The sequence below is a fragment of the Gallibacter sp. Marseille-QA0791 genome (assembly GCF_965119705.1).
GTDB lineage: Bacteria > Bacillota > Clostridia > Peptostreptococcales > Anaerovoracaceae > Lentihominibacter > Lentihominibacter excrementipullorum.
Window position 1 is genome coordinate 402,588 of record NZ_CBCPMH010000001.1, and the last position, 115,343, is coordinate 517,930.

The 115,343-nt window shown below is 49.6% G+C and carries 106 protein-coding genes, 2 tRNA genes and 1 other RNA gene (2 of these 109 cut by a window edge); 96 read left to right on the plus strand and 13 right to left on the minus strand.

The features are described 5' to 3' along the window. From ACQY69_RS01930 to ppk1, 16 genes are all read left to right on the plus strand, one after another. Positions 1-254 carry the end of an amidohydrolase gene (locus ACQY69_RS01930; RefSeq protein WP_428258158.1) on the plus strand. 1,372 nt of this gene lie to the left of the window's left edge, so only the last 254 of its 1,626 coding nucleotides appear in the window; its start codon lies off the left edge, out of view; the stop codon is at positions 252-254. A gap of 155 nt (positions 255-409) precedes the next feature. Next, complete coding sequence (locus tag ACQY69_RS01935) at positions 410-1,159, plus strand: helix-turn-helix domain-containing protein (protein WP_428258160.1); 750 nt, start codon at positions 410-412, stop codon at positions 1,157-1,159. Further along, positions 1,156-1,641: a hypothetical protein gene (locus tag ACQY69_RS01940; RefSeq protein ID WP_428258162.1), complete on the plus strand. Its 486-nt coding sequence runs from the start codon at positions 1,156-1,158 to the stop codon at positions 1,639-1,641. Before ACQY69_RS01935 ends, ACQY69_RS01940 begins: the two co-directional genes overlap by 4 nt. 165 nt (positions 1,642-1,806) lie before the next feature. Beyond that, a complete protein-coding gene (locus tag ACQY69_RS01945; RefSeq protein ID WP_428258163.1) occupies positions 1,807-2,355 on the plus strand; it encodes an RNA polymerase sigma factor in 549 nt (182 codons plus the stop codon). Next, the gene (locus ACQY69_RS01950; protein ID WP_428258165.1) at positions 2,342-3,124 is read left to right on the plus strand and encodes a hypothetical protein; all 783 of its coding nucleotides are present in this window, start codon (positions 2,342-2,344) and stop codon (positions 3,122-3,124) included. Before ACQY69_RS01945 ends, ACQY69_RS01950 begins: the two co-directional genes overlap by 14 nt. Then, positions 3,108-3,995, plus strand: coding sequence for an ABC transporter ATP-binding protein (locus ACQY69_RS01955; RefSeq protein WP_428258167.1), 888 nt, complete (start codon positions 3,108-3,110; stop codon positions 3,993-3,995). The genes ACQY69_RS01950 and ACQY69_RS01955 overlap by 17 nt, the downstream gene beginning before the upstream one ends. Then, positions 3,982-5,193, plus strand: coding sequence for an ABC transporter permease (locus ACQY69_RS01960; RefSeq protein WP_428258168.1), 1,212 nt, complete (start codon positions 3,982-3,984; stop codon positions 5,191-5,193). The genes ACQY69_RS01955 and ACQY69_RS01960 overlap by 14 nt, the downstream gene beginning before the upstream one ends. A 669-nt stretch (positions 5,194-5,862) precedes the next feature. Further along, positions 5,863-6,315, plus strand: a complete 453-nt coding sequence (locus ACQY69_RS01965) for an Hsp20/alpha crystallin family protein (protein ID WP_428258170.1) — start codon at positions 5,863-5,865, stop codon at positions 6,313-6,315. Positions 6,316-6,393: 78 nt separating this feature from the next. After that, entirely contained in the window at positions 6,394-7,434 is a 1,041-nt protein-coding gene (locus tag ACQY69_RS01970) for a DnaJ C-terminal domain-containing protein (protein ID WP_428258171.1), read from the plus strand. Between the two features lie 196 nt (positions 7,435-7,630). Continuing rightward, entirely contained in the window at positions 7,631-8,707 is a 1,077-nt protein-coding gene (locus ACQY69_RS01975) for a CobW family GTP-binding protein (RefSeq protein WP_428258173.1), read from the plus strand. A 62-nt stretch (positions 8,708-8,769) separates the two neighbouring features. Continuing rightward, complete coding sequence (locus tag ACQY69_RS01980; protein ID WP_428258175.1) at positions 8,770-9,720, plus strand: GTP-binding protein; 951 nt, start codon at positions 8,770-8,772, stop codon at positions 9,718-9,720. A 53-nt stretch (positions 9,721-9,773) separates the two neighbouring features. Continuing rightward, the gene (locus ACQY69_RS01985; protein WP_428258177.1) at positions 9,774-9,920 is read left to right on the plus strand and encodes a hypothetical protein; all 147 of its coding nucleotides are present in this window, start codon (positions 9,774-9,776) and stop codon (positions 9,918-9,920) included. Further along, complete coding sequence (locus ACQY69_RS01990) at positions 9,917-10,426, plus strand: NUDIX hydrolase (protein WP_428258179.1); 510 nt, start codon at positions 9,917-9,919, stop codon at positions 10,424-10,426. Before ACQY69_RS01985 ends, ACQY69_RS01990 begins: the two co-directional genes overlap by 4 nt. Before the next feature lie 2 nt (positions 10,427-10,428). Continuing rightward, positions 10,429-10,773 carry a hypothetical protein gene (locus ACQY69_RS01995; protein ID WP_428258181.1) on the plus strand — a complete coding sequence of 115 codons (345 nt, stop codon included), beginning with the start codon at positions 10,429-10,431 and terminating at the stop codon, positions 10,771-10,773. Between the two features lie 362 nt (positions 10,774-11,135). Beyond that, positions 11,136-12,035, plus strand: a complete 900-nt coding sequence (locus ACQY69_RS02000; protein WP_428258182.1) for a phosphatase — start codon at positions 11,136-11,138, stop codon at positions 12,033-12,035. After that, positions 12,014-14,146, plus strand: coding sequence for a polyphosphate kinase 1 (gene ppk1, locus ACQY69_RS02005; protein ID WP_428258184.1), 2,133 nt, complete (start codon positions 12,014-12,016; stop codon positions 14,144-14,146). Before ACQY69_RS02000 ends, ppk1 begins: the two co-directional genes overlap by 22 nt. 16 nt (positions 14,147-14,162) lie before the next feature. Here ppk1 and ACQY69_RS02010 read toward each other — a convergent pair whose 3' ends face one another. Next, positions 14,163-14,552 carry a NifB/NifX family molybdenum-iron cluster-binding protein gene (locus ACQY69_RS02010; RefSeq protein ID WP_428258186.1) on the minus strand — a complete coding sequence of 130 codons (390 nt, stop codon included), beginning with the start codon at positions 14,550-14,552 and terminating at the stop codon, positions 14,163-14,165. Positions 14,553-14,847: 295 nt separating this feature from the next. Here ACQY69_RS02010 and ACQY69_RS02015 point away from each other — a divergent pair, with 295 nt between their 5' ends. The 3 genes from ACQY69_RS02015 (at position 14,848) to ACQY69_RS02025 (ending at position 17,009) form a co-directional block, all read left to right on the plus strand. After that, entirely contained in the window at positions 14,848-15,213 is a 366-nt protein-coding gene (locus ACQY69_RS02015; RefSeq protein WP_428258188.1) for a desulfoferrodoxin family protein, read from the plus strand. A gap of 18 nt (positions 15,214-15,231) precedes the next feature. Continuing rightward, entirely contained in the window at positions 15,232-15,432 is a 201-nt protein-coding gene (locus ACQY69_RS02020) for a ferredoxin thioredoxin reductase catalytic beta chain (protein ID WP_428258190.1), read from the plus strand. Positions 15,433-15,605: 173 nt separating this feature from the next. Further along, complete coding sequence (locus ACQY69_RS02025; RefSeq protein ID WP_428258192.1) at positions 15,606-17,009, plus strand: MATE family efflux transporter; 1,404 nt, start codon at positions 15,606-15,608, stop codon at positions 17,007-17,009. Positions 17,010-17,014: 5 nt separating this feature from the next. Here ACQY69_RS02025 and ACQY69_RS02030 read toward each other — a convergent pair whose 3' ends face one another. Next, a complete protein-coding gene (locus ACQY69_RS02030; protein ID WP_428258194.1) occupies positions 17,015-17,641 on the minus strand; it encodes a hypothetical protein in 627 nt (208 codons plus the stop codon). Positions 17,642-17,933: 292 nt separating this feature from the next. Here ACQY69_RS02030 and ACQY69_RS02035 point away from each other — a divergent pair, with 292 nt between their 5' ends. The 10 genes from ACQY69_RS02035 to ssrS all read left to right on the plus strand — a co-directional run bounded on the left by ACQY69_RS02035 (position 17,934) and on the right by ssrS (position 30,921). After that, positions 17,934-22,271: an acyl-CoA dehydratase activase-related protein gene (locus ACQY69_RS02035; protein ID WP_428258196.1), complete on the plus strand. Its 4,338-nt coding sequence runs from the start codon at positions 17,934-17,936 to the stop codon at positions 22,269-22,271. 72 nt (positions 22,272-22,343) lie between these two features. Next, on the plus strand, positions 22,344-23,075 hold the full coding sequence (locus ACQY69_RS02040; protein WP_428258197.1) for a YebC/PmpR family DNA-binding transcriptional regulator: 732 nt from the start codon (positions 22,344-22,346) through the stop codon (positions 23,073-23,075). A 290-nt stretch (positions 23,076-23,365) separates the two neighbouring features. Beyond that, entirely contained in the window at positions 23,366-23,734 is a 369-nt protein-coding gene (locus tag ACQY69_RS02045) for a GntR family transcriptional regulator (RefSeq protein WP_428258199.1), read from the plus strand. Further along, a complete protein-coding gene (locus ACQY69_RS02050; RefSeq protein WP_428258201.1) occupies positions 23,731-24,468 on the plus strand; it encodes an ABC transporter ATP-binding protein in 738 nt (245 codons plus the stop codon). Before ACQY69_RS02045 ends, ACQY69_RS02050 begins: the two co-directional genes overlap by 4 nt. Continuing rightward, positions 24,458-25,291, plus strand: coding sequence for a hypothetical protein (locus tag ACQY69_RS02055; RefSeq protein WP_428258202.1), 834 nt, complete (start codon positions 24,458-24,460; stop codon positions 25,289-25,291). Before ACQY69_RS02050 ends, ACQY69_RS02055 begins: the two co-directional genes overlap by 11 nt. 184 nt (positions 25,292-25,475) lie before the next feature. After that, entirely contained in the window at positions 25,476-26,147 is a 672-nt protein-coding gene (locus tag ACQY69_RS02060; RefSeq protein ID WP_428258203.1) for a response regulator transcription factor, read from the plus strand. Next, entirely contained in the window at positions 26,140-27,114 is a 975-nt protein-coding gene (locus tag ACQY69_RS02065; protein ID WP_428258205.1) for a sensor histidine kinase, read from the plus strand. Before ACQY69_RS02060 ends, ACQY69_RS02065 begins: the two co-directional genes overlap by 8 nt. 134 nt (positions 27,115-27,248) lie before the next feature. After that, positions 27,249-27,917, plus strand: a complete 669-nt coding sequence (locus tag ACQY69_RS02070; RefSeq protein WP_428258207.1) for an ABC transporter ATP-binding protein — start codon at positions 27,249-27,251, stop codon at positions 27,915-27,917. 6 nt (positions 27,918-27,923) lie between these two features. Beyond that, positions 27,924-30,596 (plus strand): ABC transporter permease, encoded by a 2,673-nt coding sequence (locus ACQY69_RS02075; RefSeq protein WP_428258209.1) that lies wholly within the window; start codon positions 27,924-27,926, stop codon positions 30,594-30,596. Between the two features lie 144 nt (positions 30,597-30,740). Next, positions 30,741-30,921, plus strand: a non-coding RNA gene (ssrS, locus tag ACQY69_RS02080) — 6S RNA. 419 nt (positions 30,922-31,340) lie between these two features. Here the strand turns inward: ssrS and ACQY69_RS02085 are convergent. Both ACQY69_RS02085 and ACQY69_RS02090 read right to left on the minus strand, forming a co-directional pair. Then, positions 31,341-31,667: a DUF4491 family protein gene (locus ACQY69_RS02085; RefSeq protein ID WP_428258211.1), complete on the minus strand. Its 327-nt coding sequence runs from the start codon at positions 31,665-31,667 to the stop codon at positions 31,341-31,343. Between the two features lie 26 nt (positions 31,668-31,693). Continuing rightward, positions 31,694-32,164: a pyridoxamine 5'-phosphate oxidase family protein gene (locus tag ACQY69_RS02090; RefSeq protein WP_428258212.1), complete on the minus strand. Its 471-nt coding sequence runs from the start codon at positions 32,162-32,164 to the stop codon at positions 31,694-31,696. Between the two features lie 134 nt (positions 32,165-32,298). Between ACQY69_RS02090 and ACQY69_RS02095 the strand changes: the two genes are divergently transcribed. The 7 genes from ACQY69_RS02095 (at position 32,299) to ACQY69_RS02125 (ending at position 41,709) form a co-directional block, all read left to right on the plus strand. Then, positions 32,299-33,708 (plus strand): PLP-dependent aminotransferase family protein, encoded by a 1,410-nt coding sequence (locus ACQY69_RS02095; protein ID WP_428258214.1) that lies wholly within the window; start codon positions 32,299-32,301, stop codon positions 33,706-33,708. A gap of 138 nt (positions 33,709-33,846) precedes the next feature. After that, positions 33,847-35,751, plus strand: coding sequence for a molecular chaperone HtpG (htpG, locus tag ACQY69_RS02100; RefSeq protein ID WP_428258216.1), 1,905 nt, complete (start codon positions 33,847-33,849; stop codon positions 35,749-35,751). A gap of 115 nt (positions 35,752-35,866) precedes the next feature. Then, the gene (locus tag ACQY69_RS02105; RefSeq protein ID WP_428258217.1) at positions 35,867-36,688 is read left to right on the plus strand and encodes a formate/nitrite transporter family protein; all 822 of its coding nucleotides are present in this window, start codon (positions 35,867-35,869) and stop codon (positions 36,686-36,688) included. Between the two features lie 37 nt (positions 36,689-36,725). Further along, complete coding sequence (locus ACQY69_RS02110) at positions 36,726-37,697, plus strand: P1 family peptidase (RefSeq protein WP_428258219.1); 972 nt, start codon at positions 36,726-36,728, stop codon at positions 37,695-37,697. A gap of 28 nt (positions 37,698-37,725) precedes the next feature. Then, positions 37,726-40,407 carry a DNA polymerase I gene (gene polA / locus ACQY69_RS02115; RefSeq protein WP_428258221.1) on the plus strand — a complete coding sequence of 894 codons (2,682 nt, stop codon included), beginning with the start codon at positions 37,726-37,728 and terminating at the stop codon, positions 40,405-40,407. Positions 40,408-40,410: 3 nt separating this feature from the next. Beyond that, positions 40,411-41,103, plus strand: coding sequence for a dephospho-CoA kinase (gene coaE / locus ACQY69_RS02120; protein ID WP_428258222.1), 693 nt, complete (start codon positions 40,411-40,413; stop codon positions 41,101-41,103). 523 nt (positions 41,104-41,626) lie between these two features. Beyond that, positions 41,627-41,709 (plus strand) — tRNA-Leu (locus ACQY69_RS02125). 88 nt (positions 41,710-41,797) lie between these two features. On the opposite strand, the gene ACQY69_RS02130 is transcribed toward ACQY69_RS02125, so the two are convergent. Further along, positions 41,798-42,247: a GNAT family N-acetyltransferase gene (locus ACQY69_RS02130; protein ID WP_428258224.1), complete on the minus strand. Its 450-nt coding sequence runs from the start codon at positions 42,245-42,247 to the stop codon at positions 41,798-41,800. A 266-nt stretch (positions 42,248-42,513) separates the two neighbouring features. Here ACQY69_RS02130 and ACQY69_RS02135 point away from each other — a divergent pair, with 266 nt between their 5' ends. The 42 genes from ACQY69_RS02135 to ACQY69_RS02340 all read left to right on the plus strand — a co-directional run bounded on the left by ACQY69_RS02135 (position 42,514) and on the right by ACQY69_RS02340 (position 87,199). Continuing rightward, the gene (locus tag ACQY69_RS02135) at positions 42,514-44,238 is read left to right on the plus strand and encodes an APC family permease (RefSeq protein WP_428258226.1); all 1,725 of its coding nucleotides are present in this window, start codon (positions 42,514-42,516) and stop codon (positions 44,236-44,238) included. Positions 44,239-44,383: 145 nt separating this feature from the next. Then, entirely contained in the window at positions 44,384-44,938 is a 555-nt protein-coding gene (locus tag ACQY69_RS02140) for a DUF5684 domain-containing protein (RefSeq protein ID WP_428258228.1), read from the plus strand. 262 nt (positions 44,939-45,200) lie between these two features. Then, on the plus strand, positions 45,201-45,926 hold the full coding sequence (locus ACQY69_RS02145; protein WP_428258229.1) for a GH25 family lysozyme: 726 nt from the start codon (positions 45,201-45,203) through the stop codon (positions 45,924-45,926). Positions 45,927-46,039: 113 nt separating this feature from the next. Then, a tRNA-Leu gene (locus ACQY69_RS02150) sits at positions 46,040-46,126 on the plus strand. 64 nt (positions 46,127-46,190) lie between these two features. Further along, positions 46,191-46,739, plus strand: coding sequence for a preprotein translocase subunit YajC (gene yajC, locus ACQY69_RS02155; protein WP_428258231.1), 549 nt, complete (start codon positions 46,191-46,193; stop codon positions 46,737-46,739). Between the two features lie 312 nt (positions 46,740-47,051). Next, entirely contained in the window at positions 47,052-47,417 is a 366-nt protein-coding gene (locus ACQY69_RS02160; RefSeq protein ID WP_428258233.1) for a TIGR04086 family membrane protein, read from the plus strand. A 113-nt stretch (positions 47,418-47,530) separates the two neighbouring features. Beyond that, positions 47,531-50,026, plus strand: a complete 2,496-nt coding sequence (gene secD, locus ACQY69_RS02165; protein WP_428258235.1) for a protein translocase subunit SecD — start codon at positions 47,531-47,533, stop codon at positions 50,024-50,026. Between the two features lie 15 nt (positions 50,027-50,041). Beyond that, positions 50,042-52,252, plus strand: coding sequence for a RelA/SpoT family protein (locus ACQY69_RS02170; protein ID WP_428258237.1), 2,211 nt, complete (start codon positions 50,042-50,044; stop codon positions 52,250-52,252). Continuing rightward, a complete protein-coding gene (gene dtd / locus ACQY69_RS02175) occupies positions 52,249-52,698 on the plus strand; it encodes a D-aminoacyl-tRNA deacylase (protein ID WP_428258239.1) in 450 nt (149 codons plus the stop codon). Before ACQY69_RS02170 ends, dtd begins: the two co-directional genes overlap by 4 nt. Positions 52,699-52,730: 32 nt before the next feature. After that, positions 52,731-53,357: an MBL fold metallo-hydrolase gene (locus ACQY69_RS02180; RefSeq protein WP_428258241.1), complete on the plus strand. Its 627-nt coding sequence runs from the start codon at positions 52,731-52,733 to the stop codon at positions 53,355-53,357. Then, on the plus strand, positions 53,350-54,732 hold the full coding sequence (gene hemZ, locus ACQY69_RS02185) for a coproporphyrinogen dehydrogenase HemZ (protein WP_428258243.1): 1,383 nt from the start codon (positions 53,350-53,352) through the stop codon (positions 54,730-54,732). Before ACQY69_RS02180 ends, hemZ begins: the two co-directional genes overlap by 8 nt. Before the next feature lie 4 nt (positions 54,733-54,736). Beyond that, positions 54,737-55,990 (plus strand): histidine--tRNA ligase, encoded by a 1,254-nt coding sequence (gene hisS, locus ACQY69_RS02190; RefSeq protein ID WP_428258245.1) that lies wholly within the window; start codon positions 54,737-54,739, stop codon positions 55,988-55,990. 24 nt (positions 55,991-56,014) lie between these two features. Then, positions 56,015-57,781, plus strand: a complete 1,767-nt coding sequence (aspS, locus tag ACQY69_RS02195; RefSeq protein WP_428258246.1) for an aspartate--tRNA ligase — start codon at positions 56,015-56,017, stop codon at positions 57,779-57,781. 2 nt (positions 57,782-57,783) lie between these two features. Beyond that, a complete protein-coding gene (gene sstT, locus ACQY69_RS02200; protein ID WP_428258247.1) occupies positions 57,784-59,007 on the plus strand; it encodes a serine/threonine transporter SstT in 1,224 nt (407 codons plus the stop codon). After that, the gene (nadD, locus tag ACQY69_RS02205) at positions 58,974-59,660 is read left to right on the plus strand and encodes a nicotinate-nucleotide adenylyltransferase (protein WP_428258249.1); all 687 of its coding nucleotides are present in this window, start codon (positions 58,974-58,976) and stop codon (positions 59,658-59,660) included. The genes sstT and nadD overlap by 34 nt, the downstream gene beginning before the upstream one ends. Beyond that, positions 59,641-60,210, plus strand: coding sequence for a bis(5'-nucleosyl)-tetraphosphatase (symmetrical) YqeK (gene yqeK, locus ACQY69_RS02210; RefSeq protein ID WP_428258251.1), 570 nt, complete (start codon positions 59,641-59,643; stop codon positions 60,208-60,210). The genes nadD and yqeK overlap by 20 nt, the downstream gene beginning before the upstream one ends. Then, complete coding sequence (gene rsfS / locus ACQY69_RS02215) at positions 60,207-60,551, plus strand: ribosome silencing factor (RefSeq protein ID WP_428258252.1); 345 nt, start codon at positions 60,207-60,209, stop codon at positions 60,549-60,551. The genes yqeK and rsfS overlap by 4 nt, the downstream gene beginning before the upstream one ends. A gap of 13 nt (positions 60,552-60,564) precedes the next feature. Further along, on the plus strand, positions 60,565-63,033 hold the full coding sequence (gene leuS, locus ACQY69_RS02220; RefSeq protein WP_428258254.1) for a leucine--tRNA ligase: 2,469 nt from the start codon (positions 60,565-60,567) through the stop codon (positions 63,031-63,033). A 37-nt stretch (positions 63,034-63,070) separates the two neighbouring features. Continuing rightward, positions 63,071-64,960, plus strand: coding sequence for an RNase J family beta-CASP ribonuclease (locus ACQY69_RS02225; RefSeq protein ID WP_428258256.1), 1,890 nt, complete (start codon positions 63,071-63,073; stop codon positions 64,958-64,960). 22 nt (positions 64,961-64,982) lie between these two features. Then, entirely contained in the window at positions 64,983-65,354 is a 372-nt protein-coding gene (locus ACQY69_RS02230; protein WP_428258257.1) for a YlbF family regulator, read from the plus strand. Positions 65,355-66,012: 658 nt separating this feature from the next. After that, positions 66,013-66,573 (plus strand): elongation factor P, encoded by a 561-nt coding sequence (gene efp, locus ACQY69_RS02235; protein WP_428258259.1) that lies wholly within the window; start codon positions 66,013-66,015, stop codon positions 66,571-66,573. A gap of 99 nt (positions 66,574-66,672) precedes the next feature. Next, complete coding sequence (gene mltG / locus ACQY69_RS02240; protein WP_428258261.1) at positions 66,673-67,734, plus strand: endolytic transglycosylase MltG; 1,062 nt, start codon at positions 66,673-66,675, stop codon at positions 67,732-67,734. 1 nt (position 67,735) lies between these two features. Further along, the gene (locus tag ACQY69_RS02245) at positions 67,736-68,527 is read left to right on the plus strand and encodes an O-methyltransferase (RefSeq protein WP_428258263.1); all 792 of its coding nucleotides are present in this window, start codon (positions 67,736-67,738) and stop codon (positions 68,525-68,527) included. Further along, positions 68,487-69,716: a peptidase U32 family protein gene (locus tag ACQY69_RS02250; RefSeq protein ID WP_428260997.1), complete on the plus strand. Its 1,230-nt coding sequence runs from the start codon at positions 68,487-68,489 to the stop codon at positions 69,714-69,716. Before ACQY69_RS02245 ends, ACQY69_RS02250 begins: the two co-directional genes overlap by 41 nt. A 69-nt stretch (positions 69,717-69,785) precedes the next feature. Further along, positions 69,786-71,210 carry a hemolysin family protein gene (locus ACQY69_RS02255; protein WP_428258264.1) on the plus strand — a complete coding sequence of 475 codons (1,425 nt, stop codon included), beginning with the start codon at positions 69,786-69,788 and terminating at the stop codon, positions 71,208-71,210. A 69-nt stretch (positions 71,211-71,279) separates the two neighbouring features. Then, positions 71,280-72,014 carry a ZIP family metal transporter gene (locus ACQY69_RS02260; protein ID WP_428258266.1) on the plus strand — a complete coding sequence of 245 codons (735 nt, stop codon included), beginning with the start codon at positions 71,280-71,282 and terminating at the stop codon, positions 72,012-72,014. Positions 72,015-72,047: 33 nt separating this feature from the next. After that, the gene (locus ACQY69_RS02265) at positions 72,048-73,151 is read left to right on the plus strand and encodes a helix-turn-helix transcriptional regulator (RefSeq protein ID WP_428258267.1); all 1,104 of its coding nucleotides are present in this window, start codon (positions 72,048-72,050) and stop codon (positions 73,149-73,151) included. A gap of 129 nt (positions 73,152-73,280) precedes the next feature. Beyond that, on the plus strand, positions 73,281-74,228 hold the full coding sequence (gene hpfH, locus ACQY69_RS02270) for a (2S)-3-sulfopropanediol dehydratase activating enzyme (RefSeq protein ID WP_428258268.1): 948 nt from the start codon (positions 73,281-73,283) through the stop codon (positions 74,226-74,228). A gap of 2 nt (positions 74,229-74,230) precedes the next feature. Then, positions 74,231-76,768: a (2S)-3-sulfopropanediol dehydratase gene (hpfG, locus tag ACQY69_RS02275; RefSeq protein ID WP_428258270.1), complete on the plus strand. Its 2,538-nt coding sequence runs from the start codon at positions 74,231-74,233 to the stop codon at positions 76,766-76,768. 438 nt (positions 76,769-77,206) lie between these two features. Continuing rightward, positions 77,207-78,118 (plus strand): stage III sporulation protein AA, encoded by a 912-nt coding sequence (spoIIIAA, locus tag ACQY69_RS02280; RefSeq protein ID WP_428258272.1) that lies wholly within the window; start codon positions 77,207-77,209, stop codon positions 78,116-78,118. Position 78,119: 1 nt separating this feature from the next. Further along, the gene (locus ACQY69_RS02285) at positions 78,120-78,632 is read left to right on the plus strand and encodes a hypothetical protein (RefSeq protein ID WP_428258273.1); all 513 of its coding nucleotides are present in this window, start codon (positions 78,120-78,122) and stop codon (positions 78,630-78,632) included. Between the two features lie 18 nt (positions 78,633-78,650). Further along, positions 78,651-78,845 (plus strand): stage III sporulation protein AC, encoded by a 195-nt coding sequence (spoIIIAC, locus tag ACQY69_RS02290; protein ID WP_428258275.1) that lies wholly within the window; start codon positions 78,651-78,653, stop codon positions 78,843-78,845. Between the two features lie 8 nt (positions 78,846-78,853). After that, positions 78,854-79,240, plus strand: a complete 387-nt coding sequence (spoIIIAD, locus tag ACQY69_RS02295; RefSeq protein ID WP_428258277.1) for a stage III sporulation protein AD — start codon at positions 78,854-78,856, stop codon at positions 79,238-79,240. Between the two features lie 55 nt (positions 79,241-79,295). Further along, the gene (gene spoIIIAE / locus ACQY69_RS02300) at positions 79,296-80,390 is read left to right on the plus strand and encodes a stage III sporulation protein AE (RefSeq protein ID WP_428258278.1); all 1,095 of its coding nucleotides are present in this window, start codon (positions 79,296-79,298) and stop codon (positions 80,388-80,390) included. Next, entirely contained in the window at positions 80,378-80,551 is a 174-nt protein-coding gene (locus tag ACQY69_RS02305; protein ID WP_428258279.1) for a stage III sporulation protein AF, read from the plus strand. The genes spoIIIAE and ACQY69_RS02305 overlap by 13 nt, the downstream gene beginning before the upstream one ends. A gap of 39 nt (positions 80,552-80,590) precedes the next feature. Further along, on the plus strand, positions 80,591-81,025 hold the full coding sequence (locus ACQY69_RS02310; protein WP_428258281.1) for a hypothetical protein: 435 nt from the start codon (positions 80,591-80,593) through the stop codon (positions 81,023-81,025). Further along, positions 81,018-81,629, plus strand: a complete 612-nt coding sequence (locus ACQY69_RS02315) for a SpoIIIAH-like family protein (protein WP_428258282.1) — start codon at positions 81,018-81,020, stop codon at positions 81,627-81,629. Before ACQY69_RS02310 ends, ACQY69_RS02315 begins: the two co-directional genes overlap by 8 nt. A 312-nt stretch (positions 81,630-81,941) precedes the next feature. Continuing rightward, the gene (locus ACQY69_RS02320) at positions 81,942-83,171 is read left to right on the plus strand and encodes a saccharopine dehydrogenase NADP-binding domain-containing protein (RefSeq protein ID WP_428258284.1); all 1,230 of its coding nucleotides are present in this window, start codon (positions 81,942-81,944) and stop codon (positions 83,169-83,171) included. Positions 83,172-83,213: 42 nt separating this feature from the next. After that, a complete protein-coding gene (locus tag ACQY69_RS02325; protein ID WP_428258286.1) occupies positions 83,214-83,864 on the plus strand; it encodes a hypothetical protein in 651 nt (216 codons plus the stop codon). Between the two features lie 30 nt (positions 83,865-83,894). Continuing rightward, positions 83,895-85,343, plus strand: a complete 1,449-nt coding sequence (locus ACQY69_RS02330; protein WP_428258288.1) for a sodium:solute symporter family protein — start codon at positions 83,895-83,897, stop codon at positions 85,341-85,343. Positions 85,344-85,371: 28 nt separating this feature from the next. Beyond that, positions 85,372-85,611 carry a hypothetical protein gene (locus tag ACQY69_RS02335; protein ID WP_428258290.1) on the plus strand — a complete coding sequence of 80 codons (240 nt, stop codon included), beginning with the start codon at positions 85,372-85,374 and terminating at the stop codon, positions 85,609-85,611. After that, complete coding sequence (locus ACQY69_RS02340; RefSeq protein WP_428258292.1) at positions 85,592-87,199, plus strand: amidohydrolase; 1,608 nt, start codon at positions 85,592-85,594, stop codon at positions 87,197-87,199. Before ACQY69_RS02335 ends, ACQY69_RS02340 begins: the two co-directional genes overlap by 20 nt. Positions 87,200-87,609: 410 nt before the next feature. Here ACQY69_RS02340 and ACQY69_RS02345 read toward each other — a convergent pair. Further along, a protein-coding gene (locus tag ACQY69_RS02345; RefSeq protein ID WP_428258294.1) for an IS3 family transposase occupies positions 87,610-89,033 on the minus strand; the annotation gives its coding sequence in 2 pieces (ribosomal slippage) (positions 87,610-88,544 and positions 88,544-89,033; 1,425 coding nt in all). A 125-nt stretch (positions 89,034-89,158) separates the two neighbouring features. Between ACQY69_RS02345 and ACQY69_RS02350 the strand changes: the two genes are divergently transcribed. From ACQY69_RS02350 to ACQY69_RS02435, 18 genes are all read left to right on the plus strand, one after another. Next, on the plus strand, positions 89,159-89,509 hold the full coding sequence (locus ACQY69_RS02350; protein WP_428258296.1) for an Asp23/Gls24 family envelope stress response protein: 351 nt from the start codon (positions 89,159-89,161) through the stop codon (positions 89,507-89,509). Next, positions 89,496-89,894: a transcription antitermination factor NusB gene (nusB, locus tag ACQY69_RS02355; RefSeq protein ID WP_428258298.1), complete on the plus strand. Its 399-nt coding sequence runs from the start codon at positions 89,496-89,498 to the stop codon at positions 89,892-89,894. Before ACQY69_RS02350 ends, nusB begins: the two co-directional genes overlap by 14 nt. Then, complete coding sequence (locus ACQY69_RS02360) at positions 89,887-90,849, plus strand: peptidase M22 (protein ID WP_428258300.1); 963 nt, start codon at positions 89,887-89,889, stop codon at positions 90,847-90,849. Before nusB ends, ACQY69_RS02360 begins: the two co-directional genes overlap by 8 nt. Continuing rightward, positions 90,840-92,036, plus strand: a complete 1,197-nt coding sequence (gene xseA / locus ACQY69_RS02365) for an exodeoxyribonuclease VII large subunit (protein ID WP_428258302.1) — start codon at positions 90,840-90,842, stop codon at positions 92,034-92,036. The genes ACQY69_RS02360 and xseA overlap by 10 nt, the downstream gene beginning before the upstream one ends. A 32-nt stretch (positions 92,037-92,068) precedes the next feature. Further along, positions 92,069-92,257, plus strand: a complete 189-nt coding sequence (gene xseB / locus ACQY69_RS02370; RefSeq protein ID WP_428258304.1) for an exodeoxyribonuclease VII small subunit — start codon at positions 92,069-92,071, stop codon at positions 92,255-92,257. A 10-nt stretch (positions 92,258-92,267) separates the two neighbouring features. Continuing rightward, positions 92,268-93,164, plus strand: a complete 897-nt coding sequence (locus ACQY69_RS02375; RefSeq protein WP_428258306.1) for a polyprenyl synthetase family protein — start codon at positions 92,268-92,270, stop codon at positions 93,162-93,164. A gap of 22 nt (positions 93,165-93,186) precedes the next feature. Further along, positions 93,187-95,049: a 1-deoxy-D-xylulose-5-phosphate synthase gene (dxs, locus tag ACQY69_RS02380; protein ID WP_428258308.1), complete on the plus strand. Its 1,863-nt coding sequence runs from the start codon at positions 93,187-93,189 to the stop codon at positions 95,047-95,049. Then, the gene (locus tag ACQY69_RS02385; protein WP_428258310.1) at positions 95,033-95,824 is read left to right on the plus strand and encodes a TlyA family RNA methyltransferase; all 792 of its coding nucleotides are present in this window, start codon (positions 95,033-95,035) and stop codon (positions 95,822-95,824) included. The genes dxs and ACQY69_RS02385 overlap by 17 nt, the downstream gene beginning before the upstream one ends. A gap of 65 nt (positions 95,825-95,889) precedes the next feature. Continuing rightward, on the plus strand, positions 95,890-97,080 hold the full coding sequence (locus ACQY69_RS02390) for a pyridoxal phosphate-dependent aminotransferase (RefSeq protein ID WP_428258312.1): 1,191 nt from the start codon (positions 95,890-95,892) through the stop codon (positions 97,078-97,080). A gap of 30 nt (positions 97,081-97,110) precedes the next feature. Further along, complete coding sequence (gene mutS, locus ACQY69_RS02395; protein WP_428258314.1) at positions 97,111-99,750, plus strand: DNA mismatch repair protein MutS; 2,640 nt, start codon at positions 97,111-97,113, stop codon at positions 99,748-99,750. After that, a complete protein-coding gene (gene mutL, locus ACQY69_RS02400) occupies positions 99,747-101,627 on the plus strand; it encodes a DNA mismatch repair endonuclease MutL (protein ID WP_428258316.1) in 1,881 nt (626 codons plus the stop codon). The genes mutS and mutL overlap by 4 nt, the downstream gene beginning before the upstream one ends. Before the next feature lie 13 nt (positions 101,628-101,640). Then, on the plus strand, positions 101,641-102,570 hold the full coding sequence (miaA, locus tag ACQY69_RS02405) for a tRNA (adenosine(37)-N6)-dimethylallyltransferase MiaA (RefSeq protein ID WP_428258318.1): 930 nt from the start codon (positions 101,641-101,643) through the stop codon (positions 102,568-102,570). After that, positions 102,549-103,682, plus strand: coding sequence for a tyrosine-type recombinase/integrase (locus tag ACQY69_RS02410; protein ID WP_428258320.1), 1,134 nt, complete (start codon positions 102,549-102,551; stop codon positions 103,680-103,682). The genes miaA and ACQY69_RS02410 overlap by 22 nt, the downstream gene beginning before the upstream one ends. A gap of 5 nt (positions 103,683-103,687) precedes the next feature. Then, positions 103,688-105,250 (plus strand): hypothetical protein, encoded by a 1,563-nt coding sequence (locus tag ACQY69_RS02415; protein ID WP_428258322.1) that lies wholly within the window; start codon positions 103,688-103,690, stop codon positions 105,248-105,250. Between the two features lie 20 nt (positions 105,251-105,270). Beyond that, positions 105,271-106,566 carry an aminotransferase class I/II-fold pyridoxal phosphate-dependent enzyme gene (locus tag ACQY69_RS02420; RefSeq protein ID WP_428258324.1) on the plus strand — a complete coding sequence of 432 codons (1,296 nt, stop codon included), beginning with the start codon at positions 105,271-105,273 and terminating at the stop codon, positions 106,564-106,566. A gap of 54 nt (positions 106,567-106,620) precedes the next feature. Next, positions 106,621-107,361 carry a TVP38/TMEM64 family protein gene (locus ACQY69_RS02425; protein WP_428258325.1) on the plus strand — a complete coding sequence of 247 codons (741 nt, stop codon included), beginning with the start codon at positions 106,621-106,623 and terminating at the stop codon, positions 107,359-107,361. An 89-nt stretch (positions 107,362-107,450) separates the two neighbouring features. Further along, positions 107,451-108,656 (plus strand): threonine ammonia-lyase, encoded by a 1,206-nt coding sequence (gene ilvA / locus ACQY69_RS02430; protein WP_428258327.1) that lies wholly within the window; start codon positions 107,451-107,453, stop codon positions 108,654-108,656. Between the two features lie 269 nt (positions 108,657-108,925). Then, a complete protein-coding gene (locus ACQY69_RS02435; RefSeq protein ID WP_428258329.1) occupies positions 108,926-109,258 on the plus strand; it encodes a LysM peptidoglycan-binding domain-containing protein in 333 nt (110 codons plus the stop codon). 470 nt (positions 109,259-109,728) lie between these two features. Here the strand turns inward: ACQY69_RS02435 and ruvX are convergent, their stop codons facing one another. From ruvX to pyrE, 7 genes are all read right to left on the minus strand, one after another. Continuing rightward, entirely contained in the window at positions 109,729-110,169 is a 441-nt protein-coding gene (ruvX, locus tag ACQY69_RS02440) for a Holliday junction resolvase RuvX (protein WP_428258330.1), read from the minus strand. Positions 110,170-110,234: 65 nt separating this feature from the next. After that, positions 110,235-110,483 (minus strand): IreB family regulatory phosphoprotein, encoded by a 249-nt coding sequence (locus ACQY69_RS02445; protein ID WP_428258332.1) that lies wholly within the window; start codon positions 110,481-110,483, stop codon positions 110,235-110,237. A gap of 98 nt (positions 110,484-110,581) precedes the next feature. After that, positions 110,582-113,200, minus strand: a complete 2,619-nt coding sequence (gene alaS, locus ACQY69_RS02450) for an alanine--tRNA ligase (protein WP_428258334.1) — start codon at positions 113,198-113,200, stop codon at positions 110,582-110,584. A gap of 219 nt (positions 113,201-113,419) precedes the next feature. Next, positions 113,420-113,584 (minus strand): hypothetical protein, encoded by a 165-nt coding sequence (locus tag ACQY69_RS02455; RefSeq protein WP_428258335.1) that lies wholly within the window; start codon positions 113,582-113,584, stop codon positions 113,420-113,422. A gap of 108 nt (positions 113,585-113,692) precedes the next feature. Then, positions 113,693-114,109, minus strand: coding sequence for an aspartate carbamoyltransferase regulatory subunit (locus ACQY69_RS02460; RefSeq protein WP_428258337.1), 417 nt, complete (start codon positions 114,107-114,109; stop codon positions 113,693-113,695). A 3-nt stretch (positions 114,110-114,112) separates the two neighbouring features. Then, positions 114,113-115,027 (minus strand): aspartate carbamoyltransferase, encoded by a 915-nt coding sequence (pyrB, locus tag ACQY69_RS02465; RefSeq protein WP_428258339.1) that lies wholly within the window; start codon positions 115,025-115,027, stop codon positions 114,113-114,115. A gap of 52 nt (positions 115,028-115,079) precedes the next feature. Continuing rightward, a protein-coding gene (gene pyrE, locus ACQY69_RS02470) for an orotate phosphoribosyltransferase (RefSeq protein WP_428258341.1) crosses the window boundary here: on the minus strand, positions 115,080-115,343 show its final stretch. Its footprint extends 369 nt past the window's final position; only the last 264 of its 633 coding nucleotides appear in the window; its start codon lies off the right edge, out of view; its stop codon occupies positions 115,080-115,082.

Below are 115,343 nucleotides of genomic sequence, written 5' to 3' on the forward strand. Positions count from 1 at the left end.
GAAAGAATTACGATGGCTCTCCGGCTGGTGTGGAAAACGGTGAGTATCTGACCATAGCAGAGGCTCTCAAGGCCAATACTCTGGGTTCAGCTTACGTTTACGGCAGAGATCATGAGCTGGGTTCACTGGAGCCGGGAAAGCTGGCGGACGTCATCGTTATGGACAGAAACCTCTTCGATGTCCCTGTGGATGATATAAAGGATACGAAGATATTGCTGACTGTCATGGATGGCAATGTAGTTTACGAAGCGTGATATTTTTACTGCGGAGCGGAAAATTCAGACGCTCCCCGGCGGATTTCATACGGTTGCAACCTGTAGTTTCGAAGTTGCAACCGTATTTTGGTGGCGTGAAACCGGTAAAAGCGTTATGATAATGGCGGACAAATCATTGAAAGGAAGACCGGAACATGACCTTTGGAGAAAAAATTCAGAAACTGAGAAAAGAGGCGGGGCTTTCCCAGGAGGAACTGGCTCATCGTCTGAAAGTGTCCAGACAGGCTGTCAGTAAGTGGGAACGAGACAGTGGGTATCCGGAGACGGAAAAGATAATATGGATGAGCAGCATATTCAATGTTTCCGCTGATTATCTGCTGAAGGATGAAGCGACGGATGTACGGAACAGATCGGGAGGAGATCAGGGACTCTTTGTGAACATGAAGGCAGCAGAAGGCTTCATGGCGTGCCAGAAAATCAGGAAGGCCAAGACAGGAGCCGGTATAGGCGCGTGCATAGGAAGTCTGGCTTTTTCCTTCATGGAGCCGGAGATAGGTGTCATACTGACGATGCTGTTCATTATAGGAGGTATCGTCCTGCTGTTTTCGGCAAAGCTGGGAGACGACCCTTATGCCTGGCTGAGAAGTGAACATCTGATTTTGGACAACGATGTCAGGAAAAGATTTATGGAGGAATACGACAGGAACGGGAAACATGCTCACAGGGGAATGCTGGCAGGCATTGCCATGATCGCGGTGGGAATACTTTTGGTGCCGCTGATGATACCGGCTGAGCTGTCAGTACTGGATGATGTGATCATGGGGCTGGGGATGATAATAGCAGGAGCAGGTGCTTTTCTCTGTATATATATGTGGGGAGTGATAAAGGCCTATCGTATCCTCCTGGGCGGTACAGGGCACTGGAAAGGAGGCGTGGGAAAATGAGAGACATGATCAAAGACGCAGGAAGCGGGCGGAAGCTGCTTGCTCTTATTATGACAGCGGTTTTTCTGGCGTGGATGTCCTTTTCTCTTACAGGATGCGCTGGTGGGGAAAACGGCGATAAGGAAAGTGATTTTCCGGAAGAAATTTCTAAAACGGCCATGGTCACCTTCATCCCTGTCGATTCAGGAAAGGAGAAGACAGTAGCGCGGGGAGGCAGTGAGCCGGGAGCCTTCGTGGAGAGTCTTGATATAGGAAGCTGGAAGATGGCGGAAGTTCCGGAAGATCTGGCAGCGACCGGGACTTTTGTGTTATATCAGCAGGAGACCGTCAAGCTGGGCCAGTCTGAAGAGGATGCGGAGATGATAGAGCTCTGCCGCATGGCGATTTATGATGGACCTTACGTGACTGTTGAGATATGGGATATGAAATTCAGCTTCAGGATAGATCATGAGACGATGGGATATTTGGAAGGATTGAAGTGATCCTGAAGCACAGCCTGATGCTCGATGATGTCTGATAATGCCTGCACCCCGGATAGGATGGGATGCAGGTCTTTTTATGCAAATGATGACAGGCAGAAAAACTCCTTTTGCCCTATCTTTTTTTCGCCCTGATACGTTATATATTATAGACGGGGAGATATTTCGATGGTTGATACGGATTTTGTGCTGATAAGGAGGATGAAACAAGGAAGTCAGGAGGCTTTCGAAATGTTCGTCCGCAAATATTACGGCGATGTACTGGCCTACTGCGGCTGCCGCTGTTTCGACAGGGGACAGGCAGAAGATGTGACCCAGGAGGTTTTCGTACGCTTTTTTTTAGGGCTGAGCCGGTATGATCACAGGGGAAAGGCGAAGAATTACCTCTTCACCGTGGCGGGAAATCTGTGCAGGGATGAAATGAGGAAACGGCGTGATATACAGATGGAATCGGTGGAAGAATTAGAGAAAGCCGCAAAGCGACAGGTTGCCGGCGAGGACGACAAGTACGATGCTGTCGTGGACAGTCTGGTGATACGCAGGGCTTTGAGTCAGCTTCCCGATGAGCTGCGGGAGGTGATGGCTCTCCGGTATTTCGCTGATATGAAAGTGCGGGAGATAGCGGAGATACTCCATATCAAGGTGCCGTTGGTGAAGTACAGGCTGAGAAAAGGCCGCGAAAAGATGAAGGAGATGTGTTGCTGTGAAGAAACGTGATGACAGAGACGCGCTGGAGAGACGGCTGGCGGCATGCAGGATTGCCATGGCAAATGAAGCGCGGGAGGAAAAAATAAAAGAGACGGTGGAACAGGCTAAGGAGGCTTTCGTGACATCGGAGGCGGATTCGCTGTTTTCGCATGGAGAGTTCCTGCTGGCTCAGCTGAAGTGGATGCGAAAACGATGGTGGCTGTTGCAGCTGATGATATTGCTTTTGATGTGGGCAGCCATGGTGTCTGTGCAGGATCAGCAGTACATCCAGAGGGGAATGGGTGTTGCGGCATCCATATTCGTGATACTGGTCATCCCGGAGCTGTGGAAGAACAGGAGATACATGTCGATGGAAATAGAGGCGGCGTCATATTATTCTCTGCGTCAGGTATACGCGGCCAGAATGCTGCTGTTCGGATTGACGGACGTGGTGCTGCTGACGGCCTTCTGCGGTACGGCAGCCGTCGCTCTGGACTATCAGCTTTACCGGCTTATGACTCAGTTCCTATTTCCCGTCACCGTCACCGCCTGTATCTGCTTCGGAACGTTGGGCAGCAGGCGCGTATGCAGCGAAGCCCTGACTCTTATCCTGTGTGTCATATGGAGTTCCGTCTGGATGGTGCTGACACTGGATGAGAGGATATATCGGTGGATCTCGCTGCCTGTCTGGGCGGCTTTGCTGGCAGCGGCACTCATTTTTCTGATTTTCGCTATCTGTCGGATCATCGTGAAATGTGACAGATATTGGGAGGTGTCTTTTGATGGAATTGAAGGTTAACGGACTTATTAAGAGATTCGGTGATTTCACAGCAGTGGACGATGTGGAGCTTCTTATGACGAGAGGAGTTTATGGCCTCCTGGGAGTCAACGGCGCCGGAAAGACCACGCTGATGCGCATGCTTTGCACGCTTATCAGTCCTACCGAGGGGGATATTACCTGTGATGGGAATGACATATACGATATGGGAGCGTCTTACAGGAAACTTATCGGATATTTGCCTCAGGAATTCGGATACTATCCTGAATTTTCGGTGGAGGATTATCTTCACTATGTGGCGGCGCTCAAAGGTATAAGGCCGATCGTGGCCCAAAAGAGGACAAAAGTGCTGCTGGAATGGACAGGACTTGCGAATGTGGCCAAAAAGAAAATGAAAAAGCTGTCGGGCGGCATGAAAAGGCGGGCGGGTATCGCTCAGGCCATGCTAAACGATCCGAAGATATTGATATTGGACGAGCCGACGGCGGGACTGGATCCCAGGGAAAGGGTGCGTTTCCGCAATCTGCTGGGAGAGCTTTCGGGAAACCGTCTGATCCTTCTCTCTACTCATATAGTTTCCGACGTGGAATACGTGGCTAATGAGATATTGATGATGAAAAGCGGAAGGATCATCCGAAAGGGCACCTCGGAGGAGATCGTCGATTCCATGAAAGAAAGGGTCTGGGAATGTGTTGTGGAAAGTGAAGATGTCGCGGCGATGATGAAGCGGTTCCGGATCTCCAACATGAGATCGGAAGGTCGGAAGGTAAGGCTCAGAGTCATCTCTCTGGCAAGCCCTCTGGAGGGGGCGGTACCGGTGAGAGCGTCACTGGAGGACGCGTTCCTGTATTACTTCGGAGAAAAGGCAGGTGGGAAAAATGCTGAGATTTGAAATAAAGAAGATATTTTCAAGGACGAGGAACAGGGTGGCCGTCGCGTTCCTTCTGGTTGTCCTCGTGGTTGTGAGCATGCTCACCGTAAACATGGTGGAATATACCGATGAGAACGGGGAATCTTCCACCGGTATCGCGGCGGCCCGGGAGCTGCGGGCGGAAAAGAACTCCCATGCCGGATACATAACGGGAGATGTGCTGGCTGAGGCAGTGAGAGAGAATGATGCCATCAACAGTTCTCCGGAAGCTCTGTCAGATGATATCCGGCAGCAAAATATCGCCTATGGGGAAAAGCAGGGGATAGAAGATATCCTCTCCTTGATAAACCAGGCTTTCAGTCCGTGGCGCGAATACAATTACTATGCGGCGGATAGTGTCACAGAGGAAGAAGCGCGGACAGTATACGACAAGAGGATATCCAATCTTGAGGATGTGTTGGACTCAGGCCAGGAGACGGTCAATGCAGACGAGAGAGAATATCTGACAGATAAATACAGAGAGTTGGAGACGCCGTTCTATTACGAATACTTCGATGGCTGGTCAGCTCTTCTGATGTACGGTAATACCTATATCCTCATACTGGCGCTGGTGACGGGATGTTTGACGGCAGGGATATTCTCCGATGAGTTCAGGTTGAAGACTGATTCGGTCTTTTTTTCGACGAGATTGGGACGGAGCGGAGGAACGCGGGCCAAGCTGGCAGCAGGAGTAATCATCGCAACGGGCGTCTACGTGACCTTTTCCATTCTTTATACGTTCATCGTATTGGCAGTCCTGGGCGCTGACGGGGCCGGCTGCCCTATACAGCTGGATCTGTGGAGAAGCAGCTACAATATCACTTTCTTACAGGCATATTTGCTGATGGTGCTGGGAGGGTACATCGGCACTTTGCTGACTGCTCTGCTGGGGATGCTGGTCTCCGCGGTGACACGGATGACGACGGCAGCCATCATCGTACCGTTCATCGTGCTGTGCGCGGTGCCGTTCCTCAGCAGGATAGTTACACTGAGCAAGCTCTTTGCCCTGTTTCCCGATAAGCTGATGCAGGTATATACCAATCTGTCCGACTTCGATTTCGTGAAAGTGTTCGGACATGTGTTCGAGACGGCTACCGTCATCATACCGCTTTACGGGATGATCTGCCTGCTGCTCCTGCCACTGACATATTTCATCTACAGGAAGGCGGAGCTGAGGTAAGAAAGAGATTCTTCACTCCATCGTTCATGGTGCTCCTGCGGCAAAAGATACCGGAGGAAAGGGCCGTTCATCAGGATGGGTTGCGGCCAGTTGCCTATAAGTCGTGTTTTATTGCCGTTATAGGCATAATGCACCATGTTTGGAAGGGACTGTCGGTGTCGATATGCCTAAAGTACGTGTTCTGATGTCGTTATTGGCATAAATACCGACTATCATCAGGGGAAATATGCTAAATGACGTTCGTTATTCCGGTTATTTGGCATATCGACTCCTGAATGCCTGTGTGAAAGAAGGTGAATATGCCAAAAGAAGGGGATATCAAATGATTATAGGCATATCAGACTGGACGGTGAGAGGACGGTGACACTACTTTGAACTTTTGTTACCAGAAAATGCAGAAAAGCAATCAGAACGTCCGGAAAAACAGATATTAAGTTTAGAGAAAATTGGTGTCAAATTGGTGTCAAACCTAAGAAAAATGACAATTTCAAGGGTGAAAAATGCTTGCAAACCGTTGATTTTACAAGAGGTGCAAAAAATTCAAAAAAAATTAGCACTCACCTATTGACAGTGCTAACAAAAGTGCTATAATATAATCAGAACAAAGGAAAAGGGTTCTAAAGAGGTTAGAGATTTTAAGAGATTACAAATCGGAAGGAGCGATGACATATGATGATGCCAAGAATTTTTGGAGAAAGCTTGTTTGATGATTTTATGAATGACTTTGGATTTTCGTCATTCCCTAGTGTTGAAAAGAGGTTGTACGGCAAGCACGGACAGAATCTGATGAAGACGGATGTGAAGGATAAGGATGGCTGCTACGAGATCGATATCGACTTGGCGGGGTTCAAGAAGGACGATATCAAGATGGAGCTGGAAAACGGTTACCTGACGGTAAGCGCATCCAAGGGAATGGACAACGACAAGAAAGATGAGGACGGCAACTACATCAGGCGTGAACGTTATGCGGGCAGCATGAGCAGAAGCTTCTATGTAGGCGACCAGGTCACGGAAGATGATATCCATCCTAAGTATGAGAACGGAGTTCTTTCCTTCAGCGTTCCGAAGGAAGAGGCTAAGAAAATCGAAGACAAGAAACGTTACATCTCCATAGAGGGATAGTAATAGAGACGTGTATGTACCCCGTGGGATGCTCCTGCGGGGTATTGTCATATAGACAGAGCAGCGAGGTGATGAGCGATGGCGGCAAAAAGGGATTATTATGAAGTGCTCGGACTCAAAAAAGGCGCTTCACAGAATGACATAAAAAAGGCTTACAGAAAGATGGCCAAGAAATATCACCCCGATACCAATGCGGGTGACGCCAAGGCGGAGGAGAAGTTCAAGGAGATTTCCGAGGCGTATTCCGTGCTGAATGATCCGGAGAAGAAGAAACTCTACGACCAGTTTGGACACGCGGCTTTCGACGGAAGCGCGGCGGGAGCAGGCGCGGGAACCGGTCAGGGAGGCTTCGGCGGGTTTGACGGCTTCAGCGGCTTTGGCGGGGGCAATGGAGGCAATTACAGGGAGTACCACTTTGAAAGCGGCAACATGGACGACATCCTGAAGGACATCTTCGGCGACGGATTTTCAGGAGGCTTCTCGGGAGGCCATTCGTCGGGCTACAGCGGATTTTCCGACGGATTTTCAGGAGGCTTCGGCGCCAGGAATTTCAGACAGGACGGAGCGGATGCGACGGCTGATATTGACGTATCTTTCAACGAAGCGGCTTTCGGGTGTGATAAATATATAAATATCAAGGATCCATCTACGGGGAAGAACAGCTCCATCAAGGTCCATATACCGGCAGGCATAGATACGGGCCAGAGTGTAAGGCTCAAGGGCCGAGGGGCTCCGGGAACAGGCGGTGGAAAGAATGGCGACCTGCTCCTGAAAGTCAGGGTGGCCGGAAGACCGGACATGAAGCGAAAGGGGATGGATGTGTACTCCACCATCAGGGTCCCTTTTTCGACGGCAGTTCTTGGAGGAAAGGCGCCTGTAGATACTCTTCATGGAAGGGTGATGTGCAGGATAGCTCCGGGTACCCAGTCGGGGACCAAGCTTCGAATAAAGGACAAGGGAATAGTTTCCATGAAGGATCCTTCGAAGCGCGGGAGCCATTACGCTACAGTGGAGATAGAGGTCCCGAAGAACATCAGTGAGGAGGCAAAGAAGAAGCTGAAAGAATTCGAGGATCTGTGCGGGAACGGCGGCCAGAATGGCCGGATGTCAGCGGCGTAACAGGTAAATCAGAGCTTGAAGGCAAACCGGAAACAGTCCGGGACGCTCCACAGGATCTGTCTGTTGCCGGACATGCGGCTATTGCCTGCCGCGGTTGATTTTTTTCATGGAGCGAAGAGGACGTATGTGGTATAATGAATACTGTAGCCGGCGTATCGCGCAACAGAAAATACATGTATCTGTAAGGAGCTTAGGAATGATAAAAGTAGATATAATATCGGGATTCCTGGGAGCAGGGAAGACGACATTCATAAAAGAGCTCATTTCCAAGGTCTATGGAGATGAGAAGATAGTACTGATAGAAAACGAGTTTGGAGAGATAGGCATAGACAGTCGTTTCATGCAGGACGCAGGCATAGAGGTCACTGAGATGAATTCGGGATGCATCTGCTGCACTCTCGTCGGCGACTTTGCCAGAGCTTTGAAATTGGTCAGCGAGGAATATGGACCCGACAGGATCGTGATAGAACCGTCGGGAGTAGGAAAGCTGTCTGACGTAGCGAAGGCTGTCATCGGCGTGGAGGAGGATGCCGGAGTCGGGATAGAGCATCTGATAACGGTGGTGGACGGTAAGAAAGCGAAGATGTACATGAAAAATTTCGGCGAATTTTTCGACGACCAGATAGAACATGCCGGAACTATCGTCATCAGCAGGACTCAGGATATGACCGAGGAAAAGCTGGCGGAGTGTGTGAAACTGCTGAGGGAGAAAAACAGCCGGGCCGCTGTAATAACTACGCCGTGGCAGGAGCTTTCCGGGGAAATGATGGCATCGGCCTTAAGCAACGAACATGCCGTTGAGCGCGTGCTGGAAGAGCTGGAGCATGACGCGGAGCATAACTGTCATGAGGGACATGAGCACCATCACGGACACCATCATCATGACCATGGCCATGATCACGATGAGTGCGGCTGCCATGACCATGACCACGACGGTCACCATCACGAGCACCATCACGAACATCATCACGATCATGACGGTCACCATCACGCCGACGAGGTTTTCTCCAGCTGGGGCCGTGAGACTGTGAGAAAGTTTGGCCGAGGGGAGCTGGAGGATATATTGCGGCTCATGGGAACGACAGAGGATTTTGGCCTCATTTTGCGTGCCAAGGGCATCGTCCAGTGCGATGACGGAAGCTGGGTGGAATTCGATATGGTGCCTGAGGAGCTGGAAATAAGAGAATGCCGTCCTGATTACATCGGACGTATATGCGTCATTGGTACTGAGATCGATGAAAATGCTCTGAAAGAGACGTTGAAGCTGGATTAATATCCCGACAGGGTCCATGTATCCGCATACAGAACGTTGGAATGACGGAAGAAGGTCAGAAAATGGAAACACCGGTTTATGTATTTACAGGGCTGCTGGAGAGCGGCAAGACGACATTGATATATGAAGTGGCGGGAGAAGAGGATTTTCTCGAACCGGGGACCACGGTGCTGGTCCAGTGCGAGGAAGGCGAGGTCCCTCTAAGCGAGGAATTCCTCAGGAAATCTTCTATCGTGCTGCTGACGGCGGAGGAGCCGGAAGACCTCAACGAGATGCTCTGGAAGCGTATCGAGCGGGATTATCAGCCGACCCAGGTGCTGGTGGAATACAACGGCATGTGGGAGACCGAGAAGCTTTTCGACTGCGGGATGCCGGAGGACTGGTACATAGGCGGTATTTACACCACTATCAATGCGGAGACGGCCGACATGTATATGACCAATATGAGGAAGATGTTCATGGAGCCGTTGAAAGCGTCGAATCTGATCATAATCAACAGATGCGACGAGGATATAGATAAGATAAAGTTCAGGAGGACCATCAAAGGGCTCAATCCTCAGTGCCAGCTGGCTTTCGAGAGCCGTGACGGAGAAATGATGGAAAACGCCGTCGACGAGATGCCTTTCGATTACAGGGGCGATGTGGTGGAGATAGACGATATGGATTACGGTCTGTGGTACGTGGACGCTATCGAGCACCCCAGCCGTTACATGGGAAAGGAAATCCGGTTTACGGCAAAGTTTTGTGCAAGTCAGGAGCCGGGAAAAGATTACTTCATACCGGGAAGGCATGTCATGACATGCTGTGAGGACGACATACAGTTCCTGGGATTCATATGCTATTTTCAGAAAGGGCAGACGGAAGGCTTCCAGCATGAGGACTGGGTGAAGGTAAAGGTTGACTTCGATTTCGGCGAGCATGAGATGTACGGATACGACGAGGGACCTATACTGAGTCTGGTGTCCATAGAGCCCGGGGAAAAGCCGCAGCAGGAGCTGGTGACCTTTACATGATGGAGCTGTTCTCCACGCTTTCAGAGCAGCCGCGATTACAAGGAGGGGATATCATGAAGAACATTTTTAAAGACTGGAATTTCAAGAAACATGCCAAGATAGTGACGGGGATATACCTGGCCTGTTACGCCATAGACATGACGCTGGGCTACGTTCTCGTAAAGAAATGCCTCAAAGGCAAGGAGCAGGAGGACGAATGAGATACAGATTCTGTTCCAGCTGCACGGAGGAGATGGAGCGAGGAAGGATCGGCGAAGGATCGGCATTATCCGGCGAGGTCGGTGCCGCTATGCAGGGATACAATTGCGTGATGATATACAGCACGGATGAAGAGAAGATACTTTTCTGCCGGCGGCTCAGCGACCCCTACAAAGGAAAATTCAATCTCGTAGGAGGGAAGATAGAAGAAGGGGAAGACCACTTCGATGCGGCTTACCGGGAACTTTTTGAGGAGACCGGTATAAGACGCGGCGATGTGGAGCTTTTTCATATGATGGATTTCACCTACTATAACCAGAACTGCTACGTTGAGATATACACGGGCGTCCTCAAAGGCGACGTGGAGCTGGTGAGCGAAAAACATCCCCTCTGCTGGCTGGATGCGGGCGAGGATTTCTTTGATCTGGAAAGGTTTGCCGGCGAGGGCAACATCGGTCACATGGTGCAGCAGGTGAAGGATTACGGAAGAGGAAAGAGAGGAAAGTGAACATGGGAAGAAAGAAGACGGGAGCCATACCGACGGTGCCTCCCAGGGAAAAGGAAAAGATGGTGATAGACATGAACAGGGTAGCGCGGGCGAAGGCGTACCACAATCCGGGGTTCAGGACAGGCAGGCACATGAGCCAGAAGGACAGACCCAGGAAGAAGGATTGGAAGAGAGAATACGAGAGAAAATCGGGCCAATGGAGCGACAGGAATCCGGGTCCGATTTTTTTATTGGGGGAATCCGGCCGGCGGCCGATCGTTCGGAGGGCAGCTCATGGAAATTATCGCGGGACTGCTTCCGGCAGAGGGTTCGCGATAGTATCGGCTGTTTTTGAGGCTGTTTTGTGAAGGGAATATCGCGACTTGCGTTTCAAGGAGCAGTCGCGATAGAAATCATACCGATATTGATGAAATACTATCGTGGATAAGGTTTTAAAGAGCGTCTGCGATATTCCCGGCTTCGGGAGAGGCAAAAAACCCCCGTTTTTATCGCAGAGATGAAAATCCCGACGATTCGCGATAGTATCCAACCACTTCGCCCGATAATATCCGGCCGGCGGCCGGCATAAAACAGGATGAAAAGCCCCGCATAGATTTAACAATAAGATTTAACAATAAAAAGATAGAAGAGATAATGTAATAAGTATATAATAAACAATAATAATCTAAATTATCATTATTATCATCAATCGGGACTGGGAGTTTTAATCATGAAATATTCTGTAATCGATATTGGGTCCAACTCCATGAGGCTCACTGTGTACAAGGTGAAAAACGGAAGCTTCAAGATCCTTTTTAAGGACAAGAGGATGGCCGGTCTGGCCGGATATGTGGAGAAGGGCTGCATCAGCGACAGAGGTATAAAGCGGGCTTGTGACCTGTTGCTGGAATTCAAAAGCACGTTGGAATCATTCGACATCACGGAACGGGCGTACGTCTTCGCCACAGCGTCGCTCAGAAACATCGTCAACAGCGACGAGGCGGCGGCAAGGATAACAGAGGAGACCGGATTCAATATAGATATTGTGACCGGAGAACAGGAAGCTATACTGGGATATCAGGGCGTTATGCGTGAGCTTTATATTTCCGACGGCATACTTATAGATATAGGGGGCGCCAGCACGGAGATGGTCATTTTTGAAAACGGGAACATAGTATCTCCTCGAAGCTACCGGGTGGGCTCTCTTAAGCTTTTCAAGGACTGTGTCAAACATATATTGCCTGGGAAAAGCTCCAAGGAGAGGATAAAGGCGGCTATCGAGGCAGAACTGGAAAAACAGCCTATCAGGATAACAAATCCGTACAATAAGCTGATATGTACAGGCGGTACGGCCAGGTCTGTATTCAAATTCGCCAGATATCTGGATATAATACCGGCATCCAGCAACATGATGCTGGCCAGAGATCTGAAGAAAGTGGGAAAATTCCTCACTGGTGAAAGGAAGGAAGCGGCTGACATGATCCTCAAAGTGGATCCTGAGCGTATACACACCATTATACCGGGGTATATGATACTGCAGAGCATCGCTGATCAGACAGGAGCAAAGAAGATAATCGTAAGCAACTATGGTGTAAGGGAGGGGTATTTATGTCGAAAAGTTCTGGGGTAAAGGAAAAATACAGCTATACGCAGAACAGGGAGCTGAGCTGGCTGCGATTCAACAGACGAGTACTGGAGGAGGCCATGGACGAAAGCGTACCTCTGTTGGAACGTCTCAAGTTCATTTCCATTTTTTCCACCAATCTCGATGAGTTTTTTATGATACGCGTCGGGAGCCTCTTCGATATATCATCCATCAATCCGGAGCATATAGACAATAAGAGCGGTATGACTGCCTCGGAGCAGCTGGACAGCATATATCAGGTCATACCGGGGCTGGTGGAGAAAAAACGGCGTATATACTCCACCGTATCTACTCAATTGGAAAAGTACGGTGTCAAGGATGTGCCGTATGAGGAGCTGACAGAAGAGGAACTGGACTTTGTCAGGAAGTATTTCGATATGGAGATCCTGCCTATACTGTCGCCACAGGTCATAGACAACAGACACCCCAAGCCTCATTTCCAGAGCAAAGGCCTTTATATCGCATCGCTGGTGCGGGACAACAAGACCGGCAAGAAATCGTTGGCTTTCATACCGGTGCCAAAGATATTGCCGCAGATAATAATGCTGGGTGAGGGAGGGCGTTTCATAAGAATAGAAAACATAATACTTCAAAGGGCTTCAGAGCTTTATGGAAAGTTCAAGCAGGAAGACTCCTGCGTCTTTTCCGTGACCAGGAATGCTGATGTCAGTTTCGATTCAGAAAAATTCGAAGATACAGAGACCGATTTCAGAAACTACGTCCAGAAGCTGCTGAGAAAACGTCAGACTTTGGCTGTCGTGCGCCTGGAGATCGACAGAGACATATCGGATTCTCTCAGAAAAGAGCTTTCAAAAATGACTGAGGTGAAAACGCACCAGATATATATAGATAAGACACCGCTCAATATGAAGTGCGTCTTTGAGCTGGTAGACAAGCTGCCTGACCATCTGAGCAAGAGGATGCTGTATAAGCCTTATGAGCCTAAATGGCTGGAGGATATCGACAGAGAGGCGTCAATGATGGAACAGATACGAATGAAAGACAAGATGCTGTTCTTTCCTTTCGATTCCGTCGAGCCGTTTATCAAGCTGCTCAATGAGGCTGCCGATGATGAAGACGTGGTCTCCATGAAAATAACCATATACAGGCTGGCATCGTCTTCCAAGATCGTGCGAGCGCTCTGCCGAGCCGCTGAGAACGGTAAGGAGGTCATCGCGCTGATGGAGCTGCGGGCCAGATTCGATGAGGAGAACAATATCGGCTGGTCCAAGATGCTGGAGGAGGCCGGCTGTAAGGTCATCTATGGGATCGAGAACTATAAATGCCACAGCAAGATCTGTCTCATCACTTCCTATAAGCGGGGCAAATACAGCTATATAACTCAGATAGGTACAGGAAACTATAACGAGAAGACCAACGCCATGTATACGGATCTGAGCATAATGACAGCAAATGAGGAGATTGGTCTGGATGGGACCGCTTTTTTCCGCAACATGCTGACGGGCAATCTGGAAGGGATGTACAAACGACTCCTGGTAGCGCCTAAGGGGCTTAAACCGGCTATTTGCCAGATGATAGACGAGGAGATAAAAAAGGGAAGCGACGGTTACATCTGTATGAAGATCAATTCAGTGACCGACAGAGATGTGATCGACAAGCTGGCGGAGGCATCCAAAGCCGGTGTGGACATACAGCTTATAGTGAGGGGCATATGCTGCATACGGGCAGGTATACCGGGTGAAACCGACAATGTGGTGGTCACCAGTATCGTGGGGCGCTATCTGGAGCACGCCAGGATATATTGCTTCGGAAAGGGTGAGAATGTGAAGCTGTTCATTTCGTCGTCCGATCTGATGACAAGAAACCTGAGCCGCCGCGTGGAGATAGCAGGGCCGGTTTATGACGAGGATATAAAGCAGCAGTTGCTCAACATACTGTATATACAGCTGGAAGATAAGGCTAAGGCCAGTTTTCTCCAGCCTGACGGATCTTATATACGAAAGTGCGAAGGAGAACTCATAGCTCTGGACAGTCAGCAGGAGTTCATGGATATGGATCTCCACAGAGAAAAACCCCATGTGCCGAAGCAGGATGGGGTAAAGGGTTTCTTCAGAAGGCTTTTCGGAAGAAATTGAATCATGGTGCGGCTCATTACGAGCCGCATTTTTCGTGACCACAGTTTCCGCCGTGATGAGCCTCTCCTTCGCCGTGATGGTCGCAGGTGGCTTCTGAGTCAAATTCCAGATTCCCGTCGAGATAATCCCGGACTGCCTGATCGGCGCTGCCCGAAACGCCGCCAACAAGCGTGATGCCGGCTTCTGCCAGGGCATTTTTGGCTCCGCCTCCAATACCTCCGCAGATGAGGACATTTACATCTCTCTCTTTGAGAAAGCCTGCCAGAGCCCCGTGACCACTGCCGCCGGTGCCGACCACTTCCTCGCTTTCGATATCTTTGCCTCCGGTCTGGTAGATCTTGAAGCTTTCAGTATGGCCAAAATGCTGGAAGACCTGACCATTTTCATAAGTAACGGCGATTTTCATTTCATAACACTCCTTTTATCAAGCAGGCTCTTTTGTGAAAGGGAAATGATCCGCCAGAGCCCCGGAACGGAACATCTCATCTATAACGCTATCACCTTAGAAGAGATATGTCAATAAGGATGGGTAAAAGGAGTGATATCTGCTGTCGGATTTTTTATCAGGAGATTATTTTGGACTTTTTTGGTGCATTTTTTCGAAATAGCCTTGACTTATGGAAAAAAAGGAGTATTATGGACTTATAAGGTAAAAATATAGTAATTCAAAATGAAAAGTACCAAATCAAGGAGGTAGAAACATGAAATTCTATAAATGCGAACACTGCGGAAATATCATAACAAAAATAGAGGACAAGGGCGTTCCTGTAATGTGCTGTGGTCAGAAGATGACTGAGATAGTACCTGGAACTACTGATGCTGCTCAGGAAAAGCACGTTCCTGTAGTTGAACAGACTGGCGATACAGTAAAGGTAAAGGTAGGCTCTGTTGAACATCCTATGCAGGAAGAACACTACATCACATTCGTATGTCTGGAGACGGAAAACGGACACCAGATAAAGTACCTGAAGCCGGGCACGAAGCCTGAGGCTGAATTCACTCTCAACAATGACAAGCTGGTGGCTGTATACGAATACTGCAATCTTCACGGACTGTGGAAGGCTTGATCTTTTCGGTGAGAACAGATGGCTGTAAGATTGAATGAGGATAAGGAACTGGTGGCCAGGATAAGAGAAGGGCTCAAGCAGAAGAACGGTTATTGCCCCTGTCGGCTTGAGATAAAGCCGGAAAACAAGTGCATATGCCAGGAATTCAAAGATCAAATGGCTGATCCCGACTTCGAAGGTTACTGCCACTGCATGCTTTATTACAAATCAAAAGATTGACAGTGACAGCAATTGTAAGGCAATTTGGAAAATATCTTTTGGCTTGACTTCCCTGCAGCGGTAAGCTAGTATTGTATTGAATATTGAAAGTAAAAATTTGCCTAATACTTTAGGCAAATTTTTATAGAAACGATAAATCCGGACAGCAAATATACAATGCAGGGAGAGAAGAAATGGACAACAACGACAGACTCAACAATTCCGATCACGTTAAAAAAATGGCGGATATGCCTGTAGGTAAGCTGATATTCACTATGTCATGGCCGGCCATCATCTCGATGTTCATTCAGGCTTTTTATAACGTGGTGGACAGCTTTTTCGTATCGCTCATAAGTGAGCAGGCGCTGGCGGCGGTGACTTACATATTCCCGATCCAGATGCTTATCATATCGGTAGCGGTGGGAACAGGCGTGGGCATAAACTCGCTGATTTCCAGAAGGCTGGGAGCGAAACGATATGAGGAAGCGGATATGGCAGCCAGTCATGGATACAGACTTTCATTTTTCAGCTGGGCCTTTTTCGCGCTCATAGGGATATTCCTGTCTGTACCGATGATGGAGCTGATGTCTGACACCCCGTATATCGTGGAGAACGGTATAGATTACATGAGGATAATCACTATAGGTTCGCTGTTTTCCATCGTACAGATAACCACAGAGAAGATACTCCAGTCGACGGGCAGCATGAAGATACCGATGATATGCAGCATGGTAGGCGCCGTGACCAATATAATCATGGATCCTGTGTTGATATTCGGTATAGGGCCGTTCCCTGAAATGGGAGTCACGGGAGCTGCGGTAGCTACGGTGCTGGGACAGTTCCTCTCCATGTGCCTGGGACAGATATTCCTGTTTGGAAGAGAGCATGCCGTGCATGTGAAACTGTTCGGATGGAAGACTCAGAGCAGGATACTCAAGGATATCTATGCGGTAGGGGCTCCCGCGATGTTGATGCAGTCCATCGCTTCCATAATGCAGTTTGGCATGAATATAATACTGGGAAGTATCAATGAGACAGCGGTAGCCGTTATGGGTGTGTATGGAAGACTTCAGTCCTTTATCTTCATGCCTGTTTTCGGACTAAATCAGGGAGTGCTGCCTATAATGGGATTCAATTATGGTGCCAGAAGCAGGAAACGCCTGATGGAAGCTTACAAGAAAGGATTGCTGACGGCTGCTGTGATAATGGCCATAGGACTGGTGATATTCCAGGTATTCCCGAGAGAGCTGATCACAATATTCAATTCCACGGGGAATCAGGCGATGTACGATATCGGGATCCCGGCTCTGAGGACTATAAGCCTGTGCTTCCTGCCGGCCGCCTTCGGCATCATGTCATCGTCCATATTCCAGGCTATCGGCCACGGTTTCATGAGCCTGTGGGGATCTCTCCTGAGACAGCTGGTAGGGATACTGCCACTGGCGTGGATACTCGCATCCATCTCAGGACTCGGACTGGTATGGTATTCATTCCCTCTGGCAGAGCTGATAGGTACAGTGTATTTCATCATAGCGCTGAGATACGTGTACAGGAAGGAGATAAAGCGTCTCGATATAATAAGCGAGGACATGCGTTGAGGGTATCAGGGATAAAGGTAGACGATATTTTCTCCATCGTCTTCTCTGAAAGCTGAGTCCATCTCCACCAGATCGAAAATGAGAGGATCGCGGAGAAGGTGTTTCCATACCGTATAATTGGCTTTCAGGAAATCTTCGTTTAGTTTGATCTTTTCGTGTATGAGCGGGCACTTGTAGGGAAGTTGCCCGCTTTGATATATCATATACAGCTGTCCGTACTGATCCAGATGGGGTGTCAGGGGGAATACTCTGCACTGGAGCGGACGCATTTGCCGGTGGCAGGATGGCGCGTTAAGGCACTTGAGAAAATACACCTTGCCGTGCCAGCTGTCAGGAAACTCATAATCCTCGGCGTACTCCCAGTCCCATTCCAGCCAGTCTTCATGACCGGTGAATAACTTTTCTTCACCGGGAAGCAGATAGATGCCCAGCGAAGATCCTTCTGATGGTTCGCAGCAAGCCTCTGGGTTTTCGGAACAGCCTTCATGGCCGGTCTGACACGAGGCCGTTTCAGGCTCATATGTGCAGCATAGACTGCCACACAGGCGTCCGCAATCGCCATCAATTGGAGAAACTTTATCCAATAATCGGTATATAGCTTTAAATGTGTCTTTTTTGATTGAACTTTTCATGAAATTATTATATCATAGTACAATAAAAATTGAAATTTCGTTTCATATATATATATAGCATTCATAGAAGCTTGGATGTCGCACCTTGCGCGACGAACAGAAGGAACCCCGGCCTGAGTGAAAGGCCCTTCGGGCCGGAAAAAAATGAAGCCGGGTAACTTGGATGTCGCGCCTTGCGCGACGAACAGAAGGAACCCCGGCCTGAGTGAAAGGCCCTTTGGGCCGGAGAAAAATGAAGCCGGGTAACTTGGATGTCGCGCCTTGCGCGACGAACAGAGGAAAGGATTAGTGTATGAGATTAGGTATAGATGTCGGTTCGACTACTGTAAAGCTGGTGTTGCTCGATGATGAGGGCAATATCAGGTACAGCAGATACGAGCGGCATATGTCAAACGTTTTCAAGACAGTTATCGATTTGCTGGATGATATGTATAAGGCAGTCGGCGATATAGAGCTTCGGACCGTGATAACAGGGTCGGGCGGATTGTCGCTGTCCAATATACTGGGTATACCATTCGAGCAGGAGGTGGTGACGTGCAGCTCAGCTGTAGAGGCACTGATACCGGAGACAGATGTGGCCATAGAGCTGGGCGGCGAGGACGCCAAGATAACTTTTTATGGTCAGACTATAGAGCAGAGAATGAACGGCACTTGTGCCGGAGGGACGGGCGCTTTCATAGACCAGATGGCGGCCCTTCTCAATACGGATGCTGCCGGGCTCAATGAGGCGGCTAAGAAGCATTCGATGATATATCCCATAGCAGCCAGATGCGGAGTGTTCGCCAAGACAGACATACAGCCGCTTATCAATGAGGGGGCGTCCATAGAAGATCTGTCGGCATCCATATTCCAGGCTGTTGTCAATCAGACTATAAGCGGTTTGGCATGTGGTCATACCATCAAGGGGAAAGTAGCTTTTCTGGGCGGTCCGTTGTCGTTCCTTTCGGAGCTTAGGAAACGGTTCATAGAGACGCTGGAGTTGAAGGATGACGAGGTCATATTCCCGAAAGATTCCAAGTATTTCGTCGCTATAGGCGCAGCTATGAATTCGTCTAAATATGACGAAGTGAAATTCAGTGAGATCCTGGAAAGGATAGAGCATGCAGATCCGGCGGCGTTGTCAGATACCAAGCATGTGGATCCACTCTTTGCTGACGAAGATGACTACAGACACTTCAGAGAAAGACACGAGAGAGACAGGATAAAGAGAAAAGATATAAGGAAGGCCAAGGGCAAGGTGTTCCTGGGTATAGATGCGGGATCCACTACCACTAAAGCGGCTCTCATCGACGAGGACAAGAATCTGCTTTACTCCTACTATACAGGCAATGAGGGAAAACCGCTGGATGCTACTATGAACATGTTCAAGGAGCTTTATTCGCTCCTTCCGCCTAAGGCTCATATAGCCAATGTGACAGCGACGGGCTATGGGGAAGGGCTGATAAAGGCAGCTTTCAAGGCTGATCTGGGCGAGATAGAGACCATGGCTCATTATAAGGCTGCGGAAGAATTTTTGCCTGGCGTGGATTTTATCCTGGATATAGGCGGTCAGGACATGAAGTGCATGAGGATAAAAGATGGGGCTATCTATAATATCATGCTCAACGAGGCATGCTCGTCGGGATGTGGCTCCTTTATTGAAACGTACGCCAAGTCGGTAAACATGGATGTCCAGTCTTTCGCTAAGGCGGCGCTGTTTGCTGATGCTCCTGTGGATCTGGGGACAAGATGCACAGTGTTCATGAATTCCAAGGTCAAGCAGGCGCAGAAGGAAGGCGCCACTATCGGAGATATTTCCGCGGGGCTCTCTTATTCGGTAATAAAGAATGCCCTCTATAAAGTTATCAAGCTGAGGAATCCGGAAGAAGCGGGAGACAAGATCGTGGTACAAGGCGGTACCTTCCTCAATGACGCTGTTCTCAGAGCCATTGAGAATGTCTTGGGAAAGGAGATAGTAAGGCCGGATATCGCGGGGCTGATGGGCGCGTACGGAGCGGCTCTGATAGCCAGAGAAAATTACGTGGAGGGAACGGAGTCGTCGGTCATTACTCCTGACGATATAGCGACCTTCAATGTGACCATAAGTCATGTCAGGTGCGGCAAGTGTGAGAACAACTGTCTGATGACTATAAACAAGTTCAGCGACGGCAGCAAGTTCTTCACGGGCAACAGATGCGAGCGTGGAGAAGGAAAAGCGGCGGAGGAAGTGAATCAGCTGCCTAATCTCTATCAGTATAAGCTGGAAAGGCTTTTCAAGTACAAGCCTCTCACAGAGGAAGAGTCCAGGAGAGGTGTAGTAGGCATCCCGAGAGTCCTCAATATGTATGAGAACTATCCGTTCTGGTTCACTATGTTTACCAAGCTGGGATTCAGCGTCAAGCTGTCGCCTGTATCCAGCAAGGACATGTATGAAAAGGGTATGGAGACTATTTCCTCCGATACAGCGTGTTATCCGGCCAAGCTGGTGCACGGGCATATCAAGTGGCTGGTGGATCATGGCGCCAAGTGGATATTCTATCCAAGCATCAATTACGAGAGAGCTGAGGATAAGGATGCGCCTAATCACTATAATTGTCCTATCGTCGCCACATATCCGGAAGTGATAGCTGGCAATATGGATGATATATTCCAGGATAATGAGGTTATCTTCACTCATCCGTTCCTGCCTTACGATAACGATGATTTCCTGGTCAGAGAGCTTTATAAGGTGCTGGAGCGTACCGGCGTCACCAGGACGGAACTGGCCGAGGCGGTGAAAGCTGCCCGGGCCGAAGATAAGAAGGTGAAAGACGATATAAAGAAGGCAGGAGAATACGCGCTGAAATACGCCAGGGAACACGGCAAGAAGTCGGTGGTACTGGCCGGAAGACCGTATCATCTGGATCCTGAGGTGAATCATGGTATAGATAAGATAATCACCTCCTTCGATATGGTGGTCCTTACTGAAGATTCAGTAGCCCATCTGGGCAAGCTGGAGAGACCTATCAGGGTGCTGGATCAGTGGATGTACCATTCACGGCTCTACAAAGCCGCTACTTTCGCAGGTACGACTGACGATGTGGAGATAGTGCAGCTCAACTCCTTCGGATGCGGTCTGGACGCCGTGACGACTGACCAGGTGGAAGAGATAACGAGAAAGAACAATAAGCTTTATACAGTTCTCAAGATAGACGAGGGTACCAACATGGGCGCCGCCAGGATAAGGATAAGATCCCTCAAGGCAGCCATTGACGAGCGGGAAAAGAATGGCGTAAAGCACGTGGATGACAGGAAACCGTATGAGCGTGTATATTTCACTAAGGACATGAGGAAGGACTACACAATACTCATACCGGAGATGTCCCCGATACATTTTCAGTTTCTGGAGGCGGCTATCGGCAGCGCGGGATATAAGGTCAAAAGACTGCCGACTGTAGACAAGAGAGCGGTGGATGAAGGACTCAAGTACATAAACAACGATGCTTGTTACCCGACTATAGTGACTCTGGGACAGATAATATCTTATCTGAAATCAGGAGAGGTGGATCTGGACAAGGTAGGTATATTCATGAGCCAGACGGGGGGCGGATGCAGAGCCAGCAACTATGTGTCTCTTCTCCGAAAGGCCCTGAAGGACCTGGGAATGGAACAGATACCTGTGATTTCCATAAACATGGCGGGACTGGAAAGCAATCCGGGCTTCAAATTCACTCCGGCCATAGTGAAAAAATGCCTGATGGGCGTCATGTACGGAGATCTTTTCATGAGAGTGCTGTACGCCACCAGACCTTACGAAGCCGAGCCTGGTTCTGCCAATGCCCTTTACGACAGATGGGTGGAAAAGGCCAGAGAGAACGTCATATCCGGCAGTTACAGCCAGTACAAACGCAATATGGCTGATATCGTCAAGGCTTTTGACGAGCTGCCGCTGTTGGATATAAAGAAACCAAAAGTAGGCGTCGTGGGAGAGATATTGGTCAAATATCATCCTAACGCCAACAACGATGTGGTCAATATCATCGAGAGCGAAGGCGGCGAAGCCGTAGTGCTGGATCTGACGGATTTCCTGCTGTACGGTATGTACAGCAAGCAGTTCAACTACGAGGTGCTGTCAGGAAGTTACGGGCTGATGATGGGAAACAAAGCCGCGATCTCTGTCATAGAGCATTTCAGGAAGCCTATGAGGAAAGCTCTCAGGGAGAGCAAAAGGTTCCATGAGCCGATGAGGATAGCCGATATCGCTGACAAGGCGCAGGAGATAATCTCTCTGGGCAACCAGTGCGGTGAAGGCTGGCTGCTTACGGGTGAAATGGTCGATCTGATAGATGATGGTGTGGAGAACATCATTTGCATGCAGCCATTCGCCTGTCTGCCTAATCATGTTACGGGCAAGGGGATGATGAAAGCTCTCAGGAAGAGAAATCCGATGGCTAATATAGCGGCTATCGACTACGATCCCGGAGCATCTGATGTCAATCAGCTCAACAGGATAAAGCTGATGATGGCCACGGCCCATAAGAATCTGGCAAAGAAAGAAGCTGAGAAGATGAAGGATGTAATAGATATCAAAGAAGGGGAAAAGAGCGGTCAGGAGGAGAGAAACTTGGATCCCGAAAGGAAGAAGCGCGCCGACAGAGAAGATGCCTGCTGATTGGTCTTGAATTAACCCTATGACAGGTATATAATAAACAGGTGCATAAAATCAAAAGTTAGGAGGTGTCTCATGGGAAGACACGGAACAATAGCAGGAAGAAAGGCGGCGCAGGATTCAAAAAGAGCTGCCATGTTTACCAAATATACCAGAGCCATCATCGTGGCGGCCAAGGCAGGAGGGGATCCCGATTATAACGCTACCCTCAGAGTGGCCATAGAAAAAGCCAAGGCCATAGGTATGCCTAATGATAATATAAAGAGAGCCATAAAGAAGGGTACGGGAGAACTGGCCGGAGAATCCTACGAGGAACTTTCATTCGAAGGTTACGGTGTAGGCGGTGTGGCTGTCATCGTCGAGACGCTCACTGACAACAGGAACAGGACTACGTCCGCTGTACGATCCACCTTTGATAAAAACGGCGGGAATCTGGGGACGCCGGGATGCGTGTCCTACATGTTCTCGAGAAAAGGTGTCATGATAATAGAGAAGACGGATGATATAGACGAGGATGCTCTCATGGAGGCGGCTCTCGAAGCCGGAGCCGATGATATGATCACCCATGACGACAGCTATGAGATCATCACATCGCCCGAAAGCTACACGGATGTTCACGGAGCACTTATCGACGCAGGATATGAGATGGTGGATTCCGATGTGGAATACGTCCCTTCAATGGAGACGGCTCCTAAGGACGAGAAGGATCTGAAGGCTCTCAAGAAAATGATAGATACCCTTGAGGACAATGATGATGTTCAGAAGGTATATCATAATTGCAGCGTGGATCTGGAGACAGTGGAATAGACAAGCTTATACGCAACCGCAACTCCCTGTATGGCAAAATGCCGGCAGGGAGTTTTTTTGTATAAGGAAAACCCCGTGTTGGACACGGGGTTTTGCGTTGATCGAACAGATCCCCATTTCTCAAGAAAACTTTCATAAAAGGTATTGACAAATCCTGATATATCTTATATATTATTATTGTCCTAAGCACATAGGACAATATGACAATAAGACAAAGCCGGATGTGCAGCGGCGACGAGAGGAACAACATATGAAGAAAGTAGAAAAATGAGATGGAGGGGGGGTAATGTATGGAGTGGAAGCTAGACGACAGCAGGCCTATATGGCCGCAGCTGAAGGAGCAGCTTATCATCGCCATAGTTGCCGGCGAGTACAACATGGGCGGATCATTTCCGACTGTGAGAGAGCTGGCGGAAGATGCGGGAGTCAACCGCAATACCATGCAGCGCGCGCTCAGTGAGCTGGAGCACGATGGATTCGTGACGACTAACAGGACGGCCGGAAGGACCGTCACAACGGATGAAGGGCTGGTGACGAGGATGAAGGAAAGTATCGCTAAGAAGAGCATAGAGAAATTCATAAAGGAAATGGCTGCCATAGGATACAGCGCTGACGATGTTGTCAAAATGATAAAAGAAAGAGGGGAAGAAGACAAATGAGAACTGGAAAGCTTGTGGAATGTTACGATGTCAGCAAAGCTTTCAGCGGGAAGCTGGCTCTTGACAGAGTCAACCTCAGCGTAGGACGTGGAAAAGTCATAGGGCTTCTCGGTCCTAACGGAAGCGGGAAGACGACGCTGATAAAGCTGATGAACGGGCTCATACGGCCCACAAAAGGGGATATCTATATAGACGGCAAGAAGCCGGGCGTCTACACCAAGTCCATAGTCAGCTATCTGCCTGACAGGACGTATTTCGCCGACTGGATGACAACCAGGGACATGGTGAACATGTTCAGCGAGTTTTACGACGACTTTGACAGGTACAAGGCCGAGAAGATGTGCGCGTCTCTCAACATAAGCATGGGCGACAGGATAAAGACCATGTCCAAGGGAACAAAGGAAAAAGTCCAGCTGATACTGGTAATGAGCAGGAAGGCGGATCTGTATCTGCTGGATGAACCTATCGCGGGAGTCGATCCGGCAGCCAGAGACTATATCCTCACCACCATCATCAACAACTACAACGAGGAGGGTACGGTGGTCATCTCCACCCATCTCATCTCGGACATAGAGAGGATACTGGACGAGGTGATATTCATCAGGGACGGCAAGATGGTGAGACATGAATCGGTAGACGATATCAAAGAGAAAGAAGGCAAATCGATAGATGATGTGTTCAAGGACACATTCAGGATGATGCCGTTTACGGAGGTGAGTGCCAATGACAGGTAAATTGATGAAATATGAGATCAAGTCGAGTATGAAGTTGATGGCTGTCATCTGGGCGGCCCTTATAGCAGCCAGCCTGCTGTTCAGTCTCAGCCTTCACGTGTTGACTGATATAGCTGTGGAAAGACCGGGAGGCGGGATCTCCTTTGCCATCGGGATCTTTGAGTTCATAACGGGACTGATGTACTTTGCGGTCTTCGTGGCGCTGATAGTGGCGACTCTGGTCATAGTGATAATGAGATTCTACAAGGGGCTTCTGGGAGACGAGGGATATCTGATGCACACTCTGCCGGTGAAGCCGTGGCAGCTGATAACATCAAAAGGCATCATAGCGGCGCTGATAGTGATGATAAGTGTGCTGGTAGCCTTCCTCTCCATCCTGGTGCTGGCCGGAGTCAGCGGACTTGAGACGATACCTGAGATGTTTGGGGCGCTGGGAGCTATCTGGGAGGAAGAACCGAGGATGGTGCTTGTCATCGTTGAAGCGATAATATTGCTGGTCCTGAGCGTCCTGAAAAGCGTATACCAGATATACGCGGCACTGGCCATCGGGCAACTGGCCAACAAGCACAGGATACTCCTTTCACTGGGAGCTTATATCGGTATATCCATGATAATGAGTATACTGTTCCTGCTCATCGTGGCCGCCTCAGACAGTGTCGGGACCATATCGTGGCTGTCGGTGTTCATCGCCAATAACGACAGTGATCCGTTCGCCATCAGTCAGATGGCCATAGGGATAATGTTCGTGCTGACAGCCGTACAGCTGGCAGCCTTCCACGTGGTGACGGAGAGGATACTGTCGCTGAAGCTGAACCTTCAGTGAGAGGAATGAGGAGCCAATAAGATAAGATATAAGCCATATATGAGAAGGCGCCGCGCCCGGAAACCGGAAAGGGAGCGGCGCTTTCTCATTTTTGCCGTGCAGTCATGCGCTGATATAAGTGTTCGCGCTGTTGCTTATGCCGTGGTATAATGAGTGCGATATGGAAATGAGCCGGAGGTGACAGATGACAGAATATATCATCATAACTGAAGATGACAGGGCACTGGCCAGGGGGCTGGAGCGGGCGCTGGACAAAGAGGGCCGGGACATCACGCTGTGCGCTGGTCTGGATGAAGCGAGGACGGCGCTGGAGACGGGAAATTGCGATTTGATGATTCTCGATGTCAATCTCCCTGATGGCAGCGGATTTGACTTCCTGCGGGAGATAAGGGAAAAAAGCGATGTTCCGGTGATGATGCTGACGGTCAACGATATGGAAGCCGATATCGTTTCAGGCCTTGAGGCAGGAGCTGACGATTACATGACGAAGCCGTTCAGTCTGGCTGTGCTGCGGGCCCGGGTCAACACGTTGCTCAGGAGACGCCGACGTGTCAGGAGAGCGGTCCGCATCGACGGATACAGCTTTGATTTCGACGCTATGGAGTTTTTCCACGAAGGAAGACGTGTGGAGCTGAGCAAAACCGAACAGCGTCTGCTGCGGGCCCTTGTGGACAATGCCGGGACTGCTCTCACGAGAGGGCAGTTAGTGGACAGGATATGGACCGATGGAGCGGAATATGTGGATGAAAACGCCCTTTCTGTTGCTGTGAAAAGATTACGCGACAAGCTGGAAGCGTCGAAATATATAAAGACGGTCTATGGGATCGGATATAAATGGGAGGGAAAAGATGGGTAGTATGGCTCTCGCAGTTATGATATGCTGCGCATGTGCCGCTGTATGTGCGACTGTCCTCATCCTCTGGCGATCGCGTCAGCGCAGGCTGCTGGAGAGGCTTGAGAAGATGATAGGCGACGCGGCTGACGGCAGGTTCAGCGACAGCTGTTTCGACGAATCCATGTATTCGTCGTTGGAAAATCAGGTCGCGAGATATCTGACGGCGACGCAGATGTCTGTCAGCCGCAGCGAGTCGGAGAAGGAGAGCATCAGGACTCTCATCTCGGACATAGCGCATCAGACGAAGACCCCGGTGGCCAATATGAAACTCTATTCGGAGCTTATGGAGGAGACTGATATGTCGGAGGAAGCGAAGGAATACCTGATGGCCCTCCGCTCCCAGGCAGAAAAGCTCAGCTTCCTCACCAGTGCTCTCGTAAAAATGTCCCGGTTGGAAACGGGAATGATGACCCTTCATCCGGAAGCCGGGGATATCAGAGAGCTGGCAGAGAAAACGGCGGCGGCCTACATGGAAAAAGCTGCGTCCAAAGGGTTGAAGATGGAGGTCAGGGGTCCTGAAGTGAAAGCCTTTTTTGACAGCAGATGGACGGGGGAAGCCCTGGGAAATATCGTGGACAATGCCGTGAAATATACAGAACAGGGGAGTATCACTATCCGTACAAAGAAATATGAAATGTTCGCGGCTGTGGAAGTGGCCGATACAGGGCCGGGGATGCCGGAAGAGGAGATCCCAAAGATATTCTCCAGATTCTACAGGGGCGCCGGGCACCACGACGAAGACGGTGTGGGGATAGGTCTCTATCTGGCCCGGGAGATAGTATCGGCCGGAGGCGGATACATCAAAGCTGTTTCACATCAGGGAAAAGGCTCCGTCTTTTCGTTATTTTTGCCCCTGCCTGCGGGAAAAGACGCGGCCCGGGATCTCCCTGCCGGCGCATCAGCGCGTCGGAGCCTGAGCAGCCAATGATTACAATATTGTAAGAATGATTTTACCGGTGGAAATAACATGGAAAGATTTTTCTGAGATAATCTGTATGGAAGGCGGAGATGCTTTTCGTACAGATTTTTGATTTGTGTCAGATCAATGAAAGGGGAAAGAACATGACCATACTCAAGACGGAAAATCTCAAAAAAATATATGGCGATGGAGCCAATGCTGTTCGTGCTCTGGATGGGGTGAGCATGTCGGTGGAAAACGGCGAATTCGTGGCGGTGGTGGGGACTTCCGGCTCCGGAAAGTCGACGCTCCTCCACATGCTGGGCGGTCTGGACAGGCCCACATCGGGAAGTGTCACGGTGGATGGCAGAGATATATTCTCGCTGAAGGACGAAGCCCTGACCATATTCAGGAGACGAAAAATAGGCTTTGTATTCCAGGCATATAATCTGGTTCCTGTTCTCAATGTCTACGAGAACATCGTACTTCCTGTGGAGCTGGACGGGAAGAAAGCTGATTCCGGTTTCGTGGACGGGATAATACAGACTCTGGGCCTTGCTGACAAGGTGAACAGTCTGCCAAATCAGCTGTCGGGAGGACAGCAGCAGCGGGTGGCCATTGCCAGAGCGCTGGCGGCAAAACCTGCCATACTTCTCTGTGACGAGCCGACAGGCAATCTGGACAGCAAGACTTCGCAGGATGTGCTGGGGCTTCTGAGGATATCGGGAAGGAAATACGCTCAGACCATCGTCATGATAACTCACAACGAAGAGATCGCTCAGCTGGCCGACAGGGTGATACGCATCGAAGACGGCCGCATAGTGACAGGTTAGGAGGCGATGATATTGAAGATAAGGAACAGAAGGCCTGTGCGCCGTCTCAGCATGCGCACTCTGAAAGCGTCCGGCAGGAGAAATATCATCGCGGCCTGCGCTATCGCACTGACTACGCTGCTGTTTACCAGCCTTTTCACCATAGTACTTTCCATAAATTCCAGTTATGAGACCAGTACTTTCCGGCAGATAGGCGGATATTCCCACGGCTCCTTCAAGGACGTGGACGATGAGAAGATAGAGAAGCTCTCGGAAAATCCGGATGTGAAGGAAGCGGGAGAGAGGATAACGCTGGGGACCATTACCGACGGCGGGTTTGCCAAAGTGCCGGCGGAGGTCAGCTATATGGATAAAAATACTGCCAAGTGGAGCTATATACAGCTGGAAGAAGGACGAGAACCTCGGGCAGAGGACGAGATAATCATGGACGAGGATGCCCTGAGATCACTGGGAGTGGAGCCGCAGCTGGGAGCGCGCATCACGCTGACCTACGATGTGAGCGACAAGACCCAGGGCCTGGGGCAGAGGACCGATACCTTTACACTGGTGGGGTGGTGGAAATACGACGAGCTTTCACCGGTACATTTTATCAACGTGTCGAAGAAGTACGCGGCACTGGTCGAGGATGAAGCCGTAGCTGAAGGCGCCCAGCCTTTCAGGCGTGATCTCAATGTGATGCTGGGCTCCAGTATCAATATAGACGGCGTCATGGAAAGGGTGATCGAGGACTGCGGATACCAGAGCGAGGTGCAGAGCAGGGACGATTACGTAGGCAAGGGCGTAAACTGGGGGTATACCGCGTCTCAGGCAGGAGCCGATATGGACGTCGGCAACATTGTCGCGGTGGCGGCCTTCGCGGTGCTGATAATTTTCACCGGATATCTGATAATATACAACATATTCCGCATATCGGTCACCAGCGATATCAGATATTACGGACTGCTGAAGACTATCGGTGTCACGCCGAGGCAGCTGAGGCGGATAATCAGACAGCAGGCTCTCGTTTTGTGTATTGCCGGTTGTCCTGTTGGACTGGTTGCCGGATGGCTGGTTGGGTATGTACTTACTCCGGTGGTGATAGCTCAATCTTCGCTGGGGGACATGTCCGCCACTGTCAGCGCGTCTCCTCTGATATTTGCGGGAGCGGCAGCCTTTTCGGTGGTAACGGTGCTGCTGTCCTGCGCCAGACCCGGAAGGATAGCATCGAAGGTATCCCCGGTGGAAGCGGCCAGGTATACGGAAAAGGTGAGGGTATCGAGGAAGGAAAAGACTACCAGAGGAGCCAGGGTGCATCAGATGGCCCTTGCCAACCTGGGGCGCAGCAGGGGAAAATCGATACTGATGGTCATGTCCATGTCGCTGGCTGTAGTACTGCTGGCAGTGCTGCTGAATTTCACCGGCGGATTCAATATGGAAAGATACCTGGACAACAATACGTGCGCTGATTTCATCGTAGGCAATACCGATTATTTCAGGTTTGAGGCGGAAAGCGCCGATTCGGCCCTGGACGATGGTACGCTGGCGGCCATAGAGGCCAGCACTGAGGCGTCGATTTCCGGGAGGGCGTGGGCTGTAGACGGTTATCGGCCTAAGGAACGGCTGACGCGGGAACGTTTCATGGAGACTGCTCAGGGGTGGGCAAGCATGCTGTCCGACGAGGAAGTGGAGAGCTTCATCGAGGCGAACGAAGGCGATGACGGACTCGTAAGCTGCGACACCACCATCGAGGGACTGGATGTACAGCTGATGGATAAGCTGACAGTACTGGATGGAGAACTGGATACACTGAAAGATCCCAATGGCCGGTCAGTGGCCATATCAGTAGATATTGATGATTACGGGGACCCTGACGATCTGGCCAATTACCCGGAGGTGGGCGAAAAGATACCGGTGACTTATGTGGATGAGGGCTGGTATGTGGACAGCAGGACCGGCGGGAAGGTCAGCGGCGAAACTCCGCAGGAGTACATCCAGCTCCACATAGAGAAGAGCCATCAGGTGGAATACACGGTGTGCGCCCTGGTGACGGTGCCGTACCAGATGTCCCTGAGAAGCGGAAGTATGTACGGCGACACTATGGTGATGAACGCGGACAGGATGCGGGAAGACTGTGGCGGCAAGGCGTTTCCTATTTTCTATATGTTCGATACTCCTGATGCCAAAGCTGAAGCTGAGGCTGAAGAATTCCTGGCCGATCTGACAGATGATGACAACTCTCAGGTGATGTACGAGAGCAAGGCGACAGTGCGGGAGGAGTTCCAGGGATTCAGGCAGATGTTCCTGCTGCTGGGCAGCGTCCTGTGCGGTATAATCGGCCTGGTGGGTGTTCTGAATTTCTTCAACGGTATTATGACAGGGATACTCAGCAGGAAGCGGGAATTCGCCATGCTCCAGTCCATAGGGATGACCGGGAAGCAGCTGAAATCGATGCTGGTATATGAAGGCCTGCTTTATGCTCTGGCGACCGTACTGATCTCGGCGGTGTTGATAGCTATAGTCGGTCCGCTGGTCGGAAGGCTGATGGAGAGCATGTTCTGGTTTTATGAATATGATTTCAGCCTTTCTGCCGTGTGGATGACTGCGCCTTTATTCCTGCTGCTGGGAGCGCTGCTCCCTGTGGCAGTCTACAGGAGCGTTTCCAGGAAGACGATAGTTGAGAGACTGCGGGAGACGGAGTGATGATATCATTTCTATCAGGCTGTCTGTGAGGATTGATCGCACAGCAGCCTGATAGAAGGTTTGAATAGGCAAATTGAAATTACCCTCTTGAAATTAGCGTATAATGTTTTATAATTAATAACAGGAAGAATCGACAGCGATAAAATTATCCTGAGATGTGCGACAAGGTGTTGTAATTCAACCTACATGACGACATTGGGAGCCCGGAGTTTTCGGCAAGCCTATGTCAGGCCGTCATCGAGCGGAAGACAGAAGCAGGAACAGGGCACCCCCCTATTACAAGATAGGGCGTGAATTATATCCTTGACGGCATGTCGGGATTTTTTTTTGCGATGCTTTTGGGGATGGGGAAGTCATTTCTGTACAGATTTTGTGGAGGGTGTTTTTATTGACTTTGAATACGCATCCGCTTATAATATACTTAACAAGACAGCCGGAAGGTGCCTGTACCACCTGCCCGGAAAGTTCAAACTAAAGAATAGTCGTTAACTTTGCCAGAGCTGAACGGCTATTTTTTATATTTAATACTCAGAGTGGTAACGACTATGAGAATCATTGTCAGCATAATCATTAATTCTTCGTATGTACTCATATTACCACCTCCCCGCACAAGACTCGGAGCAGGTGGAAGCACGTTCAAGCGGCTGCCTTATTTTACTATTATACGTAGATATGGGGACTGTGCAGGTAAGGAATCGCAAAAAGAACAAAGAGGATGAAGCGGCGCCACATCCTCTTTCCACATTATTCATCTTTATCCGTGGTCTTCAGATCCGTCGCGTCACGGCCTTTCCTGCGGGGATTTGCGGGGAACCAGCCTTTTCTGACGCGATTTTCCTGTTCCTTCAGTTCGTGGATACTCCACAGGCAGGTGAACCCCAGTACTGCCAGAAGCGAAGACAGGAAGGTATTGGAGACAAGCAGGGAGGCGGCGCAGCACAGGACTCCGGCCACAAGGAACAGAGGCCAGATCTTGGCGCCGAAATGATATTCGCATTTTATCACGATAGGGTGGAATATACCTATGAGAAGAAAGGCTGCCAGCCCGATCAGGATTCCCCATATGTTCATCGTACATTACCTCCTGTCTTGAACAGCTATTCTCTGGTAGCTTTTCCGGTCATGTGATCTATGGTCAGCTTGAGTATATGGATGTCGTCGAAAGCTGACTTGATATATGCGGCGGCTTCCTCAGCGAAAGCAGGGCTCAGCTTCGCAGCGATGGAGGTGATAGCGGTCATTTTTTCCTTCTTGTCTTCGACGATCGCAACGGTGCCGAAGACAGTCACAGATCTGTATTGTGTATTGAATTTCTCAGGCATCAACACCACTGAATCCACCACATTGAAACATGCGTTGCTGTTGTGCTGTATATTCTCTATCTTGTGGCCCTCAGGCGCGCAGTGGAAATAGACGGCACCGTCGCAGTATACAAAGTTGAGAGGCGTCCCGTAGGGTGTGCCGTCAGTGCTCACGGTGGAAAGGACTCCGTATTCGGCCGTATCCAGCACCTGGACGCATTCGTCGCGTGATATGGCCTTTTCGTTTCGTCTCATATCTTTTTTCATAGGTCTCCTCCTTTTCATCTTGTGGTTTTGATGAGATAAGGATACAATAAAACTGGATCATAAAAAAGAGCCAGATACGGACTTTTTTCAGGTGCCAAAGTCCCGGACAGACAGCGCGCCAAAAGGAGGCAGGAGTGATATATGTAGAAAAGGGCAGAGAAAAACCCATGTATGAGCAGATATACAGCGAGCTGGTGGATGAGATATTATCAGGTGCTCTGAAAGCAGGCGAGACACTGCCGCCTACAAGGTCGCTGGCTGAAGAGCTGTCAGTGAGCCGCAATACAGTAGACAGAGCGTATCAGCAGCTGACAGCGGAAGGGTATATACAGGCAAAGCCGAGAAGTGGATTCGTAGTCAGCTCCATACCGCTTGATTTCGGGTCAGGGAAAAAGAAGACGGGCGAGTGCGCCAGAGGCGGCGATGAGGAAAGAAAGGATCAGCTTCATGTGAGATACGATTTTTCCTATGGTTCTATGGACAACAGCGTGTTTCCGTACAAACAGTGGAGGAGGAGCCTTAACAATGCGCTGAGCCAGATGGAGGCGACCGGTGTCATGAGATATCCCGACAGAACAGGAGAACTTTCTCTCCGCCGGGAGATCGCCAGGTATCTGAGGGCTGCCAGGGATGTGGAGTGCGATCCGTCTCAGATCGTCATCACCAGCGGTCAGCAGCATTCCATGGAGATGATAGCAAATATGTTTGAGGGAGGCCGCAAGCGGTTCATCATGGAGGAACCGGGTTATGACGGTATCAGAAAGGTATTTGAGAACCACAGATATGAGATCGATCCGGTCCCTGTGGAAGAAGACGGTATAGTGTTGGAACCTCTTGGAGTTCTCAGCTCAGCTCTTCTTTACGTGACACCTTCCCATCAGTTTCCCACAGGGGCTGTAACGTCCATCGCCAAGAGACGGCAATTGCTTCAGTGGGCCGAGGATACGGATTCATACGTGATCGAGGACGACTATGACAGTGAGCTGAGGTATTTGACTAATCCCATACCGGCCATGCAGGCTCTGGACACCCGTGGAAGGACCATATATACAGGGACTTTTTCCAAGTCTCTTGCTCCCGTGATGCGGACAGCCTATATCGTGTTCCCTCAGGAGCTGATGGAGCGGTTCATGGGATATTACCAGCGATACAACAGCCAGGTCAATACTCTTCACCAGCTGACCCTGGCCGATTTCATCGCTTCCGGCAGTTATCAGCGTCATATCAACAGGCTCAGGACTACCTACAGGAGAAAGCTGAATATCCTCATGGAAACCGCTGAAAGGGTAATGGGCGGTAAAGTGAAGATATCCGGCGGAGACGCAGGGATACACATACTGATGGAAGTGGAGAGCCGTTTTTCGCTGGATCAGCTTCTGGAAAGGGCGGAAGCGGCAGGGATACGTCTCTATGATACGCGAGCTTTGTATGTATGCCGTGAAAACTGTCCGGCCAATCAGTTGCTGCTGGGATTCCCGACGATCCCGGCGGATGCGTTGGAGCCCGTCATGGAAAAACTGGCGGAGGTCTGGGAACTGCGGTGACGGCAGCGGTACAGGCTGTTTTTTGCGCCGTCGGGATAAAAAATTTCCAATACCACTTGATTTTCATCGAAAAACGTCGTATTATATTATTAGCACTCAAACAATATGAGTGCTAATAATCGGAAGGAGAGATTTGAAATGGCCAAAAAACAATTCAAGGCGGAATCAAAGAGACTGTTAGATTTGATGATCAATTCGATCTATACCCATAAAGAGATATTCCTCAGAGAGCTTATTTCCAATGCCAGCGACGCCATAGACAAGCTGTATTATCACAGCCTGACAGAGGGTGACACAGGCATATCCAGAGATGACTTTTCTATCAGGATAGAAGCCGATACTGAGAACAGGACACTGACGATAATCGATAATGGCATGGGGATGACCAGAGAGGAGCTGGAAAAGAACCTGGGTACCATCGCCAAGAGCGGTTCTCTCGACTTCAAGTCTGAGATGGACAACAAGGATGAGATAGATATCATAGGTCAGTTCGGCGTTGGCTTTTACTCGGCCTTCATGGTCAGCGACAGGGTCAGCGTGCTCAGCAGAGCTTATGGCGAGGAGCAGGCATATCTGTGGGAATCCTCCGGCGCCGACGGTTATACCATAACGGAGGCTGAGAAGGATGGTAACGGCACTGAGATAACTCTGAAGCTCAAAGAGGATACTGATGACGAGAGATACAGCGAATATCTGGATACTTATAAGATAAAAGGTCTGGTGACCAAGTATTCGGATTACATCAGATATCCGATACAGATGATGGTGGAGAAACACCGTATCAAGCCGGGAGACGAGGAGAAGAAACCGGAAGACCAGGAATATGAGACCTACAGCGAGCTGGAGACCCTCAACAGCATGGTGCCGCTGTGGAAGAAGACCAAGAGCGAGATAACAGAAGAGGATTACAATAACTTTTACAAAGACAAGTTCTACGATTATACCGATCCGGCAAAGGTCATCCATACCGATGTGGAGGGCGTAGTCAGCTATACGGCTCTGCTGTTCATACCGGGCAAGGCGCCGTACAATTATTATACCAAGGATTTTGAAAAGGGGCTGCAGCTTTACTCATCAGGCGTCCTGATCATGGATAAATGCCCGGATCTGCTGCCTGATTATTTCAGCTTCGTCAAGGGACTGGTGGATTCCCAGGATCTGTCTCTCAATATTTCCAGGGAAATGCTTCAGCATGACAGGCAGCTCAAGGCTATCGCTCAGAGGCTGGAAAAGAAGATAAAGAGCGAGCTGCTCGCCATGCTCAAGACCGACAGAGAAAAATATGTGAAGTTCTTCAAGGATTTCGGTCTGCAGCTTAAATACGGACTCTATGATGGATTTGGAGTCAATAAGGAAAAGCTGCAGGATCTGGTGATGTTCTACTCATCCACAGAGAAAGATCTTGTCACCCTTTCCGAATACGTCAGCAGGATGAAGCCTGACCAAAAACACATATATTACGCGTCGGGAGAGACAACTGATAAGATAGACAAGCTGCCGCAGACGGAGCTGCTGAAGGATAAAGGATACGAAATATTGTACCTGACCGACGATGTGGATGAGTTCGCGCTGCAGATGATGAGAGAGTATGACGAGAAGGAATTCCGTTCCGTATCAGCAGAGGATCTGGACGTGGAAGAGAGCAAGGAAGAGAAGGAAGCTGCCGAAAAACAGGCCGAGGAAAGCAAGGACATGCTGGGATTCATGAAAGAGGCGCTGGACGGAAAAGTTTCCGAAGTGAGACTTTCTCAGAGACTCAAGAGTCATCCGGTTTGCCTCACGGCGAAAGGCGGGCTTTCCATCGAAATGGAAAAGGTACTCAATTCCATGCCGGTGGACGAAAAGGTCAAGGCGGAGCGCGTCCTGGAGATAAACGCCAAACATCCGGTGATGGAAGCTCTCAGGAAGTGCTATGAGACTGACAAGGATATGGTGAAAAAGTACGCTGAACTTCTCTATGATCAGGCCCTGTTGATAGAAGGCTTGCCTGTGGAGGATCCGGTGGCATTTTCCAACGCCATATGCGAATTGATGACAAAGTAGTCAGCGATATGATATAATAAATACCTGTTCGGCATATCAGTGCCGTTCGGGTATTTTTTTGTGATAAAAGTCCGATCCTATCGGACAGATGATATAAGGAAGGAGAAATATCGAATTGAAATCATTAACGTCTGCTGAAATTCTTGAAAAGGTGTCTGATTCCGCCGTGCCAAAGGCGGGTTCCGGTGTGTTGAAACTGTTGATATTAGCTATTCTGGCGGGAGCGTACATCGCTTTCGGAGCTCAGGCTTCGGCAATGGTATCCTTCAATCTGGTGGCTGATGCGTCCACTTTCGGGCTGGGAAAGCTGATCTCGGCTGTCGTCTTTCCGGTCGGTCTTATGATGGTTGTCCTCTGCGGAGCTGAGCTGTTCACGGGGAACAATCTGATGCTGATAGGTTTGCTGGACAAGAAGATAAGGATATCCGGCCTTTTGAAAAACTGGATCATCGTTTACATAGGAAATTTCATAGGCGCATTGCTGATAGCGGTGCTGATAAACTATTCCGGTCTGTTGGAAAGCGGCGATGGCCTGCTGGGGGCGATAACCGTCAGGACAGCCATTTCCAAAACAAGTTTGGACTTTGGCAGAGCCTTCGTGCTGGGCATAATGTGTAACTGGCTGGTATGTCTGGCAGTGTGGATGGCTACGGGAGCACAGGCGACCATCAGCAAGATCTTTTCCATATTCTTCTGTATCGGCCTCTTCGTTCTTTCGGGTTTCGAGCACAGTGTGGCCAACATGTATTTCATTCCTGCAGGGATGATAGCGTCAGCCAACGACGCCTTCGTACAGCTGCTGGATCTGGATATTTCGGGTCTGACGGTGGAAAATCTGCTGATAGGGAATCTTTTGCCCGTAACTTTGGGAAATATAGTTGGCGGAGGTATCTTCGTAGGCATCGTCTACTGGCTGACTTACAGGAAGCTTAAATAGCCACGGGATACCGGATGGCAGAAAAGTGGGGTAGAACATGAAAGAAATATTCAGGGAGATATCCATAGAAGAAATAGAAGGCTTCAGGATCGGAAATGCTCAGGATGCAGAGGGCGGCAGCGGTTGTACCGTCATCATATGCGAGAAAGGCGCCGTAGGCGGCGTCGACGTGAGAGGAGGCGGTCCGGCCAGCAGGGAGACCGATCTGTTGGATCCGCAGAAAGCGTGCCAGGAAGTATATGGGGTGCTGCTTTCAGGAGGAAGCGCTTTCGGACTGGATGCCGCCGGCGGTGTGATGAGATATCTGGAAGAGCGGGAAATAGGCTTCGATGTCGGTATCGGGCATGTGCCTATCGTCCCTGCTGCTTGTCTCTTTGATTTGACGGTGGGAGATCCCAGGTGCAGGCCTGATGCGAAGATGGGCTATGCAGCATGTGTGGATTCCGAGAACAACAGGCCGCAAAGCGGCAATTTCGGAGCAGGAACAGGCGCCACGGTAGGCAAATTCATGGAGATGGAAAGAGCGATGAAAAGCGGGCTGGGGACTTACGCGCTGCAGATAGGCGATTTGAAGGTAGGGGCGGTAGTAGCTGTCAACAGTCTGGGAGACATATATGACGTAGATACGGGGGAGCAGATAGCCGGGATGCTGACTGAGGATGGGAAAAAGCTGGACAATACGCGTTTTCACATGTGGAAGGATATTGGCAGGCAAAAGGATGTTTTTTCCGGCAACACTACCATCGGATGTGTCGTGACCAATGGCAAGCTTACGAAGGATCAGTGCGCCAAGCTGGCATCCATGTGCCACGACGGTTATGCTTCGGCTATAAAACCAGTGCATTCTTCAGCCGATGGTGATACTATCTTTTTCCTTTCCGGAGGAGAGGTGGAAGTCAACGCTGACGCACTGGGCGATCTCAGCGCCTATGTGATGGCGGAAGCCATAAAAGACGGTGTGATGAGCGCGGCCTCAGCCTATGGATTCAAAGCTGTTTCAGCGCTTTGACGTATATTGAAAATACAGAGGTGTATCAATGAAGAAAATAGCGATAATAGACGGCAACAGCCTGATAAACAGAGCTTATTACGCCATGAGGAATCCTATGATAACGAGAGACGGGATATTTACTCAGGGTATATTCGGGTTCCTCAATATGATGGACAAGATAAAACGAGATTACGAGCCTGAGTATATGGCGGTAGCATTCGATATGAAGGCGCCTACTTTCAGACATAAGGAGTATGATCAGTATAAGGCGGGGCGAAAAAAGATGCCGCCGGAACTGGCTATGCAGATACCTCTTCTCAAGGACATACTGGCGGCCATGAATGTGAAACAGCTGGAGCTGGAAGGGTTTGAAGCTGATGATATCATCGGCACCATAGCCAGGAAGGCTGAAGAGGATGGACTGGAGCCGTATATCATCACCGGCGATAAGGATGAGCTGCAATTGGCCTCTGATAAGACCAGGGTCATAATAACGAAAAAAGGCGTTTCGGAATTTGAGATATACGACAGGAGGGCTATGATCGAAAAGTACGGCTTCACTCCTCAGCAGTTCATCGATTACAAAGGTCTCATGGGAGACCAGTCCGACAATATACCGGGAGTACCGGGAGTGGGCGATAAGACGGCCACGAAATTGATCCTGGAATTCGGCAGCGTCGAGAACCTGCTGGCCAATACGGAAGATATCACGCCTAAGGGGTTGAAAAAGAAGATAGAGGATAATGCTCAGCTGGCAGTCATGAGTAAGCGACTGGCTACCATAAACACCAATGTGCCTGTCGGTATTGATTTCGATGAATTCATCCTGGGAGAGCCGGATTACGACGCGCTGGTTGCCATCTACACCAAATTGGAGTTCAACAAATTCCTGAAGAAACTCAACATAGGCAGGGAAGGCGGGCAGTCCTCAGGAGCTGTCGAAGGTCATACGATATCTGTCGATACGTCATCGTATGAAAGGATCCTGGTAAACAGTGGGGAGAAGATGAATGACATTTCTCTCAGCGGGGAGACGATCATCAAGGTCTTTGGCGATTATAATCATCTCGGAACTGTCGCGATAGAGGGTGTGGCGATGATGAACGGAGGAAAGTACTATTATTTCGACTACCCCAAACTGGATGATTTCGTCCGATGGCTGGCGGACCAGGATATTTCCATGACAGGGCATGGGCTGAAGCGCGATTATTTCATGCTGATGTGCCACGATGCCTTATCCTGTGAAATGAGCTTTGCCACTTCCTTCGATACCATGATTGCCCAATATGTGCTGGATTCTGGTCGGAGCAATTACAGCCTGACAGCTATTGCCAATGAATATCTTCATTTCACGGTAAAAGACGAAACGGAATTTCAGGAGGCCAATGGCCAGATGGACATGTTTGATGATAACAGTCAGGCATATATGGATTATGGCTTCGACATATGCACCGCCGTTCTCAACCTGGTGGAAGTTCAGCAGCAGCGTATAAAGGACGAACAGCTGGACGATGTGTTCTATAGTGTGGAGCTGCCGCTGATAGAAGTCATGGCGTCTATGGAGTACGAAGGCTTCAAGGTGGATCGAGGCACGCTGATGGATTTCGGCAGAGAATTGTCGCAGAAGATAGACGAGATCTCGGCCAGAGTGTTCGATATGGCAGGCGAGACATTCAATCTCAACTCACCGTTCCAATTGGGGGACATACTCTTTGAGAAGCTTGGCCTTCCGGCAGGCAAGAAAACCAAGAGAGGATATTCTACCAGTGCTGATATACTGGAGCGGATAAAGGACAAACATCCTATAGTCCCGGCCGTGCTGGAGTATAGGACTCTTTCCAAGCTGAAAAGCACCTATATAGATGGTCTCATCCCTCTCATCAATGAAAATGACGGTAAAGTCCATGCTCATTTCAACCAGACGGTGACAACGACCGGCAGGATAAGCTGTACTGAGCCTAATCTGCAGAACATCCCTGTCAGACAGGAGATGGGCCGTCAGCTCAGAAAGGCCTTTATTCCTGATTCGGACAACTGTGTATTGGTGGGCGCCGATTATTCTCAGATAGAGCTGAGAGTGCTGGCACACATGTCGGGAGACGAAGCGCTGATAGATGCTTTCAACAGGGGAGAGGATATACACAGAGCAACGGCTGCCAATGTGCTGGGGGTCCCGGAATCGGAGATAACCATAGAGGAAAGGAGCAGGGCCAAGGCCGTCAATTTCGGTGTCATATATGGCATGAGCAGTTTCGGACTTTCGTCGGAGCTTAATATAACGAGAAAGGATGCGGAGGAATATATCGACACTTACTTCAGGAAGCATACAGCCGTAAAGGCCTTCATGGACGGTCAGGTGGAATCCTGCCGCGAGAAGGGGTATGTCACGACCATAATGGGAAGAAAACGCTATATCAAGGAAATAAAGGCATCCGGTTATATGGTGAGACAGGTGGGTGAGCGTCTGGCCATGAACACTCCTATCCAGGGCAGCGCTGCCGATATAATAAAGATAGCCATGATAAAGGTCTACAATGCGATAAAATCCGGCAAACTCAAATCATCTCTCATATTGCAGGTCCATGACGAACTGATAATAAACACGTATGAAGACGAGCGGGAAGAAATAGAAAAGCTGCTGGTAGAAAACATGGAGTCTGCATATGATATGAAAGTGAAGCTGAAGGCCGATCTCAACGAAGGATGCAATTGGTACGAGCTGAAGTAACGAATGGCGTTTTTTGCGGAAAGAATGAATGCAATGATAAAGGTAACAGGACTTACAGGTGGTATAGGTACAGGGAAATCAACAGCGGCTGAGTATTTTGTGAAAAAGGGCTTCGCACATATAGACGCCGATGAGATAAGCAGAGATCTGACGGCTGACGGCAGCAGTCTGCTGCCGGTGTTGGATGAGCTTTTCGGGCCTGAGGGCCGCTGGGGCGACGGCAATACTGAGATATTGGACGGAGACGGCAATTTGCTGAGGAAAGCGCTGGCTGCTGTGGTCTTTTCCGACGAAGAGAGAAGGAAAAAGCTGGATCAGGTGATGTTCCAAAAGATAATAGAGAGGATAGACGATGAGATCTCATTGCTGAGAAGAAAAAGCGGTATCGACGGCATATTGCTGGACGCGCCTCTTCTCTTCGAAGCAGGTCTGGATACGAGATGCGATGCTGTATTGGTGTTGGTGGCAGACGAAGAAGTCAGGATATCACGGGTGTGCGCGCGTGATGGGATGACGCCTGAGGAAGTGCGGGACAGGATACGAAACCAGATGAGCGACAATGAAAAGATAAAGAGGGCGGACGCTGTCATCGACAATTCCGACGGTATTCAGGAATTGAAGGAGAATATCGACGAATTTCTCAACGACTTTCTGCCGGAAATACAGCGGCATAAAAGTACACAAAAAAACTTATAGGAATTTTCAAAAAATTCTTGCATAATCTTTCTCCTGGTGTTATAATAGCATCAACAAAAGGAAATCTAACAAATTTTGATAGGAGGTTCGAACCTGAGAAGAAACTTTCGTTACAGAATTTGTAAGATGTAGGAAAGAGGGTGAGTCCGCCAGAAATGTCAACAGAAGAACAAAGAGAATACCAGTTCGCTGAAGTTTAAACCGCCGGTTTTCGTAAGAGTCTCGGGAGAGGACATTACGAAAGAGGTAAAGGTAAAGTGGAAACTTTAAGAGAATCGAGAAGTAACGGCTGATATTACGGTCATAAGACCGGGGAAAAGGGAAGAGAGTAAGATACAGGCCGTGGGAGTATCGTTCGAAAGACGGAAACTTTACAGAGGAAAGGGTTTAAAAAGAAGGAACTGGTATTTTTATTGTCTTAAAAAGACAGAAGACTATCCTCATGTTACAAAAAGGTGTTGACAAAAGCTGCAAAAATTTATACAATAGTAGAGCGTTGTTGATTAAGAGCAATGCTTCATATGCGGCCTTGGCGGAATAGGCAGACGCGCACGTTTGAGGGGCGTGTGGGAGACCGTACCGGTTCAAGTCCGGTAGGCCGCACCAGAATATCCATACTTGAATCCGCACTAAAAAATTAGTGGTTTGAGTAGTTTTTATAGGGCGAGCAGGTCGATCTTGAGGGTCGGGTTGCTCATTTCTTTTTTCCCTGATCGCAATAAATGAAAGACGACAGAATTATAAGTTCTTCGTTCGATCTGAAGCCGTTTTTCAGGTAAAAATTTTCGGCCGGGAACCCTTTTGCCGTGTTCAAAATGATCGCGTTCATTTTTTCCGTCCGGATTTCACTTTCGATCAATTTTAAAAAGAGACTTCCTGTTCCTTTGCCTTGCCAGTCAGTTTTTACATAAAACTGATCGATATAATATTCCATTCCGTTGATCCACGGTTTTTTCATTCCAATACTTGCTGCGATCATACGATTTTGTGATTCCAGGCCATATCCCACAAAGTAATCATTGTTCATGTGATTTTGAAAGAAGTCGATCACTTGTGTTCTGGAGTCGTATGTATCGTTCCAGGGAGCTTTTGTGAACACCTCGATAAACAGATCTGCACATTCTTCTATATGTTCTTTTGACAATTTGAATATATTCAAGAATATCACCTTCTTTCATATTTTCTCCAATTCTATCACAATTTCGGGGGTATGGAAACAGACTGTCGGTCTTGAGGGCAAGCGAGGGGAAAATCGAAACTGTCAAAGGTGATTTGCACTTTCGCATATATCAAAAAAGTCGTATTTCAATAAATTTTCTGAAAATAACACCGAAGTATCATTTACATTTTTCTGAAAAGTCTTATAATAAGTCGTGACAGATAGTCCTAATAGTTGACAGGAGGTGTTTTATGAGTCAACAAGGTCAGGTACATGGTGTTGCCGGACTGAAGAAGCATGACATCAAAGTCTCAGGTATAGTATTCATGCTTTACTGTCTGGTTGCAGCCGGGGCATTTGGAATCGAAGAGATGATACCGGAAGCAGGGCCGGGAATGACCATCATACTGCTGATTTTATTCCCTATCGTATGGGCTTATCCTATCAGTAATCTGGTAGCCGAATCAAGTTCGGTGCTCCCTTCCGAAGGTGGTGTTTACGTATGGGTAAAAGAAGCTTTCGGAGAATTCTGGGGGTTCCAGGCAGGCTGGTGGGGAACGGTATCCACCTACATAACTAATGGTGTATATGTCGCTCTGGTAGCGGGATATGTTTCCCAGATGATACCTATGTCCGCCGCGGCGGAGCACGCAGTCAAAATCGGAATGATATTGATTTTTACCGTAATTAATCTGATGGGACTGAAAGAGGTAGGAAAAGTAAGTACAGTTCTTTCGATACTTATAGTCCTCGCTTTCGCTCTCGTTGCTGTGGTTGGTTTCATCAACTGGCAGACAAATCCTATGGAGCCGATAATGCCTGAAGGCTATAACATAGTCGATGGCCTGGGCGGCGGTATATGCATATGTGTATGGATGTATTGCGGATATGAGTGTATTTCAAACATGGCCGGAGAAGTTAAAAACCCTCAGGTGATCCCTAAGGGATTGATGATAGCCATGCCGTTGGTAGCGCTGACATATGTGCTCCCTACGCTGGGTGGTCTTGCGTCCCTTCCTGAAGGAAGCTGGGAGAACTGGTCTACCGAAGGCGGATTCACATCGGCTAATGTGGGATACGCTTCCGTATTGACTCAGAATATGGGTCAGGCATGGGGATATGTGTTCCTGGTAGTGGCCATCGTATCGCAGTGCGCTATCTTCAATACGTACCTTGCTTCCGGTTCCAGAGGATTCTTCGTTCTGGCTGACGACAATCTCTGCCCGAAGTTCCTGGTAAAGGTAAGCAAGAAAAGAGGCGTCCCTTATGTAGGTATACTTTCGCTGGCTGTCGTTACGCTGATACTGGCGCAGTCCGACTTCACTACGCTGGTAAGTATGGAAGTAGTGTTCATGCTGGCACTGTACATCATACTCCCGCTGGCAGTCATCAAGCTGCGAAAGAAACTGCCTGTGGAGGAGCGAAAGAAACGAAACCTCTACGTGATGCCCGGAGGCAATCTGGGGCTTATCTTCTACGCAGGCTTCCCTATGGCCATAGCGGTCATCGCGCTGCTGGTCAACGGTACAGATTATCTGGCGATGGGTCTCATAGCCATATGCACAGGGCCTGTAGCCTATATAATCTTTAAGAAGCTGTATGGCGGGCTTTCCAAAAACGATCCGGAGAATCATCCTGTCAACGGCGCCGGGCTTGCTAAGGGAGATACGGTGAGAATAGGCGTATTCCTTTTCTTCGCCGGACTGATGGCTTTCCTGGGACAGTTCTGGCTCAAGTGGTATGAGATAGATTACGGTGAATGGGGACCTGATGATTACGATATATTCTGTAACTCGATCCCTACGGTGATCGAAGTCCTCAAGTGGGCCGGTCTGGCTGCCATAATCATAGGCGCCATACTGTTCTTCGTGGGAAAGAAAAAAGACGCGCCTGTTCCGGAAAAGAAGGTCGATATGGATGCTCTGATGGAGAAATATCTCATGGAGGAGAAACACGAGTCCTTCTTTGACGACTGATACGCAAATAAGACCTGAGACTATAGAAAGGAGCCGAGTCCCTGCATCGTCGGGGGACCGGCTCTTTTCATAATTGAAAGAAATTTGGCTATGAGGTATAATGAATTGACTTGTTTTGTTTAACATTGTATGAGGAGGAGAAGAAATGGATTATTACAGCTATTACTATAGTGCCAATTATGATGCCGGCCTGGGAGCGGGCTACTATATCAGCATCGGCATCGTGGGTATCCTGAGCATCATCGCATGGTGGAGGATATTCGCCAAGGCAGGGGAGAAAGGCTGGAAGGCCATAATCCCATTTTACAACATGTACGTCATGTATAAATTGTTCTGGAAAGTAGCCATATTCATCGTCATGCTGGTGCTCAGCGCATTGGCAGTCATAGGGTATATCATAGTGATATATGGGATCGTTGCGGCTTTTTACAGTGGCAGCAGCGGGATGTTCATGGCAGGAGTGTTGCTGCTGGTCGCCTGCGCTATCGTTGCTCTGGTATTGCAGATCATATTTTATAACAAACTCGCGAAAGCTTTCGGACACGGAGCTGGATTTACCGTTGGGCTCATATTCCTCAACGTGATATTCCTGCTGATACTGGCTTTTGGCTCATCCAGATATCTGGGAGGCGGGACGGAACGGCTTTCGGGATATGATAGCGCAGCCAATTACAGGTACAGGGAGCCTATGGACAGATAATGGAGGTCAGATCTGTGAAACGCAGATCCGACATGAAAGGATCGTGGGAAGACGTGCGGCGTCATCCCGCGGTCTTTTTTATATGTGAACAATGAGTGATAATTGGCATCGGTTTATTGAAAAGCCGGAAAATCGAATATATAATGAATTATCGTTGTAATACAGTAAAGCCATGTACGGAGCAGATATGGATGCCAGTCATCGAAACAGGAGAAAACACAGAAGAACAATAAAACGTAATAAATCACGAAACCAGAGGAAGATGAACCTCATCATTATCGCCGCAGCTATAGTGGTGATGGCGGTAATGGCACTGGTTGCCCGGGACTTTTATTTCTTCATCACAGGAAATGATGTGACGGAAGAGACACCGTATCCTGTAAAGGGCGTGGATGTCTCATCGTATCAGCTGGAAATCGACTGGCAGGGGCTTGAAGAGGAGGGATACAGCTTTGCTTTCATCAAGGCCACTGAAGGGAGCAGCCTGGTAGACGAGCGGTTTGAATATAACTGGGAAGAGGCAAGCAACACAGGCATGAAGATAGGGGCATACCACTTTCTCAGTTACGATACGAGCGGCAGGAGCCAGGCGGAAAACTATATCGAGACTGTCGACAAGAAATGGGGCATGCTGCCTCCTGTGGTAGATGTGGAATTTTACGGAGACTACACTGAGGTACACCCCGGAAAGAAAAAGCTGAGGAGGATCCTTGATACTGTCCTTCAGGAATTGGAGGCTCATTACGGGATGCGTCCCATAATATATACCAACACATACATATATGATGAATATATCTCCGGCCGGTACGATGATTATGATATCTGGATAAGCGCCCATGATATACCGGAAAGCCTTAATGACGGCAGGGAATGGACCTTTTGTCAGTATACCTTCTACGGAAAATCAGAAAATGTAGCAGGCGGTGAAAAATATGTAGATCTCAACGTATTCAACGGCAGTTCGTGGGAATTCCGAAAGTACGACTGATAATGCGGGCAGATACAGTACCGGCAAGGTGTTTCTCAGAAGAAACATCTCGAAAAATTTCGAATCGAAGCTCTTGAAATATTATCCGTATGATGATATAATCAACACAATGTGCCGGCGTGATGGAATTGGCAGACGTGCGGGACTCAAAATCCCGTGGTGGCAACACCGTATGGGTTCGACCCCCATCGCCGGCACCAGTGTATTCGGATAGTTTCGGATAAACCAGTATTTTTAGAACAACTCAAATAGGAGGAACGTTAAATGAGTGGAACTTTAACGATGATATTGCCTTTAATCATCTTGCTGGCGATAATGTATTTCTTGCTTATAAGACCACAGAAGAAGCGGGAGAAAGAGATCAATGCCATGAGAAAGGGTGTTCAGGTAGGAGATGAGATCATCACTATCGGCGGCATCTGCGGCAAGATCGTAAAGACCAAGGAAGAATCTCTCGTTATCCAGGTGGGAGCGGACAAGGTGAAATTCGAGATCATGCGTTGGGCCGTTTCGAGAGTGGTTGAAGAGAGCAGAAAGCCTGCTTCAAAGGTGAGGTCTGAAGAACCTGATGAGGTGGAAGAGGCTGAGGAAGAAAAGAAGCCTGTGAAGAAGCCTAGAAGGATAAAGAAGGCCACTCCAGTCGAAGAAACTGAAGAAAAGGCAGAGACTGAAGAAGTCGAAGCTGAGGAAGCCGAAGAGGTTAAAGCTCCTGAGACGGACGAAGCCGCAGACAATGCTGACGATGCTGACGAGGCCGAAGCTCCGGAGACCGAAGAAGAAAAGGCGGAAGAAGAGAAAAAGGAAGATAAATAACGCTTCAGAATACACGTTAGGCTGTCGCATCGACACGGAAAGTCGTTGGTGCCAGCCTTTTTTATTATATGGGTAACGTGATACTGACCATTCCGGTGGCTGCCGCATTAACGGGAAATAACTGTTAGTGCGGCAGCTTCTTTTCGTATGGATGTTGGTGCATTTTCTTTTTTTGAAGGCCATCGCATGCTTTTACAGATATTTTGCAGAAAACGCGAAATATCTGTAAAAGCATGCGCGGCGCGGGAAGAGGGGCAGCTTTCGTGCGCATAAAGCCTTGAAAGGAGCCATATATTTTACGGGAGGTGCATTATGGAAATATTGAGAAAGACGCTGAAAGTATACGTGCTGGCTTTGTGCGCATTTGCGGCGCTGAGTCTGATCCTGGCGGCGGTTATCAGATTCACAGGGTTTCCGGAGACATGGACTTTTGCGGGACTGGTGGCCGCTTTGTCTCTTGTGTCGCTCCTGACGGGCGCAATGGAAGGCGGCATAATAGGAAAAAGAGGAATGATCGTAGGGGCCGCGGCGGCGGCAATCCTGGTGCTGATAATACTGCTGCTGGTAGGTGGAGTGTTCGCCGGCTCTTTTGGTATGGACAGTTTCAGTGCTTTTTATATCATACCTGTGGTTTTTGGTTCGTTGGGCGGGGCCTTTGGGGTAAACCTCAGTAAATAGAGAAAATAAGCGGAATTTCCTTGTTTACGTGTCCAAAAAGTAGTAAACTATAAACAGTATGATTAAATGGATTATTACGGTCTGTTTAAAATAAATCATAGCCGGAGGATCAGATGAAGTACAAGTTGAAAAAGGTTTTAGCAGTATTATTTTTGATCATCATCATAGGGGGATGGTACGTCACACTTTTCGGTGTTGGTCCTGTGGAGCCTATAAACGACAGGATCAAACTGGGTCTTGATATCGAAGGCGGAGTTTATGTGGTGCTTGAGGCAGACACAGAGCTTACGGGCGATGAACTTCGCAGTGCTATGGAAGAGACTCAGGCGGTAATAGAGGAACGAGTCAACCAGATGGGCCTGGCTGAGCCTGTCGTTACTATAGAGGGAGAAAACAGGATAAGAGTAGAGCTTCCGGGGGCCAAGGATTCTCAGGAGGCTATAGACCAGATAGGCAGGACCGCTCAGCTTCAGTTCGCTCTTGCTGACGGTACTGTGGTCCTCGATGGCAGCAACGTAAAGGATGCGTCGGCAACGATGGACAGCGAACATGCCGGATATGCGGTGGCGCTGGAGTTTGACAGCGACGGCGCGGATCTCTTTTATCAGGCTACTCAGGCCGCATATAACGGAGAGGTCACATCGACTATAGAAGGTGTCCCTGACGATTCTATCGTGATAATACTGGATGGACAGATAATCTCATATCCTCAGGTAAACGAACCTATAAGCGGAGGGCAGTGCAGCATAACAGGAAATTTCACTCAGGAGGAGGCGTCCAACCTGGCAGCCCTCATCAGAGGCGGGGCGCTGCCGCTGGAGCTCCACGAGGTCAATTCATCTGTACAGTCGGCGGAGATAGGATACAATGCCCTTGAAATGGCCGTATATGCCGGGCTCATAGGTCTGGCCGCCGTATTGATATTGATGGTGGTGGCTTACAGAGGACTCGGCCTGATAGCTGACCTGGCACTGATGTTTTATGTGATAATCGTGCTCAATGTCATGGCCGCCATGGGAAGCGTACTGACGCTGCCGGGCATAGCCGGTATAATCCTGTCGGTAGGTATGGCGGTAGACGCCAATGTAGTGATCTTCTCCAGGATAAGAGAGGAAATTGAAAACGGCAAAACAGTGCGTTCGGCAGTACAGGCAGGCTTCAAGAGAGCGCTGAGCACCGTCATCGACTCTCAGGTGACTACTCTCATAGCCGCAATAATCCTGTACGAAATAGGGACCAGCTCTGTTCGGGGATTCGCGTGGACCTTCATGATAGGTATCGTCGTAAGCATATTCACAGCGGTAGTCGTTACTCAGCTGTACGTGAGCCTGCTGGCTGATGGAAAGCGGACCGGCAGCAAGGCGTTTTTCGGTATCAGGAAGACCGGCAAGGCTACCTTCTCATTCAAGAAGGAGCTGCACTTCATGAGATATAAGAAGATATATTATTCTATTTCTGTAGTGATACTGGTGGCCGGACTGGTATGCGGGCTGGTAAGAGGTCTCAATTACGGTATCGACTTTACCGGTGGAACCATGATACAGATGGATATGGGCAAAGAAGTGGCTATATCCGAGGTGCAGGACGCCATCGCTGATTACGATCTGGATCCGGAGATCATATATTCAGGCGAAGGTAACCAGCAGATAATAATCAGGACTATCGAGTCTCTGGGAAGTGATGAGCGGGCCGAGGTGATCGCTTCTATCAATGAAGCTTTCGGAACGACAGATGAGAATGTCATATCTGAAGAGCTCTTCGGACCGTCGGTGGGCAAGGATCTGAGAAACAACGCCATACTGGCCGTAGCGCTGGCATCGGTATGTATGCTCATATATATAAGGATACGATTCTCTCAGTGGAGCTTTGGCGGCGCTGCCTTGCTGGGCGTGCTCCATGACGTGCTGATAGTGATAGCTTTCTACGCCATCTTCAACGTCACTATAGATAATCCGTTCATCGCCGGTATCCTGACTGTATTAGGATATTCTATAAACGATACTATCGTAATATTCGACAGGATAAGAGAAAATATCAAATACGCGAAAAAAGGGACCATGGAAGCGCTCATCGACAGGAGCATAACTCAGACCCTGGGAAGATCTCTGATGACATCGGCTACTACCCTCATCGTGATGGTGCCGCTGCTGATAATGGCCGGGGAGGCTATAAGAGAGTTCGTCCTGCCGCTTATGGTAGGGATCATAGCCGGTGCTTATTCGTCCATCGGGATATGCAGTCCGTTGTATTACAGTTTTTCGCGGGCAGGAAAGCTGTCAGATTATGAAAAGCATGTGAAGGCCGGGAAGAAGAAAGCGCACAGGACAGAGAAAGAGGAAAAGAAAGCGTTGCCTGAAACGCCTGAAGAACCGGAAGTATCAGGATCATCCTCCGAAGTCACTGAGGCGTCTGAGGTTCCAGAGACACCGGACGTGACGGAGACGCCTGCGGCGGACGATCAGCGGCAAGAGGATGAGTCCGGCGGAAAAGACGAGAAAAAGGAAGAAAAGTCAGAAGAGAAAAAGCCGGCCAGCCCGGCGGAAGAGGCTGCGAAGAAGGAGAAGAACGCAAAGCGTTCAAAGAGATATGTGAAAGGAAATAAGAGGTAAAGGTCGACCACTGGAATGAAGAAGAGAAGTGAATTTCTGGATACTATTTTACAATTCAATCCACACTATGATATCGAGCTGATAGGGAGAGCTTATGATGTGGCTGAGGAGATGCACCGCGGACAGCTGCGAAAGTCGGGAGAACCTTATCTGATACACCCTATGGCGGTGGCGGAGATACTGGCTGATCTGGGAATGGACGAGGAGACCATAATAGCAGGACTCCTTCACGACGTGGTGGAGGATACGGAATATACCGAAGAACAGCTGGTATCTGAATTCGGCGAAGAAGTGGGGCTGCTGGTAGACGGCGTGACCAAGCTGGGCTCCCTCAAGTTCAAGAGCAAGGAGGAACGTCAGGCCGAAAATCTGAGAAAGATGTTCCTGGCCATGTCCAAGGATATAAGGGTGTTGATAATAAAGCTTTCGGACAGGCTCCATAACCTGAGGACCATCAACTATATGACCCACGACAAGATAATAGAAAAGTGCAGGGAAACTCTGGACATATACGCTCCTCTGGCAGCCAGACTGGGTATATACGCCATGAAGATGGAGCTGGAGGATATCGCCCTCAAGTTCCTGGAACCCGAGGCTTACTACGATCTGGCGGAACAGGTCAACGAGCGCAAGGAAGAACGCGAAAAATCCATCGAGACTGTAGTGGAGGAGATAAGGAAGTCTCTGGACGAGATAGGGATAAAGTACGACATATACGGAAGATCCAAGCATTTCTACAGCATATACAAGAAGATGAAGTACCAGCACAAAAACCTGGACGAGATCTTTGATCTGATGGCGGTAAGAGTCATCGTTGAGACTGTGAGAGACTGCTATGCTGTGCTGGGGATGGTTCATACTATGTGGACCCCTATACCTGGGAGGTTCAAGGACTACATCGCCATGCCGAAGCCAAACATGTACCAGTCCCTCCATACCACGGTAATAAGTGATGGCGGCAAGCCTTTCGAGATCCAGATAAGGACTTACGAGATGCACAGGATAGCCGAGTACGGTATCGCGGCACACTGGAAATACAAGGAGGGCATCAAATCCGATACGGAGGAGGTGAAGCTGTCGTGGCTGAGGCAGGCGCTGGAGTGGCAGAAAGACGTCAACGACCCGAAGGAATTCATGGAGTCACTCAAGATGGATCTGTTCTCCGGGCAGGTGTTCGTTTTCACACCGCAGGGAGATGTCATCGAGCTTCCGGCCGAATCGACGCCGCTGGATTTCGCCTTCAAGATACATTCTGACGTAGGCGCTAAATGCGTAGGCGCCAAAGTCAACGGAAAGATGGTCCCCATAGATCACAAGCTGGAAAACGGCAATATCGTGGAAATAGTCACATCGCCTAACGCAGCCGGTCCTAGCATCGACTGGCTCAAGATGGCCAAGAGCAGTTCCGCCAGGAACAAGATCAGGCAGTGGCTCAAGAAAGAGAACAAGACCGACGTCATCGATCGGGGCAAAGATCAGATAGATAAATATGTAAGAAGAAAAGGCCACGACCCGAGGGAGCTGTTGAAGAACTCCTTCGTCAGCAGAGCCATCAAGGAGCTGGGATACAAGACCAGCGACGAATTGTACAACCAGCTGGCCAACGCAGGCACGATACAGAGCAAACTGCTGAATCTGCTGCTGAAGTATGAAGCCGAGGAAAAGGAAGAAGAGGCAGCGAAGGAAAAGAGCCTGCTGGACAATCTCAACGAGATAAGTGAAAAGACTCAGAAGAGGGCAGCGCAGGCGGCGGCCCACAGGAAAAAAGAGGACGACTCCGGTGTCATCGTCGAAGGAGTGGACAATCTGATGATACGGATAGCCAGATGCTGTAATCCTGTTCCCGGAGACGATATCGTCGGCTTCATCACCAAGGGACGAGGTATATCAGTCCACAGGAAGGACTGTGACAATCTGAAATCCCTGTCTCCGGAGGACAAGGCCAGATTCATAGATGTGAGATGGGCCAAACAGCTTGAGGACAAGTCTTTCGACGCGGAGATAAGTATAACGGCCAAGGATCAGAAGAGCATGCTTTCCAGCATCTCCAAGATATGCGAAGATATGGATGTCCGCATATCAGGTCTCAACGCCAGGGCTGACAAGGACGAAACGGTGAAGATAAATCTCACCCTGTCCATAAAGAACAAGGAGCAGATGGAGAAAATATGCCGTTCCCTCAAAGGGATACCCGGCATACTGGAGGCATACAGGACCAGCACATGAGAGCAGTAGTACAGAGAGTGAGAGAGAGTCGCGTGACGGTAGGCGAGAAAGTCACGGGAGAGATAGGAAAAGGACTGATGGTCCTGATCGGTGTAGAGGAAGGCGACGGGGAGCAGGATGCTTCGTACATCGCCGACAAAGTGGCCGGACTGCGTATATTCGAGGATGAAAAGGGTAAATTGAACCTGTCGGTGAAGGACGTCGGCGGCAGCGTACTTGCTGTATCTCAGTTCACGCTGCTGGGGGATGCCAGGAAGGGCAGACGTCCCGGATTCTCCAGGGCGGCAGCGCCGGAAGAAGCTGATGCTCTTTACAGGACAGTGATAGAGAAGCTGCGAGCTCAGGATATCCACGTTGAAGAAGGCGTGTTCCGGGCCGAAATGCTGGTGGAGATATACAACGACGGCCCTGTAACTATCCTGCTGGACAGTCGCAGGAATTTTTAAGAGACGGAAAAGACGGAGAGGAGACGGAGAAAATGATGAAAGTAACGTGCATGCCCAGCGGAGCATTGGGTGTAAACACATATCTGGCGGTAGATGAAAGTACCGGGAAAGGGTTCATCGTAGACCCGGGCGGATACAATCCCAAGCTGACAGAAAAAGTCAGAGAGGATGGAGTTGACATAAAGTACATTATACTCACCCACGGTCATTCGGATCACATATGTGGAGTCAACGATCATCTTGATGATTTCCCGCAGGCCAAGGTCGTAGCTGACGAAGCGGAAAAGCCGATGCTGGAGGATGCGCGCCTCAATCAGAGCACTATGTTCGGATCACCGCAGACTGTGAAAGCCGACATCTGGGTGAAGGACGGTGATGAGCTGGAGGTAGGAGATCTGAAGCTCAAGTTCTTCCATACTCCGGGCCATACTCCGGGTGGGATGTGCATATATGTGGCGTCGGAAAACATCCTGTTCAGCGGCGACACTCTGTTCCGCCAGTCCATAGGCAGGACGGATTTCCCGGGAGGCTCTTTCCAGCAGCTGGCGGACGCCATCCACAGCAAGCTGTTTGTGCTCCCGGATGATACGGCCGTACTTCCGGGCCACATGGGGGCTACTACTATAGGATTCGAGAAAGGTAACAATCCTTTTGTATAGATGTGTGTTAAAAGGTGTGGAAAAACTGCACCAGTATGAAGAACTGATAAAAGTGTTCCTGCCTAAAGGAGAATATGAGATATGGTCGGAGTCTCCGGAAGAGACCGGCAGCGATGCGGAAGCGGACGATGACGACAGCTTGTTTCTGGCAAATTTTGACGGAGACAGGGACAGGCTGAGGCGCAGCCTCTACGAGAGCCTGGCGCGATACACAGGCAAGCGGCCAAGATGGGGGACCCTGACAGGAATAAGGCCTGTGAAGCTGGCAGGTGAAATATATGATTCCTGCGGTTCCATGGAAGATGTGGAGAATATCCTGTCGGATCGGTACCTGGTGGACGAGAGCAAAGTGCGGCTTACTGTCGAGACGCTGAGATACCAGCGGCAGATCATAGGCAGACCTCCTGAAAAAAGCGTCAGCGTCTATATCGGGATACCATTCTGCCCCACCAGATGCCTCTATTGTTCATTTACATCCAATCAGGTGAGCGATGATGAGGTGGAACGATATCTGGAAGCATTGTACAGGGAAATAGACTATTGCGGGGAAAATCTTCGCAGAAGAGGCCTTTCGATAGAGTCCATGTACATAGGCGGAGGTACGCCAACTTCCCTGGACGAAAGCCAGCTGGAAAAGCTGCTGGACAGGATAGAAGCAAGCTTCGGTCTGAAAGGGATCGGCGAATTTACTGTGGAAGCAGGACGGCCCGATACTTTTACGGAAAAAAAGCTGAAGATCATCAAAGAGGCGGGGGCTGGCAGGATAAGCATCAATCCCCAGACCATGAAGCAGGAGACCCTTGACCTCATCGGACGCCGTCATACAGTGGAGGACACGGTCAGAGCCTTCGAGCTGGCGAAAAGAGTCGGTATAGACTGCATCAACACTGACCTTATCGCGGGTCTTCCGGGTGAAAATGCAGCGGATTTCCGGGACAGTCTTGAAAGGATATGGAGCCTGGGCGCCGATAACATAACGCTCCATACGCTGGCTGTCAAGAGAGGCTCCGGACTGAAAGAACTGGATCAGGAGTACAATTACAAGAATGAAGAACTGTGTACGGAAATGCTGGACGATGCCCGTCTTTTTCTGACTGGGAAAGGCTACAGGCCTTATTACCTGTACCGGCAGAAGCACACCTCCGGGAATACGGAGAACCTGGGATTCTGCCGCGCAGACAGTGTTTCCATATACAATGTGCGCATAATGGAGGAGGCACAGTCCATACTTGCGCTGGGAGCAGGGGGCATCAGCAAAGTCTATTTTCCTGAGGAAAACAGGCTGGAGCGGGTGGCCAACGTTTCCAATTATCAGATATATATAGACAGGATAGATGAGATGATAGAGAGAAAGGAAAAGGAATTTTGGAGGTGACGGAATGCTGACTAAAGCGCCGAAGGGCACCAAGGACATGCTGCCTGAGGAGGCATACAGGTGGCACTATATAGAAAAGGCTTTTGCCGATATCTGTGAGAGATACGGATTCACGGAGATCAGGACGCCCATGTTCGAGCATACAGAGCTGTTTCACCGGGGCGTAGGAGATACTACCGATATAGTCCAGAAAGAGATGTACAGTTTCCAGGACTATGGAAAACGGGATATAACCCTGAAGCCGGAGGGAACGTCGTCAGTGGTGAGAGCTTTCGTCGAACATAAGATGTATGCGGGACCGCAGCCCAGCAAGTTCTACTACAACATACCGTGTTTCAGATACGAGAAGCCTCAGTCGGGAAGACTGAGAGAATTCCACCAGTTTGGAGTGGAGACTTTCGGAGCCGCCAACATGATGGCGGATGCGGAGATAATCAGTCTGGCCAGTGATTTTCTGAAGGAAATGGGGATAAATGATATCCAGCTGAGGATCAACAGCGTTGGATGCCCCGAGTGCAGGAAGAAGCACAGAGAAGCGCTGAGGGAGTTCCTGAAGCCAAAGTACGATCAGCTGTGCGATACATGTAAGGACAGATATGAAAGAAACCCGATGCGTATCCTGGACTGCAAGTCACCGGTTTGTCAGGAGCTGGTACAGGGAGCTCCGGTGATGCTGGATTATCTGTGCGACGACTGCAGGGGCGCCTTTGAGCAGCTCAAGACCGACCTGACAGCCATGGGTATAGAGTATGTGGTCGATCCGGGCATCGTAAGAGGGCTGGATTATTATACCAAGACAGCTTTCGAATTCGTTACGGACAGTATCGGGGCTCAGGGCACCGTATGCGGCGGAGGCAGATATGATCACCTTGTGGAAGAGATAGGCGGTCCGGCTACAGCCGGAGTAGGTTTTGGCCTGGGAAAGGAACGTCTGCTGATGACCATGGACGCATGTGGAGCCCGGATACCGGAACCGGAGGGTATCGATGTATTCATCGCCTTCATGGGAGATGAAGCCAGAGCCGTTGGCCTGGGATTGATGAAAAAGCTGAGAGATCGTGGCCTCAAGGTCCAGATGGATATAATGGGAAGGAATATAAAGAACCAGTTCAAATACGCCAACAGGATAAAGGCGAGAAAGACCGTCGTCATCGGACAGGATGAGATAGATAACGACAGCTTCGCTATCAAGGATATGGACACTTCCGAACAGGTGACGGTCCCTATGGCCCATATCATCGACGAGCTGGTGAAATGATTACAGAGAGCAGGAGACGAAACAATGAGTGTATATAAGAGAAGTCACATGTGTGGAGAGCTGAGGGAGACAGATATAGGGCAGGATGTGGTGCTTAACGGATGGATACAGAAGAGGAGGAACCTGGGAGGTCTCATCTTCTGCGACCTGAGGGACAAGACAGGGATCACTCAGATCGTGTTCAACGATAAGATACCAAAGGAGCTGTTCGATAAAGCCGACACCCTCAGAAGCGAATATGTGGTAGGCGTCAAAGGCAAAGTAGCTGAGAGGGAATCTAAGAATCCTGATCTTCCTACGGGAGATATCGAGGTGCTGGCCGACGATCTCATCATATATTCCACAGCTGATACTCCGCCTATCTATATCAAAGATGATGACAATGTGGATGACAACCTGAGACTCAAGTACAGGTATCTGGATCTGAGAAAAAAGAAGATGCAGGACAATCTGACCTTCAGACATGACCTGGCCAAGCTGACGAGGGACTATTTCTCTGAGCAGGGCTTTACTGAGGTGGAAACGCCGGTGCTGATAAAATCGACACCGGAGGGAGCCAGAGATTATCTGGTGCCCAGTCGTGTCAACCGGGGCAAGTTCTATGCGCTGCCTCAGTCGCCGCAGATGTTCAAGCAGCTTCTGATGGTGGGAGGTACCGACAGGTATATGCAGATAGTCAAGTGCTTCAGGGACGAGGATCTGCGAGCTGACAGACAGCCTGAGTTCACTCAGATAGACCTGGAAATGTCTTTCGTGGACGTGGACGACGTGATAGAGATACAGGAAGGCTATCTGAAGCGTGTCTTCAAGGAGATGAAAGGAGTGGACATCGATACTCCGCTTCCGAGGATGACATATGACGAGGCCATGGAAAGGTACGGCAGCGACAAGCCTGATACACGAGTGGGTTTTGAATTGCAGGATATCACCGACATGGTGAAGGACTGTGGATTCAAGGTCTTCACCGACGCTATCGCATCAGGCGGCAGCGTGAGAGGCATCTGTGTGACGGGAGCCGCTGAGATCTATACGAGAAAGAAGATAGATAAGCTGACGGAACAGGTAAAAAGCTACGGCGCGAAAGGTATGGTGTGGATGAAGGTGACCGCTGACGGAGTCTCATCGTCGGTCAACAAGTTCTTTACGCCGGAACAGCTGGGAGAGATAGCGGAGCGCATGAGTGCTTCGGCCGGAGACCTGATACTGATAATCTCCGACAGGAACAAGGTGGTCTTCGACAGTTTGGGATTCCTGAGAAGACATATCGCTGATGAGATGGGACTGCTGGACGACGAGCAGTATAATCTGCTGTGGGTGGTGGATTTCCCTCTTTTCGAATATGATGAAGAGGCGAAGGAGTATCATGCTATGCATCATCCTTTCACATCGCCTAAGGAAGGAGACGAAGAGCTGCTGAAGACAGATCCTACCAGAGCCAGAGCCAACGCTTACGATATCGTTCTCAACGGCGTAGAGCTGGGAGGCGGGAGCATCAGGATACATGACAGGGACATGCAGGAAGACATGTTCAGGGCTCTCGATATGTCTCAGGATGAGATAGACGAAAAGTTCGGCTTCCTGGTAGAGGCCTTCAAATACGGGACGCCTCCTCACGGTGGGCTGGCTTACGGCATGGACAGACTGGTGATGCTCCTTACAGGGGAGAAATCCATCAGAGAAGTAATAGCATTCCCTAAGAACCAGAACGCTCAGTGCATGGTCAGCGAAGCGCCGGGGACGGTAGACGAGATCCAGCTGGATGAACTGGGTATAGAGATAAAGGGTGAGTAACGATGAATATAATGAGAAAGTGGACAGAGACCAGCCTGATACTGAGGATAGTTATCGGATTGATATTGGGTGTGATATTGGGCCTTGCAGTCCCGAACGCCACAGGCATAGGTATATTGGGAGACCTTTTCGTAGGGGCGCTCAGGGCATTGGCGCCGGTGCTGGTATTTTTCCTGGTGATGCACTCACTGGCCAATAAAAAGGATACTGCAGAAAGCAATATGAGCACTGTAATAATACTGTATCTCATCAGCACCTTCATGGCAGCTGTCACAGCGGTAGTGGCGGGATTCATATTCCCGTCGGAGGTGACGCTGACCCAGGTGGCTGAGGAAGCCGCGGCCGCGCCGGAGGGCATCGTCGAGGTGCTCCAGTCCATGCTGATGAACATCGTCGATAACCCTGTCAATGCGCTGGTCAATGCCAACTACCTGGGTGTACTGGCGTGGGCGGTCATACTGGGTCTGGCTCTGAGGAAAGCCAGCCAGCATACGGTGGATCTCATTGGAGATGTTTCCGAGGCGCTGTCGACCGCCATCAGATGGGTCATCAATTTCGCGCCTTTTGGTATCCTGGGTCTGGTGTTCGTCACTATATCGGAGACGGGACTGAGCTCTCTGCTGGATTACGGACACCTTATCGCAGTACTGGTTGGCTGCATGATAGTAGTCGCACTGGTGATAAATCCGTTGATCGTCTTCATAAATATAAGGCAGAACCCGTATCCGCTGGTATTCAAATGTCTCAAGGACAGTGGGATAATGGCCTTTTTCACCAGGAGCTCAGCTGCCAACATACCTGTCAACATGTCTCTCTGTGAAAGACTTGGACTGGACGAGAAGCAGTATTCCGTCTCCATACCGCTGGGAGCGACTATCAATATGGCGGGAGGAGCGGTCACCATAACGACGCTGACATTGGCCACGGCCAATACTCTGGGTATCACAGTCGATTTCCCGACGGCGGTGCTGCTGAGTCTCGTAGCGTCAATATCGGCTTGCGGCGCATCAGGCGTCGCGGGAGGCTCACTGCTTCTGATCCCGCTGGCATGCAGCCTTTTCGGGATCTCCAATGAGATCGCCATGCAGGTAGTCGGCGTCGGTTTCATTATCGGAGTCATACAGGATTCCTGTGAGACTGCCGTAAATTCATCATCTGATGTAGTGTTTACGGCTACGGCCGAGTTCAGGAAATGGAGAAAAGAAGGACGGCCGATAAAGTGGTAGAAACGGAAGGTAACAGAGAAGATGGGCGGAAGACCATCGTAAAGAGCAGCAGGATAGGGATACTGGGCGGTACTTTCGATCCTGTCCATTACGGGCATATAAATCTGGCGCTGGACGCCCGCGACGAAATGGATCTCGATAAGGTGATCCTGGTGCCGGCCAGACTGCAGCCGTTCAAGCAGGACAGGAAGACGGCCTCGGGCTACGACAGGCTGACCATGATAAATATGGCCATCGACGGGACGGATGGCCTGGAAAGCTCTTCATGTGAGCTGGACGCGGAGGGCGTATCATATACTTATCTTACTGTGAGAGCCATGCGCAGGCGTTTCGGTGAGGAATGCCGGCTTTACTTCATTACAGGGACTGACTCTTTTCTGAAGATAGAGACATGGAAGAACGCCGGAGAGCTTCTCAGGAGCTGTGGATACCTGGTAGGGACACGCCCCGGTTACAGGCAAAAGGAGCTGGAGGACTGTATATCCAGGATACGCCATGACTATAATACAGAAGTGAGAAATATCCACAACAGCCAGTACGACATCTCATCGACTGAGGTCCGGCAGCGGTTGGAAAGCGGCCGGCCGTGCGGCGATCTGATCCCGGAAAAGGTGGAGAGGTATATCAGAGAAAATGGACTGTATAAAAAGTGATATAATAGGATATATAGAGAGAAACCTGAGCGAAAAACGCCTCAGACATACATATGCCGTGGCCGACGAAGCGAAAAAACTGGCCAGGCGATACGGAGCCGATGAGAAGAAGGCGGAGCTGGCGGCGCTGTTCCACGATATGTGCAGAAGCATGCCAGTGAAAGAGTCTGACCGATACGTCGATGAGCTGGGACTTCCTTCCAGCTTGAAGGGGAACGTCAACCTGGCTCACAGCAAGGTGGCCGCCGCCTTGATGAAACGGGATTTCCACATAGATGATGAAGATATGATAAACGCTGTAGCATTTCATACTACCGGCAGAGCTGGGATGTCGACATTGGAAAAGATAGTATTTCTGGCCGATGCCATAGAGCCGGGCAGAGATTATCCATCGGTGAAGGAGCTGAGAATGCTGGCATATGAGGATCTGGATGAAGCCTGTATCAGTTCTTTGTCTCATACTGTCGGATATGTGGAGAAGAAAGGGGAGCTTATGGACCCTGATACCATAAGCGCACTTGATTATTTAAAGGAGAAACGAAATTTATGATCGAAGCAAAGAAAATGGCACTGGATATCGCGAAGCTATTGGACGAAAAGAAAGCGATGGATGTGGCCGTCATCGATATATCGCCTAAGGCCTCATTTGCTGATTATTTCGTCATGGCCTCCGCCGGAAGCGAGAGACAGCTGGACGCCCTGGTAGATAATGTGGAGGACGCGCTGGAGCCGCAAAAGATATTTCCCAAGAGCGTAGAGGGAAAACGCAGCTCCGGATGGATATTGATGGATTACGGCGATGTGGTCATCAACGTGATGACAGTAGAGATGCGGGAAAAGTACAACATTGAGCGCATATGGGGCGATTGCGAAAGCCTTGAGATAAACTGAGCGGAGGTAGAAAATGATAGAGAGGTATAATTTCAGCGAGATCGAGAAAAAGTGGCAGGAAAAGTGGGAAAAAGAAGATACTTTTAAGGTGACCGAGGACGGGGACAAAGAGAAGTATTACGTCCTGGAGATGTTCCCATATCCGTCGGGAAAGCTTCATATGGGCCACGTGAGGAACTATTCCATCGGAGACGTGCTGGCCAGGTTCAAGAAGATGAAGGGGTACAACGTACTCCATCCGATGGGATGGGACTCCTTCGGACTTCCGGCCGAAAACGCAGCGATAAAGCACGATGTCGAACCAAGCGTATGGACCTGGGAGAACATCGACGAGATGAGGAGACAGCTGAAGGAGCTGGGACTTTCATACGACTGGGACAGAGAGGTGGCCACGTGTCATCCTGACTATTACAAGTGGATGCAGTGGATCTTCATCCAGTTCTACAAGAAGGGGCTGGCCTACAAGAAGGAAAACCCGGTAAACTGGTGTCCCAGCTGTCAGACAGTGCTGGCTAACGAACAGGTAGTAGACGGCAAGTGTGAACGATGCGGAGCGCTGGTAGGTAAAAAAGAGCTGTCTCAGTGGTACCTGAAGATAACCGATTACGCTGAAAGGCTCCTGGACAATCTGGAAAAGCTGCCGGGCTGGCCTAACAAAGTCAAGCTGATGCAGAAGAACTGGATAGGAAAGAGCACAGGCGCGCAGGTGACCTTTGAAATAGAAGGTTTCGACAAGGGCCTGGACATATATACCACCAGACCTGATACGCTCTATGGCGTCACTTACATGGTGCTGGCTCCGGAGCATCCGTTCCTGAAGGAGCTGGTAAAGGGCAGTCAGTACGAAGAAGCCGTGATGGCGTACGTAGACAAGGTACAGCATCTGAGCGATATCGAGAGGACATCTACCACCAAGGAGAAGACGGGTGAATTTACGGGAAGATATTGTATCAACCCTCTCAACGGCAAGAGAGTGCCTATCTTTATTTCCGATTATGTCCTGATGGATTACGGAACGGGAGCCATCATGGCGGTACCGTCCCACGACCAGCGAGACTTCGACTTCGCGAAGGCATTCGATCTGGAGATAATCCCGGTAGTCGATCCTGAGAGGGACGATATAGATCTCGACAATCTCACGGAGGCCTTCGAAGCCGAGGGAAAGCTGATAAATTCCGGGAAATTCAACGGGATGAACAACAAGGAAGCCATCGTCAAGATCACTGAGTACCTGGAAGAGCAGGGGATCGGTGAGAAAAAGACAAATTACAAGCTGAGGGACTGGCTCATCTCCAGACAGCGTTATTGGGGAACTCCGATCCCGATGATCTACTGCGAGGATTGCGGCTGGGTCCCTGAAAAAGAGGAAAACCTCCCTGTAATGCTGCCTACGGACGTGGAATTCACCGGCAAGGGCGAGTCCCCGCTGGCTACAAGTAAGACATTCCGTGATACGGTATGTCCTGTATGCGGTAAGCCGGCTAAGCGTGAGCTGGATACAATGGACACATTCCTGGATTCCTCCTGGTACTTCCTCAGGTATTGCGATGCCAGGAACACAGAGGAAGCGTTCAGCAAGGAAAAGGTAGATTACTGGATGAACGTGGATCAGTACATTGGCGGTGTGGAACACGCCATTCTCCACCTTATGTACGCCAGGTTTTTCCAGATGGCGCTCTACGACCTGGGATATGTCAGTCAGGAGGAGCCGTTTGAAAATCTGCTGACTCAGGGCATGGTGATCAAAGACGGGGCAAAGATGAGCAAATCCCTGGGCAACGTGGTGAGCCCGGCGGAAATAATCGAAAAGTACGGTGCCGACACGGCCAGACTTTTCATACTGTTCGCCGCACCTCCTGAAAGGGAGCTGGACTGGTCCGATCAGGGCGTGGAAGGCAGCTACAGGTTCATTAACAGGGTGTACAGGATGGTGTACGAGTTCTCCCAGAAGTACAAGGACGTGCCTGACACCTACCAGGTGAAGAACGAAGCCGACAAGAGCCTGGCATACTGGATGAACTATGCCATCAAGAAGGTGTCGGACGATGTAGGCGACAGATTCAACTTCAATACTGCCATAAGTACCATAATGGAAATGGTCAACGAGATGTACAGGTACAAGGAAGGAGATATCAATCCTGGTCTTTACGGCGCTGCTGTCAAGACTCTGATAATACTCCTGGCACCTTTCGTACCTCACGTCACGGAGGAAATGTGGGAGCATCTGGGATACGGCGGTTCTGTCCACGATCAGAAATGGCCTGAATACGACGAGAAGGCACTGGTGAAAGACACTATCGAGATCGTCGTCCAGATAAATGGCAGGATAAAAGAAAAGATAAACATAGCAGGAGATTCTTCAAAGGAAGAAATGGAAAAGATCGCTGTAGAAAACGATAAGATAAAGGCACTTACGGAAGGCAAGAACATCGTAAAGATAATAGCGGTTCCAAATAAGCTGATAAACATCGTCGTGAAATAGCGACGGCCCGTAATTTCTACAGCGGGAAAGGATATTTATGAACGAACAGAACAATACTACGTCCACGAAACCGCGCAGAACAGCCGCTTCCGGAAACAGAAAGACAAACAGCGGCAGAACTGCCGGCCGCGGCAGAGGAACGAAAACTAATGCTACTGCCGCCGGTAAAAGGACAGCGCAGACGCCGGCAAAAACAAAGCAGACCGGCGCCAAACAGACTGCCGCCCGCAAGAAGCAGCCGGCAGCCAACAGAAAGAAGAAAGCGGACAACGCGCCACAGGTCAGGATCATCCCGTTGGGTGGTCTTGGTGAGATAGGGAAGAATATGACCGCCATCGAATACGAGAACGAGATAATGATAATCGACTGCGGTCTCTCTTTCCCGGATGATGATATGTTCGGTATAGATAAGGTCATCCCGGATTTCACTTATCTGACCGAAAACAGAAGGAAGATAAAAGGGCTGGTGATAACTCACGGCCATGAGGACCACATCGGAGGGATACCGTATCTGCTGAAGGAGATAAACGTTCCCATCTACGGGATGAGATTCCCGCTGGGACTGATAGAGAACAAACTCAGGGAACACGGGCTCAAAGCCGTGATGCATGTAGTAGAAGCAGGGCAGACCTTTAAGCTGGGACGGCATTTCAAAGTAGAGGCGTTGAGGATAACCCATTCCATAGCCGATTCCATGTGTCTGTCCATAACCACTCCCGCCGGACGTATCTTCCATACAGGAGACTTCAAGATCGACTATACTCCGGTAGACGGCAATCCGGTGGATTTCGCCAGACTGGCCCAGATAGGTTCGGAAGGCGTGCTGCTGATGATGGCCGACAGCACCAACGTATTGAGGAGAGGATATACTCCTTCCGAGAGAGTTGTAGGAAGGACTCTGGAAAATATATTCAGAAGATCTGACAGGAGGATAATAATCGCCACATTCTCCTCTAACGTCCACAGAATACAAAAGATAATAGACCTGGCGCTGCTGTGCAAGAGAAAGGTGGCCATCTCCGGACGCAGCATGGTCAACGTGGTGGATCTGGCTAAAGAGCTGGGATATATAAAGATACCGTCCAACATGCTGGTGGATCTCAATAAGGCGAAGAACGTCCCTGACAAGGAGCTGGTGGTCATAACGACAGGGAGCCAAGGCGAGCCTATGTCGGCTCTGGCCAGAATGGCTTCTTCGGATCACAAAGCTATCAAGATCAAGCCGGGTGATATGGTCATCCTGTCATCGTCCCCTGTACCGGGCAACGAGCTGACAGTATCCAACGTAGTGAACCAGCTGGTGGAAAAGGGCGCGGAGGTCATATACTCCGATATAGCTGATACTCACGTTTCAGGCCATGCCTGCCAGGAGGAGCTGAAGCTGATGCATTCTCTCATCAGGCCGAAGTTTTTCATGCCGGTCCACGGGGAATTCAGACATCTGAAAACTCACGCAGAGCTGGCCCATTTGCTGGGGATGCCTGAAGAAAACATATTCCTGTTGGAGAATGGGGATTCTCTCACCGTCTCCAAAAACAGCGCATTCATAACCAAGCATGTGGCTGAAGCAGAAGGGATAATGGTAGACGGCCTTGGAGTCGGTGATGTGGGCAATATCGTCCTTCGGGACAGGAGGCTCCTGTCGGAGTCGGGACTCATCATCGTAGTGGCCGCCATAGACAGACAGACCTGCACGCTGGTATCGGGTCCTGATATAATCTCCAGGGGATTCGTGTATGTCAGGGAGAACGAGGATCTGATAGATGGGGCCTGCAAGGTGGCTGACAAGATGTTGGATGAATGTCTCAGCAAAAATATGAAGGATTGGAACGGATTGAAAACAGCAGTCAGAGAAGGTTTGAGAAAGTATATCTACAGCAAGACCAAGAGGAGTCCGGTGATACTGCCGATATTCCTGGAGGTGTAGCGGAAACGGAAAGGAGTATAGGATGAACGTATATGACCAGGCGCATTCACTGGCCCAGGCCATAAGAGAATCGGAAGAATTCAAGCAGTACGACCAGTATAAGAAGATAGTGAAGGAAAATCCGCAGCTTGATCAGTCGCTGAAAGACTTGATGAAGAAGCAGATGGAAATGCAGGCCGCTCAGATGATGGGTCAGGAAGTTACTCAGGAAGCTTTTCAGCAGATACAGCAGCTTTCAGCCATCCTGATGCAGGATCCGACAGCGGCTCAGTATCTTCAGTGCCAGATGAGATTTTCCATGATGATGGCTGATGTCTACAAGATAATAGGCGAGACAGCGGATCTGGGACAGGATCTGTTCGGCGGGGCCGGCGGGGTGCCGACTCAGGGATAGACAGGGAGAATGGTGCTTTAGCGGTATTTTTATGGTGTTTTAGGGCTGGATAGCGAGATCTTGCCGGATCTTCCGATTTTCTAAAGAATCCGGCAGCGCTGACACAGAATGTTGCCGGATTTTTATAAAAGTAAAGAAATTCGGCAGCGGCACCACAAACTTTTGCCGGATTATTCGATAAAGACAGGAATCCGGCAGTGCCTTGCCGGATTTTTGATTGAATGCGAATATCCGGCACATGATTTTACCATTGCAGCCCGGAAGACGAGCTTGGATCCCGATATTCGCTGTTTAAGCTGCCGGATCTGCGCTATTTCTTCGATTTTCGGCAAGCAATCGTGTTTCGCGTGCCGGATCAGACGCTTCGAAGCATTTTTCGGCAGCAGTTGGTCCGGAGGCGCCGCGCGAAAAAACAGAGAGAAGATCGAAGGAAGGTTCGCTGCCGGAGGCCGTGCCGCAATTGAGGTATTGGCAATAGCAAGGTTGCATGATATAATGAATACTGTGATCGGACACGGCTTTGCCGGGAGGTAGTATTCATTGAAATGTGCTTCGACAAGCTCACACATTATAACGAATACTGTGATCGGACACGGCTTTGCCGGGAGGTGACGTTCACTACAAAGGTTGTTAAGATTAAGGAGAGGACGATAGATTTATGATTTACGCAGGTGATTTTAGAAAAGGTATTACGTTTGAAATAGATGGTGATCCACATGTTGTGTTGGATTTCCAGCATGTAAAGCCGGGAAAGGGCGCGGCCTTCGTGAGGACCAAGCATAAGAACATACTTACGGGTGCCATCAAGGAAGAGTCCTTCAACCCTGACGCCAAGTTCCCGAAGGCTCACATCGAGACCAAGACCATGCAGTATCTGTATAACGACGGAGAACTCTACTATTTCATGGATCAGGATACTTACGATCAGATACCTCTCACTTATGACCAGGTCGAGGATGCCATGAAATACCTGAGAGAGAATGATGAAGCAACGATAAAGTTCTACAAGGGCGACGCGTTCCTGGTGGAAGCTCCTAACTTCGTGGATCTCAAGGTAGTTGAGACAGAGCCGGGAGTAAAAGGCGATACGGCTACTAACGTTACCAAGGCGGCAACGGTTGAGACGGGAGCGGTTATACAGGTTCCTATCTTCATCGAAGAAGGTGAAGTCATCCAGATAGATACCAGAACAGGAGAATACCTGGGAAGGTCAAAATAGCGCGTGTGTACTGCAGACGTACTGACGAAGGGGGCGCGAACGCGTCCCTTTTTGAGAAGGACGAAAAAATACGGATAAGATCCGGGAATGAGGTAATAAATGTTTAGATCCAAGATCGGCAGGACCAAATTGATATTGATAATCCTCGCTGCCGCAGTAGTACTTATTACGGGGAGCACCCTGGTTTATCTCAACGGTATCGGAGCTGTGGATTCGAAAAACGAAGAGACGGTGACGGTGGAAATACCATCGGGCAGCGGTGCTTCGGCCATAATAGATATCCTGGATGAAAACGGGCTGATAAAGAGCCCTACTTTCGCCAAGATCCACGCCCGAATTGGAGGATACGACACGCTGCAGGCCAACAGCTACATGTTCAGCAAATCAATGACTTTGCCGGAAATGATGGATGCCATAAATACAGGAGATTTCCAATATATTTCTAAAGACAGGATAATAATAAGAGAAGGACTCACCATACCGGAGGTAGCGGCGGCCATCGCTGAAGAGATGCCGTTCACCGCTGAGGAGATAATAGCCAAGTGGGCTGATACGACCTATCTCAGACAGCTGATAGACCAGTACTGGTTCCTCAGCGATTCCATACTTGCTGATGGAGTGATGTATCCTCTGGAAGGATATCTTTATCCAGAGACTTATTTCATCACGGAGGAAAACCCTTCCATAGAGAGCATCACCGAGACGATGCTGGATATGACGGCCACTGAACTGGAGTCCAGGAGAGAAGCCATCGACGAAAGCGGCTTCACAGTACATGAATTGCTGACGCTGACTTCCATAGTGGAGAGAGAAGGCAGTAACGTCAAGGATGAGATGCCGGCCATAGCCGGAGTTTTCATCAACAGGCTCAACGAGGGCATGAATCTGGGCAGTGATGTCACCGTAGGCTACGCTCTCCAGAAGACTTCGCTGCAGTTTACGCAGTCGGAACTGGATGTCGATTCCCCTTACAACACGAGAAGAAACGCCGGACTTCCGATAGGCCCTATCTGCTGTGTGAACGGGGAAGCAATAGATAGCGTCCTCAATTATGAGGAATCGGATTACCTTTACTTTTTCGCTACGGAAAACGGTGAGATCATCTATTCCAGGACCAATGAAGAACATGAGAAAGCGGTAAGCGAAAACATATGGTATTGATATGAATATAACCAACGATATAATAACAGCATATATAGATTCCCTCTATAAGAGCGGTAATCCTCAGCTTATGGAGCTGAGACAGTTCGCGGAGGATAAGCATATACCTATCATCCTTAAGGAAACTGAAAGCCTGCTGCTCAACATCCTCAGGATAAAACATCCGGAACGGATGCTGGAAATCGGCTCGGCGGTAGGATATTCCGCCTGCTGTTTCGCCGACGGCTGCGGCTGTCACGTAACGACCATCGAATCCGATGAGGAGACTTACGAAGCAGCTAAAGTCAACGTGTCAGAGCTGGGGTTTTCTGACAAGGTAGAAGTGCTGTATGGCGATGCCAGGGATATTATGCCGGCTATGGCCAAGTCGGATGTCGATCTTTACGATGTGGTGTTTATCGACGCGGCCAAAAGCCATTACAGGGAATTCTGGGACATGGCTCTGCCAATGTGCAGACAGAGCGCTCTCATCATATGTGATAACGTGCTGATGAAAGGTATGACCGCATCGGACATATATGATACGAATAAGAGATACAAGACCAGCATCAGGAGGATGCGGGAATTCATCAAGTATATAAATCATCTGGAGTATGCTGATACGTGCGTACTGCCGGTAGGAGACGGGGTCTCTGTCAGTGTTATAGACAAAGATATCTATGATGGATGGAAAATTTCATCGAAGCAGACTCTGCCGGACGGAGACGATCATGATCAGCAGGAGACAGGGAAAGTCGAAGCAAATGCAGCCAATAAAGAAAATGGAACTTTTAGCTCCTGCGGGAGACCTTGAAAAACTTAAGATAGCAGTCGACTATGGGGCTGACGCTGTATATTTCGGCGGTGAGATGTTCAGCCTCAGGGCGGGCGCCGGAAACCTTTCAACAGACGAAATAAAGGAAGGCGTTGAATACGCTCATCGGCGGGGAGTCAAATGTCACATGGCTTTCAATATTTTTGCTCACAATGAGGATATCGGGCCTATGACAGGATATCTCAGGAGGATAAGTGATATACCCATCGACGCTTTCATAGTCTCGGACCCGGGCGTCATGGCTATTGTCAGGGACGCGCGGCCTGATGCGGAGCTTCACCTTTCGACCCAGGCCAATATGACCAACTACGCTACGGCGAACTTCTGGTACAGCCAAGGGGTCAAACGGCTGGTGCTGGCCAGAGAGCTGACTTTCGACGAGATAAAGGAGATAAGGGGAAATATCCCTGAAGATATGGAGCTGGAGGCTTTCGCCCACGGCGCTATGTGTATCTCTTATTCGGGGAGATGTCTCCTCAGCAACTTCATGATAGACCGAGATGCTAACAGAGGTCAGTGCGCTCATCCGTGCAGATGGAAGTACAGACTGGTGGAAGAGCAGAGACCCGGAGAATACTATCCTATCGAAGAAGATGACCGTGGTACATATATCATGAATTCCAAGGATTTGTGCATGTTGGAGTATATACCTGAGCTGGCTCAGGCCGGGATATCGTCGCTGAAGATAGAGGGCAGGATGAAGAGCATATTTTACGTGGCCTCTGTGGTAGGAGCTTACAGAAAAGCCATCGACGCCTATTACGCTGATCCGGAAGGATACAGCTGCGATCCGGCGTGGATGAGCGAAATGGAGAAGGCCAGCCACAGAGAATTCACCACAGGCTTCTACTTTCACAAGCCTACCGATAAGGATCAGAATTATCAGACCAGCGACTACACCAGAGATTACAGTTTCGTGGGACTGGTCAGAAGTTACGACCCTGATACGAAGATGGCCGTGGTGGAGCAGCGGAACAAAATGGTCCTTGGAGACGAGATAGAGGTTTTCGGGCCGGGTGCTGATTTCTTCACGCAGAAGCTGGAAATCATGGAAAACGAGGACGGTGAACCGGTTGAATCGGCGCCTCATCCTCAGCAGATACTCAAAATAAGAATGGAACAGCCTGTGGCCGCAAGCTTCATGCTGAGAAAGAAAAAATATATTTAGTTCACAGACCGCAAAATGCGGTTTTAGAGATATTGCTTTATTGGATGAACAAAAAGAAAGGAGAAAAACATGTCATCTGACGGCGGGCCCATGTGGGGCCAGATAATTTTATTAGTAGTACTGATAGCGGTGAACGCATACTTTGCCGCGGCGGAGATCGCGATAGTTTCCGTGAACAAGAACAGGATAAAGACACTGGCGCAGGAAGGGAACAAGAAGGCGGAGCTTCTGGAAAGGCTGATAGAAGATCCCAACAGATTTCTTTCGGCTATACAGGTGATAATAACCCTGGCAGGATTTCTGTCCAGCGCCAACGCTGCCACCAGTTTCTCCGACGACCTGGGAGAGATCCTGGGAAGCTGGGGCATACCTCACGGTGAAGGAGTAGCCGTAGTGGTGATAACCATCATCCTGTCATTTTTCACACTGGTGTTCGGAGAGCTGTTCCCTAAGAGGATAGCTATGCTCCACGCCGATAAGGTCGCTATGGCGGTGGCGAAGCCGCTGCAGATCATCTCTGTGGCCTTCAAGCCATTCGTATGGCTGCTTTCCGTATCGGTCACCCTTGTGCTGAAAGTCTTCAGACAGCGGACCGACGTGGCGGACGACGAATATTCGGAAGCAGACGTAGTATCAATGTTAGAGACGGGCCAGGAGAAAGGCGAGCTGAAGGAGGAAGGCAAGAAGATGATAACCAGCATCTTCGCCTTCGACGATATGCTGGCCTATGAGGTAATGACTCCGAGAACGGAGGTGTTCTCCATAGATGTCAATGCTCCGACGGAGGAATATATCGACGAACTGATGGAAATGCGATATTCCAGGATACCTGTCTACGAGGACGACAGCGATAATATCATAGGAATACTCTACATCAAGGACTATCTGATAAAAGCCAGGCAGGACGGTTTTGACAACGTAGAAATAAGACCGATACTGAGAAAACCTTACTTCGTGCCTGAGACGAAGAACATAGACTCGCTGTTCTTCGAGCTTCAGACGACTAAACAGCATATAGCCATACTGATAGACGAGTACGGTGGATTCTCAGGTATCGTTACTATGGAGGATATCATCGAGGAGGTAATGGGCGACATCGACGACGAATACGATGAAGAAGAACCTGATATCCAGAAGATATCCGACGACACCTTCGCCATGGAAGGAAGTATGGATCTGGACGACATAAATGAAGAGCTTGGCACCGATCTTGAGTCGGAAAACAGCGAGACTATCGGTGGTCTGATCCTGGATATCCTGGGAGAGATACCTGACGAAAATGATGTGGGCACCGAGGTGGAATACGAGAACTACAGGTTCAGGATAGATTCCATCAAGGACAGGAGAATAGAGAAGGTGACCATGACGGTCCTCCCTGCAGAGGAGACGACGGTCGAGGACGAGGAAAAGAGCGACAGAAGCGAACGTCACGAGCGGCGTGAACGTGAAAAGCGTGAAAAACGCGAAAAGAAAAAGGAAAGTACAGGCAAATAGGTATTCGTAAAGAAAAGAAGCGATGACATCTGTGTTGTCGCTTCTTCTTTCAAAGACAGGGAGGGGCAAATGGCGTTATCCGTAACGTTTTTTCTGGGGATTTTCATAATGGTCGGAGCGGTCATCGCCCGGCAGGCCAAAAATAAGGCGCTGGTAGAGCAGCTTTCCATTTCCATAGCCTTCGGGACCATGACGGCGCTGGCGCTGACAGATCTGATGCCGGAGGCTGTGGAAAATCTGGGTAATGACAATATGTACGTCATGTACTTCGGTGTAGCAGCAGGGATACTTGTGCTGAAGCTGCTGGACCGTTTCATTCCGGATCACGACAGTGTCCGCGGCTTCGACCATCAGTGCACCGACGCCAATGTGATACACATCGGGATAATCTCATCGGTGGCCATAATCCTGCACAATGTCATCGAAGGAATGGCTGTCTACAGCATATCATCGGAATCCCTTCATCTGGGCCTTCTGGTCAGTATCGGCGTTGGCCTCCACAATGTACCCATGGGTATGGTCATCTATTCCACTCTTTCCAGGGAAAAACGCGGCAGGAAGATTGCGCTGCTGCTTGCGGCGGCCTTGTCTACCTTCGTCGGCGGACTGCTGATGAAGATGATGTGGTCCATGATAGATGATTTCATCACAGGCATACTCATTTCCCTGACGCTGGGAATGATAGTGTACATCGTCCTTTTCGAACTGCTGGTACACCTTATGCACACGAAGAACAAGCTGCTGTCCGCCGCAGGCGTAGCCATAGGCGTGGCTATCATACTTGTAAGCGGGCTGTTCGGATGATAAAATCATAGAACAGGAGGTGCAAGACCGATCATGAACTTCGATACGAAACGTCAGACGGAGTTTTTCTCCGAAATGTCGGAACGGCAAATATCTGCCAGGGAGTTTTTCAGCGGCGTGTTGCTGGAGTCTCTCAGCAGTTGTTACGGTCTGGAGAACGGCCTTATCATGTGTTTCGATACGAATAACGGCTTTCTTTCATGGACCGACAGCGACGGCGTGCGACCCAACAGCAGGACTCACCCCTACAGGGCTTTCCAGCAAAGGGATACGGTGAGAGGGAGGATATACAGGGAAGCCGTGGCCCAGAACCTGGATTATTTCAACGTTGAGCCAAGGCTTTACAGAGCCACTGACTACATTGACGAGTCTCAGTATCTCCAGTCGGATCACGTCCGCTTTCTGGAAGAAAATTTCGGAGCCGGCTACAGCGTCACCATGGCCTTCGGCATAAACGCCTACATACAGATAGTATTCTTCAGAAGCGCCGATGAAGGCGATTTCACCGACGAGGAAATGAAGATACTGGCTGACATATATGTAGCCATAGCCAACGCTTACAAGGGCTTCAAGAAGTACGAGCAGTCGAAGATAGTTTCGGCCATACAGGATGAGATAATACAGTCAGGAGCCAGAGCATATTTCATAACCGACGATTTCATGCATATATTGGGAGGCAATAGTCTGGCCGCGGAGTACATCGAAAACATATTGGGTCCCGGCGCCGGCAGGGCTATCGACAGCGATGGTCCGTGCATATGGCTGCCGTTTCTGCTGGAAGGAACGGAAAAAGGCGGTGCGGTCGCCAAAGCCAAGATCATCAAGGGATATGTGTTCAGGATATATAACTATGACCAGCAGTATTCTCACGGTATCGTAGACAGGTATCACTGGATAACCATGTCGCCGGGAGAGGGCCGTGAGGACGAAACGGCCAGAAAGGCTGACGTCTACGGTCTCACCAGGAGCGAACAGAAGGTGGCGAAGCTGCTGCTGAAGGGTCTTACCTACAAGGCTATCGCTGAAGAGCTGTTCATAAGCTACCACACAGTCAAGAAGCATGTGGAGAACATATATGCCAAATGCGGCGTCAAGAGCCGCCATCAGCTTTCCAGACTCTTCGACGAAGAAATATAAGTAAAACTCCTTATATTGAATAAGGAATTCTGATTTTGCAAATAAGGCGAAAAGGCCGATGGAATTTCATCGGCCTTTTGATATCATCATAATATACTGAAAATGCGGTGACAGACGGGAGGGAAGAGGATGACGGACACCGGAACCGTATTCAACATACAACGCTTCACCATCCACGACGGGCCGGGCATGAGGACCGAGCTTTTCCTCAAGGGGTGTCCCCTGAGATGCCGCTGGTGCAGCAATCCCGAGAGCCACAAAGCATATGTGGAGCCGGGAGTATACAAGAGTAAATGCATTTCTCCGAAGAAATGCGGCCTTTGCCAGAAGGTATGTCCCGAGGAAGGCGCCCTCGTATTTTACAGAGGGAGGCTGACGGCTATCGACAGGGAAAAGTGTACCAATTGTATGGAGTGCGCCGCGGTCTGTCCGGCCGACGCTATAAAGCAGTGGGGCAGGGAGATGACGGTAGACGAATGCATGAAGGCGATCATGAAGGACGTGGACTTCTATCAGCGCTCAGGCGGAGGTGTCACCGTATCGGGCGGAGAACCGCTGCTGCAGAGCGACTTCGTGGCAGAGCTTTTTAAGAGGTGCCATCAGGAAGGCATCCACACCTGCTGCGAATCCACATTCCATACAGGATGGGACAAGGTAGAAAAGGTGCTTCCGTATACGGATCTGTTCATCTCTGACATCAAGCACATGGATAACGATGTACACAGGGAATATACGGGATCCGGCAACGGACTGCTGCTGGAAAACCTGGCGAAGCTGGCGGAACGCGGCTGTGAGATGATACTGAGGATCCCGGTGATACCGGGGATCAACGACGATACGGACAACGTGGAAGCCACCGCAGATTTCATTATCGAAAGGCTGGGAAACAGCGTCAGGACGCTGCAGCTTCTCAGCTTCATGCGGCTGGGAGAAGAAAAATACGCATCCCTGGGGATGCCTTATGAGATGAAAGAGCTGAAGTTCAACAGGAGGTCCCTCCAGAAGCGGGTGAGAGAGATGGCCGATTACTTCAACGGCCGGGGTATCCACTGTCTGGTGGGAACGAAGGAGAGATAGTTATGGAAAATATCAGGAAAGACAATCAGATTCACTGCACCGCTTGCGGTACGGAAAGCTACGATCACAGCTACAGCCTGGGATATAAAGTAGGTCATGAGGACTGGTCGCCGTTCCCCAGGGTCAACAGGCTGCGTCAGACTTTCCTGGACAGGGAGTACGACGTGGACGTGGAAAGGCTGAGGCTGGTGACGGAGGCCTATCAGAATAACGACAAGAGCCCGCTGAAGGTGAAATGCGCCAGGGCTTTCGAGAACATACTCCTCAACGTCAGCCTCCACATATACGACGAAGATCTGATACTCGGAGAGATAGCCGCGCCGGCCAAGGCCGCGCCTATCTATCCGGAATTTTCCGTGGACTGGATAATCGACGAGGTGCTCAACGAGCCTTTCGAGGAGAGGGAGCACGACCAGTTCTATATACGAAACGACGAGGAGAGGAAGGAGATCGTCGACCTGTGCCGCTGGTGGCAGGGCAGGACTGTAGACGATCTGATAAACGCCGAGCTGGACGATGATCAGCTTAAAGGCTCCGAGGTAGGCAAGAAGATATTCCAGACAAACCTCTACCACTATGCGGGAGTGGGCCATCTTGTGATGGACTACGAGAAGCTGATGAAGAACGGCTTCGACGGATTTATAAAGGAGGCGGAGGCCGGTCTCGCCAGGATAACCAAGGAAGACCCGGACTACGGCGACAAGCGTGATTTTTACGAAGCCATGATAATTTCCCATCAGGCTGCCAAGAAGTACATACTCAGGTATGCGCAGCTGGCCGACGAGATGGCGGCTGCCGAAAAGGACGAGACAAGGCGCGGCGAGCTGGAGACCATGGCCGGAAACTGCCGTCAGATAGCCGGAGGCCCGGCAAAAACTTTCTGGCAGGCGCTGCAGCTGTTCAATTTCGCAACTACACTGACTCAGATTGAGGGCAACGGTCACTCCATCTCATATGGCAGGATGGACCAGTGGCTCTATCCGTACTACGAGGCTGACATGAAGGCGGGAGACATCACCAGGGACTTCGCCCTGGAGCTGATAGAGGTGCTGTACGTCAAGATGAACAATCCTACCAAGCTGAAGGACGGCGGAACCGTCAAGGTCCGTCAGGGCAGGGGATTTGGCGGCGAATGCCTCACCATCGGCGGTGTCGACAGAGACGGCAACGATGTGACCAACGATCTGACTATGCTGATGCTTGAAGCATCAGCCCATACCAGGATGATGAACCCATGGTTGCTGGTGAGGATGCATGAGGAGACCCCTTATGAGCTGAAGGTGAAAGCCGTGGAATGTATCAGAGCCGGATACGGTCATCCTAAGCTTTTCAACGATGAACCTACTATCAGAGCCATGATGAGGAAGGGCATGAGCCTGGAGGAAGCGAGGGACTACGCCGTGGTAGGATGCGTGGAGCCTGACCTTCCGGGAAGAGAATATGGCTGGCATGACGCGGCCTATGTCAACACGGCAAAGATGATGGAGATGGTCCTCAACGGCGGCAGATGCCTGGACTGTGGTCCTCACTGCGCCAGATGGGAAAAATGCGGAGCGTTAGGCGGCCACCTGGGACCTGATACCGGAAGCCTGGAGACCTACGAAAACTTCGACCAGGTGCTGGAGAGCGTCGACAAACAGTTCAAATACTGGACCGACCAGATGTGTTCCAGCCTCAATATCATAGACAAGGCTCACAGAGCCAGGAAGCCGCTGCCGTACGTGTCCTCCTTCTTTCCGGACTGCGTGGAAAACGGCAGGGATCTGACGGAGGGAGGCGCCAAGTACAACGGTATCGGACCTCAGGCCAGCGGTCTGGCCACCTGCGCCGATTCCCTGGCGGCAATAAAGCAATTGGTCTTCGAGGAAAAGCGGTTCACGGGAGCAGAAATGCTGCAGGCGGTAAAGGACAACTGGCAGGGGCATGATATACTGTACGCTCTGGTCAACAGCTCCAAGGTCCATCATTACGGCAACGACGACGATTACGCCGACGATCTCTTCAAGTTCATGTTCGAGTGCTACTGCCGCAATGTGGCGGGACGTACAACGCCGAGAGGCGGCCAGTTCAATCCGGGAGTATACTCGGTCAGCGCCAACGTGGGGATGGGACTCAACACCAACGCCTCCCTGGACGGACGAAGAGCTGGAGAGGCCATCTCAGACAACCTGGGACCTGTCCACACCGACGGCGGCTCTCATGATACAGAGGGGCCGACAGCCCTGGCCAATTCCGTCGGCAAGGTGGATCACAGTCTGGCACCTAACGGAACACTTCTCAATATGAAGTTCCCTCAGGAGGCTGTTGGAGGTATCGAGGGCAGAGATAACCTGGTGGACTTCATCGACGCCTATTTCTCCAAAGGAGCAATGCATGTCCAGTTTAACATCATGAGTTCCGCTACTATGAAAGCGGCCCAGAAGAAACCGGAGGACTATAAGGACATGCTGGTCCGTGTAGCGGGTTACAGCGCTTATTTCGTGGAGCTGGGCAAGGCTCTGCAGAAAGATCTGATACAACGTTCCGAACTGCATTTTTAACGACTTGCTCATATCGGCGGACTGATGGATACCAACTCAGCAGCCAGTTCAGCAGTTCGTTGATCCGGTAGTTTGACGCTCCGGCACCCGACGGGTTATACGGGATTTGGCTTTTCAGACCCTTTCCCGTATAGCAATTTGCCCACCATCTCCTCAAAACAGCACTGTTTTTATACAGTTTTTCCTGCTGATAGGCCAAATCAAGTATAAAAATTGCGAAGAAATCGACGTTGGCTTATACGGGAAAAGGATAAAACCTTTCGAAAGAGTATAGAGGTTCGTGGTAATTATTGTAAAATATTGAAGCTAATAAGATATATGCACCAATGGATTGCAGTACAGCATTTTCATTGGTGCTTTTTTTTGCGGGATTCTCTGTCATATTTTTTGGGACAAGGAATATGATTTAGTATCAACTAAAGAAAAAGGGGTGAAGAGATGGACAGGAATACGGAAAAGATATTCCGCAGGCTGCCGGTATCTATCAAGGAAAGGGTAGACGAGCTGCCGGAAATCATACGCGACGATTTTGAAGAGATACGCATCAGAGTCTTCAGCGACACGCTCATCATAAGCGGCGGCAGGGAGATAAGTCTCCACGACGGGAGGTCGGTGACGCCTGAGGTGCTGGACGAGACGCTCAACAGATTGCTGGATTATTCATATTACGCTTACGAAGAAGAGCTTTCCAAGGGCTACATAACTATAGAAGGCGGCCATCGAGTGGGGATATGCGGCCGGGTGACGCTGAAAGAAGGAAAGGTGTATCTGATAAAGGATGTTTCTTCTCTCAATATAAGACGAAGCAGACAGATAATAGGAGCATCGGAAAACGTCATAGGGGCGGTATGGGACGAAAAGACAAACACCATCAGGAACACTCTCATCATATCGCCGCCTAAATGCGGAAAGACGACTATACTGCGGGATCTGGCCAGGAGTCTTAGTCACAAAGGGTTTCGCGTCGGCATATGCGACGAGCGTTCAGAGATAGCCGGCTGCCACAATGGAGAGCCCAGCTATGATCTGGGCGGCAGGACAGATATCCTGGACGGCTGCCCCAAGGCTGAAGGGATCCTGATGTTGATACGCTCCATGTCTCCGGACGTGATAATGACTGACGAGATAGGGAAACGGGAAGATGTGAGCGCTGTCGAAGCCGCTCTGTGTGCCGGGGTCAAGACCATCACCACGATACATGGCAACAGCTACGAGGATGTGGCCAGCTCCTCCGTAGGAGAGCTTGTCAGGAACCATGTGTTCGAGACTCTCATATTTCTGTCCGCCCAGCCTGTTACAGGAACAGTGAAGCGTGTCATGAAGCTGTCAGGGATAGGGAAGGACGTATGATATGCTGAAGTTTGCGGGATGTATCCTCATTTTTATGAGCTGCGCCGCGCTCGGCTTCATGAAGGCTTCTTCCTATAGAGACAGAAGGATCGAATTGGAAGACACGCTGGAGCTGATAAGGATGCTGGACATGGAGATATCCTACAGGCGCGACCCTCTAGCCAAGACATTCGGTAACGTAGCGGCCATGAAAAACTGCTGGTTTTCCCATATACTCAGAGAATGTGCCGGAGCCATGAAAAAGCAGGAACCATTGGAGGCGGCGTGGCGAAGAGCCATAGATGAAAATATCAGCGCTTGTCCGCTGGATCAGAGAGATATCGCGATACTGAAGGATATCCCGACAGGACTGGGAAAAAGTGACGTGCAAGGACAGCGAAACGTCATAGAACCGGCGGTAATGAGGATACAGAGTCATCTGACCGAGGCCGTGGAACAGGAGAAAAAACAGGGCAGGATGTACAGAGGTATTGGCATCGCGTCCGGTGTCGTGATAGCCGTCATGCTGCTGTGAGCGAGGAGTATATCGATTATGGAAATAGATGTTATTTTTAAAATAGCTGCCATTGGTATTGCCATCGCCGTCCTCAACCAGGTGCTGGTAAAGGCGGGACGAGAGGAACAAGCTATGCTGACCACCTTGGCCGGTGTCATTGTGGTATTGATGCTGGTGATACAGATGATAGGCGAATTTTTCGATACTGTAAGGACCTTCCTCCAGTTTTAGGTGGCCCTATGGAAATAATGAAAATCGTGGCGACAGCGCTTACAGGCCTTATCCTGGCCATTGTAATGAAAAGCGTCAATAAGGAGATATCGATCTACATAGTATTGGGGACCGTGATGATAATCTTCCTTTCAGTAGCTTACAGACTGGCAGAGATATTCGGTTTTCTCCAGGGCATATACGATAATGTCACCTACGGCCGTACATTTTTCCCGGTGATATTGAAAGTACTGGCAGTGGCTTACATAACAGATTTCACCGCTCAGCTGTGCCGGGACGCGGGAGAGGCATCCATAGGTTCCAAAGTAGAGCTGGCCGGTAAAATAATAATATTCTATCTGGCCATGCCCATACTGACGGCCATCCTTGAGCTTATAAAGACGCTGCTGGGGTGATAGAAAGAACGGAAGAGATCAGCACATAACAGAGAAGAAACAGGAGGCGTGAAAAATGGATTATGAAGCCGTCATAGAAGCGCAGCTGGACTCCATGGATCTGTCAGAACTCGAGGATATCATGGGGGATGCCGCCGCAGGAGGAGGTATCTTCGAAGGTATGACAGTTGATCAGGTGATAAATAACCTGATCAACGGCGAAGCGCTTTTCGATTCGGAGAGGATAATGGACAATCTTATCAACCTGTTCCTGATGGAGGTGAAGGGTTCTGTATTCCTTGGATGCGAGATACTGGCCATCTGTATCGTTACAGGTCTGCTTTCAAATTTTTCCAATACATTCGGCAGCAAGACAGTCTCGTCTCTGGGGACTATGATATGCGGTGTGGTGATAACAGCTCTTTGCATAAGCAATTTTTATCAGACGTACCAGTATTGCCAGGATACTATCAACACCATGACAGCTTCCATGGAAATACTGCTGCCGGTCATGATACCGCTGCTGATATCCATGGGAGGTATATCGTCAGGGAGTATCATGAGTCCTGCCATGGCAGGAGCTGTCACCGGATTCAATTTTATCATGGAGCATGTGATACTTCCATTAGTCTTCCTGTCGGCTGTCTTCGTGATGATAAACAGCATCACGGAAAAGGACTATGTAAAGAAGCTGTCAGGTTTTCTGCGAAAAGGGGCTATATTCCTGACAGGACTGATAATAACCGTATTTACAGGGATCACAGCCCTCCAGGGCGTCGTGACCAAGTCGGCTGACGGCATACTGATAAATACCGCCAGGTTTTCCATAGATAATTTCGTACCAATAGTTGGCGGATTCGCCGCTGACTCTCTGGACATGGTCATCAGCTGTATCGGATTGATAAAAAACGCTGTAGGACTGATAGGGATACTCATCATCATCTCCCTGCTGGCGGTGCCAGTGATAAAGCTTCTTTCCATAGCTGTCATATATAAAGTCATCGCCATAGCTGCCGAGCCTGTGGCGACCAGGAACATTTCCGACAGCCTCAGTGAGATAGGCAGCGCGGCGGTTACCATGACGGTAGTGCTGGCGACAGGAGCCTTTATGTTCCTCATATTCATAACCATACTGATGGGGATGGGAGGTGGCGGCACGTGGACATCGTAAAGCAGTGGGTCAGCAGTCTGTTCATCATGATATTGGCTCTGTCATTCATGGAAATGCTGCTGCCGGACAGCTCCATGGGGAAATACATAAAGTTCATATTTTCACTGGCCATAATGGCTGCCATATTGTATCCGGTAATTTATCTTACAGGGGAATATTGAAAGAGCTGACAAATATATTCTATATAGAGGATGCTTCCGGTGGGACCGGTTTTGCTGAAGGGGGAAAATACTTTGCTGGACAAATTGAAGAAAGACCCTGCCTTTAAGGAAAAAGGGCTGAAGGTCATAGCACTTTTCATCATATTAGCGGTCATACTGCTTTCTCTGGACGTATTTACTCAGAGCCGGGACGGCAGGAGCCAGATAATAGATGAAGACGGAGGAACAGAGGCGGAGCTGTGCGCTATCCTCACCGATATAGATGGTGTTGGGGATGTAGACGTGATGCTCCAGTACGACGATGAGGAAAAAGTATCGGGCGTCATCGTGACAGCCCAGGGAGCAGGCAATCCGGTGGTGAAGAACGATCTCATCAATGCGGTGATGGCTGTCTTCAACATATCACCTGCCAGTGTGGAGGTTTTCGAGAAGAAAAGTGTCGACAGATATGAGGAGGAAGATGCAAATGAGTAACAGGAGATCCGTGTTTTCTTTTATAAAGTCCAATCGCAGGAAAGTGGCTGGATTACTGGCGCTGGCTCTCGCCTTCGGAGCGTGGACAGCGATCGGCGGGCCTTTTTCAAAGGAGGCGTCCAGCGATGACATACCTCTTCACGATGGTGATGTGCTGGTGGACAGCCTCAACGTCAGCGAGGAAAGCGATAAGGCTGAAAATAAAGTGGACGAATCGTCACTGGTCACGTCAGACGATGTATCAGAACTGGAGAACAGCGATACATATTTCCAGGAACTGCGAGCCACCCTGGATATGGACAGGAACAAGATAATCTCCATGCTGACAGATGCTGAGAATTCAGCATCGGGAAGCAAGGAAAAGGAGGAAGCGACGGCCCAGAAGATGCAACTGCTGGAGTACATGGGGCAGGAAAAGACCATAGAAACATTGCTGAGAAACAAAGGCCTGCCTGAATCTTTCGTGGTGATAACGGAGAGCGGAGTCAATGTCACCGTCAATTCAGAAGAATTGGATCAGAGCATGGTGACCAAGATATGTGATATCGTCATGCGGGAGACTGGCAGAGAAGCAAGTCAGATCATCGTACAGGACGCGTCGTGACCGGATCCCAGACATTGGCGTTACGACGTTCACAGCTTCCCGGTTGCAGTTTCGCTACCGGCGGTTGGGGTTCTGCAACTTCCGGAAGCCCTGAAAAAGCTGAAGAATATACTGAAAAATCCAAAGGTTGCAAATATTCAACCAAATATATCGTAAAAAGAATAAAACGCATCTGTCATCTGGAAATACATTCTATATAAAATCATTGATATTTCAACGTTTATCACTGTCCGCCGCTGCGGTGAATGCATCTGGCATACCTGTTGCATTTATATTTACAGAAAGAAAAACACATAGAAGGAGGGAAAACATATGAAAGTACTTATTGTCGGAGCCGGCGGACAAGGCGGATCATGCGCCTCCATACTGGCGAGACAGGACAGCGTAGACGAGATCCGTCTGGTAGATCTTAAGGAAGAGACCGCCAAAGCTGTGGCCGACCACATAGGCGGCGGGAAAATCAGGACGGGAACTGTCAACGCGCTCGACCCGGATGATGTGGCCAGAGCCGCTGAAGGTGTAGATGTAGTAGTGGATATGGTCATGCCGTGGATGGTGCCGTACGTGATGGAGGGTGCTCTCAAGGCAAAAGCCAATTACATCAATACAGCCTTCGATGCTCCGTTCTGGGACAAATTCGTGGAAGGTGTATCCATCGAAGACATGCCTCTGTGCAAGGAATTCAAGGAAGCAGGCCTTACAGCTCTCTTTGGCTGCGGATTTGCTCCGGGATGGACTAATGTGCTGGCCAGAAGGCTGGCCAACAGGCTTGATAATGTGGACAGCATCAAGATGAGGATAGGAAAAGCCACCCATCTGCCCGGCGAACACGAGTATGACTGGGTACTGAGACCATGGAATCCTGGCTGGTCACCTAAGCAGGCCCTGATAGACTGCGCCTCTCCTACATACGCGCTGGAAGGAGGAAAATACGTCCAGTATCCGCCGTTCGGAGGACTTGAGATGTGGGACTTTCCGGAACCTGTAGGCAGACTCCCCGTGACTCATCACTCCCACGAGGAGATATACAGCATGCCGGCCACATTCAAGGGCGTGAAGGATATAGACTTCAAATACTATCTGATGTATCAGCCTGCCATTTTCTACGCCATGGGCTTGTGCTCCCAGGATAAAGTAAAGGTAGGCGATGCGGAAGTCGCTCCTATCGACGTGGTGACCGCCATGGTGCCTCCTCCTCAGAACAACATATTCGGAGCTACCGACGAGGAACTGGAGTATGCCGACAAGACGGCTTTCATAGAACTGGTGGTAGAGGTTTCGGGAGAAAAGGACGGCAAGAAGGTGACATGGACTGCCAACTGTCCTAAGATGAATGCTCCCGGACCGGAGCTGAAGAAGCTGTATGGCACTGCTCTCGTATATGTATCACTTCCTCTGGCTACAGGCACCATGCTGATAGACGAGATCGATATGCCTAAGGGCATCGTTTTCGCCGACGAGCTTGACCCTGAGGTATTCATTGACAAGATGATGGGAACAGGATACCCGTACAAGTGGAAGGAGACTGTCAAGGAAGGCTGAAGGAAGGAAAACGTTTGACAGAAAGGAAATCGGTGACGAGAGATGAGGGAAGAAAAGAGGCCGGCGGTGAAACGGCTGAAGAAAGCCGTAAAACCTGCTAAGTCAAAGGATAACATATTCCATACGAAACAGGTGGCCGACAGACAGGAAGCCATAGACAGCAAGCTAAAGCTGCTTCACGGCAGTATCTTCGGCAAACCCATCATAAAGTTCGATATAGGTGCTGTCAGAGATGTCTGGGTCCCGTACTGTTATCTCGAGTACGATTTCCATGTCGAACGGAGCGTCATGTTCAAAAAAAAGGGACTGGTAAAGGAGGGGAAGGTGGCTGTAGTTCTGGATGTCAATGAGATGCATCCTTTCCAGTACGACATCTACGAAAGCGGCGAGCTGCCTCTCATCAAAGGAGTCCCTGAAACAGGAAACAGAGAAATAATAAAGACGGAAAATTCGTTCCACGACATGGATGAAAAATCTCAGGAATACATCCAGTTCAAGATAATGAGAAAGTTCTACGGCCGCAACGGTAAACTGGATATGGCTAAATGCCGGTTTTTTTACAGACCGGCCGTAGAGCTTGAGATAATATACAAAGGAGAGAATTCCAACATGAGATACGCCTATCTGGACGAATTTGCCGTGGAGAGCGAACACGTGTTGGGCCTCAAATACAGAGTCGAAAACAATTTTTGATATATTTGATTTATCGGAAGGAGGAAATGCATGGCTATAAATTTTGCTGAGATCTGGTCGACCTTTGACTGGATCATCATCGTCGCCTATTTCGTAGCGATCATATCGGTCGGCCTGGTGATGCGTAAAAGAGCCAGTAAGAACATGAAGAGCTTCTTCGTGGCTTCAAGACGGCTCACCATACCTGTGCTGGTCGGCGTAGGAGCTGCCAGCTGGTACGATTCCTGGACCATCGTAGGTCTGGCCGAGTGCGGCACTACCATGGGTATCTGCATGATATTCATTTACATAATACCAACTGCTATCCTGAGGCTGCCGCTGGCAGTGTGGATAGGGCCTCTTGTGAGGAACAAGATACCTGACTGGGTGCTGACGATGCCTGATCTGATGGCCTATATGTATGACAAGAAGACAAAATTCGTGATGGCGCTGGGAATGCTCCCGCCATTTCTCTATGAATCGGCGCTGCTGACTGCAGGCGGTTCAGTTATTGCTTACGTTACAGGCATGAATATGTGGGTCGCCTTCGTACTGCTGGGAATAATAATCATATTCTATACTTCTCTGTCAGGTCTGTGGGGACTTGCGGTAACCGATATGATGCAGTTCGTGGTCATGTCGGTAGCTGCCGGTGTCCTCTGCTTCGGTCTGATGGCTCATTTCGGCGGATTCGGAAGCTTATTCGATCAGGTCGGCGAAGTGAATCCTGAGTTTCTGACTGTTACGGGAGGCGAGAGTCCTATGTCTATCCTGGGATGGATAATAAGCGCTCTGGCCATGTACGCCAATTCCCAGTCATATCAGCGATTCGGATCATCGAAGTCAGGCGGAGATATCAAGGTTTCATACACCTGTATCATGATATTCGGATTGTTCTTCAGCTCCATAATGGTTATTGCCGGAATGGCTGCTCTCATACTCTTTCCGGAGGCAGCGGCAGAAGCGCCGTCGGAAGCTTTCTGGGCTACCGTATTCACAACACTGCCTGTGGGGCTGCGGGGACTGTTCGTAGCTGCCTTGCTTTCCGCAGTGATGTCGACAGTCAGCGCCGATTATCTCATATGCGGCGCAGTGATCGTCCACGATATCATAAAGAGCTTCTTCAGGCCTTCACTCAGCGACAAGGGCGAAGTATGGGGCACTCGTATCGTCATCTGGATAGTAGGACTTCTCATAATCATATGCACCTATTTCTGGGAGGACGGTATATCCAAAGCTTACTATTACTGTGGAGGATTCCAGGTAGCAGCCTTTATCGTCCCTCTCATGCTGGGGCTTTTCTACAAAAAGAAGACCCCTGCGGCCGGATTCTGGAGCCTGCTGCTCACCATTGTGGCTTACGCCGTATGGGAATTCGTTCTGGGAACTCCTTGGGGCATACCTGCCAATGTGGCCTGCATCATATTCAGCGTCATCGTATATGTCGTTGTTGCCAAGCTTACCTATAAGGATGAAGAGCAGAAGCAGATAGCTGCGTAAGGTTTACGGGACAAGGAGGATATGTATTATGAAAAAAGATATTAGCGAAGAGAAAAAGAACAAGCTGGCCGTGATATGGGCCATCATATGTATCGTTTGCTCTGTATTGATATGGTGTCTGACCATAGGACAGTCGGATATAATACTGCCTGTCTTCATGGGAGCCGCAGCTTTGCTGTACGGACCTATCACTGCCTTTCTGTATCTGAGGGAAGTCAAGAATGGTGTGTTCAGTGTGGAGGATGAAGATGAAGAAGAAAGCGCTTAGATGCAGGAATATCTACACCTCGTTGAGTCCTGCGCTGACAGACGGGTACGTGATATGCGGGGATGATGAGATAATATTCGTTGGCAGCGAAGCTGACGGAAAGGAACTGATCGACAGCGAAACGGAGGTCTTCGATTTTGAGGATAATTTCCTGATGCCCGGGTTTAACGATTTCCACGTCCATCTTCTATCCGGCGCGCTGATGGAAAAGGACGGAGTGCTCCGTTATGCCGAGTCAGAGGAGGAAGCCGTACGGCAGCTGTTAGCTAAGAATCCCGAAGATACGGGAGACAGATGGATACTGGGAGGAGCCTGGGATAATTTCCGCTGGCCGGAAGGAAAGCTTCCGACCAAAGAGAGCCTCGACAGATATTATAAAAAAACGCCTGTATTCCTTCTCAACAAGGAATGCCATGGAGCGTGGGCCAACAGCGAAGCGCTGAGACGTTTCCATATCACCGGGGACACCCCTGATCCGGAAAACGGCAGCTTCTTCAGATACGACGATGGAGAGCCGACAGGATATATCCATGAAGCCGCCGTGATACCGATGCTCAAAGGGATACTGGAAGAAATGACGCCTGAGGAGATGTCGGGATATGCCAGAGCCTTCGCGCAGATGGCTAACAGCTATGGTGTCACATCGGTAGGAGACCTGCCACTGTACGGCATAAGAGGCGAAAAAGCATATAAGCTGCTGGAAGACGCAGGAGATCTGAGCGTCAGGATAAATTTCGCCGTCGCTTTCAGCGAAGAATTGGACGAAGTGCTGAGGACCAGGGAGGCATATCATTCCGATATGCTCCGCTTCATCGGCGTCAAGGATTTTCTGGACGGCACGCCGATGGGCCATACAGGATTCATGCTGGAGCCCTATACCGATATGCCCGATTTCAGGAGCAACACCATGATAGAACCTGAATACCTGAAGACAAGAGTTGCGATGATGGCTGAAAACGACGTTAAAGTAAGGCTCCACGCATGCGGCGACGCTGCCGTACGCCTGGGACTTGATGCCTACCAGTACGCACTGGAGCTCCATGGAGATAAAGACCTTCGCCATTGCATCGAGCATATCGAAGCTATCTCGCCTGACGATATAGCCAGGTTCGGGAAGCTGAAAGTCATAGCGTCTGTACAGCCTGATCACCTGCCAAAATACGATTTCGAGGGACACCCGTTCCACACCATGATAGGAGACGAGCGGATGAAGTATTCATGGCCTTTCAATTCTATAAGGAACACGGGAGGAAAGCTGGCCTTCGGCACCGACTATCCGGTGACGGAGCTGAATCCGCTGAGAGGCATATTCAGAGCCGTTACCAGGCTTACTGACGAGGGTGAGCCTGACGGCGGATTTTCGCCGCAGGAGAAGCTGACCATCCATGACAGTCTCAGAGCCTATACCTACGGCTCCGCATACGCGTCTGACTTCGAGGACAGGAACGGCAGCCTGGAAAGCGGTAAACTGGCCGATATCGCAGTTTTCGAAAAGAATATCTTTGACTGTGCCGATGACAGAAGCGGAATGTTCGACATGAAAGTGCTGATGACCATGGTAGGCGGGAAAATCGTTTACGGTAAGTGAGGATGGCCTGCCGCTGCCTGGGCGGCTCGGACACTATTTGGATGCGGGCGGAATATCGCCACCGCGTGAATTCCCACCTTTCCACGATAATATGAGGCTCTCAGAGGGCTGTTTTGAAGCGAGTCAGGATATTCGCCATGAAAATCATCCTGAAAAACAGAGGAAAATATCGTGAACCCCTGTCGAAGCGACAACTGGCGATAATCCGGGAAAACCGATGCCGCAACTGATGATAATCCCATAATCCCGAAAACCCTGTGCCGGTGGAATCACCATCTGCACAGGGTTTTGTCGTGGGCATTTTTTCACTTCGAACATAATGAGAAGCACTACAGAGACCTGACTTAGTGAGGTGACCCCCAAAAGTTAGACTTTTTAGCGTAGCAGTTATTCAAGCTGCTACGCTGTTTTTATGCAGCAATAGCTGATTGCCTGTATTCAACAGGGCTTTTCCATCCTAATTTCTTTTTGATACGCTTTTCATTGTAATATACAATATATTTTTCGATAGCTTCTTTTAACTCTTCAAAACTGTAATAGGTATTCCCATAGTACATTTCCTGCTTTAATATGCCAAAGAAATTCTCCATAACGGAATTGTCATAACAGTTTCCTTTCCGGGACATACTTTGAAAGATTTTGTTCTCTTTCAATCTGTTACAGTATACCGTCATCTGATATGCCCATCCTCTGTCAGAATGAAAGGTTCGCCTGTATGGACAATCAGATGTCACTCCAATTGCTTTCTTTTGGGCAGATAATATACTTGCTGCAGAAGGAGTTTTGCTGATTGAATAGCTTAATATTTCACCGTTAAACATATCAAGGAACGGATCGAGGTATAACTTCTTGATTGTAATTCTACCTTTTCCATCAATTTCATAATACTTAAATTCGGTGGTATCGGTAGTGATCTTTTGATGCGCTATTTTAGTGTGAAATCTTCGGTTTATTCTATTTGGTGCGATTCTTCCCACATTGCCTTTGTATGAATTGTAACGCCTGCTCTTTCTTGTGTATGATGTTACCTGCAAACCGAGTTTTTGCATTATTCGCTGCACTTTCTTTTTGTTGACACAAATGCCTTCTCTTTGAAGCATCGCTTTCATACGTCGATATCCAAAATCTTTATGTTCGTTGTGTAAGTCAAGGATATGTTTTTCCAGTTCTTTATTCGGATCTACTCTGTCAAAACGCTTTTGCCAATACATATATGTCGATTTAGGAAAACCTACTACTGCGAGAATCTCTTTTAATCTGAATTCTTCTCGGAGGCTGTGGATGATTCTCGCTGTTTTTTCAGAAGAGCTTCTTCCTCTAAACGCAGCCTCCTCAGTTCTTTTAAATATGCATTCTCTATCCTGAGTTTCAACAGTTCATCTTCCAGTTGTTTTACATATTCTTTGCTTGTATCTACAGTTCCTTCATCTGCAGATTGACTCTTCCTTTTTTGATTTGTATCTTTCGCCATTGATTTTTTCCGACCTTTCTTCTTAGGTCTCAAAGCATCAGGTCCTGCAATTTTAAAATCATTGACCCACCTGGTGATAAGTGTAGGATTGTTCATGCCTTGTGACAGTGCCAATTCTTGATACGAGACTTCACTTGTTAAATACAATTCTACTACATGAAGTTTGAATTCAAAAGAATATGTTTTCTTTTCTCTGGAACGTATTAACCCGGCGTCCCCAAACTCCTGATAATTTTTAACCCATCTGCAAACTTGTTTGTGAGATTCAACACCATACTTTTGAGATAAATACCTATAACCACCTTCACCTTTAAGATAAGCTTCTACTACAGATTTCTTAAATTTAAAACTATATTTTGCCATGAAAAAACCGACCTCCCATCTGTTAGATTTTAGGTCTAACTTTTGGGGGTCGGTTCATAGCTCTGCGGCTGTCTTTTAATTGTCTTTTATGTAGTTTTTTGGTATAATAACTACGAGGTGATTTTATGAATGTCTCAGATGAAGTCATCGCCGTCTGCGCCGTAAACGCTACCCTCAGGACCAGGGGAGTGGCTGAAATGGAGGGCGGCATACCTAACGCCTTGTCCAAAAACCTCCTGGGCAGAGAACTGCTGGCAAAAGGAGTCAAAGTCAATCAGACAGAGGAGGGCGTTGAGACAGACGTATTCATAAAAGTGGAATATCGTGTCGGGATACCGGCCGTGGCATGGGATATACAGGAAAACGTAAAAAGGGAGATCCAGTCCATGACAGGTCTCGACGTCAAAGCTGTCAACATACACGTACAGGGAGTTAAAGTACCTTCGGAGGAAGATATATCAGATGACGAGAAATGAAGCACGTGAAATTTTGATGCAAATACTGTATGAGATGGACGCTACAGGTTCTATGGATCATGAGACGGCGGCCAGACTGACGAGTGAAAGGCTTACGGGAAACAACAGAGAACGGGGCCTCAATATCCTCAACGGCATAGTGGATCAGTTGGAACAGATAGATGGCAAGATCAATGAAAAGAGCCGGTCATGGAAAACCTCCAGAATGCCTAAGGTGGATCTGGCCATCATGCGACTGGCTGTCGGTGAGATGATGGTGGATGACCAGCTGCCTGAAGCCGTGGCCATAAACGAAGCTGTGAACCTGGCGAGAAAATTCAGTATGGAGAAATCGTCGCGCTTTGTCAACGGTGTCCTGGGCGCGATAGTGAATTCTGATGAATGATAATAATTATATATTAGGGATAGATACAAGCAATTACAAAACATCCGTCGCGGTAACGGATAGAAAAGGCAACATCGTATGCGATTACAGAGAACTGCTGAAAGTCAAGCAGGGAGAAAAAGGGCTGAGACAATCCGATGCCCTTTTTCAGCATATAAAAAATCTTCCGCGATTGCTGGAGGAAACTATGAACATTCATCAGTACGATTTTGACGCTGTCGCCTATTCATCGAAACCAAGACCGATGGAAAACTCCTATATGCCGGTGTTTCTGGCGGGAGAAGGATATGGAAAGGCTATCGCAGCGGCTCTCAGAGTGCCCGCCTTCGAATTTTCTCATCAGGAAGGCCATATAGAAGCCATCAAAGCCTATTCAAGACACAGGGACAAAGAGCGGGTACTGGCGTGTCATTTTTCAGGAGGGACATGTGAAGTCCTGCGCGTGAAGGACAATGACAGAGGCTATGATATAGATATAGTTGGAGGATCCATGGACATCTCCTTCGGCCAGGTGCTGGACAGACTGGGAGTCCAGCTGGGGATGCCGTTCCCGGCCGGAGAGGAGATGGACAGGATTGCCGTGAATGCAGACAGTGAATCCCAGTGTCTGACACCTGTAAAGGCGAACGATGGATGGATAAATCTGTCGGGAATAGATACTCAGGCCAGGAGGACATTGGCAGATATGTATATATCCGACGCCACACCCGTCATAAGGGAGCTTTTTCATAAGATGAGCGACGCCATCGTGGCGATGATAAAGCAATGTACTGAAAAAACAGGGATAAGCGATGTCATAATGGCAGGAGGTGTCACGGCCAGCAGCTTCATAAAAGAAGCGATCAGCAGGGCTCCGGAAAGTACAGGCATAGATGTGGAGTTCGGAGACGGTAAACTGGCTCAGGACAACGCTGTAGGCATAGCATTATTGGGAGGCAGATTTCTATGGCGATGAAACCGATAAGCGTTTCGCAGCTCAACAACTATATAAAGCGGACACTCCAGACTGATCCGCTCCTGGGTAATGTCTCGGTCACAGGCGAGATATCTAATCTGAAATTTCACGATTCGGGTCATGTGTATTTCTCACTTAAGGACGAAAGCAGCAGGATAAACTGCTTCATCGCCTCCGATAATCTGATGACACTGGGGTGTATGCCCAGTGAAGGCATGGAAGTGGTGATCGGAGGATATATATATCTGTATATGCGGGGCGGCAGTTATTCCCTCAATGTGAGGACCATGGAAGAATCGGGGCAGGGAGAGCTGGCGGCGGCCTTCGAAAAGCTAAAGAGAAAGCTGGAGGCCGAAGGTCTGTTCGATAAAGAACGAAAACGGGAGATACCACTTTTCCCGGGGAAAATCGCACTGGTGACTTCGCCTACAGGCGCAGCAGTCAGAGATATGATAAAGATAATAACCGGGAAAAATGATTTCGTTGACATCCTGATCTGCCCGGTACTGGTACAGGGACCCAACGCCGCAGGTGAGATCGCGGCGGCCATAGATGATCTCAACAAAAATCATCCCGACGTGGATGTGATAATAGCAGGAAGAGGCGGAGGCTCCATGGAAGAGCTTTGGGCGTTCAACGAAGAAATAGTAGCCAGAAGCATCTACGCGTCCCATATCCCCGTCATCTCGGCTGTAGGGCATGAAATAGATTTCACTATTTCCGATTTTGTCGCCGATATGAGAGCGGAAACACCGACAGCCGCCGCTGAAAGAGCCGCTCCTGACACGGGCGGCATCCGGGGACAGCTGGAAACTATGGAGCAGGAGATGAAAAATCGGCTGACTGCCATTACCAGGGAGAAGAGAAGACTGCTGGAAGCCCTGGATCCCGAAGTCTTCGGCAGGAACCTCAAAAGCCGCATCGCCTTTGACAGACTCAACGCCGATAATATCATGTCGGATGCCGAAAGCAGGATGAGATCGATGCTGACGACGCTTCGCCACAGGACACAGCTGGCCGGTGAGGCGGTAGAATCATCCAGTCCAAGAGCGATCATGGATCGAGGCTACAGCATCGTCACCGATGAGGACGGCAAGGTGGTGAAGAACGCCGACGCTCTCGCAGATCGTCAGCTGATAAACATAGAGGCCGCCAAAGGAAGGGCGACAGCCAGAGTAGAACGATGATGCGGAATGATGATCATATAAGGAGAACAGATATGACTGAGAAGAAGAAAAACTTCGAGGAAACGCTGAAGAAGCTGGAAGAAGCAGCCCAAAAGCTCAAATCAGACGACATTCCCCTCGAAGAGGCCATGAAGAGCTACGAGGAAGGAATAAAATATTACAGGGAATGCGTCGATATCCTGGACAAAGCTGAACAGAAGATCGAGACCCTGGCCAAATAGGAGGTGCGTGATGAAGGATTATACCTTTAACGATTACAGAAAAATGGTAGAAGATCATCTGATGGATTTCATTCCTGATGTGGACCACAAGAGCATCACGCTGTACGAATCGATGAAATACAGCCTGATGTCGGGAGGAAAGAGAATAAGGCCTGTACTGCTGCTGGCAGCGTGCGATTTCTGCGGCGGAAACCTGCGGGAAGCGCTGCCTTACGCCTGTGCCATAGAATATATCCACACTTATTCGCTCATACACGACGATCTGCCGTGTATGGACGATGACGATCTGAGGAGAGGAGTGCCTACCAATCACAAGGTCTATGGCGAGGCTGTGGCCACCTTGGCGGGAGACGGACTCCAGTCGGCCGCGTATGAAGTCATGAGCAGGGATATGCTCTTTTACTTCGACGATGCCGAGGCTCTCAAGAGGAAAGTCAGAGCCGCTTACGAGATCTGTAAAGGAGCAGGCTGCCGCGGTATAGTGGCAGGGCAGATCGCTGATATATCCGTAGGGGATCAGAACTGTTCCAGGGAAATGCTTGATTATATACACCTGACGAAGACTTCCGCCCTCATCGTAGCAGCCATCCGGGCAGGCGCCCGCCTTGGGAATGCCGATGAAGACACGCTGGAGGATCTTACGGTATATGCCGAGAATCTGGGCCTTGCTTTCCAGATACGCGACGACATCCTGGATGTCGAAGGCAGCGAAGAGGAGATGGGCAAGAAGTCAGGCATGGACTCCAAAAATAAAAAAGCCACATATCCGGCTCTGTCCGGGATGGAAGAATCAAAGAAGTGGCTCAACACTCTTACTGAAGTGGCGATAGACGCCTTGAGCAAGTATTACGACAATGCCGAAGTATTCGTCAAGTTGGCGAAAGACCTGGCTGTAAGAGATAAATAGACATTGAAGAGGTGCAACATACATGAGCGATTATTTGAACAGCCTTTCTCTTCCCGGCGATCTGAAGGACATGAGCTACGACGAGCTGGAGCTTCTGACTTATGAGATACGGGATTTTCTCGTGGATAAGGTGTCCAGGACGGGAGGTCATCTGTCGTCGAATCTGGGCGCTGTAGAGCTTTCCATCGCCATCCACAGGGTTTTTGACACTCCGAAGGACAAAGTGATATGGGACGTAGGTCATCAGACATATGTCCACAAGATACTGACAGGCCGTGCTGACAACTTCGACACGCTGCGTCAGATGGGAGGTATGAGCGGCTTTCCTAAAAAGTCCGAAAGTCCTTTTGATACCTTTGATACGGGCCACAGCAGCTCTTCCATCTCGATGGCGCTGGGGATGGCTGTTGCCAGGGATATTTCCGGAGATGATTACGAGGTCATATCGGTCATAGGCGATGGGGCAATGACAGGCGGTCTGGCCTTTGAAGCCCTCAACAACGTAGGGAATCTGAACTCCAAGGTCATCGTCATACTTAACGACAACGGCATGTCCATATCACACAACACCGGAGGCTTCCCGAAATATCTGGGCAAGCTGAGGAGCTCCGGACGGTACATATCGGCCAAGGAGCGGGTGAAGCGCGGTATTTCACGTGTTCCGCTGATAGGAAAGGGCGTAGTCTCCGGGATGCAGCACGTGAAAGATTCTCTGAAATACGCCATGATAGACGGCGTCATATTCGAAGAGCTGGGATTCAAATATTTCGGGCCAATAGACGGTCACGACATCCGGGAAGTATGTGAAGTCCTGGAACTGGCCAAAAGGACGCCAGGTCCGGTGTTCATACACGCCATAACGAGAAAGGGGAAAGGGTACAGTAAGGCTGAAGAAAGGCCCAACGTGTTCCACGGCATAGGCCCCTTTGACATGGAATCGGGAGAAGCGGTCAAGAAGGCAGCGGGCCCGTCCTATTCAAAGGTTTTCGCCGGCAAGCTGACAGAGATGGGGGAGAAAGACAGCCGGATCGTCGCTGTCAGCGCCGCTATGATGGAAGGAACCGGACTGGACGTCTTTCATAAGCGTTTCCCTGACAGAGCTTTTGATGTAGGCATAGCCGAAGGCCACGCGGTGACTTTCGCTGCAGGGCTGGCCGAGGCAGGGATGAAGCCCTTCGTCGCCATCTACTCAACTTTCCTGCAACGCGCCTATGATCAGATCATAGAGGATGTCTGCCTTCAGGGACTGCCTGTGGTGCTCTGCATCGACAGGGCAGGGATAGTAGGTGCTGACGGAGAAACTCACCATGGAGTATTCGATATAAGTTATCTGAAACACATGCCCAACATGACGGTGATGGCACCTAAGGACGGAAAAGAGCTGGAAGCCATGATGGAACTGGCCGCTTCTCTGGATGGTCCGTGCGCCATAAGATATCCGAGAGGTGAAGCCGCCCGGATGGAAGCTGACGCTCCGTTGGAACTGGGAAAAGCTCAGCGGATAGCGGAAGGCAGCGATGTGGATATATGGGCTCTGGGCGCCATGACGGAAAAAGCCCTGGAAGCGTCTCGCATCCTCAAAAGAGCTCATATCGATACAGGTGTGGTCAACATGGCTTTCGTACGGCCGCTGGACGTGGAGCTGCTGAAAAGCTCTGCTCGAAAGACACCGCTGCTGGTAACGTTAGAGGATAACGTCATCACCGGAGGCGCAGGTCAGGAGATCGATGCCGCGCTGATCAACGAGGACGTGAAGATCATCAATATCGGCTGGCCCGATAAATTCATCGAACATGGTACCTGCGACCAGTTATATGAAAAATACGGGATGGACGGCGCGTCCATAGCAGAAAGGATAATAGAAGAACTTGAAAGAGAGACTTGATATCATACTGACAGAAAGAGGCATCTTTCCGTCCAGAGAAAAGGCAAAAGCCTCTGTAATGGCAGGACTCATATATGTGGACGGGCAGCGAACAGATAAACCGGGAACTCCTGTCGATACAAAGGCGGAAATATCGGTAAAGGAGGATCTTTGCCCTTATGTCAGCAGAGGCGGCCTTAAGCTGGAAAAAGCCATAGAGGTCTTCGGTTTTTCGCTGGACGGAAAAACTGCGGCAGACATCGGCGCTTCCACAGGGGGCTTCACAGACTGTATGCTGAAAAACGGAGCCAGGAAAGTATTCGCCATCGACGTAGGATATGGCCAGCTGGACTGGAAACTGCGAAACGATTCCAGAGTCATCAACATGGAAAAGGTAAACGTGCGTTATCTGGACACCGGAACGATTCCGGATATCATAGATTTCATCAGCATCGACGTTTCGTTCATTTCCCTGAAGCTTGTCTTTCCTGTGGCCTCCTCACTGCTGTCGGATGACGGCAGCCTGGTATGCCTGGTCAAACCTCAGTTTGAGGCAGGAAGAGAGCAGGTAGGGAAGAAAGGTATCGTCAGGGACGCGGCAGTGCACGCGGAAGTGATAACGAAAGTCATTGGCTATGGCGAGGACAACGGCCTCTACAGCCACGGCCTTACATATTCGCCGGTGACGGGCACTAAGGGTAACATAGAGTACCTTCTTTATATGAAAAAGTCCCCAGCCTCGTCAGCGCCGGATATATCGACTGTAGTCAGCGCCTCCCACGGAGAACTGGGCTGACACATCGGCGCACCTGGGCGCCGGGTATTGGAAAAGAGGATAACAGCGAAGAAAGGAGCTAAAACGTGAACATATCAGAAAGAATGCTTAAGATAGAACATTCACCCATAAGAAAATTCAATAAGTATGCGCTGGAAGCGCAGGAGAGAGGGATCAGGATATATCGTCTCAACATAGGCCAGCCTGATATAGCGACTCCCCAGTGCTTTATGGACGCTGTAAAGGATTTTGATGACAAGGTCATCGCCTATTCGGAATCGGGAGGAGAGGCTGTGCTCCAGAAAGCCATATCCAAATATTTCGCGGGATATGGTATAGACTTTAAGCCCGATGACATCATGGTAACCAACGGGGGATCGGAAGCCCTCAGCATGATCTTCACCAGCATCCTGGATCCTGGCGATAATGTGATAACGGCAGAGCCTTATTACACCAACTACAACACCTTCGTCACAGCGGCAGGAGGGGATATCGTGCCTGTGACAACCCGGGCTGAAGAAGGCTATAAAGCGGATCCGTCTTTTATAGAAAAAGCCATAAATGACAGGACCAGAGCTATAATCTGCACCAACCCGGGGAATCCTACAGGCCGTGTCCTGTCCCTGGAAGATGTGAAGACGATCGCCGAAATAGCGAAGAAGTACGACCTGTGGATGATAGCCGACGAAGTGTACAGAGAATTTGTCTTCGACGGCAACAAGGTAACGTCCTTTGGCATGCTTCCGGAGTTTTCCGACAGAGTGATAATCGTGGACTCCATATCCAAGCGTTTTTCAGCCTGCGGAGCCAGAGTGGGATGCATCGCCAGCAAAAATCCTCAGATAATGGATAATGTCATGAAAATAGCGCAGGGAAGACTTTCCTGTCCTACGCTGGACCAGATAGGAGCCGCGGCCTTATACGGCATCGATCATTCCTATTACGATGAGATGAAGAACGAGTACGAGAGCAGGAGAGATGCCGTCTACGAAGAGCTCAGCAAGATACCGGGTATAGTTTGCAAGAAGCCGGGCGGGTCCTTCTATATCATGGCAAAGCTGCCTGTGGACAACGTGGAGGACTTCCTCATGTTTCTCCTCACGGAGTTCGATGATAATGGAGAAACTGTAATGTTTTCACCGGCGGAAGGATTTTACGCCACTCCGGGCCTGGGCAAAGACGAGATACGGATAGCCTACGTTCTCAACAGCGATGACATGAGGCGAGGCGCGGAACTGATAAGGCTGGGAATGGAGAAATACAATGCCCGCAGATAGAGAAAGGGTGACGGGAGGAGGACAGAGATAATGGCGGCACAGAAGCTTTCGCCTATGATGCGCCAGTACATGGAGATAAAGGAAGAGTACAAGGACTGCATCCTCTTCTTCAGACTTGGCGATTTTTACGAGATGTTCTTCGAGGACGCTAAGCTGGTGTCCCGTGAATTGGAGCTGACACTGACAGGGAAGAATTGCGGGATGGAAGAACGGGCGCCCATGTGCGGAGTACCGTTCCATTCCGCCGAGACATATATAGCGCGCCTGGTGGAGCGTGGATACAAGGTGGCCATATGTGAGCAGACGGAAGATCCGGCGTCGGCCAAAGGTATAGTGAAACGTGAAGTCATCCAGATAGTCACACCCGGTACCGTCATCAGCAGCTCCATGCTTAACGAAAACGAAAACAACTACATCGCGTCAGTGGTAGCGGACGATCGGGCTATAGGGCTTTCTTACTGCGATGTTTCAACCGGAGAGATACGGCTCACATCCATAAAGGGATCCGGCATGGCAGAGAGCCTGATCAACGAGCTGGTAAAGATCAACGCCCGAGAGATAGTGCTGGACGAGACTACGGGACAGCTGCTGGATGCAGACAACATGAAAAATATCACAGGAGCATATTTCAACGTACTAGCCGCTTCCTACTATGAACCGTATGCCGTCCGCTCGGCTATATTGAGACAGTTTGACGTTTCGGCACTGCTTGGACTGGGGATCGAAGAGGATTCCGCTTCGGAAGCAGCTCTGGGTGCGCTTCTCATATATCTTCATGAAACGCAGAAGAAATCCCTGGGTCACATAGCCCAGCTGAACGTTTATTCCATGGGACAGAACATGTCTCTGGACAAAGCCACCATAAAGAACCTTGAACTGACCGAGACCCTTTTCGAGAAGAAGATCAGAGGGTCTCTTCTTGGTGTTCTCGACAAGACTCATACGGCTATGGGTTCAAGAAAGCTGAAGCAGTGGATAAAGGAACCTCTCAACGACGTGACAGCTATAAACGATCGCCTGGACGCAGTCGAAGCGCTGCTTGATCAGGTCATCATCAGGAACAACATCAAAGAATCGTTGAAGCGCGTGTATGATTTCGAGAGGCTCACAGGCCGCATCGCATGCGGTACAGCCAACGGAAAGGATCTCATTGCCCTGAGGAACTCCTGTTCGGTCCTTCCTGACATAAAAGATGAGCTGGCGTCGATGGAAACGGCTCTCGTTTCAGGTATAGCAGAAAACATCCACTCGCTGGAACACGTATACGATCTCATAGACAAGGGCATCGTCGAAGACCCTCCTTTCTCAGTCAGGGAAGGCGGTATCATAAAGGAGGGCCATTCCGATCAACTGGACGCCCTGAAAGCTTCCATCAAGGACGCTCAGGACTGGATAGCCGGTCTTGAGCACAGCGAAAGAGAACGCACCGGGATAAAAAATCTTAAAGTCGGATATAACAAGGTGTTTGGTTATTACCTGGAGGTCACTAGATCTTATTATGACCTCATCCCGGACAACTACATAAGGAAACAGACGCTGGCCAACTGTGAGCGTTTTATAACACCGGAGCTGAAAGAAACAGAGAGGCTGGTCCTCAACGCTGAAGCAAAGATAAACCAGATGGAATATCAGCTGTTCACAGAGATAAGACAACAGCTTCAGGGATATATACGCGAGATCCAGGAAACGTCAAAAGCTATCGCTGCTCTGGACGTGCTGGTATCCTTCGCGGAAATCAGCGAGAAAAACGATTATGTCAAGCCTTCAGTGGATGGAAGCGATGTGATAGAAATAAGGAAAGGAAGACATCCTGTCATCGAGCAGACCATCAGAGATGGCATTTTCGTCAGCAACGACACCTATCTCAACAGAAGTGACCAGAGCCTGCTGCTGATAACAGGACCTAACATGTCAGGAAAATCCACTTACATGCGTCAGACAGCCCTCATCGTGCTGATGGCACAGGCCGGTTGCTTCGTACCGTGTCAGGAAGCCAGGATAGGCGTATGTGACAGGATATTTACCAGGATAGGTGCCTCCGATAATCTGGCTCAGGGTCAGAGCACTTTCTTCGTGGAAATGAGCGAGCTTTCATACATACTCAATACGGCTACTTCAAGGAGCCTGGTGATACTGGATGAGATAGGCAGAGGGACCAGCACTTACGACGGGCTTTCCATCGCCTGGGCGGCAGCGGAGTTTCTATGCAGACCCCAGCGGATGATACGGACCCTTTTCGCCACTCACTATCACGAGATGACCCGGCTGGAGGATTCCATTGAAGGAGTGAAGAACCTCAACGTTGATGTGGCCGAAGAAAACGGTGATGTGGTTTTTCTCCACAAGATAGTTGAAGGAAGCGCCAGCAGAAGTTACGGCATCCATGTTGCCAAACTGGCAGGAGCGCCTAAAGAACTGCTGGAAAGGGCCGAGGAACGGCTCTTCGAGCTGGAAAGCGGAGCAGAGGCGGCGATGGCAAAGCCGTTGGCTGCGGAGCTGACAGCTACCCCGGTGGCAGCCGCCGGCGCCGCGGAAGCTGAGGAGACTCAGCTTTCCTTCCTTAGCTCTATCCCCGACCCGGTGACAGAGAAGCTCAGAAACCTGGATCTGATGAACACCACGCCTTCTGAAGCTCTCAGGATACTGGAAGAACTCAAGGAGCACATATGATAAGGATACTGGATAAGAGCACAGCCGACAAGATAGCGGCTGGAGAAGTCATAGACAGACCTGTCTCTATAATAAAGGAGTTGCTGGAAAACTCCCTGGACGCCGATGCTACCAGCATTACCGTAGAAATAAAAAATGGCGGCAAATCCTATATACGTGTCACCGATAACGGCTGTGGCATAGAAGGAGACCAGGCTGAGTTGGCGTTCACACGTCACGCCACCAGCAAGATCTCCACCGCTCAGGATCTGGACGCCATACATACCCTGGGATTCCGAGGCGAAGCGCTGGCCAGCATATGTGCTGTAGCGCGAGTGGAGCTGATAACCAGGACAGATGGTGCAAAGACCGGACGCAAGATATCAGTGGAAGGCAGCCAGGTGCTGGAAAACAACGCTACAGGCTGTCCTGAGGGCACGACAGTGACTGTCCGTGATCTGTTTTACAACGTTCCCGCCAGACAAAAATTCCTCGCTTCCGACAGCGCCGAAACCAGACGAATAGTCGATATGGTATCCAGGCTGTCGCTGGCCTACGGCGATGTGAAGATAACACTTATAAACAACGGTAAACATGTGTTCTCGACACGCGGCAATGGAAATATATACAACAATATCGTGACTGTTTACGGGAACGAAGCCGGAAAGGATCTGCTGCCGGTGGAAGGGGCCATGAGCGGATACATCCTGAAGGGCTTCGTATCTGCCCCGTCCGCTTCCTCACCATCGAGAAGCAGACAGATATTCTGCGTCAATGGCAGGATAGTCTCCAGCAAGGTGATGGAGAAAGGACTGGAAGCCGCCTATAAGGAAAAACTGTTTCACGGCAGATTCCCCGTAGCGTTCCTTTTTCTCAGCATGCCGGCCGAAAAGGTGGATGTCAATGTACATCCCACCAAGAAAGAGATACGATTCGACGATGACTTCGAGGTGGAAGATTTCATAGAGAGAAACGTCCAAAGAGCGCTGACCGCAAAGGAAGCCCTCCCTCAGATACGCTCGGAAAATATAAGATCAGCCGCGACCGGAAGTCCCGATATTCCGGCAGGGACTGCAACAGCACAGGAACCGTTGCGGCCTGCCGCTCCGTCTCCTGCGGTTGCCGAGGAAAGGGGCGGATATGCCTCCCGGTCGATATCGGCAGCGCCGGCAGGAGAGAAGCAGGGCTGCGATCGGGACGGCGCGGAGCACGAGTATGAAGAGCATCAGGTTGACATAAAATCGTTATTATCCAGCATGCGTGAAAGACATGATAATGAAGAGCGTGCCATACACCCTGAACCGGCAGAAAACATGTATTTCGATTTCAGGGAACTGGATTATACAGGCACACTGTTCAACACTTATATCATGGCCTCAGATGAAGATGATTTCTACCTCATCGACCAACATGCGGCTCATGAGAGGGTCTTTTACGAAAAGCTGTTGAACCAGTACAATTCTGCCGAAAAATCCAGTCAGCAGCTGCTGCTACCGATAAACATCGGCGTCTCTGTCAATGTAACGGCTTCAGAGGAGACATGGATAGATGATCTGAGGGCAATGGGCTATGATATCGAATTCTTCGGCAACAACACATACATCGTCAGAGAGATACCGGCTTTCATGGACATATCCGAAGCCGAAGCTTTCCTTTCGGATTTTTTCAGTGCTCTGGACGACAAGCCGGATCTGACCGACAGGAGGATGCTGGAAAAGATAATCATGAAGTCGTGCAAAAGTGCCGTCAAAGGCGGGGACGTATTGTCTTTCCAGGAGATAGACAGTCTCATAAAAGATCTCTCATCGTGCGTCAATCCTTTTTCTTGTCCTCATGGAAGGCCAACATTCATAAGGATGACGAGATACGAGATAGAAAAAATGTTCAAAAGAGTATAAAAAGGTAATCGATATGAGCAAAATCGTTGCGTTGGCAGGTCCCACCGCCGTGGGAAAAACTGAATTCGCCATAAAGCTGGCGGAAGAGCTGGACGGTGAGATAATATCATGCGATTCCATGCAGCTTTACAAATACATGGACATAGGCAGCGCCAAGCCCACTCCTGAGGAGATGAGGCGGGCGAGACATCACCTTGTGGACATCATTGACCCCAGGGAGGATTTTTCCGTGGCTCAGTATCAGAAGCTGGCCAAAGACGCCATCAGCGACATACTGTCCCGCGGCAGACTACCCATAATATCCGGCGGAACAGGACTCTACCTCAATTCGCTGTTGTACGACATGGACTTTTCATCGTCTCCCGGCGACTTCACCTACAGGAGGGAGCTGGAAGCCCTGGCGGAGGAAAAGGGAAGCGGATACCTGCACAGCATGCTGGCGGAGCAGGACGAGAGGGCCGCTTCACTGATCCATCCCAACAACACAAAGAAGATAATAAGGGCGCTGGAACGGCTGAAAAAAGGGGAGGAAAGCGTCAGACAGTTCAGCGACATACGCACCGAGACCTCTGACTACGACGTGATACTCATCGGCCTTACCCGCAACAGAGATCAGCTTTACGACAGGATAAACAAACGCGTCGACGCTCTGGTGGAGCAGGGACTGTTCCAGGAGGTGCAAAAGCTGGCAGCCTTGGGACTCACCGCCGATAACATTTCCATGAAGGGCATAGGATACAAGGAGATATTCGCTTATCTGGATGGCCGATATACGATGGAAGACGCCATCGACAAAATCAAAAAAAATACGAGACATTACGCTAAAAAACAGTTAACCTGGTTCAGGAGATATGGTAAAATGAAATGGTGCAATATCTCCGATTTTGACAGCGATGAAGATGCTGCGGAGGAAGTCATATCATGGGTTCGGAAAAGCATATAAAAATCCATAACAAGAGCGATAAGCCGGACAACGTGGTCCTGAACGAGCACGATCTCGTTTCCCGATGCGAGGATCTGGAAAAACAGCTGCCGTCGTTTCTCAGGGGCTTTTTCGCCTACTTGAGGGGAAATGTGCTACCCAGGACCAGGCTTTCATATCTGCGCGATATCAGATTCTTTTGTCAATATCTGATAGAGCAGACTGATTTGACATCAGCGAAAAATATATCTGACATAAAACTGACAGATTTTAATAAAATAAAAGCGACAGACGTAAACCTGTTCATGGACTACTGCAGGAGATACACGGTGGAGAAGGATGACAGCATCATCGTGTATGAAAACGGCAACAAGACCCTGGCAAGGAAAAAATCTTCCCTCTCCGTCATGTTCAAACAGCTGTACAGAGATGAGCTGATGAAGACCAACATCACCGACGGGTTCGACCCTATAAGGGTCCCCAAGGCCGGAGAACGGGAAATAAAGGCCCTGCAGGACGATGAGGTGATGGTGATGCTGGACGCGGTATCTACCGGAGAACATCTGACCGACAAGGAACGTCAGTACTGGAAAAAGACCAAAAGGAGAGACAAGGCCATTCTTGTCCTTTTTCTTACTTACGGTCTGAGACTGTTCGAGCTGCAGCAGCTCAACGTCTCATCCTTCAACTTCTCCAGAGGCGAGTTCAAGATATACAGAAAGCGGGACAAGGAAGCCGTGATGCCCCTCAACGAATCCGTGACACAGGTGATCACAGATTATCTGGAAAATGAACGAGCGGATGACAGTATCCTGGATGAGACTCACAAGGACGCGCTTTTCCTTTCACTTCAGGGGAAGCGGATGACAGAACGGCAGATACGCCAACTGGTGAAAAAATACACGTCCATCGGGATGGCTACGTCGAGAAAGGCCGGATACAGTCCTCACAAGCTGAGGGCTACAGCTGCCACCAGTCTGATAGGACGAGGCAATTCTATCTTCGACGTCCAGGCGCTGATGGATCACGAACAGGTCACAACCACTCAGCTGTATGCCGCTCACAAGATGAATGTGAAAAGAGATCTGGTTAACGATATGGAATGGGAATTGGAAAGGAAAGAAAGGAAATAGCTATAATGAGACGATCGGTAGTTTTATCTTTGACGGTTATGTTCGCGGCCAGCGCAGTGGCTGCCGCGCCCGTTTCCTTTGCGCTTGACGGAGAGGGCAACGACAGCGATGGCTATGCGGAGTCCTATGATGAATATGAAAATGACGACCAACAGCAACAGCAGTACGTTGAAAAAGACACATCCTGGTTCGACTATTACGATCAGCAGGATACATACGAGATATCCACGGAAGCTGACCTGCTGGGCCTTGCCAGTCTGGTAAACGAGCAGCAGGTCGATAAATGGAAGCCGACGAGGCTGGAGAATTTCGAGGGCATCACCTTCGTTCTGACCAGGGATATAAAGCTTACCTCATCCGATTGGTCTCCTATAGGCACAGGCGGTGCTTCTTACTTTGCCGGGATCTTTGACGGCAACGGCCATACCATCAGTGGTCTTGAAATAGACATTGAGTCCGGCTCTGCCGGTCTCTTCGGATATCTGGTGGGAACTGTCAAAGATCTGACTGTCGAGGGCAATATCTCGTCCGGAGACGGAAATTGCGGCGGTATAGCCGGTATCCTGGCTGACACAGGACAGATAACAGGCTGCTCTGCCAACGTTTCCGTATCGGGCAGAGACAAGGTAGGCGGTATTGCCGGATACAACGATGGAGGGCTCATCGAATCCTGTATGAATTACGGAAGTATTTCGGGCGCGTACAAAGTGGGCGGTATCGTCGGCGAGAACTGGGGAGGGATCGTGAACATGTGCGGGAACCGTGGAGATATAGAATCGACCAGAAGAGGTGTAGGCACCTATGGTACCGGCGGCATTGCCGGACGTTCTGTTTCGTCCGACTCCAGGGTGACGGAATCTTTCAATTCGGGCAAGATATCGTCCAACACCGAGGCCACCGGCGGCGTGGTGGGATATGTGAACGCCTCAGGAGCCACAGTGAGCGAATGCTACAACACCGGGGAGATAACTGTAAAGGGCAGGAACGGTAACAAGAACATATCCGAATCCTATGCCGGCGGCGTCATCGGAACAGTCGGCGCCGTAGGAGTGGTGGTGGAGAACTGCTATAACTCCGCGACGGTTACAGGAGCCGATATCAGCGGAGGTGTGATAGGATATTACATCAACGAATCAGGAGACAACAGCGAAGATAAATACATGAGTCATAATTACTATCCGGGCGGTACTTTTTCCTCGGGGATAGGCGCTCTGTACAACAAGGACGACAGGCAGGCGGAAAACGCGACTACAGGCATCTCCGCCAGAAGCTTCAGCAACATGTCTTCCAGTCTGTCTACAGTCTATAAGAACGACGACGGGATATACGGCAACAATGGCTATCCTGTCCTCGTATGGCAGGAGGCTGTGGATGAAAGCGAGAAGGTGTATATGGAAGAAATACCGGAAGACGTACAGAGAGAGCTGGACGCTTATCTGGCGGAAAACGCCGAAACTTCACTGTATGGACACAGTATCGTCAGATTATTTTCGCTAAGCAGCTATATAAACGATGCATTGATAACTTATAATGAAGAAATGGAAAAAGCAGAAAAAGCAACGAAATAACGGCAACAGAGGGATTGAACATGCAGAACAATACTTATAGATTACTCAATGAAGAATTCGGCATCTCGGAGAAGGTGTTGGAACTGATCGACAAAAGTGAAAAACAGGTCTCGGGACTCTTTGAGGAGCTGGACGACATCATGGCTTACAACCAGTACAAGGTGCTGGACGCCTTCCAGAAGAACAGCATAAGAGACATGCATTTCTCGTGGAATACAGGCTACGGCTACGACGACCCCGGAAGAGAGGCGACAGAAAGAGTATACGCTGATATTTTTCATACGGAAGCAGCCCTCGTAAGACCTATCATAGTAAACGGCACTCACGCACTGACCCTGACGCTGATGGGCATCCTCAGGCCCGGAGACGAGCTGATATACTGTACCGGCGCTCCTTATGATACCCTGGAGGAGGTCATCGGCATAAGAGGGCAGGGCAAGGGTTCTCTCAAAGAATACGGCGTTTCATATAAACAGGTGGAGCTTACATCCGACGGAAGGATAGATCTGGCCGCCCTCAGGGACGCCATCAGTGAAAAGACCAGGATGGTCACGCTGCAGCGAGCCACCGGCTATGGCTGGAGAAAGGCCATTTCCATAGAAGAAATAGAGGAATGGGCCGGATTCGTCAAGTCTATAGATCCTGATATAATATGCATGGTCGACAACTGTTACGGTGAATTTCTCCACACCAAAGAACCTACCGATGTGGGCGCTGACGTGATCGCAGGCTCTCTTATAAAAAATCCGGGAGGCGGACTGGCTCTTACTGGCGGCTACATCGCCGGGAGACAGGATCTCATCGAGAAAATTTCCTACAGGATGACGTCTCCGGGTATCGGAGGAGAGTGCGGACTCACCTTCGGACAGACCAGAACTATGCTCCAGGGTCTCTTTATCGCTCCAAAGACGGTCAACGGAGCTGTAAAAGGAGCTATACTCTGTGCCAAAGCGTTTCAGCTGCTGGGCTTTGATGTATGTCCTGATGCAACTGATACCAGGAGCGATATAATACAGGCTGTCAAGCTGGGGACTCCCGAGGGAGTTATCGCCTTCTGCAAGGGTATCCAGGCTGCCGCGCCTGTAGATTCCCAGGTCTCTCCGGAACCGTGGGACATGCCGGGATACGATGACCCTGTCATAATGGCGGCCGGCGCATTCGTACAAGGTTCATCCATCGAGCTGTCAGCCGACGCCCCTATAAGACCTCCTTATGTGGTATATTTTCAGGGCGGTCTGACTTATGAGCATTCTAAATTTGGCGTCATAAAAGCTTTACAGGAGCTTTATGACAGAGGATTGTTGGATATACAGTAATAGAACTGATAAGTGAGGTCTGCTTCAGGCCTCACTTTAGCTGATGGAGGGAAAATGGCAATATCGACCGAAAAGAAAGCGAAAGTCAGAAAACACGTAAAGACATTCAGCGCCATATTCAAGCTGGTGCTGCTTCTTGTTATTTTGATAGGACTGCCGTTGTACATCTATTTTTTCCAACGGGATTTTATCAATAATTTCTCAAATCAGGAAAATATCGAGGTCTTCCTCAATGAATACAGAGCTCAGAGCGTGTTCATATATATCGGGTCACAGATACTGCAAATAGTTATCTGTATCATCCCGGGCCAATGGCTCCAGTTTGCGGCAGGATATATGTATGGATTCTGGCTAGGGTATCTCTTTTCGCTGGCAGGAGCGTTCCTCGGTACCATAATAACATATTATGTAGCTAAGATCCTTGGCCATGACGCGATGCATCTGATCTTTGGAGAGGAAAAGATACAGAAAATGCTGGTAAGCCTCAACAGCAAGAAAGCTGTGGTTCTGGTGTTCCTCATATTCCTGATACCCGGTGTCCCAAAAGACCTCTGCAACTATGTAGCCGGGCTATCCGAAATGAAACTGAAGCCATTCCTTGTGGTATCCCTTATCGGCAGATCGCCGGGGATGATGGGAAGCCTTCTCATAGGAAGACAGATTTATTCCGGCGGCTATGTCAGCGCTGCAGTTATCGCAGCTATCGCCATCGTATTATGTATCCTCGGTGTGGTCTTCAGGAAAAAGCTGACCATCCTGCTTGACAAATTCTACGCCAGACTTATGAAGATGTAATGATTCGGAATAACCATTGTCCGATTACCGCGATTTTTCCATGCCGCCCCTTGCCGGGCGGCTGTTATGATAAAGAGGAGGAGAAGAAAATGCTTACACTCGACAAGATATACCATGCCGCATTCGTCCTGAAAAACGTAGCGCGAAAAACTGATCTGATAAAAGCTACCAAGCTTTCTGACAAATGTCAGCTTTACCTGAAGACGGAAAACCTCCAGGAGACGGGAAGCTTCAAGCTTCGCGGCGCCTATTACAAGATAAGCCAGCTGACCGATGAGGAAAAGTCCCGCGGCATCATCGCCTGCAGCGCCGGCAACCACGCTCAGGGAGTGGCCATGGCCGCGTCCCACAACGGGATAAAAGCCGTCATCTGCATGCCGGACGGCGCTCCCATAAGCAAAATAGAAGCTACCAAACAGTTAGGTGCGGAGATCCGCCTGGTGAAAGGCGCCTATGACGATGCTTATAACGAAGCGCTGCGGCTCCAGGAGGAAACCGGCGCCACCTTCATACATCCTTTCAACGATGATGAAGTCATCGCAGGGCAGGGGACCATCGGCCTGGAAATACTTGACGAAGTGGAAGATCTGGACGCTATCGTCGTTCCCATCGGAGGCGGGGGCCTGATCTCCGGCGTGGCTTACGCCGTCAAACACCTCAGACCTGATATCAAGATATACGGCGTGCAGGCGGCCGGAGCCGCCAGCATGTACGACAGTGTGAAAGCTGGTCATCCGCTGATGCTGGACAACGTCGAGACCTTCGCTGACGGCATAGCGGTGAAACAGCCGGGAGACCTTACCTTCAGTCTGGTGGAGGAATACGTGGATGACGTGGTCACCGTTACAGAAGATGAGATCGCAGCTACCATCCTTGCTCTCATAGAAAAACAGAAAGTGATAGCTGAAGGGGCAGGGGCCGTCGCCGTGACAGCCGTTCTCTTCGACAAGCTCCCGATAGAAGGAAAGAAAGTCGCCTGTATCGTATCCGGAGGCAATATCGACGTGAATATCCTCAGTCGTGTCATAACCCGTGGACTGGTCACCAGTGGCAGGAACGCCAATCTGACCATCGCACTGACCGATAAACCGGGACAGCTGCAGGAAGTTGCTGAGATAATAGCCGGATGCGGCGGCAACGTGGTAGCGGTCCATCACGACAGAGGCGACGCCAACATGGCCATCACCAGCTGTTTTCTTAAAATAGCGCTGGAAACAAGAGACCACGCCCAGATAGAGGATATAAAGAACAGGCTTTCGGAAGCCGGATTCACCCTGGTCACCGAAAGAGTGTAGATTTTCCATATCGCAATATTTTCTGTGCGGCCCTGTCTGAAACAGACACAGAAGTAGAATTCAAAAGGCGTATTGCGCCCGTTTCGATACGGGTGTGACACGCCTTTATTTGCTGCTGTTATGCTCTCCGAAAAAGCCTCAGCCTTCTTTATCTGCACACTTTACGAACAAATGTTTATTTATACATTGACAGCGAACATGTATTCTGTTATACTATTCTCATCGAAGCGAACAAATGTTTGACAGGGTAGGAAAGAGAGGTGTAACACATGACATATACAAATACAGCAAGCTGCGGAAGGAAGAAAAAGTACAGGATAACGTCGAAGTTCAGATTCATAGCATCTATAATCATAATGACAGGTCTTATTACAGCAGTTTTCGGAGCAGTTTCCGGACTGAGCGTTTCACGCGCTATAACACAGCCTGAATATACTCAGGTCGAAATCTGTCACGGTGATACGCTGTGGGATATTGCCAATACATATAAATCGGATGATACCGATACACGAAGAGCCATATACGAGATATGTGCTGTCAACGATATCGAAGCATCTGACCTGGTTCCCGGGATGACCATATCCGTGCCTGAAGATCTTTAGAGCCATTCAAGGCATTTGAACCGGGATTTATCGGCAGAAAGGAGATAACGGTAAGATCCGGCATTAAACAGATGATATAAGAGTCGAAGGCGTCTGAAAAAATCGCTTAAATCGAAAAATAGAGCCTCGAAAAATCAGCCTCCGCAGCGAATGACATCAACGGCGAAAGAAAGGGAAAAGCAGAAGTAATCAAATGGACAGATGCAGTGAACCGCAACGATGCCGGTCTAAAAGCGCAGCTGGTTGAAGAGCCGCGCGCATCAATAACGCGCATCAATAACAAGAGCGGCAAGCCGGACAACACAATTTATCCATGAATCGGGATGTATCGATGAATCAGGTCTGGGAATCAGCACTAACTATTCCCATAATTATGATTATAGGAATAGTTATAAAGATCAAATCATCACCCTAATAATATATCACTTTCTATGTCCCTATAATCCAGCATGATCTCCAGAGCCCCTCTCCTAATGCTTGTCTTTCAACAATGAATCCAGATATCCCTGTAATATTATAACGGCTGCCTGTTTGTCTATCACTTTTTTCCTCTTACCTCTGCGTACGTCAGCTTCTATGAGGACTTTCTCCGCCATCACTGTCGTCAGACGCTCATCGTAATATTCTATCTTGATATCAGCCATGCCGCTGCTGCGCATCTTGTTTTCCAGCATCCTTTTGAATTCATATACTTTTTCGGTCTGTGGACTGTCGCTTCCATCGAGTTTTTTAGGGAGGCCGATGACTACGGTATCGCATTCCAATTCCTTTATATAATCCATCACCTTGCCGGAATCCTTTCGTATCCCTACCCTCTCTATGGTAGTTACTCCCTGAGCGGTAATGTTGAGGGCATCGCTTACGGCAACGCCTATTGTCTTATCTCCTACGTCTAATGCCAGTTTCTTCATGTTCTCTGCTCCATCCTTATATCATAAAAAAGGCGGACATTGCTGCCCGCCGGTCGTATCCTTCGCTATCTGTGGAGGTATGCTCTGATGAGTTCTTCTACAAGATCATCTCTTTCGATTCTTCCCATGATGTTCCTTGCGTTGTTATGGCTGGTAATATAGGAAGGGTCTCCCGATAAAATGTATCCCACCATCTGGTCTATAGCATTATAGCCTCTCTCCTCCAGCGCGTCATATACTATATTTAAAATTTCTTCAATCGTTCGCTGTTCAACTTTGTCGAAATTATCATACATTCTGGTTTGCCTATCCATCATATAACCTCCGTTCATATATATATTGGAATTATAACACTTCACACCTTGTTATTACAAGGGCAAAAGTATAATTACACGAAAATATCACATGCATTTTACAGCAATGTCTCCGCCTTGGCAAATGCATCAGCTATCTTGCCAGGGTCTTTTGCTCCGGCTTGAGCCATATCAGCTTTGCCGCCGCCGCCACCGCCGGCTGCCGCAGCGATTTCCTTTATCATCTTACCGGCATGATATCCCTTTTCGACTACATCGTCAGTCAGAGAAACCAGGAACGTCACTTTTCCGCCGGAGACTGCCGCCAATACCATGGCAACACCGCTGTTTCCGCTTTTTATCTCATCCGATAAAGCTCGGAGATCGTTGATGTTGAAATCGTCAAACTGCTTGGTTATCAGCTTGATTCCGTTTATCTCCTTTGCTTCATCCATGATGCTCCCGAGTGATTTGCTCATCTCCGCTTTTTTCAATTCTTCTATCTCCTTCTTGAGGTTTTTCACCTCTTCTGAGATAGATGCGGCTCTGTCTATCATATTGTCCTTATTGGTCTTCAGGACACCTGCAGTTCTGTTTATAACATCTTCGTCATCGTTGAGCTTCCTCAGCACGCCCTGCCCGGTTATGGCTTCTATCCTTCTGACGCCTGATGCGATCCCTGATTCACTGAGTATTTTAAACAGTCCTATCTGTCCGATGTTCTTTACATGAGTGCCGCCGCAGAATTCCTTGCTATAATCACCGATGGAAACTATCCTCACCATATCACCGTATTTTTCATCGAAAAGTGCTGTAGCGCCTTCCTTCATGGCGTCATCTATAGCCATCACTTTGGTCGTCACATCGATGAACCGACTGATCTTATCGTTGACGATAGCTTCCACCTCTGCTATTTCTTCTCCAGTCATGGCCTGGAAGTGATTGAAGTCAAACCTCAGACCATCGCTGGTTACTGCCGATCCCGCCTGCTTTACATGATCTCCCAGTACATCCTTGAGAGCCTGATGAAGCAGATGTGTAGCCGTATGATTTGCCGCCGTCATATTCCTCAACGGTACGTCAGGCTTGCATATCACCGTATCTCCCTTTTTCACAGTCCCCTTTGTTACCTTCACCTTATGGATGAAGACATTGTGGTTCTTGGTCACTTCAGTTACATCAGCGGAAAAGCCATCATTTTCCATCACACCCGTATCATATATCTGGCCGCCGCTCTCAGCATAGAAGGACGTCTTGTCCAACACGATCCTGCAGACGGATCCTTCCCCGCAAAAGTCAGCCGGGCCATCATCATTCAGGATGGCCATCACGACGCCTTCCTGCACCATCGTATCATATCCGGTAAACTCAGTCTCACCGTCCAGCGAGATATCAGAAGTGGCTTCGTCCCAGCCTGCTCCCTCCATCTCCTGTTCTACCTGAGAACGTTTCTTCTGACGTTCCATGGCAGCTTCGAATCCATTCAGATCCACGGTATACCCCGACTCCTCCATGATCTCTTTTGTAAGATCTATCGGAAAACCGTACGTATCGTGGAGCTTGAACGCTTTTTCACCGTCAAGGATCTTATCTCCGGATTTCTCAAGGTCGGCCGTGTATTCACCAATTATCTTCATACCCTGATCTATGGTAGAAGCAAATTTTTCCTCCTCGGCCGCAACCACCTTTTTTATCATTTCGCGGCGAGTCTTCAATTCAGGATAAGCATCTCCCGAAGCGTCGATGACTCTGTCGCAGAGCTCCGAAAGGAATGGCCCTTCGATCCCCAGCATCCTGCCATGTCTCGCAGCACGTCTGATGAGACGTCTGAGCACGTATTCTCTTCCTTCGTTGCCCGGCAGGATAGTATCACCTATCATGAAGGTCATAGACCGCAGATGATCGGTTATTATCCTTATTGAAACGTCCGAAGGCGCCGCACCGCTTTCATATTTCACGCCAGACACTTCAACTACACCGTCCAGTATGTACTTTATCGTATCGATATCGAAGATGGAGTCTACCCCCTGCATGATGCAGGCCAGACGTTCTATCCCCATGCCTGTGTCGATATTTGGATGAGCCAGATCTGTATAATTTCCCTCCTCATCTCTGTTGAACTGAGTGAACACGTGATTCCAGAATTCCACGTATCTGTCGCAATCACAGCCCGGCTTGCAGTCAGGATCATCGCATCCATACTGTTCACCCCGGTCAAAATATATCTCGGAACATGGGCCGCACGGACCTGTTCCTATTTCCCAGAAATTATCATCCTTGCCGAGGCGTACGATCCTTTCCTCCGGGATCCCTATGATATCTTTCCAGATGCCATAAGCCTCGTCATCATCTTCGTATACTGTGGCCCAGAGCCTGTCCGTAGGCATCTTGAGGACCTGCGTTATGAATTCCCATCCCCAGGTCAGGGATTCCTTTTTGAAATAATCACCAAAGGAAAAACTGCCCAGCATCTCAAAGAAAGTACCGTGTCTGGACGTATAACCTACGTTCTCAATATCTCCCGTCCTGATGCACTTCTGACACGTGGTCATGCGCTTGCTCGGCGGTGTCTCCAGACCAGCGAAATATGGCTTCAGCGGAGCCATTCCCGAATTTATCAACAGCAGGCTCTTGTCTTTTTCAGGAATAAGCGAAAAGCTCTGCCTCCTGTAATGATCCTTTGACTGATAAAAGCTGAGAAACAGTTCTCTTATATCGTTCAAACCAAGTTTTTCCATGATGTACATATCCTCCTGAAAATTACACACGATTTCGCGCGACACGGCAAAGCCGCACTGATTTATTATACCAGAAAACCTTCGTCATTACAACAAAATAGACGCCTTACAGCTGCCTGTCGGTTCTTTGTGCGTCAAAAAACAGATATGCGTCTGAGGCCTGCTCCGAAACCGATCTTACGGCGAGCAAACATCAGACGCAGATTTTTTCTCAGCAGGTTAAGCCATCAGTTTTTCGGCAGCTCTCTTTATATCATCGATAGCATCTGCCACTTCTTCCTTCACGTTATGCCTGCTCTTGCTGTCCAGACACATGTACACATGCATCCCCACGATGGCCCCCGCAAGGCCTATCCCCAGTATCGTATTGCAAGCCTTTCCCATATAAAACACCTCCCATAAAAAAGACTGTCCGATATCGATCCCGAAGGACCGCTTTTTCGTGACAGCCTTTATTTTACGCGATTTTATGAAATATATTCGAAAATGGCTCTATTTAGCCTTGCTCTCGCAGTAGATACATCTGTATATCCTGTTTTCTCTGTCGGTGAGCCTGAACACATGAGGAAGCTCCTGCTCGGTGGTGGTGATGCATCTCGGATTTTTACACTTTATCACGTCTACGATCTCATCAGGCGGGTCGATATGGCTCCTTTTGGCCAGCTTGCCGTTTTCGATGATGTTGACGGTGATACCAGGGTCTACATAACCGATAGCATCCAGGTTCACATCGATGAGTCTGTCGATTTTGATTATATCCTTCCTGCCCATCTTCTGACTTTCGGCGTTCTTGATAAGAGCTACCTGGCAATCCAGAGAATCCAGTCCCAGGATACCGTAGAGACGCATCCCCTCTCCGGCCTTTATATGATCAAGTACGATGCCGTTCTGTATCTTTCCTATTATCATCTTCTATTTCACCTCCAGAAGCTTAAGGATGAGAGCCATCCTTATAAATTTGCCATTGAGAACCTGTTCGAAATACTTAGCCCTCGGATCGTCGTCCACAGCCACCGATATTTCATTGACACGAGGTAACGGATGGAGTATGGACAGATCTTCCTTGGCGTTTTCAAGCTTGTCGGGCGTCAGGATATAGCTGTCCTTCAGTCTTATATAGTCCTGCTCGTTGAAGAAACGCTCTCTCTGGACTCTTGTCATGTAAAGGATATCCAGCTGTGGCATAGCGTCCTCCAGATCCGTCGTCTCCACGTATTCCTGCCTGTTCTTCTCCAACACCTCGTGCTTGAGATATTCAGGGATCTTCAGTTCATCCGGAGATATGAGTATGAATCGCACCCTTTCATATCTTGACATAGCGCCTATGAGAGAATGGACAGTCCTGCCGAATTTCAGATCGCCGCAGAATCCGATGGTCAGATCACTGAACCGTCCTTTTTCCCTGCTTATTGTCAGCAGATCGGTCAGTGTCTGAGTAGGATGATTGTGGCCGCCGTCCCCGGCATTTATGATAGGAACTGTGGATTTTCTCGACGCCACCATGGGAGCACCTTCTTTAGGATGCCTCATGGCAATGATATCCGCATATGCTCCCACCGTCCTGATAGTGTCTGAAACGCTTTCGCCTTTAGCCGCTGACGAGCTCTGAGCTTCAGAAAAGCCTAATACATTGCCCCCCAGCTCATACATTGCCGCCTCGAAGCTGAGTCTGGTCCTTGTTGACGGCTCGAAGAACAGGGTCGCCAGTTTTTTACCCCTGCATTTCTCCGCATATCTGTCAGGATGAGCGATGATGTCCTTGGCCACTGTTATCATCTCATCGATCTCCTCTGTAGTCAGCTCCATAATGTCGATTAGATGTTTCATTCTTACCTCCCATATTCGATCAAATTTCCAACCGCCTTATCTGTTCTGTTTTCTATCTGTCTATCCAGCTTTCGTCCTGTGGATCGTTCCTGAACGCCGTCAGCTTCTCCACGTCTGACTCTTCGATATATCCGGTCTCTGCAGCAGCTTCTGTCACAGTATCAAAATCCGTCAGGCTGATGTTTTTCACGTTGGCAGCCGCCAGTCTTTCCAACCCCTTCTTCATGCCGTAGGTGAAGATGCTGACGATCCCCAGCACCTGCGCGCCGGCTTCCCTGAGAGCTTCCACCACGTCGATGACGCTTCCGGCGGTAGA

Coding starts and splice junctions, on each gene's coding strand:
- ACQY69_RS02435 (WP_428258329.1), top strand. CDS start 108,926: ATGACATATACAAATACAGCAAGCTGCGGAAGGAAGAAAAAGTACAGG.
- mutS (WP_428258314.1), top strand. CDS start 97,111: ATGGCGGCACAGAAGCTTTCGCCTATGATGCGCCAGTACATGGAGATA.
- hisS (WP_428258245.1), top strand. CDS start 54,737: ATGCTGACTAAAGCGCCGAAGGGCACCAAGGACATGCTGCCTGAGGAG.
- ACQY69_RS01945 (WP_428258163.1), top strand. CDS start 1,807: ATGGTTGATACGGATTTTGTGCTGATAAGGAGGATGAAACAAGGAAGT.
- ACQY69_RS02415 (WP_428258322.1), top strand. CDS start 103,688: ATGAGACGATCGGTAGTTTTATCTTTGACGGTTATGTTCGCGGCCAGC.
- ACQY69_RS02460 (WP_428258337.1), bottom strand. CDS start 114,109: ATGATAATAGGAAAGATACAGAACGGCATCGTACTTGATCATATAAAG.
- spoIIIAC (WP_428258275.1), top strand. CDS start 78,651: ATGGAAATAGATGTTATTTTTAAAATAGCTGCCATTGGTATTGCCATC.
- ACQY69_RS02455 (WP_428258335.1), bottom strand. CDS start 113,584: ATGGGAAAGGCTTGCAATACGATACTGGGGATAGGCCTTGCGGGGGCC.
- ACQY69_RS02075 (WP_428258209.1), top strand. CDS start 27,924: ATGATATTGAAGATAAGGAACAGAAGGCCTGTGCGCCGTCTCAGCATG.
- ACQY69_RS02360 (WP_428258300.1), top strand. CDS start 89,887: ATGAATGATAATAATTATATATTAGGGATAGATACAAGCAATTACAAA.
- efp (WP_428258259.1), top strand. CDS start 66,013: ATGATTTACGCAGGTGATTTTAGAAAAGGTATTACGTTTGAAATAGAT.
- ACQY69_RS02425 (WP_428258325.1), top strand. CDS start 106,621: ATGGCAATATCGACCGAAAAGAAAGCGAAAGTCAGAAAACACGTAAAG.
- spoIIIAD (WP_428258277.1), top strand. CDS start 78,854: ATGGAAATAATGAAAATCGTGGCGACAGCGCTTACAGGCCTTATCCTG.
- ACQY69_RS01985 (WP_428258177.1), top strand. CDS start 9,774: ATGAAGAACATTTTTAAAGACTGGAATTTCAAGAAACATGCCAAGATA.
- dxs (WP_428258308.1), top strand. CDS start 93,187: ATGAGCGATTATTTGAACAGCCTTTCTCTTCCCGGCGATCTGAAGGAC.
- ruvX (WP_428258330.1), bottom strand. CDS start 110,169: ATGAAGAAACTGGCATTAGACGTAGGAGATAAGACAATAGGCGTTGCC.
- ACQY69_RS01990 (WP_428258179.1), top strand. CDS start 9,917: ATGAGATACAGATTCTGTTCCAGCTGCACGGAGGAGATGGAGCGAGGA.
- mutL (WP_428258316.1), top strand. CDS start 99,747: ATGATAAGGATACTGGATAAGAGCACAGCCGACAAGATAGCGGCTGGA.
- ACQY69_RS01935 (WP_428258160.1), top strand. CDS start 410: ATGACCTTTGGAGAAAAAATTCAGAAACTGAGAAAAGAGGCGGGGCTT.
- ACQY69_RS01965 (WP_428258170.1), top strand. CDS start 5,863: ATGATGATGCCAAGAATTTTTGGAGAAAGCTTGTTTGATGATTTTATG.
- yqeK (WP_428258251.1), top strand. CDS start 59,641: ATGGACTGTATAAAAAGTGATATAATAGGATATATAGAGAGAAACCTG.
- ppk1 (WP_428258184.1), top strand. CDS start 12,014: ATGTCGAAAAGTTCTGGGGTAAAGGAAAAATACAGCTATACGCAGAAC.
- ACQY69_RS02060 (WP_428258203.1), top strand. CDS start 25,476: ATGACAGAATATATCATCATAACTGAAGATGACAGGGCACTGGCCAGG.
- xseA (WP_428258302.1), top strand. CDS start 90,840: ATGGCGATGAAACCGATAAGCGTTTCGCAGCTCAACAACTATATAAAG.
- ACQY69_RS02180 (WP_428258241.1), top strand. CDS start 52,731: ATGATGAAAGTAACGTGCATGCCCAGCGGAGCATTGGGTGTAAACACA.
- ilvA (WP_428258327.1), top strand. CDS start 107,451: ATGCTTACACTCGACAAGATATACCATGCCGCATTCGTCCTGAAAAAC.
- ACQY69_RS01995 (WP_428258181.1), top strand. CDS start 10,429: ATGGGAAGAAAGAAGACGGGAGCCATACCGACGGTGCCTCCCAGGGAA.
- nusB (WP_428258298.1), top strand. CDS start 89,496: ATGACGAGAAATGAAGCACGTGAAATTTTGATGCAAATACTGTATGAG.
- ACQY69_RS02445 (WP_428258332.1), bottom strand. CDS start 110,483: ATGGATAGGCAAACCAGAATGTATGATAATTTCGACAAAGTTGAACAG.
- ACQY69_RS02045 (WP_428258199.1), top strand. CDS start 23,366: ATGGAGTGGAAGCTAGACGACAGCAGGCCTATATGGCCGCAGCTGAAG.
- ACQY69_RS01970 (WP_428258171.1), top strand. CDS start 6,394: ATGGCGGCAAAAAGGGATTATTATGAAGTGCTCGGACTCAAAAAAGGC.
- ACQY69_RS02160 (WP_428258233.1), top strand. CDS start 47,052: ATGGAAATATTGAGAAAGACGCTGAAAGTATACGTGCTGGCTTTGTGC.
- htpG (WP_428258216.1), top strand. CDS start 33,847: ATGGCCAAAAAACAATTCAAGGCGGAATCAAAGAGACTGTTAGATTTG.
- ACQY69_RS01960 (WP_428258168.1), top strand. CDS start 3,982: ATGCTGAGATTTGAAATAAAGAAGATATTTTCAAGGACGAGGAACAGG.
- ACQY69_RS02325 (WP_428258286.1), top strand. CDS start 83,214: ATGAGGGAAGAAAAGAGGCCGGCGGTGAAACGGCTGAAGAAAGCCGTA.
- ACQY69_RS02145 (WP_428258229.1), top strand. CDS start 45,201: ATGAACCTCATCATTATCGCCGCAGCTATAGTGGTGATGGCGGTAATG.
- ACQY69_RS02065 (WP_428258205.1), top strand. CDS start 26,140: ATGGGTAGTATGGCTCTCGCAGTTATGATATGCTGCGCATGTGCCGCT.
- ACQY69_RS01955 (WP_428258167.1), top strand. CDS start 3,108: ATGGAATTGAAGGTTAACGGACTTATTAAGAGATTCGGTGATTTCACA.
- ACQY69_RS01975 (WP_428258173.1), top strand. CDS start 7,631: ATGATAAAAGTAGATATAATATCGGGATTCCTGGGAGCAGGGAAGACG.
- ACQY69_RS02110 (WP_428258219.1), top strand. CDS start 36,726: ATGAAAGAAATATTCAGGGAGATATCCATAGAAGAAATAGAAGGCTTC.
- ACQY69_RS02285 (WP_428258273.1), top strand. CDS start 78,120: ATGCTGAAGTTTGCGGGATGTATCCTCATTTTTATGAGCTGCGCCGCG.
- ACQY69_RS02040 (WP_428258197.1), top strand. CDS start 22,344: ATGGGAAGACACGGAACAATAGCAGGAAGAAAGGCGGCGCAGGATTCA.
- ACQY69_RS02375 (WP_428258306.1), top strand. CDS start 92,268: ATGAAGGATTATACCTTTAACGATTACAGAAAAATGGTAGAAGATCAT.
- ACQY69_RS02055 (WP_428258202.1), top strand. CDS start 24,458: ATGACAGGTAAATTGATGAAATATGAGATCAAGTCGAGTATGAAGTTG.
- pyrB (WP_428258339.1), bottom strand. CDS start 115,027: ATGAAACATCTAATCGACATTATGGAGCTGACTACAGAGGAGATCGAT.
- ACQY69_RS02050 (WP_428258201.1), top strand. CDS start 23,731: ATGAGAACTGGAAAGCTTGTGGAATGTTACGATGTCAGCAAAGCTTTC.
- yajC (WP_428258231.1), top strand. CDS start 46,191: ATGAGTGGAACTTTAACGATGATATTGCCTTTAATCATCTTGCTGGCG.
- ACQY69_RS02135 (WP_428258226.1), top strand. CDS start 42,514: ATGAGTCAACAAGGTCAGGTACATGGTGTTGCCGGACTGAAGAAGCAT.
- rsfS (WP_428258252.1), top strand. CDS start 60,207: ATGATCGAAGCAAAGAAAATGGCACTGGATATCGCGAAGCTATTGGAC.
- miaA (WP_428258318.1), top strand. CDS start 101,641: ATGAGCAAAATCGTTGCGTTGGCAGGTCCCACCGCCGTGGGAAAAACT.
- ACQY69_RS02245 (WP_428258263.1), top strand. CDS start 67,736: ATGAATATAACCAACGATATAATAACAGCATATATAGATTCCCTCTAT.
- ACQY69_RS02330 (WP_428258288.1), top strand. CDS start 83,895: ATGGCTATAAATTTTGCTGAGATCTGGTCGACCTTTGACTGGATCATC.
- ACQY69_RS02070 (WP_428258207.1), top strand. CDS start 27,249: ATGACCATACTCAAGACGGAAAATCTCAAAAAAATATATGGCGATGGA.
- ACQY69_RS02420 (WP_428258324.1), top strand. CDS start 105,271: ATGCAGAACAATACTTATAGATTACTCAATGAAGAATTCGGCATCTCG.
- dtd (WP_428258239.1), top strand. CDS start 52,249: ATGAGAGCAGTAGTACAGAGAGTGAGAGAGAGTCGCGTGACGGTAGGC.
- ACQY69_RS02030 (WP_428258194.1), bottom strand. CDS start 17,641: ATGAAAAGTTCAATCAAAAAAGACACATTTAAAGCTATATACCGATTA.
- ACQY69_RS02000 (WP_428258182.1), top strand. CDS start 11,136: ATGAAATATTCTGTAATCGATATTGGGTCCAACTCCATGAGGCTCACT.
- ACQY69_RS02265 (WP_428258267.1), top strand. CDS start 72,048: ATGAACTTCGATACGAAACGTCAGACGGAGTTTTTCTCCGAAATGTCG.
- xseB (WP_428258304.1), top strand. CDS start 92,069: ATGACTGAGAAGAAGAAAAACTTCGAGGAAACGCTGAAGAAGCTGGAA.
- ACQY69_RS02350 (WP_428258296.1), top strand. CDS start 89,159: ATGAATGTCTCAGATGAAGTCATCGCCGTCTGCGCCGTAAACGCTACC.
- ACQY69_RS01980 (WP_428258175.1), top strand. CDS start 8,770: ATGGAAACACCGGTTTATGTATTTACAGGGCTGCTGGAGAGCGGCAAG.
- ACQY69_RS02090 (WP_428258212.1), bottom strand. CDS start 32,164: ATGAAAAAAGATATGAGACGAAACGAAAAGGCCATATCACGCGACGAA.
- spoIIIAA (WP_428258272.1), top strand. CDS start 77,207: ATGGACAGGAATACGGAAAAGATATTCCGCAGGCTGCCGGTATCTATC.
- ACQY69_RS02260 (WP_428258266.1), top strand. CDS start 71,280: ATGGCGTTATCCGTAACGTTTTTTCTGGGGATTTTCATAATGGTCGGA.
- polA (WP_428258221.1), top strand. CDS start 37,726: ATGAAGAAAATAGCGATAATAGACGGCAACAGCCTGATAAACAGAGCT.
- mltG (WP_428258261.1), top strand. CDS start 66,673: ATGTTTAGATCCAAGATCGGCAGGACCAAATTGATATTGATAATCCTC.
- coaE (WP_428258222.1), top strand. CDS start 40,411: ATGGCGTTTTTTGCGGAAAGAATGAATGCAATGATAAAGGTAACAGGA.
- ACQY69_RS02230 (WP_428258257.1), top strand. CDS start 64,983: ATGAACGTATATGACCAGGCGCATTCACTGGCCCAGGCCATAAGAGAA.
- spoIIIAE (WP_428258278.1), top strand. CDS start 79,296: ATGGATTATGAAGCCGTCATAGAAGCGCAGCTGGACTCCATGGATCTG.
- ACQY69_RS02140 (WP_428258228.1), top strand. CDS start 44,384: ATGGATTATTACAGCTATTACTATAGTGCCAATTATGATGCCGGCCTG.
- hpfH (WP_428258268.1), top strand. CDS start 73,281: ATGACGGACACCGGAACCGTATTCAACATACAACGCTTCACCATCCAC.
- ACQY69_RS02015 (WP_428258188.1), top strand. CDS start 14,848: ATGAAATTCTATAAATGCGAACACTGCGGAAATATCATAACAAAAATA.
- ACQY69_RS02010 (WP_428258186.1), bottom strand. CDS start 14,552: ATGAAAATCGCCGTTACTTATGAAAATGGTCAGGTCTTCCAGCATTTT.
- ACQY69_RS02320 (WP_428258284.1), top strand. CDS start 81,942: ATGAAAGTACTTATTGTCGGAGCCGGCGGACAAGGCGGATCATGCGCC.
- aspS (WP_428258246.1), top strand. CDS start 56,015: ATGAGTGTATATAAGAGAAGTCACATGTGTGGAGAGCTGAGGGAGACA.
- ACQY69_RS02315 (WP_428258282.1), top strand. CDS start 81,018: ATGAGTAACAGGAGATCCGTGTTTTCTTTTATAAAGTCCAATCGCAGG.
- ACQY69_RS02035 (WP_428258196.1), top strand. CDS start 17,934: ATGAGATTAGGTATAGATGTCGGTTCGACTACTGTAAAGCTGGTGTTG.
- ACQY69_RS02340 (WP_428258292.1), top strand. CDS start 85,592: ATGAAGAAGAAAGCGCTTAGATGCAGGAATATCTACACCTCGTTGAGT.
- ACQY69_RS02085 (WP_428258211.1), bottom strand. CDS start 31,667: ATGAACATATGGGGAATCCTGATCGGGCTGGCAGCCTTTCTTCTCATA.
- ACQY69_RS02025 (WP_428258192.1), top strand. CDS start 15,606: ATGGACAACAACGACAGACTCAACAATTCCGATCACGTTAAAAAAATG.
- sstT (WP_428258247.1), top strand. CDS start 57,784: ATGAATATAATGAGAAAGTGGACAGAGACCAGCCTGATACTGAGGATA.
- ACQY69_RS02225 (WP_428258256.1), top strand. CDS start 63,071: ATGAACGAACAGAACAATACTACGTCCACGAAACCGCGCAGAACAGCC.
- hpfG (WP_428258270.1), top strand. CDS start 74,231: ATGGAAAATATCAGGAAAGACAATCAGATTCACTGCACCGCTTGCGGT.
- ACQY69_RS02170 (WP_428258237.1), top strand. CDS start 50,042: ATGAAGAAGAGAAGTGAATTTCTGGATACTATTTTACAATTCAATCCA.
- ACQY69_RS02255 (WP_428258264.1), top strand. CDS start 69,786: ATGTCATCTGACGGCGGGCCCATGTGGGGCCAGATAATTTTATTAGTA.
- ACQY69_RS02020 (WP_428258190.1), top strand. CDS start 15,232: ATGGCTGTAAGATTGAATGAGGATAAGGAACTGGTGGCCAGGATAAGA.
- ACQY69_RS01940 (WP_428258162.1), top strand. CDS start 1,156: ATGAGAGACATGATCAAAGACGCAGGAAGCGGGCGGAAGCTGCTTGCT.
- nadD (WP_428258249.1), top strand. CDS start 58,974: ATGGAGAAAAGAAGGACGGCCGATAAAGTGGTAGAAACGGAAGGTAAC.
- secD (WP_428258235.1), top strand. CDS start 47,531: ATGAAGTACAAGTTGAAAAAGGTTTTAGCAGTATTATTTTTGATCATC.
- alaS (WP_428258334.1), bottom strand. CDS start 113,200: ATGGAAAAACTTGGTTTGAACGATATAAGAGAACTGTTTCTCAGCTTT.
- ACQY69_RS02335 (WP_428258290.1), top strand. CDS start 85,372: ATGAAAAAAGATATTAGCGAAGAGAAAAAGAACAAGCTGGCCGTGATA.
- ACQY69_RS02410 (WP_428258320.1), top strand. CDS start 102,549: ATGGGTTCGGAAAAGCATATAAAAATCCATAACAAGAGCGATAAGCCG.
- leuS (WP_428258254.1), top strand. CDS start 60,565: ATGATAGAGAGGTATAATTTCAGCGAGATCGAGAAAAAGTGGCAGGAA.